General features: G+C 61.5%; 117 protein-coding genes, 1 tRNA gene and 1 pseudogene (2 of these 119 running past the window's edge). 58 read left to right on the forward strand and 61 right to left on the reverse strand.

Translation table 11 applies throughout. From position 1 onward, the window contains the following. Window positions 1–808, forward strand: the 3' portion of a protein-coding gene (locus ACZ9IU_RS01365) for an NAD-dependent epimerase/dehydratase family protein (RefSeq protein WP_038548110.1). The gene continues 200 nt to the left of window position 1, outside the view; 808 of the gene's 1,008 nt are visible here — the last part of the coding sequence; its start codon lies beyond the left edge, outside the window; its stop codon occupies window positions 806–808. A gap of 21 nt (window positions 809–829) precedes the next feature. Here ACZ9IU_RS01365 and ACZ9IU_RS01370 read toward each other — a convergent pair whose 3' ends face one another. Both ACZ9IU_RS01370 and ACZ9IU_RS01375 read right to left on the reverse strand, forming a co-directional pair. Further along, window positions 830–2,257 carry a mannose-1-phosphate guanylyltransferase/mannose-6-phosphate isomerase gene (locus ACZ9IU_RS01370; protein ID WP_038548113.1) on the reverse strand — a complete coding sequence of 476 codons (1,428 nt, stop codon included), beginning with the start codon at window positions 2,255–2,257 and terminating at the stop codon, window positions 830–832. Between the two features lie 28 nt (window positions 2,258–2,285). Continuing rightward, window positions 2,286–3,710, reverse strand: coding sequence for a phosphomannomutase (locus tag ACZ9IU_RS01375; RefSeq protein ID WP_038548116.1), 1,425 nt, complete (start codon window positions 3,708–3,710; stop codon window positions 2,286–2,288). Window positions 3,711–3,945: 235 nt separating this feature from the next. Here ACZ9IU_RS01375 and ACZ9IU_RS01380 point away from each other — a divergent pair, with 235 nt between their 5' ends. Beyond that, the gene (locus ACZ9IU_RS01380; protein ID WP_038548119.1) at window positions 3,946–4,275 is read left to right on the forward strand and encodes a hypothetical protein; all 330 of its coding nucleotides are present in this window, start codon (window positions 3,946–3,948) and stop codon (window positions 4,273–4,275) included. Between the two features lie 67 nt (window positions 4,276–4,342). Here the strand turns inward: ACZ9IU_RS01380 and ACZ9IU_RS01385 are convergent, their stop codons facing one another. From ACZ9IU_RS01385 to ACZ9IU_RS01400, 4 genes are all read right to left on the reverse strand, one after another. Continuing rightward, on the reverse strand, window positions 4,343–4,612 hold the full coding sequence (locus ACZ9IU_RS01385) for a hypothetical protein (RefSeq protein ID WP_151045787.1): 270 nt from the start codon (window positions 4,610–4,612) through the stop codon (window positions 4,343–4,345). Window positions 4,613–4,735: 123 nt separating this feature from the next. Continuing rightward, a complete protein-coding gene (locus ACZ9IU_RS01390; protein WP_038548122.1) occupies window positions 4,736–6,643 on the reverse strand; it encodes a methyl-accepting chemotaxis protein in 1,908 nt (635 codons plus the stop codon). A 10-nt stretch (window positions 6,644–6,653) separates the two neighbouring features. Next, window positions 6,654–7,643, reverse strand: coding sequence for a cytochrome-c peroxidase (locus ACZ9IU_RS01395; protein WP_038548125.1), 990 nt, complete (start codon window positions 7,641–7,643; stop codon window positions 6,654–6,656). Window positions 7,644–8,163: 520 nt separating this feature from the next. Then, window positions 8,164–8,253, reverse strand: a tRNA-Ser gene (locus ACZ9IU_RS01400). Window positions 8,254–8,475: 222 nt separating this feature from the next. Between ACZ9IU_RS01400 and ACZ9IU_RS01405 the strand changes: the two genes are divergently transcribed. The 9 genes from ACZ9IU_RS01405 (at window position 8,476) to deoA (ending at window position 17,389) form a co-directional block, all read left to right on the forward strand. Beyond that, the gene (locus ACZ9IU_RS01405) at window positions 8,476–8,802 is read left to right on the forward strand and encodes a hypothetical protein (protein ID WP_051900233.1); all 327 of its coding nucleotides are present in this window, start codon (window positions 8,476–8,478) and stop codon (window positions 8,800–8,802) included. A gap of 345 nt (window positions 8,803–9,147) precedes the next feature. After that, window positions 9,148–10,140: a BMP family lipoprotein gene (locus tag ACZ9IU_RS01410; RefSeq protein WP_038548132.1), complete on the forward strand. Its 993-nt coding sequence runs from the start codon at window positions 9,148–9,150 to the stop codon at window positions 10,138–10,140. A gap of 75 nt (window positions 10,141–10,215) precedes the next feature. Then, on the forward strand, window positions 10,216–11,739 hold the full coding sequence (locus ACZ9IU_RS01415; protein ID WP_038548135.1) for an ABC transporter ATP-binding protein: 1,524 nt from the start codon (window positions 10,216–10,218) through the stop codon (window positions 11,737–11,739). Window positions 11,740–11,815: 76 nt separating this feature from the next. Further along, entirely contained in the window at window positions 11,816–12,919 is a 1,104-nt protein-coding gene (locus tag ACZ9IU_RS01420; protein ID WP_038548138.1) for an ABC transporter permease, read from the forward strand. A 4-nt stretch (window positions 12,920–12,923) separates the two neighbouring features. Continuing rightward, on the forward strand, window positions 12,924–13,895 hold the full coding sequence (locus ACZ9IU_RS01425; RefSeq protein WP_038548141.1) for an ABC transporter permease: 972 nt from the start codon (window positions 12,924–12,926) through the stop codon (window positions 13,893–13,895). Between the two features lie 3 nt (window positions 13,896–13,898). Beyond that, a complete protein-coding gene (locus ACZ9IU_RS01430; RefSeq protein ID WP_038548144.1) occupies window positions 13,899–14,291 on the forward strand; it encodes a cytidine deaminase in 393 nt (130 codons plus the stop codon). Window positions 14,292–14,301: 10 nt separating this feature from the next. Beyond that, window positions 14,302–15,090: a purine-nucleoside phosphorylase gene (locus ACZ9IU_RS01435; protein ID WP_038548147.1), complete on the forward strand. Its 789-nt coding sequence runs from the start codon at window positions 14,302–14,304 to the stop codon at window positions 15,088–15,090. A gap of 213 nt (window positions 15,091–15,303) precedes the next feature. After that, the gene (gene deoC, locus ACZ9IU_RS01440) at window positions 15,304–16,074 is read left to right on the forward strand and encodes a deoxyribose-phosphate aldolase (protein WP_038548150.1); all 771 of its coding nucleotides are present in this window, start codon (window positions 15,304–15,306) and stop codon (window positions 16,072–16,074) included. Window positions 16,075–16,078: 4 nt separating this feature from the next. After that, window positions 16,079–17,389, forward strand: a complete 1,311-nt coding sequence (gene deoA / locus ACZ9IU_RS01445) for a thymidine phosphorylase (protein ID WP_038548154.1) — start codon at window positions 16,079–16,081, stop codon at window positions 17,387–17,389. On the opposite strand, the gene ACZ9IU_RS01450 is transcribed toward deoA, so the two are convergent. The 7 genes from ACZ9IU_RS01450 to ACZ9IU_RS01480 form a co-directional block, all read right to left on the reverse strand. Further along, window positions 17,390–17,905, reverse strand: coding sequence for a TIGR02281 family clan AA aspartic protease (locus ACZ9IU_RS01450; RefSeq protein ID WP_157885205.1), 516 nt, complete (start codon window positions 17,903–17,905; stop codon window positions 17,390–17,392). It lies immediately after the preceding gene. Between the two features lie 124 nt (window positions 17,906–18,029). Then, window positions 18,030–18,659: a uracil phosphoribosyltransferase gene (gene upp, locus ACZ9IU_RS01455; protein ID WP_038548156.1), complete on the reverse strand. Its 630-nt coding sequence runs from the start codon at window positions 18,657–18,659 to the stop codon at window positions 18,030–18,032. 61 nt (window positions 18,660–18,720) lie between these two features. Then, window positions 18,721–19,737 carry an adenosine deaminase gene (locus ACZ9IU_RS01460; protein WP_038548159.1) on the reverse strand — a complete coding sequence of 339 codons (1,017 nt, stop codon included), beginning with the start codon at window positions 19,735–19,737 and terminating at the stop codon, window positions 18,721–18,723. Further along, window positions 19,734–20,954, reverse strand: coding sequence for a phosphopentomutase (locus tag ACZ9IU_RS01465; protein ID WP_038548162.1), 1,221 nt, complete (start codon window positions 20,952–20,954; stop codon window positions 19,734–19,736). Before ACZ9IU_RS01465 ends, ACZ9IU_RS01460 begins: the two co-directional genes overlap by 4 nt. A 112-nt stretch (window positions 20,955–21,066) precedes the next feature. Then, on the reverse strand, window positions 21,067–21,660 hold the full coding sequence (locus tag ACZ9IU_RS01470; protein ID WP_038548165.1) for a TadE/TadG family type IV pilus assembly protein: 594 nt from the start codon (window positions 21,658–21,660) through the stop codon (window positions 21,067–21,069). Beyond that, window positions 21,660–22,301 (reverse strand): TadE/TadG family type IV pilus assembly protein, encoded by a 642-nt coding sequence (locus ACZ9IU_RS01475; protein ID WP_038548168.1) that lies wholly within the window; start codon window positions 22,299–22,301, stop codon window positions 21,660–21,662. Before ACZ9IU_RS01475 ends, ACZ9IU_RS01470 begins: the two co-directional genes overlap by 1 nt. A gap of 100 nt (window positions 22,302–22,401) precedes the next feature. Continuing rightward, window positions 22,402–22,794 carry a pilus assembly protein N-terminal domain-containing protein gene (locus ACZ9IU_RS01480; protein ID WP_038549945.1) on the reverse strand — a complete coding sequence of 131 codons (393 nt, stop codon included), beginning with the start codon at window positions 22,792–22,794 and terminating at the stop codon, window positions 22,402–22,404. Window positions 22,795–23,213: 419 nt separating this feature from the next. Here ACZ9IU_RS01480 and ACZ9IU_RS01485 point away from each other — a divergent pair, with 419 nt between their 5' ends. From ACZ9IU_RS01485 to ACZ9IU_RS01525, 9 genes are all read left to right on the forward strand, one after another. Next, complete coding sequence (locus tag ACZ9IU_RS01485) at window positions 23,214–23,402, forward strand: Flp family type IVb pilin (protein WP_038548170.1); 189 nt, start codon at window positions 23,214–23,216, stop codon at window positions 23,400–23,402. A 140-nt stretch (window positions 23,403–23,542) separates the two neighbouring features. After that, entirely contained in the window at window positions 23,543–24,055 is a 513-nt protein-coding gene (locus ACZ9IU_RS01490) for an A24 family peptidase (protein WP_038549947.1), read from the forward strand. A 114-nt stretch (window positions 24,056–24,169) separates the two neighbouring features. After that, window positions 24,170–24,982 carry a Flp pilus assembly protein CpaB gene (cpaB, locus tag ACZ9IU_RS01495; protein ID WP_038549949.1) on the forward strand — a complete coding sequence of 271 codons (813 nt, stop codon included), beginning with the start codon at window positions 24,170–24,172 and terminating at the stop codon, window positions 24,980–24,982. Window positions 24,983–24,995: 13 nt separating this feature from the next. After that, the gene (locus tag ACZ9IU_RS01500) at window positions 24,996–26,537 is read left to right on the forward strand and encodes a type II and III secretion system protein family protein (protein ID WP_038548173.1); all 1,542 of its coding nucleotides are present in this window, start codon (window positions 24,996–24,998) and stop codon (window positions 26,535–26,537) included. Between the two features lie 51 nt (window positions 26,538–26,588). Further along, window positions 26,589–27,269 (forward strand): CpaD family pilus assembly protein, encoded by a 681-nt coding sequence (locus tag ACZ9IU_RS01505; RefSeq protein ID WP_038549951.1) that lies wholly within the window; start codon window positions 26,589–26,591, stop codon window positions 27,267–27,269. Between the two features lie 21 nt (window positions 27,270–27,290). Next, entirely contained in the window at window positions 27,291–28,586 is a 1,296-nt protein-coding gene (locus tag ACZ9IU_RS01510) for a CpaE/TadZ family protein (RefSeq protein WP_038548176.1), read from the forward strand. Window positions 28,587–28,601: 15 nt separating this feature from the next. Then, a complete protein-coding gene (locus ACZ9IU_RS01515) occupies window positions 28,602–30,092 on the forward strand; it encodes a TadA family conjugal transfer-associated ATPase (RefSeq protein WP_038548179.1) in 1,491 nt (496 codons plus the stop codon). Between the two features lie 13 nt (window positions 30,093–30,105). After that, on the forward strand, window positions 30,106–31,119 hold the full coding sequence (locus ACZ9IU_RS01520; RefSeq protein ID WP_038548182.1) for a type II secretion system F family protein: 1,014 nt from the start codon (window positions 30,106–30,108) through the stop codon (window positions 31,117–31,119). 6 nt (window positions 31,120–31,125) lie between these two features. Then, window positions 31,126–32,109, forward strand: coding sequence for a type II secretion system F family protein (locus ACZ9IU_RS01525; protein ID WP_038548185.1), 984 nt, complete (start codon window positions 31,126–31,128; stop codon window positions 32,107–32,109). Window positions 32,110–32,447: 338 nt separating this feature from the next. On the opposite strand, the gene ACZ9IU_RS01530 is transcribed toward ACZ9IU_RS01525, so the two are convergent. Then, window positions 32,448–33,281, reverse strand: a complete 834-nt coding sequence (locus ACZ9IU_RS01530; protein ID WP_038548188.1) for a tetratricopeptide repeat protein — start codon at window positions 33,279–33,281, stop codon at window positions 32,448–32,450. A 139-nt stretch (window positions 33,282–33,420) separates the two neighbouring features. Here ACZ9IU_RS01530 and ACZ9IU_RS01535 point away from each other — a divergent pair, with 139 nt between their 5' ends. From ACZ9IU_RS01535 to ACZ9IU_RS01575, 9 genes are all read left to right on the forward strand, one after another. Continuing rightward, a complete protein-coding gene (locus ACZ9IU_RS01535) occupies window positions 33,421–34,812 on the forward strand; it encodes a leucyl aminopeptidase family protein (RefSeq protein ID WP_038548191.1) in 1,392 nt (463 codons plus the stop codon). An 86-nt stretch (window positions 34,813–34,898) separates the two neighbouring features. Then, a complete protein-coding gene (locus tag ACZ9IU_RS01540; protein ID WP_037079769.1) occupies window positions 34,899–35,240 on the forward strand; it encodes a MarR family transcriptional regulator in 342 nt (113 codons plus the stop codon). A 35-nt stretch (window positions 35,241–35,275) separates the two neighbouring features. Next, entirely contained in the window at window positions 35,276–36,136 is an 861-nt protein-coding gene (locus ACZ9IU_RS01545; protein ID WP_038548194.1) for a C40 family peptidase, read from the forward strand. Window positions 36,137–36,228: 92 nt separating this feature from the next. After that, complete coding sequence (locus ACZ9IU_RS01550; protein WP_038548197.1) at window positions 36,229–36,591, forward strand: hypothetical protein; 363 nt, start codon at window positions 36,229–36,231, stop codon at window positions 36,589–36,591. 157 nt (window positions 36,592–36,748) lie between these two features. Further along, window positions 36,749–37,897: an isovaleryl-CoA dehydrogenase gene (locus ACZ9IU_RS01555; RefSeq protein ID WP_498957794.1), complete on the forward strand. Its 1,149-nt coding sequence runs from the start codon at window positions 36,749–36,751 to the stop codon at window positions 37,895–37,897. Further along, window positions 37,897–39,504 (forward strand): carboxyl transferase domain-containing protein, encoded by a 1,608-nt coding sequence (locus ACZ9IU_RS01560; protein WP_038548203.1) that lies wholly within the window; start codon window positions 37,897–37,899, stop codon window positions 39,502–39,504. Before ACZ9IU_RS01555 ends, ACZ9IU_RS01560 begins: the two co-directional genes overlap by 1 nt. After that, window positions 39,461–41,521 carry an acetyl/propionyl/methylcrotonyl-CoA carboxylase subunit alpha gene (locus tag ACZ9IU_RS01565; RefSeq protein WP_437179038.1) on the forward strand — a complete coding sequence of 687 codons (2,061 nt, stop codon included), beginning with the start codon at window positions 39,461–39,463 and terminating at the stop codon, window positions 41,519–41,521. The genes ACZ9IU_RS01560 and ACZ9IU_RS01565 overlap by 44 nt, the downstream gene beginning before the upstream one ends. Further along, window positions 41,514–42,371, forward strand: coding sequence for a hydroxymethylglutaryl-CoA lyase (locus ACZ9IU_RS01570; RefSeq protein ID WP_038548209.1), 858 nt, complete (start codon window positions 41,514–41,516; stop codon window positions 42,369–42,371). The genes ACZ9IU_RS01565 and ACZ9IU_RS01570 overlap by 8 nt, the downstream gene beginning before the upstream one ends. Then, complete coding sequence (locus ACZ9IU_RS01575) at window positions 42,371–43,177, forward strand: crotonase/enoyl-CoA hydratase family protein (RefSeq protein ID WP_038548211.1); 807 nt, start codon at window positions 42,371–42,373, stop codon at window positions 43,175–43,177. Before ACZ9IU_RS01570 ends, ACZ9IU_RS01575 begins: the two co-directional genes overlap by 1 nt. 30 nt (window positions 43,178–43,207) lie before the next feature. Here the strand turns inward: ACZ9IU_RS01575 and ACZ9IU_RS01580 are convergent, their stop codons facing one another. From ACZ9IU_RS01580 to ACZ9IU_RS01595, 4 genes are all read right to left on the reverse strand, one after another. Then, entirely contained in the window at window positions 43,208–44,221 is a 1,014-nt protein-coding gene (locus tag ACZ9IU_RS01580; RefSeq protein ID WP_080719253.1) for a Bug family tripartite tricarboxylate transporter substrate binding protein, read from the reverse strand. 25 nt (window positions 44,222–44,246) lie between these two features. Further along, entirely contained in the window at window positions 44,247–45,122 is an 876-nt protein-coding gene (locus ACZ9IU_RS01585; RefSeq protein ID WP_051899988.1) for an amidohydrolase family protein, read from the reverse strand. Between the two features lie 19 nt (window positions 45,123–45,141). Beyond that, window positions 45,142–45,795 (reverse strand): TetR/AcrR family transcriptional regulator, encoded by a 654-nt coding sequence (locus tag ACZ9IU_RS01590; protein ID WP_038548217.1) that lies wholly within the window; start codon window positions 45,793–45,795, stop codon window positions 45,142–45,144. Window positions 45,796–45,900: 105 nt separating this feature from the next. Further along, window positions 45,901–47,847, reverse strand: a complete 1,947-nt coding sequence (locus ACZ9IU_RS01595; RefSeq protein WP_038548219.1) for an FAD-binding monooxygenase — start codon at window positions 47,845–47,847, stop codon at window positions 45,901–45,903. A 125-nt stretch (window positions 47,848–47,972) separates the two neighbouring features. On the opposite strand from ACZ9IU_RS01595, the gene ACZ9IU_RS01600 reads away from it, so the two are divergent. Beyond that, entirely contained in the window at window positions 47,973–48,461 is a 489-nt protein-coding gene (locus tag ACZ9IU_RS01600) for a MarR family winged helix-turn-helix transcriptional regulator (protein WP_038549954.1), read from the forward strand. A gap of 141 nt (window positions 48,462–48,602) precedes the next feature. Beyond that, the gene (locus ACZ9IU_RS01605; RefSeq protein WP_038548222.1) at window positions 48,603–48,854 is read left to right on the forward strand and encodes a hypothetical protein; all 252 of its coding nucleotides are present in this window, start codon (window positions 48,603–48,605) and stop codon (window positions 48,852–48,854) included. Window positions 48,855–48,923: 69 nt separating this feature from the next. On the opposite strand, the gene ACZ9IU_RS01610 is transcribed toward ACZ9IU_RS01605, so the two are convergent. From ACZ9IU_RS01610 to ACZ9IU_RS01630, 5 genes are all read right to left on the reverse strand, one after another. Next, on the reverse strand, window positions 48,924–49,871 hold the full coding sequence (locus tag ACZ9IU_RS01610) for a flagellin N-terminal helical domain-containing protein (protein ID WP_038548225.1): 948 nt from the start codon (window positions 49,869–49,871) through the stop codon (window positions 48,924–48,926). Between the two features lie 234 nt (window positions 49,872–50,105). Beyond that, on the reverse strand, window positions 50,106–50,405 hold the full coding sequence (locus ACZ9IU_RS01615) for a CcdB family protein (protein ID WP_038548227.1): 300 nt from the start codon (window positions 50,403–50,405) through the stop codon (window positions 50,106–50,108). Further along, on the reverse strand, window positions 50,405–50,635 hold the full coding sequence (locus tag ACZ9IU_RS01620; RefSeq protein ID WP_038548231.1) for a type II toxin-antitoxin system CcdA family antitoxin: 231 nt from the start codon (window positions 50,633–50,635) through the stop codon (window positions 50,405–50,407). The genes ACZ9IU_RS01615 and ACZ9IU_RS01620 overlap by 1 nt, the downstream gene beginning before the upstream one ends. A gap of 55 nt (window positions 50,636–50,690) precedes the next feature. Then, window positions 50,691–52,517, reverse strand: a complete 1,827-nt coding sequence (gene lepA / locus ACZ9IU_RS01625) for a translation elongation factor 4 (RefSeq protein ID WP_038548234.1) — start codon at window positions 52,515–52,517, stop codon at window positions 50,691–50,693. Between the two features lie 81 nt (window positions 52,518–52,598). Continuing rightward, entirely contained in the window at window positions 52,599–53,852 is a 1,254-nt protein-coding gene (locus ACZ9IU_RS01630; RefSeq protein WP_038548237.1) for an MFS transporter, read from the reverse strand. Window positions 53,853–54,035: 183 nt separating this feature from the next. On the opposite strand from ACZ9IU_RS01630, the gene ACZ9IU_RS01635 reads away from it, so the two are divergent. The 4 genes from ACZ9IU_RS01635 (at window position 54,036) to ACZ9IU_RS01650 (ending at window position 56,405) form a co-directional block, all read left to right on the forward strand. Next, window positions 54,036–54,602, forward strand: coding sequence for a helix-turn-helix domain-containing protein (locus ACZ9IU_RS01635; protein ID WP_038549956.1), 567 nt, complete (start codon window positions 54,036–54,038; stop codon window positions 54,600–54,602). A gap of 26 nt (window positions 54,603–54,628) precedes the next feature. Further along, window positions 54,629–55,150: a GNAT family N-acetyltransferase gene (locus ACZ9IU_RS01640; protein WP_038548240.1), complete on the forward strand. Its 522-nt coding sequence runs from the start codon at window positions 54,629–54,631 to the stop codon at window positions 55,148–55,150. 108 nt (window positions 55,151–55,258) lie between these two features. Continuing rightward, on the forward strand, window positions 55,259–55,648 hold the full coding sequence (locus tag ACZ9IU_RS01645) for a hypothetical protein (protein ID WP_038548243.1): 390 nt from the start codon (window positions 55,259–55,261) through the stop codon (window positions 55,646–55,648). Window positions 55,649–55,931: 283 nt separating this feature from the next. After that, on the forward strand, window positions 55,932–56,405 hold the full coding sequence (locus ACZ9IU_RS01650; protein WP_157885206.1) for a hypothetical protein: 474 nt from the start codon (window positions 55,932–55,934) through the stop codon (window positions 56,403–56,405). Window positions 56,406–56,413: 8 nt separating this feature from the next. Here the strand turns inward: ACZ9IU_RS01650 and ACZ9IU_RS01655 are convergent, their stop codons facing one another. Beyond that, window positions 56,414–57,196, reverse strand: coding sequence for an alpha/beta hydrolase family protein (locus tag ACZ9IU_RS01655; RefSeq protein ID WP_498956582.1), 783 nt, complete (start codon window positions 57,194–57,196; stop codon window positions 56,414–56,416). A gap of 203 nt (window positions 57,197–57,399) precedes the next feature. On the opposite strand from ACZ9IU_RS01655, the gene ACZ9IU_RS01660 reads away from it, so the two are divergent. Next, window positions 57,400–57,594, forward strand: a complete 195-nt coding sequence (locus tag ACZ9IU_RS01660; protein WP_498956584.1) for a hypothetical protein — start codon at window positions 57,400–57,402, stop codon at window positions 57,592–57,594. 15 nt (window positions 57,595–57,609) lie between these two features. On the opposite strand, the gene ACZ9IU_RS01665 is transcribed toward ACZ9IU_RS01660, so the two are convergent. Then, window positions 57,610–58,824: an MFS transporter gene (locus tag ACZ9IU_RS01665; RefSeq protein WP_051899991.1), complete on the reverse strand. Its 1,215-nt coding sequence runs from the start codon at window positions 58,822–58,824 to the stop codon at window positions 57,610–57,612. 36 nt (window positions 58,825–58,860) lie between these two features. Continuing rightward, window positions 58,861–59,469, reverse strand: coding sequence for a TetR/AcrR family transcriptional regulator (locus ACZ9IU_RS01670; RefSeq protein ID WP_038548249.1), 609 nt, complete (start codon window positions 59,467–59,469; stop codon window positions 58,861–58,863). A gap of 188 nt (window positions 59,470–59,657) precedes the next feature. Between ACZ9IU_RS01670 and ACZ9IU_RS01675 the strand changes: the two genes are divergently transcribed. Together ACZ9IU_RS01675 and ACZ9IU_RS01680 are read left to right on the forward strand one after the other, a co-directional pair. Continuing rightward, a complete protein-coding gene (locus tag ACZ9IU_RS01675) occupies window positions 59,658–59,828 on the forward strand; it encodes a hypothetical protein (protein WP_167551681.1) in 171 nt (56 codons plus the stop codon). Between the two features lie 202 nt (window positions 59,829–60,030). Continuing rightward, window positions 60,031–61,245 carry an MFS transporter gene (locus ACZ9IU_RS01680; RefSeq protein ID WP_038548252.1) on the forward strand — a complete coding sequence of 405 codons (1,215 nt, stop codon included), beginning with the start codon at window positions 60,031–60,033 and terminating at the stop codon, window positions 61,243–61,245. A 60-nt stretch (window positions 61,246–61,305) separates the two neighbouring features. Here ACZ9IU_RS01680 and ACZ9IU_RS01685 read toward each other — a convergent pair whose 3' ends face one another. The 5 genes from ACZ9IU_RS01685 to ACZ9IU_RS01705 all read right to left on the reverse strand — a co-directional run bounded on the left by ACZ9IU_RS01685 (window position 61,306) and on the right by ACZ9IU_RS01705 (window position 63,951). Continuing rightward, entirely contained in the window at window positions 61,306–61,527 is a 222-nt protein-coding gene (locus ACZ9IU_RS01685; RefSeq protein WP_038548255.1) for a hypothetical protein, read from the reverse strand. A gap of 41 nt (window positions 61,528–61,568) precedes the next feature. Then, a complete protein-coding gene (gene rpsU / locus ACZ9IU_RS01690) occupies window positions 61,569–61,811 on the reverse strand; it encodes a 30S ribosomal protein S21 (RefSeq protein WP_038548258.1) in 243 nt (80 codons plus the stop codon). 51 nt (window positions 61,812–61,862) lie between these two features. Then, complete coding sequence (locus ACZ9IU_RS01695; protein ID WP_038548261.1) at window positions 61,863–62,150, reverse strand: hypothetical protein; 288 nt, start codon at window positions 62,148–62,150, stop codon at window positions 61,863–61,865. A 126-nt stretch (window positions 62,151–62,276) separates the two neighbouring features. Beyond that, the gene (locus tag ACZ9IU_RS01700) at window positions 62,277–62,486 is read right to left on the reverse strand and encodes a cold-shock protein (protein WP_007770461.1); all 210 of its coding nucleotides are present in this window, start codon (window positions 62,484–62,486) and stop codon (window positions 62,277–62,279) included. Between the two features lie 358 nt (window positions 62,487–62,844). Continuing rightward, window positions 62,845–63,951, reverse strand: a complete 1,107-nt coding sequence (locus ACZ9IU_RS01705) for a TRAP transporter substrate-binding protein (protein WP_038548266.1) — start codon at window positions 63,949–63,951, stop codon at window positions 62,845–62,847. Between the two features lie 208 nt (window positions 63,952–64,159). On the opposite strand from ACZ9IU_RS01705, the gene ACZ9IU_RS01710 reads away from it, so the two are divergent. Next, the gene (locus ACZ9IU_RS01710) at window positions 64,160–64,426 is read left to right on the forward strand and encodes a helix-turn-helix domain-containing protein (protein WP_080719306.1); all 267 of its coding nucleotides are present in this window, start codon (window positions 64,160–64,162) and stop codon (window positions 64,424–64,426) included. A 57-nt stretch (window positions 64,427–64,483) separates the two neighbouring features. On the opposite strand, the gene ACZ9IU_RS01715 is transcribed toward ACZ9IU_RS01710, so the two are convergent. After that, window positions 64,484–65,590, reverse strand: a complete 1,107-nt coding sequence (locus ACZ9IU_RS01715; RefSeq protein ID WP_038548272.1) for a TRAP transporter substrate-binding protein — start codon at window positions 65,588–65,590, stop codon at window positions 64,484–64,486. Window positions 65,591–65,830: 240 nt separating this feature from the next. Between ACZ9IU_RS01715 and mbfA the strand changes: the two are divergent. Further along, window positions 65,831–66,815 (forward strand): annotated as a pseudogene (gene mbfA / locus ACZ9IU_RS01720) (iron exporter MbfA). Window positions 66,816–66,918: 103 nt separating this feature from the next. On the opposite strand, the gene ACZ9IU_RS01725 reads toward mbfA, so the two are convergent. From ACZ9IU_RS01725 to ACZ9IU_RS01735, 3 genes are all read right to left on the reverse strand, one after another. Further along, a complete protein-coding gene (locus tag ACZ9IU_RS01725) occupies window positions 66,919–68,499 on the reverse strand; it encodes a sensor histidine kinase (protein ID WP_157885207.1) in 1,581 nt (526 codons plus the stop codon). A 140-nt stretch (window positions 68,500–68,639) separates the two neighbouring features. Continuing rightward, entirely contained in the window at window positions 68,640–69,254 is a 615-nt protein-coding gene (locus tag ACZ9IU_RS01730) for a transglutaminase-like cysteine peptidase (RefSeq protein ID WP_038548284.1), read from the reverse strand. 130 nt (window positions 69,255–69,384) lie between these two features. After that, window positions 69,385–70,188 (reverse strand): alpha/beta hydrolase, encoded by an 804-nt coding sequence (locus ACZ9IU_RS01735; RefSeq protein ID WP_038548287.1) that lies wholly within the window; start codon window positions 70,186–70,188, stop codon window positions 69,385–69,387. A 181-nt stretch (window positions 70,189–70,369) separates the two neighbouring features. On the opposite strand from ACZ9IU_RS01735, the gene infC reads away from it, so the two are divergent. From infC to ACZ9IU_RS01765, 6 genes are all read left to right on the forward strand, one after another. Continuing rightward, complete coding sequence (gene infC, locus ACZ9IU_RS01740) at window positions 70,370–70,906, forward strand: translation initiation factor IF-3 (RefSeq protein ID WP_038548290.1); 537 nt, start codon at window positions 70,370–70,372, stop codon at window positions 70,904–70,906. A gap of 198 nt (window positions 70,907–71,104) precedes the next feature. Beyond that, window positions 71,105–71,308: a 50S ribosomal protein L35 gene (gene rpmI, locus ACZ9IU_RS01745; protein WP_007751830.1), complete on the forward strand. Its 204-nt coding sequence runs from the start codon at window positions 71,105–71,107 to the stop codon at window positions 71,306–71,308. A gap of 39 nt (window positions 71,309–71,347) precedes the next feature. Then, a complete protein-coding gene (rplT, locus tag ACZ9IU_RS01750) occupies window positions 71,348–71,752 on the forward strand; it encodes a 50S ribosomal protein L20 (RefSeq protein WP_037079680.1) in 405 nt (134 codons plus the stop codon). Between the two features lie 155 nt (window positions 71,753–71,907). Continuing rightward, a complete protein-coding gene (gene pheS, locus ACZ9IU_RS01755) occupies window positions 71,908–72,990 on the forward strand; it encodes a phenylalanine--tRNA ligase subunit alpha (protein WP_038548296.1) in 1,083 nt (360 codons plus the stop codon). A 13-nt stretch (window positions 72,991–73,003) separates the two neighbouring features. Further along, window positions 73,004–75,427, forward strand: a complete 2,424-nt coding sequence (gene pheT / locus ACZ9IU_RS01760) for a phenylalanine--tRNA ligase subunit beta (protein WP_038548301.1) — start codon at window positions 73,004–73,006, stop codon at window positions 75,425–75,427. Between the two features lie 78 nt (window positions 75,428–75,505). After that, on the forward strand, window positions 75,506–76,123 hold the full coding sequence (locus ACZ9IU_RS01765; RefSeq protein WP_038548304.1) for a hypothetical protein: 618 nt from the start codon (window positions 75,506–75,508) through the stop codon (window positions 76,121–76,123). A 15-nt stretch (window positions 76,124–76,138) separates the two neighbouring features. Here the strand turns inward: ACZ9IU_RS01765 and ACZ9IU_RS01770 are convergent, their stop codons facing one another. The 3 genes from ACZ9IU_RS01770 to ACZ9IU_RS01780 all read right to left on the reverse strand — a co-directional run bounded on the left by ACZ9IU_RS01770 (window position 76,139) and on the right by ACZ9IU_RS01780 (window position 78,582). After that, complete coding sequence (locus ACZ9IU_RS01770) at window positions 76,139–76,498, reverse strand: nuclear transport factor 2 family protein (RefSeq protein WP_038548307.1); 360 nt, start codon at window positions 76,496–76,498, stop codon at window positions 76,139–76,141. 77 nt (window positions 76,499–76,575) lie between these two features. Further along, a complete protein-coding gene (locus ACZ9IU_RS01775) occupies window positions 76,576–77,571 on the reverse strand; it encodes an aldo/keto reductase (RefSeq protein WP_038548309.1) in 996 nt (331 codons plus the stop codon). Between the two features lie 60 nt (window positions 77,572–77,631). Then, complete coding sequence (locus ACZ9IU_RS01780; protein WP_038548311.1) at window positions 77,632–78,582, reverse strand: aldo/keto reductase; 951 nt, start codon at window positions 78,580–78,582, stop codon at window positions 77,632–77,634. A 192-nt stretch (window positions 78,583–78,774) separates the two neighbouring features. On the opposite strand from ACZ9IU_RS01780, the gene ACZ9IU_RS01785 reads away from it, so the two are divergent. Further along, entirely contained in the window at window positions 78,775–79,761 is a 987-nt protein-coding gene (locus ACZ9IU_RS01785) for a Gfo/Idh/MocA family protein (protein WP_038548313.1), read from the forward strand. Here ACZ9IU_RS01785 and ACZ9IU_RS01790 read toward each other — a convergent pair. Genes ACZ9IU_RS01790 through ACZ9IU_RS01805 form a run of 4 tightly spaced genes read right to left on the reverse strand, consistent with a single transcriptional unit; the run spans window position 79,758 to window position 82,205 of the window. Then, a complete protein-coding gene (locus ACZ9IU_RS01790; RefSeq protein ID WP_038548315.1) occupies window positions 79,758–80,123 on the reverse strand; it encodes a hypothetical protein in 366 nt (121 codons plus the stop codon). The two genes, ACZ9IU_RS01785 and ACZ9IU_RS01790, sit on opposite strands and share 4 nt — an antisense overlap. Before the next feature lie 7 nt (window positions 80,124–80,130). Further along, window positions 80,131–80,493, reverse strand: coding sequence for an EamA family transporter (locus tag ACZ9IU_RS01795; RefSeq protein WP_038548317.1), 363 nt, complete (start codon window positions 80,491–80,493; stop codon window positions 80,131–80,133). A gap of 9 nt (window positions 80,494–80,502) precedes the next feature. Continuing rightward, complete coding sequence (locus ACZ9IU_RS01800) at window positions 80,503–81,201, reverse strand: class I SAM-dependent methyltransferase (RefSeq protein ID WP_038548320.1); 699 nt, start codon at window positions 81,199–81,201, stop codon at window positions 80,503–80,505. After that, on the reverse strand, window positions 81,198–82,205 hold the full coding sequence (locus tag ACZ9IU_RS01805) for a glycosyltransferase (protein WP_038548323.1): 1,008 nt from the start codon (window positions 82,203–82,205) through the stop codon (window positions 81,198–81,200). The genes ACZ9IU_RS01800 and ACZ9IU_RS01805 overlap by 4 nt, the downstream gene beginning before the upstream one ends. A 136-nt stretch (window positions 82,206–82,341) precedes the next feature. On the opposite strand from ACZ9IU_RS01805, the gene ACZ9IU_RS01810 reads away from it, so the two are divergent. After that, on the forward strand, window positions 82,342–84,183 hold the full coding sequence (locus ACZ9IU_RS01810) for a hypothetical protein (RefSeq protein WP_038549962.1): 1,842 nt from the start codon (window positions 82,342–82,344) through the stop codon (window positions 84,181–84,183). A gap of 18 nt (window positions 84,184–84,201) precedes the next feature. On the opposite strand, the gene ACZ9IU_RS01815 is transcribed toward ACZ9IU_RS01810, so the two are convergent. The 3 genes from ACZ9IU_RS01815 to ACZ9IU_RS01825 all read right to left on the reverse strand — a co-directional run bounded on the left by ACZ9IU_RS01815 (window position 84,202) and on the right by ACZ9IU_RS01825 (window position 85,127). Beyond that, the gene (locus ACZ9IU_RS01815) at window positions 84,202–84,432 is read right to left on the reverse strand and encodes a hypothetical protein (protein ID WP_038548326.1); all 231 of its coding nucleotides are present in this window, start codon (window positions 84,430–84,432) and stop codon (window positions 84,202–84,204) included. Window positions 84,433–84,572: 140 nt separating this feature from the next. Beyond that, the gene (locus tag ACZ9IU_RS01820) at window positions 84,573–84,851 is read right to left on the reverse strand and encodes a hypothetical protein (RefSeq protein ID WP_157885208.1); all 279 of its coding nucleotides are present in this window, start codon (window positions 84,849–84,851) and stop codon (window positions 84,573–84,575) included. Window positions 84,852–84,863: 12 nt separating this feature from the next. Next, window positions 84,864–85,127, reverse strand: a complete 264-nt coding sequence (locus tag ACZ9IU_RS01825; RefSeq protein ID WP_038548331.1) for a spike base protein, RCAP_Rcc01079 family — start codon at window positions 85,125–85,127, stop codon at window positions 84,864–84,866. Between the two features lie 303 nt (window positions 85,128–85,430). On the opposite strand from ACZ9IU_RS01825, the gene xseA reads away from it, so the two are divergent. After that, complete coding sequence (xseA, locus tag ACZ9IU_RS01830) at window positions 85,431–87,038, forward strand: exodeoxyribonuclease VII large subunit (RefSeq protein ID WP_038548333.1); 1,608 nt, start codon at window positions 85,431–85,433, stop codon at window positions 87,036–87,038. Continuing rightward, window positions 87,038–87,631, forward strand: a complete 594-nt coding sequence (locus ACZ9IU_RS01835) for an NAD(P)H-dependent oxidoreductase (protein WP_038548336.1) — start codon at window positions 87,038–87,040, stop codon at window positions 87,629–87,631. The genes xseA and ACZ9IU_RS01835 overlap by 1 nt, the downstream gene beginning before the upstream one ends. A gap of 46 nt (window positions 87,632–87,677) precedes the next feature. On the opposite strand, the gene ACZ9IU_RS01840 is transcribed toward ACZ9IU_RS01835, so the two are convergent. Genes ACZ9IU_RS01840 through ACZ9IU_RS01850 form a run of 3 tightly spaced genes read right to left on the reverse strand, consistent with a single transcriptional unit; the run spans window position 87,678 to window position 89,565 of the window. Next, entirely contained in the window at window positions 87,678–87,965 is a 288-nt protein-coding gene (locus tag ACZ9IU_RS01840; protein WP_038548338.1) for an addiction module antidote protein, read from the reverse strand. Then, window positions 87,965–88,261 (reverse strand): type II toxin-antitoxin system RelE/ParE family toxin, encoded by a 297-nt coding sequence (locus tag ACZ9IU_RS01845; RefSeq protein ID WP_038548341.1) that lies wholly within the window; start codon window positions 88,259–88,261, stop codon window positions 87,965–87,967. The genes ACZ9IU_RS01840 and ACZ9IU_RS01845 overlap by 1 nt, the downstream gene beginning before the upstream one ends. Window positions 88,262–88,311: 50 nt before the next feature. After that, window positions 88,312–89,565, reverse strand: a complete 1,254-nt coding sequence (locus tag ACZ9IU_RS01850) for an aminopeptidase (protein ID WP_038548344.1) — start codon at window positions 89,563–89,565, stop codon at window positions 88,312–88,314. 79 nt (window positions 89,566–89,644) lie between these two features. Here ACZ9IU_RS01850 and ACZ9IU_RS01855 point away from each other — a divergent pair, with 79 nt between their 5' ends. Beyond that, on the forward strand, window positions 89,645–90,454 hold the full coding sequence (locus ACZ9IU_RS01855) for an Ivy family c-type lysozyme inhibitor (RefSeq protein ID WP_157885209.1): 810 nt from the start codon (window positions 89,645–89,647) through the stop codon (window positions 90,452–90,454). Between the two features lie 29 nt (window positions 90,455–90,483). On the opposite strand, the gene ACZ9IU_RS01860 is transcribed toward ACZ9IU_RS01855, so the two are convergent. From ACZ9IU_RS01860 to ACZ9IU_RS01870, 3 genes are read right to left on the reverse strand one after another with little or no spacing between them, the layout of a single operon-like run. Then, window positions 90,484–91,371, reverse strand: a complete 888-nt coding sequence (locus ACZ9IU_RS01860; protein ID WP_038549963.1) for an MBL fold metallo-hydrolase — start codon at window positions 91,369–91,371, stop codon at window positions 90,484–90,486. Between the two features lie 8 nt (window positions 91,372–91,379). Then, complete coding sequence (ybaK, locus tag ACZ9IU_RS01865) at window positions 91,380–91,853, reverse strand: Cys-tRNA(Pro) deacylase (protein ID WP_038548349.1); 474 nt, start codon at window positions 91,851–91,853, stop codon at window positions 91,380–91,382. 16 nt (window positions 91,854–91,869) lie between these two features. After that, window positions 91,870–92,223, reverse strand: coding sequence for an ArsC family reductase (locus tag ACZ9IU_RS01870; RefSeq protein ID WP_038548352.1), 354 nt, complete (start codon window positions 92,221–92,223; stop codon window positions 91,870–91,872). A gap of 173 nt (window positions 92,224–92,396) precedes the next feature. Here ACZ9IU_RS01870 and ACZ9IU_RS01875 point away from each other — a divergent pair, with 173 nt between their 5' ends. After that, a complete protein-coding gene (locus ACZ9IU_RS01875; protein WP_173426764.1) occupies window positions 92,397–92,561 on the forward strand; it encodes a hypothetical protein in 165 nt (54 codons plus the stop codon). Window positions 92,562–92,740: 179 nt separating this feature from the next. Then, window positions 92,741–94,135 carry a methyl-accepting chemotaxis protein gene (locus tag ACZ9IU_RS01880; RefSeq protein WP_051899995.1) on the forward strand — a complete coding sequence of 465 codons (1,395 nt, stop codon included), beginning with the start codon at window positions 92,741–92,743 and terminating at the stop codon, window positions 94,133–94,135. A gap of 20 nt (window positions 94,136–94,155) precedes the next feature. On the opposite strand, the gene ACZ9IU_RS01885 is transcribed toward ACZ9IU_RS01880, so the two are convergent. From ACZ9IU_RS01885 to ACZ9IU_RS01900, 4 genes are all read right to left on the reverse strand, one after another. Beyond that, complete coding sequence (locus ACZ9IU_RS01885) at window positions 94,156–94,638, reverse strand: VOC family protein (RefSeq protein WP_244447458.1); 483 nt, start codon at window positions 94,636–94,638, stop codon at window positions 94,156–94,158. 82 nt (window positions 94,639–94,720) lie between these two features. Further along, entirely contained in the window at window positions 94,721–95,377 is a 657-nt protein-coding gene (locus ACZ9IU_RS01890) for a 2'-5' RNA ligase family protein (RefSeq protein ID WP_157885210.1), read from the reverse strand. A gap of 184 nt (window positions 95,378–95,561) precedes the next feature. Continuing rightward, entirely contained in the window at window positions 95,562–96,980 is a 1,419-nt protein-coding gene (locus tag ACZ9IU_RS01895; RefSeq protein WP_080719255.1) for a nuclear transport factor 2 family protein, read from the reverse strand. 95 nt (window positions 96,981–97,075) lie between these two features. After that, on the reverse strand, window positions 97,076–97,846 hold the full coding sequence (locus ACZ9IU_RS01900) for a helix-turn-helix domain-containing protein (RefSeq protein ID WP_244447459.1): 771 nt from the start codon (window positions 97,844–97,846) through the stop codon (window positions 97,076–97,078). 155 nt (window positions 97,847–98,001) lie between these two features. Here ACZ9IU_RS01900 and ACZ9IU_RS01905 point away from each other — a divergent pair, with 155 nt between their 5' ends. Both ACZ9IU_RS01905 and ACZ9IU_RS01910 read left to right on the forward strand, forming a co-directional pair. After that, on the forward strand, window positions 98,002–98,559 hold the full coding sequence (locus ACZ9IU_RS01905) for a methylated-DNA--[protein]-cysteine S-methyltransferase (protein WP_038548359.1): 558 nt from the start codon (window positions 98,002–98,004) through the stop codon (window positions 98,557–98,559). Window positions 98,560–98,675: 116 nt separating this feature from the next. Further along, the gene (locus ACZ9IU_RS01910; RefSeq protein ID WP_038549970.1) at window positions 98,676–100,643 is read left to right on the forward strand and encodes a phospholipase D-like domain-containing protein; all 1,968 of its coding nucleotides are present in this window, start codon (window positions 98,676–98,678) and stop codon (window positions 100,641–100,643) included. A gap of 47 nt (window positions 100,644–100,690) precedes the next feature. On the opposite strand, the gene ACZ9IU_RS01915 is transcribed toward ACZ9IU_RS01910, so the two are convergent. After that, window positions 100,691–101,281, reverse strand: coding sequence for a YqaA family protein (locus tag ACZ9IU_RS01915; protein ID WP_038548362.1), 591 nt, complete (start codon window positions 101,279–101,281; stop codon window positions 100,691–100,693). 522 nt (window positions 101,282–101,803) lie between these two features. Then, window positions 101,804–102,457 (reverse strand): hydrolase, encoded by a 654-nt coding sequence (locus ACZ9IU_RS01920; RefSeq protein WP_038548365.1) that lies wholly within the window; start codon window positions 102,455–102,457, stop codon window positions 101,804–101,806. 150 nt (window positions 102,458–102,607) lie between these two features. Here ACZ9IU_RS01920 and ACZ9IU_RS01925 point away from each other — a divergent pair, with 150 nt between their 5' ends. Next, window positions 102,608–103,504, forward strand: coding sequence for a LysR family transcriptional regulator (locus tag ACZ9IU_RS01925; protein WP_038548368.1), 897 nt, complete (start codon window positions 102,608–102,610; stop codon window positions 103,502–103,504). Between the two features lie 49 nt (window positions 103,505–103,553). Here the strand turns inward: ACZ9IU_RS01925 and ACZ9IU_RS01930 are convergent, their stop codons facing one another. Beyond that, the gene (locus ACZ9IU_RS01930; protein WP_038548372.1) at window positions 103,554–104,165 is read right to left on the reverse strand and encodes a TetR/AcrR family transcriptional regulator C-terminal domain-containing protein; all 612 of its coding nucleotides are present in this window, start codon (window positions 104,163–104,165) and stop codon (window positions 103,554–103,556) included. A 68-nt stretch (window positions 104,166–104,233) separates the two neighbouring features. Between ACZ9IU_RS01930 and ACZ9IU_RS01935 the strand changes: the two genes are divergently transcribed. Beyond that, entirely contained in the window at window positions 104,234–105,505 is a 1,272-nt protein-coding gene (locus ACZ9IU_RS01935; RefSeq protein ID WP_038548375.1) for an FAD-dependent monooxygenase, read from the forward strand. A 275-nt stretch (window positions 105,506–105,780) separates the two neighbouring features. On the opposite strand, the gene ACZ9IU_RS01940 is transcribed toward ACZ9IU_RS01935, so the two are convergent. The 3 genes from ACZ9IU_RS01940 to ACZ9IU_RS01950 are packed head-to-tail and all read right to left on the reverse strand — an operon-like array spanning window position 105,781 to window position 107,304. Next, entirely contained in the window at window positions 105,781–106,512 is a 732-nt protein-coding gene (locus ACZ9IU_RS01940; RefSeq protein WP_038548377.1) for an SDR family oxidoreductase, read from the reverse strand. A 54-nt stretch (window positions 106,513–106,566) separates the two neighbouring features. Further along, window positions 106,567–107,019, reverse strand: a complete 453-nt coding sequence (locus ACZ9IU_RS01945; RefSeq protein WP_038549972.1) for a VOC family protein — start codon at window positions 107,017–107,019, stop codon at window positions 106,567–106,569. Window positions 107,020–107,061: 42 nt separating this feature from the next. After that, the gene (locus tag ACZ9IU_RS01950) at window positions 107,062–107,304 is read right to left on the reverse strand and encodes a hypothetical protein (RefSeq protein WP_038548380.1); all 243 of its coding nucleotides are present in this window, start codon (window positions 107,302–107,304) and stop codon (window positions 107,062–107,064) included. A gap of 141 nt (window positions 107,305–107,445) precedes the next feature. Between ACZ9IU_RS01950 and ACZ9IU_RS01955 the strand changes: the two genes are divergently transcribed. Beyond that, a protein-coding gene (locus ACZ9IU_RS01955; protein ID WP_038549974.1) for a transcriptional regulator GcvA crosses the window boundary here: on the forward strand, window positions 107,446–107,927 show its 5' portion. Its footprint extends 409 nt past the window's final position; 482 of the gene's 891 nt are visible here — the first part of the coding sequence; it begins with the start codon at window positions 107,446–107,448; its stop codon lies off the right edge, out of view.

Consider the following 107,927-nt stretch of genomic DNA (forward strand, 5'->3'; position numbering starts at 1 on the left):
GCTCGACAAATCCGTCGAGGATTTCAAGCCGGATGTCCTCATCCACCTCGCCGCCCAGGCCGGCGTGCGTTACAGCCTCGAAAACCCCAAGGCTTACCTCGATTCCAATCTCGTCGGTTCCTGGAACATCCTGGAGATCGCCCGCAATTACGGCGTCGGTCATCTGATGCTCGCCTCGACATCGTCGGTCTACGGCGCCAACCCGGATATTCCTTTCCGGGAAACCGATCGGGCCGACGAACCCCTGACCTTCTATGCGGCGACCAAGAAGGCCACGGAGCTGATGGCGCACAGCTACGCGCATCTCTACAAGCTGCCGATCACCGGCTTCCGCTTCTTCACGGTCTACGGCCCCTGGGGCCGGCCGGACATGGCGCTCTTCAAGTTCGTCAAGGCGATGATCGAGGATCGCGAGATCGAGATCTACGGCGAAGGCAAGATGAGCCGCGACTTCACCTATATCGACGACCTGGTGAATTCGATCATCGACCTGTCCAAGGTCTATCCGGGCGAGGATAATCGCGTCGAGGGCATCGATACGCTCTCTCATCAGGCACCGTTCCGCGTCGTCAATATCGGCGGCGGCCAGCCCTCGGGCCTCATCGACTTCGTCGAAACCATCGAACGGATCATGGGAAAACCGGCCAAGCGCAAGATGCTGCCGATGCAGAAGGGCGACGTGCCGAGAACCTTTGCCAGCCCCGATCTTCTCGTGGCGCTGACCGGCCGCAAGCCGGAGATCGGCCTGGAGGAAGGCGTCAAGGCCTTCGTGCAATGGTACCTCGACCATCGCCACGAGATCGACTGAGCCGATATTCGCCGAGCCTCCTCAGCCGCGTCCGAACTCGTCGACGATGCGGATGATGTCGTCCTCGCCGAAATAGGATCCGGTCTGCACCTCGATCATCTCGAGCATGATCTTGCCGGGATTGGCAAGCCGATGCACCTCGCCCTGCGGGATATAGACCGACTCGTTTTCCCGCACGATCCGGGTTTCCTCGCCGATTGTCACTTCCGCGGTACCCTTGACGCAGATCCAGTGTTCCGAGCGGTGGTGATGTTTCTGCAGCGAGAGCTTCTTGCCGGGTGTCACGAACAGCCGCTTCACCTGGAAGCGGTCGCCGTTGAGCACCGACGTATAGCCGCCCCAGGGCCGATAGGAGGTCGGATGGGTTTCGGTCAGCGCCGCGGTCGCCTTGGTTGCGGCGAGCTGCTTGACGATCTTGCCGACATCCTGGCTGTCTTCCAGCCGGCCGATATAGACGGCGTCCTCGCTGGCGATGACGGCGACGCCATCCAGGCCCTGAACGGCAAGATGGCTGGTGCGAGACATCACCAGCGAGTTCTTCGTGTTGATCAGGGTCGTTTTGCCGGAAGCGACGTTGCCGGCCTCGTCACGGGCTCCGAGCTTCCAGACGGCGTCCCAGCTTCCGAGATCGGACCAGGTGAACGACGAGGGCACGACCGCCGCGTTGGAGGTCTTCTCCATCAGGGCGTAGTCGACGGAGATATCCGGGCTCGCGGCAAATTCCTGCGCGTCGAGGCGGGTGAAGTCGAGGTCGCTCGAAGCCTTGGCAAGTGCGGCTCGCGCGGCCGCCTCGACCTCGGGCGCGAAGGCGGAAAGTTCACTCAGCACCTGCCCGGCCTTGAACATGAAGATACCAGAGTTCCAGACAAAGCCACCGGTCGATAGCATCTTCTCGGCCTCGGCCAGCACCGGCTTTTCGACGAAACGTTTGACCGTGCAGGCGCCTGAAGGCAGCGCCTCGCCGATCTCGATATAACCGTAACCGGTGGCGGGTTCCGTCGGAGCAATGCCGAACGTGACGAGCTTGCCGGAGAGAGCCGTCTCTCTGGCGATGCGGATCGCATCGAAATAACCGGCATCGGCGGTGATCTCATGATCCGAGGCAAGCACCTGCAGGATGGCGTCCTCGCCGAATCGACCTTCGACGAAGGCGGCAGCGGCGGCCACGGCCGGGGCCGTATTGCGGGCCACGGGTTCGAGCAGGATGCCGGAGAGCTTGATGCCGAGCTCGCGGGCCTGTTCGGCCACCAGGAACCGGAAATCCTCGTTGGTGATGACGACCGGAGCCTCATAAAGCTTCGGGTCCGAAACGCGCGACAGCGTCGCCTGGAACAGCGTCTTGTCGCCGATGAACTGGATGAACTGTTTTGGCGCGCTTGCGCGAGACAGCGGCCAGAGCCGCGTGCCCTTGCCGCCGGCCATGATGACGGGGATGATCTTGCTATTCATTCCAATATCTCCGGCAGTTCTCGTCCAATTATCGTTCAAGCTTTGCGGCCCAGGCCCGGATGAGGTTCAGCCCCTCAGGCAACAGGGCCTTCGCCTCGTCTTCCGTCCCGGCCTCGACGTAACAGCGCATTTCCGGTGCGTTGCCCGATGGCCGGAAATGCACGATCCGCCGATCCTCAAGCGTCACCCGCAGGCCATCGATATCGCTTTTGGCAGCGACTGTCGAAATCGGCGCGAGAAAGGCTGCAAGATTGTCGTCGGATTGCCTGAGATAGGACATCAGCGCGGCGCTGGTCTCCACGGGAAAATTCTCCAGCCGATCGGCCGCCGCAAACGGCAAGCGGAAACCGGCGGCGATTTGCGACAGCGGCTTCTTCTCGTGCGCAGCCAGCACAAGCGTCGCCAGCACCGGCAGAAAACTGTCGCGGGTGGGAAGTGGCGAGAGCGTGCCCGTGCCGGTTTCGAAAGGCGAGGCGGTCAGAAGTCCGCCATTCGCCTCGAAACCCATGACGCCCGTCTTGCCGGCTTCGACTGCCGCGAGCATGCCGGCGATCACGAAAGGCGATCCGACCTTGGTGCGGACCACTTCGAAATCCCCGGCCGCCTCGATGCCCGAATTGGAGGTGACCGGCGTTACGACGACCTGCGCTTTCAGGAACTTTGCCGCGATCAGGCCTAGAAGGTCGCCGCGCAGCGGTTCTCCCGTTTCGTCGGAAACCAGCGGCCGGTCGCCGTCGCCATCGGCGGAGACGATTGCGTCAAGCCGGTATTCGCGCGCCCAACCCTTGAGGAGGGCGATCGTCTCGGCCGAGACTGCTTCCGTGTCGACCGGAATGAAATCTTCCGAACGGCCGAGCGGCACCACGTGTGCGCCATAACCTTCAAGAACCCGGACCATAAGATCGCGGGCAACCGTCGAATGCTGATAGACGCCGACCTTGAGGCCGGCGAGCGCGCCTTGCGGCAACATTGCCGCATTGCGGGCAAGGAACAACGTCTCGACTTGCACGGAATGATCAGGCGCTTCGCTACGCGTCGCGTCGATCTCGCTCCTGTCCAGTTCGGCGGCGATCGCCGTGATCCGCATTTCGTCCTGTTTGTCGATCTCGCCGTCGGGCCGGTAGAACTTGATGCCGTTGCGGTCCGCGGGGATGTGCGAGCCGGTGATCATCAGCGATGCGGCCTTGAGCTGAAGTCCGTAGAGCGCCAGCGCCGGCGTCGGGATGGCGCCGCCGTCTATGGGCGAAAGGCCGGCTTGGCTGAGTGCGGCGATGCAGGTGGCGGCAATGTCGGGGCTCGACGGACGAAAATCGCGGCCGACCAGAACTGCGTCACCGGGCCGGGCAGCGCCCGTTTCCAGGAGATGCCGGGCAAAGGCCTGGGTGTAGAGGGATGAAGCTCGGCCCTCCAGATCACTCACGAGGCCCCGAAGGCCGCTTGTTCCGAATTTCATGCGATATCCATCAAGGAGACTCCAAGCATGATCGTCCTAGTTCATTTCCTATGAAAATAAAGTCGAAATTGGCAATACCCCAAATCGGCGGTGTAGCGCCATAACCCTTTCCGCAAAGCTTGGCGGGCCAGCCGAATTGATGCTATCATTTGCAGCACGATCAGGCCTTGTTCCAGATGGTGAGGCACTGTTCTTGGGTTCGGCTGCTTCGGGTTCGAAGCTTGGGAGAGCCGTCATGGGAGCGAATGTCGTAAAGAGCGTCGCCTTCGTCGTGCCGATCGCCGGCCTGGCACTTCTTATGGCCATGGGCGAGCCGACCGAAGACGAAACCTGCCCGGGAAGCCTCGCATTCGAGAAATCCCGCCAGCTCGTTGAAGAACGTCCGGATGTGGTCGATGTCGCCTGGAGCGATTTCCGCTGGATCGCCGATTGCCGGTTCGCGATTGGCGGTTATGCCGATATCAACACCGACAAAGGCCTGGACCGCAAGGATTTCCAACTCGTGGTCGCTTTCGATCCGAAGCTGCATCGTTGGCAGCAAGTCAGTTTTTCGACCTCGCAATAATGCGAAGCGCGTGCCGCGGTCCAAACGACCCCGTCAGCCATGCCGAGGTCTGGTCGTCGAAATCGATTTACCGGCAGACGCGTGTGGTCCTGGTGACCCAGCGCCCGTGATGGCGGTACTGGACGCTCCGGACCCTGCAGTAGGGCCGGTAATGGTGCCTGGAATACTGGCGGTAGTAGGGGCGGTGGTAGCGATGGTAACCCGGCCGATAATAGTGTCCGGACGGCCGGTAGCCCCGATCGCCAATCGTTATGCTGAAACTATCAGCGAGGGTGGGGGCCGCAGTCGTGGTGAGGCATCCAAGCCCGATGATGCAGGCGGCAATGAACTTTTTCATCTTCTCCTCCTTCAGATTGGCCGCTGGATTGGCGGTTTCTATGAAGGTAGACTGCGGAAAATGAACAAACGCTGACAGCTGCGTTCATGTCCCCAAATGCCTATCTCGCCCGCAGCAAACGCTTCAGGCAGCCTGATTGGATCTGGCGCGGGGTTGCCCTCGCTTGTCGATGCGGAACAGATTGACGATCTCGGCCAGTGCCTCCATTTCCCGGCTTGTCCTCTCGGTGGAGGCCGAAAGATCGCCGACCAGCCGGTTGCTATGGGCATTGAGCTCATCGAGATCTTTCATGGCGCTCGACAACTGCCGAAGGTTGGCACTTTGATTGTTGCTCTCGCTGGTTATCTGGCTGGAAAGCGAAGAGACGAATGCGATGGATGAGACGATCTGGGAAAATTGCTCGCTCGCCTTGCGGACCAGTTCGGCACCTGCCTTCACCTCCGCCTGGCTTTTCTGAATGAGCGCCTTCACCTCGTTCGAAGCATTGGCCGTCGACTGGGCGAGAGAGCGCACCTCGGTAGCGACGACCGCAAACCCTCTGCCACTTTCGCCTGCACGTGCGGCTTCCACCCCTGCATTGAGCGCCAGCAGGTTCGTCTGGAAAGCGACATCCTCGATGACGCCGATGATCTCGGAAATCTTGCCGGAGGAGACGGTGATCTGCGCCATGGCGTTTTCCGCGCCGCTCATGACCTGGCTGCCGTTTTCAGCCATCTGGCTGGTATCCGAAATCACGCTGGTGGCCTCGCCCGCCCGCTTCGAGTTCTGGCCGACGGTTTCGGCAACGGCGTTTGTCGTGACGGCCGTGTTCTGAAGCATCGACGACTGACGCGTAGACCGCCCGTTCAGTTCGGTCGTCCCGCGCAGAATTTCGTCGCTGGATGCCGAAACGGAGGCGCAAGCAGCAGCCAGTCGCGACACGACCTCCGAGAGGCGGGTCGTCACGGCGTTCGCATTGTTCTGCAGTTCGGCAAATGCGCCTTTGTGGACACCTTCGAACCGGATCGTCAGATCGGCATTCGCAAGTGCATCCAGAACGCGGCTGGTTTCGTTGAGCCCGCCTTCGAAGCTCGATATGACCGTATTGAGGCTCTGGGCAAGCTCATGATGTTCGGGACGCTCGAACGGTCCGCTAACGCGACCGGAGAAATCGCCCTCGGCGGCCCTGTTGACCACGCCGCGCACCTGGCTCTGCAGCAGCCGGGCTTCCGCCGAGACATGGGCGAGACTGGCGGTCTGGGTTCGCGCTTCCTGCTCCAACGTATCGCGCATGCGCGCATTTTCACGGAACACGGCCAGGGCATCGATCATGGCGCGAATTTCCTTGGCGCCCCGACGCTTCGGTACGACAACCTCGACGTTGCCGCCTGCAAGCAACTTCATCGATGCGGTGATCCGCACGATCGGACCGGCAATTCGCTGGGCGACAACCAGCAGAATGATGACGCCGACGAGCGCGAGTGCGGCGGCGGTCGTCAGTTCACTGCGAATTTCTGTCTCAAGCGCGTTTCCCGCGGAGACAACCGAGTCGGATGCCGTCTTGTCCACGAGCGTGTTGATGTCGAGGATCTTCGCGAGGATGGCCGTGCGCGAGCGCATAAGCTGCTCGGCTGTCGGAATTGCGGTTGCCGGATCGAGTCCGAGCAGAATACGTACATTGCTGCGCCACACAACATGCAGATCACCGAGGTTCTTGACGTTCCCGGAGACTGCGGGCGACAGCGAGTTGCGGCTAAACTCGGCAAGCGTCGTCTCCAGAGCGCCATTGGTCGCGTCAAACCGTTTCTTGACTTCTTCGACCGAAACGAATGTCGTCATCGCCAGGAGGTTTGTGACCACGCCCGACACATTCTCGAATTGTGTTGCGGTCCTTGCAGCCAGCGTCTTGGCGGCAATCGCGTCCTGCACGACGCGCTCGATATGCGTCTGGCCATCGATCGCCTGGGAACCAACGAGAGCGGCAGCGCCGAGGCCCGCGAGGATGGAGACGACGAGGGGTAGAAGGATTTGGAATCGGACTGACAGTGCCATGGCGTGCTACTCAGTTGGGTAATGTCGGCAGGAGCAAATCCTGCTGTTCAGGGGTCAAGGTCTTCAGGAAAGCGATCAACTCTTCCCGCTCGTGATCGGTGATGAAAATTGGGGAAATGCTATCCGAGCGCGACGCGCTTTTGACCCCACCGCTCTCATAGTGAGCAATCACGTCCTCCATGGTCGCCAGACTGCCGTCGTGCATATAGGGACCGCGATAGAGAGTGTTGCGCAGGCTCGGCGTCTTGAAGGCATATAACGCTTTGGGATTATTCGGTTCGAATTTGGCGCGCCCTATGTCGTCTGTCGGCAGGCCCGTATCGTGAAACTTGTTGTCGGTGAAATTCCAGCCGGTGTGACAAACGGCGCAGTTTGCTTTGCCGGTAAACAGTTCGAAGCCTCGCTTGGCGCTGTCTGAGACTGCGGTTTCGTCACCGTCCACCCAGCGGTCAAACGGCGACCAGGCGGAAACAACGGTACGTTCATAGGTTGCGATCGCCGTCAGCAGCGTCTCGTTCGTGGCGCCTTTGTCCGGAAATATCTGTTTGAACCAACTGTTGTAGTCGGGAATGGCTCGCAGATCGGCGACGATCTGGTCGAGCTTGCCGTTCATCTCCGCCGGTGCCGTGATCGGTCCTGCGGCTTGCGCTTCCAGCGTTGGCGCGCGGCCGTCCCAGAACAAGGGGGTGGTCCACGCCACGTTCAGAATAGTTGGCGACTGGCGGGCCAGATGCGTATTGGCCGCACCCACCGGCGTCTTGACCGGCACTTCGAATCCAAAGGAGGGATTGTGACAGCTGGCGCAGTTCATGTTCTTCGCGCCCGACAGGCGCGGATCGAAAAACAACATCTTCCCCAGTGTCGCCAACTGCAACGAATATGGCGTCACCTTGTCGAAGGGAATTGCGAGAGGTCGCTTGAAATCGGCGAGATTGCCAGCAGCCGCGCCTTGAAATGACACGACTGAGAAGAGGGTTATGCAGAGAAGCGAACGGCGCATGATTGGATTATCCAGAAGCTGATTTAGCGCTCGAAGACCGGATGAATTCGCAGCCGAAATCATCTGGTTGTCGTCTGGACCAAACGTAACCAAAAAGAGTAAAATCTTTGTATAACGAATTTCTAACTCAACTTATTATTGAAAAATTGACAAATGAGAAGAGTAAGGCCAATCCGGCGGCCGCTTTGGCTGATCCTATCATCCATTTGAAAGGGCTTGATATTTGTCAATTTCATAGCGCCGCCATACTCTTCTTCAGAGACTGGCGGCTTTATCTCCCGGGCGGAAAATGCGGCTGCGAACATACAACCGATGCCGGCCGGAACGAAACCGCTTCTCGGTTATGCCGCAGGAGCGCGGAGCCGCAGCCAACCGCGTCGTTGATCAGACCCATGCCGGAAATCGCCGGGCGTTGCAGCGAACGACGGCGATGGCCGCAAAACACGATACTTCGCCGCAGCGTGCCGATCGAGGCGTCACCTCGCGGCCGACAAAACATGAAACAGCTTAAAAAAGCCAATGGCGGACAAGGTGGGATTCGAACCCACGGTACGCTTTCACGCACACACGCGTTCCAGGCGTGCGCCTTAAACCACTCGGCCACCTGTCCTTGGTTGCTTTGCGTCGTCTGAGAAGCAAAACGTTGGAACGGCCGCGATATATACCGATCAATTCCCCGGGATCAACCCGAATCTGAACGTTTTTTGACAGTGGGCGGGAAAACTCCGTCGACCGCGTTGCCAAGCCTTGGGCCCCGGACTATTTCTTCTGCCATAAACGCCGTCGCGCGGCAGGCGGCGCGGCCGTGATCAACGATGCGGGCTTGTTCGCCATGGCAGTCATACGGTTCGTTTTCCATCTGCTCAGCGGGCTTGCTCTGGTTGCCGCGATCGTGGCCGGCACGCTGGATGCGATCCAGTCCGTGTCCGCCTCCTCGGTGGTGCTGACCAGCCTTGGCAATGCTTGGCTCAATCTCGATCCGGAAAGCCTGGCGCTCACCGAGATCACCGCGACCACCTATCTCGGCCAGGACATCTGGCGGCCTTTCGTGGCCCCGGTGCTGGCGCAGCCGGCATTCGCGGTGTTCCTGGGGATTGCGTTGATCTTTTGGATGGCCGGATACAGCCGGCCACAGTTTGCCGGGCGGTTTTCCGCCTGAAGCCCAAGCTGATCCTGCCGGCTCCCAAGAACTGCTGGGGGTAGTGTTGTAAGCGGAGTTGGATGCCGTCATGGGTTGCATGATACAGATGCCTCCGGCCTCGCTCGACGAATGGGCAGAACTAAGTCTCGAAACCTTCCATTTGAGCAGTTTTCGACAGCATTGTCGAAGTTTTCAGCAGCTTCGCTGTTTTTTACCAGTTGAAAAAAATCTCGTGAATTTTTCCGAAACCCGTGCAAGAGTGACCGAAGCCAGACCCTTGAAGAAAAAGGGCAGGTGGCCGCAGACATCACCGGGGAACGGGGATTGCGGGAGGACCTAACAGCTAAAAAACAGGGCTGCACGATGAAGAAAACCCTTTTAAGCCTCATTGCCATGGCGGCCATGTCGGCAACCGCGCTCGCCGCGGATATCAAGCCGGCGCTGGTCTACGGCACGGGCGGCAAGTTCGACAAATCCTTCAACGAAGCCGCTTCCGTCGGCGCCGAAAGGTTCAAGAAGGAAACGGGGATCGACTTCCGGGATTTCGAACCGACCAGCGACACTCAGGGCGAGCAGGCCATCCGCAACTTCGCCAGCCGCGGCTTCAATCCGGTGGTCGCCGTATCGTTCGCCTGGACCTCGGCCATGGAGAAGGTCGCGGCCGAATTCCCGGACACCAAGTTCGCGATCGTCGACTCCGTCGTCAACCTGAAGAACGTCCGTTCGGTCCTCTATAAGGAGGAAGAAGGTTCCTACCTCGTCGGCCTTCTCGCCGGCATGGCGTCGAAGACCGGCAAGGTCGGCTTCGTCGGCGGCATGGATATCCCGCTGATCCGCAAGTTCGGCTGCGGTTATGTCCAGGGCGTCAAGGCGGCCAAGCCCGATGCGCAGGTCTTCCAGAACATGACCGGCACGACCGGTGCTGCCTGGAACGATCCGGTTCGTGGCGGCGAGCTTACCAAGAACCAGATCGACCAGGGCGCCGACGTCGTTTACGCGGCTGCCGGTGCGACCGGTCTCGGCGTGCTGCAGACCGCTGCCGACAACAAGAAGCTGTCGATCGGCGTCGACTCCAACCAGAACCACCTGCATCCGGGTTCGGTTCTGACTTCCATGGTCAAGCGCGTCGATCTCGCCGTCTACAATGCCTTCAAGGACACCAAGGAAGACAAGTTCACGGCTGGCATCCAGGCTCTCGGCGTCAAGGAAGACGGCGTTGCCTACGCGCTTGACGACAACAACAAGGCGCTGATTACGCCCGAAATGAAGGCCGCCGTTGAAAAGGCCAAGGCCGACATCATCGCCGGCACCATCAAGGTGCACGACTACATGTCGGATAAGGCCTGCAACAAGTAAGGCCGGTTTTGAGGGGCGCAGGGCGACGATAATCGCCATGCGCCCTTTTTGCATATCAGGCGGAAGGGCGGACCATTGAGCTTCGATTCTCCGAAGGAGCCCGCGATCGAGCTTGTCGGCATCGACAAGAAGTTCGGTACGGTACACGCGAACAAGAACATCAATCTGACAGTCGCCAAAGGCTCGATCCACGGCATCATCGGGGAAAACGGCGCCGGCAAGTCGACCCTGATGTCCATCCTCTACGGCTTCTACCAGGCCGACCACGGCGAGATCCGCATTTCGGGAAAGCCGATGACGATCCGGGATAGCCAGGCGGCGATCGCGGCGGGCATCGGCATGGTGCATCAGCACTTCATGCTGGTCGAGAATTTCACGGTGCTTGAAAACGTCATGCTCGGCGCCGAAGGCGGCCAGCTTCTCGCCAAGGGCGTTGCGAGCGCCCGCAAGGAGCTGAAGCGGCTGGAGGACGATTACGGCCTCGAGGTCGATCCGGATGCGGTCATCGAGGAACTGCCGGTCGGCAGCCAGCAGCGCGTCGAAATTTTGAAGGCGCTCTATCGCGGCGCTGACATCCTCATCCTCGATGAGCCGACCGGGGTGCTGACGCCGCCTGAGGCCGATCATCTGTTCAAGGTCCTGCGGGTGCTGCGCGATCAGGGCAAGACGATCATCCTCATCACCCACAAGCTGCGCGAGATCATGGCGATCACCGATACGGTTTCCGTCATGCGCCGCGGCGAAATGGTCGCGACCCGCAAGACCGCGGAAACGACCGTCGAAGAACTTGCCGAACTGATGGTCGGCCGCCGCGTCCTGCTGCGTGTCGAAAAGGGAGCCGCCCATCCGGGAGGGGTCCTGATGTCGGTCAGGAACCTGACGGTCAAGGACAGTCGTGGCGTCACCATGGTCGACGACGTCTCCTTCGACGTGCGCGCGGGCGAAATCGTCGGCATAGCGGGCGTCGCCGGCAACGGCCAGTCGGAACTGCTCGAAGCCATCGCCGGCATCCGCAAGCCGTCGTCCGGCGAGATCTTCATCGATGGCAAGCCCGTCGCCGGTGTCGACCCGGCAGGCCTGCGCGATCTCGGCCTCGCGCATATCCCGGAAGACCGCCACCATATGGGTCTGGTCCTGAAGTTCGAGGAATACGAAAACTCGATCCTCGGTTATCACCGCGATCCCAGATACGGCCGCGGCCCGTTCCTGGATCTCGATGCGATGCGGAAGGATGCCGAGGAGAAGATCGGCAAATATGACATCCGCCCGCCGAACCCGCGGCTGCGCACCGCCAATTTTTCCGGCGGCAACCAGCAGAAGATCGTCGTGGCGCGCGAAATCGAGCGCGATCCGAAAATGCTGCTCATCGGTCAGCCGACCCGCGGCGTTGATATCGGCGCCATCGAATTCATCCACAAGCGGATCATCGAGATGCGCGACGCCGGCAAGGCGGTACTGCTGGTCTCGGTGGAGCTGGACGAGATCCGTTCGCTCTCCGACCGCATCCTGGTGATGTTCGCGGGCAGAATCGTCGGCGAAAAGTCGGGCGAGGCGGGCGAACAGACGCTGGGCCTGATGATGGCCGGGATCGCCGCATGACGCTTTCAGCAATGACCTATCCGGAGCATGGAATGATCGGACTTTCGGCGGCAGCACGGCGGACGAGGGCAGGGGCATGACCACCGCATCCGTTCCGCTTCCCGCCTGGATCAATTACGGCCTCATCCCGCTGCTCAACCTCATCCTGGCTTTCTTCTTTTCCGGTCTGGTCGTCTGGGCGATCGGCGAAAGCCCGTTCGAGGCGCTGCAATTGCTGTTGATCGGCGCGCTCGGCCGCGGCGAAGGCATCGGTTTCACCCTGTTTTATACGACGAGCTTCATCTTTACCGGCCTGTCGGTGGCAGTCGCGATCCATGCCGGCCTGTTCAATATCGGCTCGGAGGGTCAGGCTTATCTCGGCGGCCTGGGTGCGGCGCTCGTGGCGCTGGCCATGGACCATTACGTGCCCTGGTATGTAACGATGCCGTTTGCAGTGATCGGCGCCGCCCTGTTCGGTGCAGCCTGCGCCGCCATTCCTGCCTGGCTGCAGGCCAAGCGTGGTAGCCACATCGTCATCACCACCATTATGTTCAACTTCATCGTCTCGTCGCTGATGAACTACATGCTGGTGCGCGTGCTGATCGTTCCCGGCAAGATGGCGCCCGAAACTCGCACCTTCTTGCCCGGCGGCCAACTCCCCAAGCTCGACTGGCTGATCGCCATGTTCGGCGGCAAGCTCGGCGCGGCACCGCTCAACTTCTCTTTCCTGATCGCGTTGATCATGTGCTTCCTGGTCTGGGTGCTGATCTGGCGCACCAAGCTCGGTTACGAGATGCGTACGCTCGGCATCAGCCCGACGGCTGCGAGTTATGCGGGCATCCGCTATTCGAAGATCGTCATGATCACCATGCTGATCTCCGGCGGCCTTGCCGGCATGATGGCACTCAATCCGGTCATGGGCGCTTCCGCCCGCCTGCAGATCGAATTCGTCGGCGGCGCCGGTTTCGTTGGTATCGCGGTGTCGCTGATGGGTCGCAACCATCCGGCCGGCATCATCCTGGCGGCATTGCTGTTCGGCATCCTCTACCAGGGCGGCGCCGAACTCTCCTTCGACATGCCGAGCATCACCCGTGACATGATCGTCGTCATCCAGGGCATGGTCATCCTGTTTGCCGGAGCCCTGGAATATATGCTCCGCCCGGCCATCGTCCGGTTCTACCAGCAGCTCACCGGGAAATAGGCTCATGGATTATTTCGATATTTTCATCAGCATTCTCGGTTCGGCGATCCGCCTTTCGATCCCGCTTCTGTTCACGGCGCTTGCCGGACTGTTTTCGGAGCGCGCCGGCATTTTCGACATCGGTCTCGAAGGCAAGATGCTGGCCTCGGCCTTCGCAGCCGCCTGCGTCGCGTACTGGACCGGCAATGCCTGGTTAGGCCTGCTCGGCGGCATCGGCGTGTCGATCGTATTTTCCTTCGTGCACGGCTTTGCCTCGATCACCAATCGCGGCAACCAGATCGTTTCCGGGGTGGCGCTGAATTTCGTCGCCGCCGGTCTGACAATCGTGCTCGGCCAGGCCTGGTTCAGGCAGGGCGGGCGCACCGGCCAGGTGCCCCCCGAGGGCCGTTTCTCGTCCATCGTCCTGCCGGGCGCCGACATGATGCGCGACGTGCCGATCATCGGCCCACTTTATGCACACGTGATCTCCGGCAACAACATCCTCACCTACATCGCTTTCCTGATGGTGCCGATTTCCTGGTGGGTTCTCTACCGCACCCGTTTCGGCCTGCGCCTGCGCGCTGTCGGCGAAAATCCGGGTGCGGTCGATACCGCCGGCATTTCAGTTGCCTGGATGCGCTACCGGTCTCTGATCGTCGCCGGGTTCCTCTGCGGTTTCGCAGGCACTTACCTGTCGATCGCCCAGTCGGCCGCCTTCATCAACAACATGTCGGCCGGCAAGGGTTATATCGCGCTTGCAGCACTGATCTTCGCCAAATGGAAACCGGTGCCGGTCATGCTCGCCTGCCTGCTCTTCGGTTTCCTCGACGCCTTCGCCAATTTCATGCAGGGCAAGTCGCTGCCGCTGATCGGCGAGGTGCCGGTACAGATCTTTCAGGCGCTGCCCTATATCCTCACCTGCGTCTTGCTGGCCGGGTTCATCGGCACCGCCCGTCCGCCCAAGGCCGGCGGCGTGCCCTATACCAAGGAGCGTTGATAGATGTCTCACGACCTTTTCGAAGCCGCCCGCGGTGCGATGGCCAAGGCTCACGCCCCTTATTCGAAATTTCCGGTGGGCGTGGCGCTCCGTGCCGATGACGGCAATGTCTATCTCGGTGCCAACATCGAGAACATCTCCTTTCCCCAGGGCTGGTGTGCCGAGCCGACGGCGATCGGCGCTATGATCATGGGTGGGGGTAAGAAGATCGTCGAACTGGCAGTGCTTGCCGAAAAGCTGGCGCTCTGCTCACCTTGCGGCGGCTGCCGGCAGAAGATCGCGGAATTTGCCTCCGCCGATACGCGCATTTATCTCTGCGACGATCTCGGCGTCCAGAAAACCGTCACCATGGCGGAACTCCTGCCTTTTGCTTTCGAAACCGACGTGATCGGCTGAGGCGGTGGAGATGAGGAAAGTCATCGATCTGCTCGTCGAGCGCCTGAACGGCCTGGTGCCGCGCCACGCGATCGTACTCGGCTCCGGCCTCGGTTCACTGGTGAACCAGGTGACGGAGGCTGTCCGTGTGCCTTATGGCGCGCTGGAGGGTTTCCCTGTGAGCGGCGTGACCGGCCATGCGGGCGAAATCGTCGCGGGTTATCTCGGAGCCGAACCGGTCATCATGCTTTCCGGGCGGGCGCATTATTACGAGCATGGCGACGCCAAGGTGATGCGCTTTCCGATCGAGGTGATGAAGGGCCTCGGCGTCCAGTCGCTCATCCTCACGAACTCGGCAGGCTCCTTGAGGGAAGATATGCCGCCGGGCTCGGTGATGCAGATTTCCGACCATATCAATTATTCCGGCATGAATCCGCTGATCGGCGAAGAAGGCGACGGGCGATTTGTCGGTATGACCACCGCCTATGATGCAGACCTCACGCTCGATATGCGCAATGCGGCGATCCGTTGCGGCATCCCGCTGTTTTCCGGCGTCTACATGTGGTTCTCCGGACCGAGCTTCGAGACGCCGGCGGAAATCCGCATGGCGCGCACGCTTGGCGCCGATGCGGTCGGCATGTCGACGGTGCCGGAAGTCATCCTCGCGCGTTATTTCGGGCTCAAGGTCGCGGCGGCCTCGGTCATCACGAATTTCGGCGCCGGCATGACCGGCGCAGAACTCAGCCACGCGGAAACCAAGGACATGGCGCCCGTCGGCGGGCAGCGTCTGGCGGCCATTCTGAAAGAAATGCTGGCCTGATTACACGATGTATTTCAAGCGGATAAGTCCCGTGTGGGCGCGTGCCCCTCTGGTGTGGCTTGCATCTAATCGTTTGAACGATAAATATGGGCGAGCCGCATGACCCAGAAATCGAGCAGATTTTGACCGGACCTGCGTCGCCTTTGAATTTACTGCGTCACTATCGGACCGATAGGCGCGCGGCGCAGTAAGCAAGCCGGGGAGGCACTCGACATGGAACTCCTGAGCCCGCGTGAGGCGGCAGCCTTTGCGCTCTCGCTTCTCGACCTGACGAACCTGCGCGACGATTGCGATTACGCTGCGATCGAGAAACTGTGCCAGCGTGCCCAGACGCCTTATGGCAACACGGCTGCGATTTGCATCTGGCCGCGGTTCGTCGCCCATGCGCGCCAGATCTTGGGGTCCGAACATCCGGTCCGCATCGCTACGGTCGTGAATTTCCCTTCCGGCGAACTGGATGTCGCGACCGTCGTCGGGGAGACGCGCAAAGCGATCGAAGACGGCGCCGACGAGATCGACATGGTCATTCCCTATCGCAAGCTGCTCGCCGGCGATGAGGCGGCGGTGGCCGAAATGGTCGAGGCCGTCCGCGCCGCCTGCCCGAATGCCTGCCTGAAGGTGATCCTCGAGACGGGCGAGCTGAAGGATAGCGCTCTAATTCGTCGCGCCTCCGAACTGGCGATCGCCGCCGGCGCCGATTTCATCAAGACATCGACCGGCAAAGTCGCCATCAACGCGACGCTCGAAGCAGCGGATATCATGCTGCAGGCGATCCGGGATTCGAAGAAGCGCGTCGGCTTCAAGCCTGCCGGCGGGATCTCGACGGTTGCGGACGCCGATCTCTACTTCCGGCTTGCCGAAACGATCATGGCCCCCAACTGGATCATGCCCTCCACCTTCCGTTTCGGCGCATCGAGCTTGCTCGATGATATTCTCGGCGTGTTGAGCGGCAGCACCACCGTCCGCGCGTCGAGCGGCTACTGACACGATGATCCCGCAGGAAATCATCCGCCGCAAGCGCGACGGAAAGGTTCTCACCGGCGAAGAGATCGCAGCCTTCATTGCTGCCCTGACAAAAGAGGAAATCTCCGAAGGCCAGGCGGCTGCCTTTGCCATGGCTGTCTTCTTTCGGGGCATGTCCCGCAATGAGACGGTGGCGCTGACGCTTGCCATGCGTGATTCCGGGACTGTCCTGAACTGGGACGCTCTTGACCGGCCGGTGGCGGACAAGCACTCGACTGGCGGCGTCGGCGACAATGTCTCGCTGATGCTTGCGCCGATCGTGGCGGCCTGCGGCCTTGCGGTCCCGATGATTTCCGGCCGTGGCCTTGGTCACACCGGCGGCACGCTCGACAAGCTGCAGTCGATCCCGGGTTACAGCGTCATGCCGGACGAGGTTTTGTTCCGCAAGGTCGTCCGCGAGGTCGGTTGTGCCATTATCGGACAGACGAGCGACCTCGCTCCCGCCGACCGCCGACTCTACGGTATCCGCGACGTGACGGCCACTGTCGAATCCGTGCCGCTGATTACAGCCTCCATCCTCTCCAAGAAACTCGCGGCCGGTCTCGGCAGTCTCGTGCTCGACGTCAAGGTCGGCAACGGCGCCTTCATGGAAAGCCCGGAGGAAGCAGAGGCGTTGGCCCGCTCGCTGGTCGAAGTGGCGAATGGGGCGGGCGTCAATACCGCAGCACTTCTGACCGATATGAACCAGCCGCTGGCAGACGCGGCGGGCAATGCGCTCGAAATCGTCAACTGTCTCGATTTCTTGGCCGGCCTGAAGGCCGGTACCCGGCTCGAGGCCGTCGTTTTGGCTGAGGCCGCGGAAATGCTGGTCCAGGCAGGCGTGGCCAGCAATCTGGCCGAGGCCGAGGAGAGAGCGCGGCTGGGTCTGAGCTCCGGCGAAGCGATGGAGCGGTTTGCCCGCATGGTCCACGCACTTGGAGGTCCCGCGGATTTCTGCGAGCGTCCGGATTCCTACCTTGAACGCGCGCCGGTGCGGCTGCGCGTGCCGGCGCCGCGCGATGGGTATCTCGCCGCCTGCGAGACCCGGGCCATCGGCCTGGCCGTCGTCGAACTCGGTGGAGGCCGCAAGCGGGCTGCGGATCCGATCGATCATCGCGTCGGCATCAATGAGCTTCTGCCGCTCGGTCGCCAGGTCTCGGAAGGCGAGCCGATCGCCACGGTGCATGCCAGGACAAAAGAGGATGCCGAGCGGATCGCTGAGGATATTGCGCGCTTCTATACGATCTCAGACGCCCCGGTCGCAGCCGCGTCGGTCATCTTGAAACGCATCGGCTGATCACTGGATCAGCTTCAGGTTGCCGCCTTCCACCTGGAAGGATTTCAGTTTCTTCAGGAAACTCATGCCGATCAGCGTGCCGGCAAGCGCCTTGTCGCGCAGCACGAAGGTATCGACGTCCTTGACGCGCACGCCGCCGATCTCGATGCGGTCGAGGACCACATGCGCCGCCTCGGTTCCGCCATTGGCGGTGTTGACCGTGTAGCGGAAATCCAGGCCGTTTGCGCTATAGCCCAGCTTACGCGCCGTGCTTTCGTTGATCGCCACCAGCGATGCACCGGTATCGACGAGGCCGTCGACGGATTTGCCGTTCATCCGGAACGTGCCGTTGAAATGACCTCGGCCATCGGCTTCCAGGGTCACGCTGCCGGGTGTCACCGAAACAGGCGTGGCCTTTGCGGGCGCTTCGACGGCAGCCATCGCCTCCGGCGGATGATCGGCACGCTGGATCAGCGCTGGGATCTGTGTCGCCAGCAGCGCCGCAACGGCGGCAAAAATGACGGTGCGCAGGAGCATGAACAATCCTCTCGGCATGAACCGGATATCCGCTTCCTGCATAACCGACAATTCATAAGAAAACGGCCCGCGAAATCCCCGCAGGCCGTTCATTTAAAAGCTTGGTAAGCGAATTCTAAATTACTTACTTGGTGCCGTACATCCGGTCGCCCGCGTCGCCCAGACCGGGTACGATGTAGCCCTTCTCATTGAGATGGCTGTCGATCGAGGCGGTGTAGATCCTGACGTCCGGATGCGCCGCACGGAAGTTGGCGATGCCCTCGGGGGCTGCAAGCAGGCAAAGGAAGCGGATATTGTGGGCGCCGCGTTCCTTGAGCTTGTCCACGGCAGCGATCGAGGAATTGCCGGTCGCCAGCATCGGATCTACGACGATGATCAGCCGCTCGGCAATGTCTTCCGGTGCCTTGAAGTAATATTCGACGGGCTGCAGCGTCTCGTGGTCGCGGTAGACGCCGATATGCGCGACGCGGGCCGAAGGCACCAGTTCGAGCATGCCTTCGAGAAGCCCGTTGCCGGCGCGCAAGATCGAGGCAAAAACCAGCTTCTTGCCTTCGACGATCGGCGCCTGCATTTCGACGAGCGGGGTCTCGATCGTTTCCATGGTCAGTTCGAGGTCGCGGGTCACCTCGTAGCAGAGCAGCATCGAGATTTCCCGGAGCAGCCGTCGGAAGCCCGCCGTCGAGGTTTCCGTCTTGCGCATGATCGTCAGCTTGTGCTGCACCAGCGGATGATCGATGACAGTGACGCCGTCCATGAGCTTCCCCTTCTTGTTCGCCTGTCTCTTCTTTCAGGAAAAAGGCCGGTTCCGCAACCCATCAGGCGCGTATGGCCGCCTCATCCCCAGCCTCTGACCCGCTCTGGGCGTCGAACCGGGCGATCAGCTTTGCCCTTGTCGCGTCGTCCACGAAGGCAGCCTCGATCGCCGTGCGCGTCATCTCATCGATCTCGCCATCCGAGATCCCCATCACCCCCGACGCGATCTCGTATTCGCGGGCGAGCGAGGTGTGGAAGAACGGCGGGTCGTCGGAATTGATGCAGACCCGCACCCCGGCGGCCTTGAGGCGCTTCAGCGGGTGGCTGTCGAAATCCGGAAACACCTTCAGTGCGATGTTCGAGCCGGGGCAGACTTCGAGCACGGTGCCGAGCTCGACAAGCCGTTCCACCAGCGCCGGATCCTCGATTGCGCGCACGCCATGGCCAATCCGCGAGGGCTTTACCAGATCGAGCGCATCGGCGACGCTGAAGGCACCGCAGACCTCACCGGCATGGATGGTCAGACCCAATCCGGCATCGCGGGCGATATCGAAGGCACGAGCATAGTCGGCGACGCGGCCCATGCGTTCCTCGCCGGCCATGTTGAAACCGGTCACCAGCGGGTTTTTCGCGCGCGCCGCGTATTCGGCGGCGGAGATCACCCGGTCCGGGCCGAAATGCCGCTCGCCCGTGACGATGATCCGCGCCTCGATGCCGATCTTTTCGCGGGCTGCGTGGATGCCGTCGCAGATGCCGGCGAGATAGGCATCCGCTCCGAGCCCGATCCGGTCTCCGTGATCGGGCGAGACGATGATCTCGCTGTAGATCGTGCTGGTGGCGGCAAGTTCCAGAAGATAGGTCTCGGTCAGCAGCGCATAGTCGTCGGCGGTTTTGAAGAGCGCGGCGACAGCATCGTAGCAGACGAGGAATTCTGAGAAATCCGACCAGACATAAGCGCCGTCGCGCAGCACTTTGCTGGCATCAACGCCGTATTTCCTGGCCTGGGCTGCAGCCAGTGCCGGCGGCGTAGCACCCTCGATATGGCAGTGGATCTCGGCCTTGAGGAGGTGTCTGGTCAAAGGAAGCTCCATCCGTTGGGCCCAGGCGGGATCGACAGATGGGCAGCGATTGTTTCGGCAATGTCCGAGTAGGTTGATCTGATCCCGATCGAGCGGGAGCGGATACCCGGCCCGAACGCCATGACCGGCACCCGCTCGCGGGTATGGTCGGTGCCGCGCCAGGTCGGATCGCAGCCGTGGTCTGCGGTGAGGATGACGAGATCCCCCGGTTTCAGCCGCCGGTGGACATCCGGCAGCGCGCGGTCGAAGGCTTCGAGCGCCGCGGCATAACCCGGCACGTCACGGCGATGACCGTAGAGCATGTCGAAATCGACGAAATTGGTGAAGACCAGATCGCCGACGGTCGCCTCGTCCATCGCGGCAAGCGTCGCCTCCATCAGCGCCGCATTGCCGTCCGCCTTGATGACGCGCGACACGCCTTGGTGCGCAAAGATGTCGCCGATCTTGCCGATGGCATGTACCGACCGGCCGCCCCGGATCAGCCGGTCGAGCAATGTCGGCTCGGGCGGCGGCACGGAGAAGTCGCGGCGATTGCCGGTTCGCTGGAACGTGGCCGCCGTTTCGCCGACAAAAGGCCGGGCGATCACCCGGCCGATATTCATCGGATCGACCAGCACCCGTACGACTTCGCAGAGCCTGAGCAGTCGGTCGAGGCCGAAATGGGTTTCGTGGGCGGCAATCTGGAAGACGGAGTCGGCCGATGTGTAGCAGATAGGCCTTCCGGTGTGGATATGCTCTTCCCCAAGCCGGGCGATGATTTCGGTGCCGGATGCGTGGCAATTGCCGAGAATGCCCGAAATGCCGCCTTCACGGCAGATGGCGTCCACCAGTTCGGGAGAGAAGGCCTCGCCTTCGGTCGGGAAATAACCCCAATCGAACATAACCGGCGTGCCGGCGATTTCCCAATGGCCGGACGGGGTATCCTTGCCGCGGGAAATTTCGTTGGCGGCGCCGTACAGGCCGAAGATCCGCTCCGGCATCGGCATGCCGACGGGATAGTCGCCGCCGGCGAGCTTTGCGATTTCCAGAAGACCGAGCGATGACATGTTCGGCAGATGCAGCGGGCCTTCCCTCAGACCCGCGCGGTCGCCGACGCCTGCGGCGCAGAACTGCGCGATATGCCCGAGCGTATTGGAGCCGAGATCGCCATACTCGTCCGCATCGGGGGCACCGCCCACGCCGAAGGAATCAAGAACGAACAGGAACGCACGCGCCATCGGTCACCCGGAAGTTTGAATATCGCCCGGCCGACGGTTTGGCTGCCGGCTCGAATCGGGATTCATATAGCCGTGCGGATGTATTAGCAAAGGGCATGACGTCCGATGCGCGTCAGCAATTGGTGCAGGCGACGTTGTTCCCAAGGCGCTGGCGGTAGAAATACTCCCGCGCGATGGTGATGTTCTGAACCTCGCTTGGCAAAAGGCCGGGCATGAACATCAACAGTTCGTGGTGGACCGAAACTTCCGCCCGGACGAGGAAGGAATTGGCTATATGCATGTCGGGCGGCACCGGGACCGCAGAACCGACCACATAGGGCCTGCCGTTATCCTGGTTCCACGACCAGGCAACGGTCGGACTGCCATTGGCATCGAGCGTCACGCCCGTGACCTTGATGCTGAGCGTGTTGGGCGTATAGGGGGCGAAAAGACTGGCGGTGACATCTTTCATCGTCGCAAGCATCGTCTTGTCGACACTCGTTTCCCGGGTCACGAGATCGGCGATCGTACTGGCGCTGCGCGTCACCCGCTTGGAGACGCTGAGGCCGATGGTGATCTCGAAGGACGTGATGTAGAGGCTGAGAAGCAGCGGCGCGATCAGCGCGAACTCGACTGCGCCAACGCCGCGCCTGTCGGTCATGAACTGCCTGAGGCGGGTCAACAGGCCCGGATGTCGCGACTGCGGCTGCGGCTTTTGCTCTTCCATCACGGATAGTCCTCGGCTCGGAAGGCGGATGTCTCGACGATCAGGAAATAGTTCGGCCGTCCGCCGTTCGCAGGCCTGACATTGGTGATGTAAGGCCGGATCAGATCGGTGACGACATCCCAGCGGTAATAGGCACGCAGCATGTTGATGCTTTTGGCGGGGCCCGGCGCATAGGCGAACGAAGATGTATCGAGCTCACCGAAATCGCCACCGGACGTCGAACGCGGGATTGTCTTCGGTATCAATGCGAAGCTCGCGAACGAGCGGACGTCGAGCAGAAGTTTGTCCGGCGTCGTAATTTCAGCATCGCTGCACGTGATCAGGATCGATATTTCGGCGCAGAAAGCGCGGCGGAATTCCGTTTGGTTCTTGTCTGTGCCGCGATTGAGCCCGTAGGTAATATTGCCGGTCCTGAGCTTGCGCGCCATCGTGTCGACGGCATTGGCGACAAGCTGTTCTCCCGTATAGGCGATGAAGGTTTCGACGATCGCAAAGACAATCAGGAAATAGGGGATTGCCAGCAGCGCGAATTCGATCGCCGCTGCTCCGTCTTTCGAGCGGATGATCCGCCGCCACGCCCCGCGTTTACCCTTTACAGGTACAGGCGCACCGCTTCTGGTATCGTCATGATCCTGGCACATGGTTCCCGCCCGACAGCCCGGTTTGAGCACGCCGATCCTAGGGTTCGATTATTGAGATTCCGTTGCAACGATCGTCTGCAGTTTAACCACCTGTCCCCGATCAGGGCGAAGCGGTGTTCTTGAACTCGGCGTGCTGCTCGCAATTGGGTGTGCAGGAGAGGATGGAACGTTCCGTTTGCCGGAAGACGCGCACCGTGTTGCCTTCGTCGATGGAAACGAGGATGCGTTCATCGGCAATCGCATTGCCCTGGGCGTCGAGCAGCACCAGATTGGTCGTGCCGAAACTGCGGCCGGTGAGAACGATCGTAGTGGAGTCCGCGACGGTGGCATCGGCGACGTTGGAATTGCCAACGATGACCTTGCTGACCGGACGGTCGAGTTTCAGCACGCGCGCATGATTCATGAATACGCGCAGAAGATCCCCTTGATCCTGCGCAGCAACATGTCCCGCGCCAGCGAACACGCCACCGCAAATGGCGAGGAGTCGGACCATGACGCTACGGAACAGCATTGGGGGCAGCCTTTAGGGTGCAGTTGTTATCGGCCAAGGATGGATGTGATTGGTGAATGAAAGGTTAAGCGGCACAGGCGGCCGGGTTTGATCTCATCTTAACCATTGCCGAATGGCCGGGATCGCAGCCCATGGAGCGAGTATCAGCCTTCTAGCATGTAAATTAAAGCTCTGTAAAAAAATGTACATTAGTCAATTATGAGCGGGAGTGAACGTATGGTCGAATGCGATCTTTTTTCTTTCCCCTTCGTTTACCACGCAACCGGCAATCCTCCATTAACGGGTTGGTAATGATGTTCCTTAAGTCGATGGCAATCGTCCGTCTGTAGATTGCAGTCATCCGAACAACGGAAACAGTTGTCGGGACGTGCTGAACAACAAATGTGGAGTAGGAGAGTTCCATGACCAAGATTTTCGCCCGTTTTATGAAAGATGAGTCTGGTGCGACCGCCATCGAGTATGGTCTTATCGCAGCACTCATCTCCGTTGCTCTGATCGCTGGTGCGACCACCCTCGGCACCTCGCTGAACACCCAGTTCACCAACATCTCGAAGAAGCTTAACTGCGGCACCGGCACCACCGCTTGCTGATTGCAGGCGTGACAAATTCCAGAAGCCGGCTCGATCACAATCGGGGCGGCTTCGTCTTATTTCGTAGTTCAGCAGGGATTGGGGATCGTGCATTCCGCGCGTGCAAATCCTGACTGATGTCGGCGGATTCAGCAATGATCGTGATCACTCTGGCCATTCTCACAATCCTGCCGCTTTGCCTGGCGCTTGCCGCCATCTTCGATCTCGTCAGCATGACGATCCCGAACCGGGTATCTGCGGTTATTCTGGTGTCCTTTCTGGTCCTAGCCCCGCTCGCGGGGCTGTCCTGGCCAGAAATCGGCATGAATCTGGTCGCCGGCCTTGCCGTGTTCGGCGCGTGTTTCGCGCTGTTTGCCTTCAATGTCATGGGTGGCGGCGATGCGAAGCTCCTGACCGCGACCGCCGTCTGGTTCGGCTTCAATCATTCGCTTCTGGTTTTCCTCGTCACCGTCGGTTATGTCGGCGGCGCGGTGACGCTTGCTTTCCTGCTCCTGCGCTCGCAGGCGGAGTCGGTCATGGCCATGGGCATCCCGCTCCCTTCGTCCCTCGTCAACGCCAAGAAGATTCCTTACGGTATCGCCATTGCGATCGCCGGCTTCCTGACCCTCGAGCTTGCGCCGATCCATCTCCTGGCCGTGAAGGCGTTTCAATAAAGGTTTCCGCGATGGAAAGATCGCGTTAACCAGAATTGTAAGCGTCTCATTAACTATAATTACACCATTGGAGACCATTCTCCGGGGGAATTAGTGTTCCCTCAAGGAATGGCCATGAAGCCCACCCGTATCATTATTCTCGCGGTTGCCGTGGTGGCGGCGGGTCTCGCCGGCATGCTCGCCATGCGCCTTTCCGGCACCAAGGCACCCGAACTGGTGGAAACCGTCATCCAGAAGGAGCCGACGGTCAAGGTGCTCGTCTCGGCTGAGAACCTGCCCATCGGCAGCCGGCTGAACGATAAGTCGATGCAGTGGGCGTCCTGGCCCTCGAGCGGCGTCGTCGACGGCTTCATCACCGATTCCACACGGCCGAACGCGATGACCGAGCTTCAGGGTGTCGTGGTCCGCATGCCGATGTTCAAGGGCGAGCCGATGCGCGCCGAGAAGATTGCCGATTCATCCAGCCGCATCATGTCCTCGTTGCTTCCGTCAGGAAAACGGGCCGTCGCAACCGAGATTTCGGTGGCGACAGGCGCCGGCGGCTTCGTGCTGCCGAATGATCGCGTCGACATCATCATGGTGCGCGAGAACAAGGACAGCGGCAACTACATTACCGAAACCATCCTGAGCAACGTCCGCGTCCTCGCGATCGACCAGCAGGTCCAGGAAAGTGAAGACGGCAAGAAATCGGTGGTCGGCACGACGGCGACGCTGGAACTGACGCCGGACCAGGCAAAGGTCATCGCCGTCGCCCAGCAGATGGCCCAGCGGCTGACGCTCGCGCTGCGCTCGGTCGCGGACTCGCAGGAGGCCGACACGGTCGCCCCGGGCTATTTGCTGCATGGGGGCGATGGCAAGGCGGATATCCAGGTCATCAAATCGGGTGCGATCGTCAAGAGCACGGCGACGGCGGTGCAGGCGAAATGAACGGAGCGCTCAAGTGAACAGTCTGAAACACAAGATTCGTAGCTCGGCAGCGGCAGGCTTGGCTTTTTGCCTCGCCTTTTCCGGCATTTCGCTGAATATCGCCCCGATCAGCCTTGAACCTGCGCAAGCCCTGGCGGCTGAAAACAGCGTCGTCCGCATCACCGAAGGTGGCCCTGGCATCCGTAAACGGCTGCAGCTCGGCCTCAACAAGGCCCTGGTCGTCGACCTGCCTTCCGACGCCCACGACATTCTGGTCGCCGACCCGAGCATGGCTGACGCGGTGACGCGCACCTCTCGCCGCATCTATCTGTTCGGCAAGACCGTTGGCCAGACCAACATCTTCGTCTTCGGACCAAACGGCGAGGAAATCGTCAGCCTGGACGTGGCAATCGAACGTGACATTTCCGGTCTCGAGCAGAACCTTCGCCGGTTCCTGCCGGAATCGAACATCAAGGTCGAGATCATCTCGGACAACATCGTGCTGTCGGGAAGCGTGCGCACCCCCCAGGACTCGGCGCAGGCGGAAAAGCTCACCACCGCCTTCCTCAAGGGCGGTGAGGCGACCACCCGGAATATCACGGCTCAGGGCAATAACGGCGACGCGGACATCTTCGCGGAAAACCGACAGAAATCTCAGATCGTCAACCTCCTGACGATCGAGGGTGAAGACCAGGTCACGCTGAAGGTGACGGTTGCGGAAGTCAGCCGGCAGGTGTTGAAGCAGCTTGGTTTCAATGGCTCGGTGGCCGGTCCCAAGGGCTCGATTTCCTTTGCCAATCCCGCCAATCTGGGAAATGCCGTCGGCTTGGCTGCTCAAGGCGTCCTGTCCGGGAACATCGGCAATGTCGCTCTTTCGACTTACATGAACGCCATGGAGCAGGCGGGCGTCATGCGCACGCTCGCCGAACCAAGCCTGACCGCCATTTCGGGCCAGCAGGCAAAATTCTACGTCGGCGGCGAATTCCGCCTGCCTGCCCAGCAGGAGGTCGATGGCCAGAAGGGGACCGTCACGCAGACGGTCAACACCGTCGACTATGGCATCGAACTGAACTTCAAGCCCGTCGTTCTGTCGCCGGGACGCATCAGCCTGGTGATCGAAACCAACGTGTCGGAGCCGACCTATGAAGGTTCTGCCGCGACGGGTAACGGTGCTTCACTGCGGATCCCCGGCAATACCTACATGTCGATCCGCAAGCGCGAGGCTTCGACCACCGTCGAGTTGCCCTCCGGCGGCTCCATCGTGATTGCCGGCCTGGTGCAGGACAACGTCCGACAGGCGATGTCCGGCCTGCCGGGCATTTCCAAGGTGCCGGTGTTCGGCACGCTCTTCCGCAGCAAGGATTTCGTCCGCAACGAAACCGAACTCGTGATCATCGCGACGCCGTATCTGGTCCGTCCTGTTGCGCGCAGCGAGATCGCCCGGCCGGACGACAATTTCAATCCGGAAAACGATGCAGCGACCTTCTTCCTGAACCGCGTCAACAAGATCTACGGCCGCAAGGAGCCCGTCGCGACGGGCCAATATCACGGCGCCGTCGGCTTTATCTACAAGTGAGCGGTCATGGACATTGAAACGCAGAAAATCTCCGCCGAAGGACAGGATGCCATGACCAAGGTTACAACCAGGTCCCGTCGCCGCCAGATTGCCGCAGCCTTTGCGCTCGCGGCATCCGGCATGCTCCTGTCGGCCTGCGGCAACAGCCAGCTCACCACCGGCGCCATCCCCGACGACTATCGCACCCGCCATCCGATCGTCCTGGCGGAAGGTCAGTCGACCCTCGATATTCCGATCGCCTCGGGCGATGTCCGCCTGACGACCGGGATGCGCGATACGGTCAAGGGATTTGCACAGAACTTCATGGCGTCGCCTGCCGGCGTAATGCAGATCCAGGTGCCGTACGGCTCGTATAATTCCGGTGCCGCGCAACATCTGGCGGGCGATATCCGCCGTGAACTGACGCGTTCCGGCATCAAGCCGCAGCGGATCCTGATGAGCAGCTATGCAGCCTCGCCGAACGGCGATGCCGCGCCGATCCGGCTTTCCTACGTGACGACCAAGGCGATGACCGGCCAGTGCGGTGAATGGCCGGCGGATCTGTCGGACAACACGTTCGGCAACAAGAACTGGTACAATTTCGGCTGCGCCAGCCAGAACAATCTTGCAGCCCAGGTCGCCAACCCCACGGACCTCATCGCCCCGCGCGCCATCACGCCGATCGACGCGGCGCAGCGCGCCAAGGTCATCAGCGATTATCGCGGGGAATCCAGTGGCACAACGACGCCGTAAGCCAGGGAACCGGAGAAAACAATGAGCGCGATCAACTATGAAATCCGCACTCCCGGCCAGGGTGAAGGGTCTGCCGAGGACGCCGATCGTCCCGGCGATTTCGACGCGCTGCGCCCGTTGCCGCGCATCTCTATCCACTCCTTCTGCGAAAGCGAGGCGATGCAGCGCACGATGGACCGCATGGCCCGTGATCGCCGCATGGCCAAGGTCAACCTGCGCGTGACCATCGGCGGCACCAGCGCCGCCGCCAACATGTTTTCGTCCACGCCGACCCCGAACCTCATCATTCTGGAAACCGACGCCGAGCCGAAGAACCTGCTGCATGAGCTCACGCCGCTTGCGGAAGTGTGCGATCCCTCGACCCGGGTCATCGTCGTTGGCCGTTACAACGACATTTCGCTCTATCGCGAGCTGATCCGCAACGGCATTTCCGAATATCTCGTCGGCCCCGTGCAAATGCCCGACATGCTGGCTTCGATCTCGGCGATTTTCGTGGATCCCGAAGCCGAGCCGCTCGGCAAATCGATCGCCTTCATTGGTGCCAAGGGCGGCGTCGGTGCCTCGACCATTGCGCACAACTGCGCCTTCGGTATCTCGAACCTGTTCTCGACCGAGACCATCCTCGCCGATCTCGATCTTCCCTTCGGCACGGCCAATATCGATTTCGACCAGGATCCGGCCCAGGGCATCGCCGAAGCGGTCTTTGCGCCGGAACGCCTGGACGAAGTCTTCCTCGATCGCCTTCTGACCAAGTGTTCCGAGCATCTCTCGCTGCTGGCGGCTCCCTCGCTGCTCGATCGCGCCTATGATTTCGATCGCAACGCGTTCACGCCGATCATCGAACTCCTGCAGCGCAGCGCACCGATGGCCGTTCTCGACGTTCCGCATGGCTGGACGGAATGGACGCGGGCGGTTCTGTCGGAGGTCGACGAGGTGGTGATCTGCGCGGTGCCGGATCTCGCCAACCTGCGCAACACGAAGAATATGATCGATGCCTTGAAGAAGCTTCGGCCGAACGACCGTGCGCCGCATCTGATCCTCAACCAGGTCGGCATGCCGAAGCGTCCGGAGATCGCTCCGAACGATTTCATCGAGCCGCTGGAGATGGAGCCGATCGCCATCCTGCCGTTCGACGTGCAGCTGTTCGGCAATGCCGCCAATAGCGGCCGCATGATTTCCGAAATCGACGCAAAATCGCCAGCCGCCGAAACCTTCTCGCAGATCGCCCACATCGTCACGGGTCGGGTCGCCATGAAGAAGGTGAAGAAGGGTGGGCTTGGCAAGATGCTCGGCATGCTCGGGCGTAAGAAGGCATAACACCAGGAAAACGGTATGTTTGGAAAACGCGGAAACGAGGGATTTGGGAAGAGCGGCAGCGTCGCGCCGCCGCCGCCGGCTGCGCCAGCGCCTGCCACGGCGCGGTCCGCCGCTCCTGAAGTCCTTGCCGAGCCGGTGCGCGATCCCGTGACCCAGCGGCAGCAGATCTCCTCGCCGCCGCCACTTGCGCCGCAATCGACAGCCCGAAAGCGCCCGGCGCGCACGGAGCTCTATTACGATACCAAGAGCCAGGTCTTCTCGGCCCTGATCGATACGATCGATCTTTCCCAGCTCGCCAAGCTCGACGCCGAAAGCGCGCGCGAGGAAATCCGCGATATCGTCAACGATATCATCACCATCAAGAATTTCGCGATGTCGATCTCCGAGCAGGAGGAACTGCTCGAGGACATCTGCAACGACGTTCTGGGTTATGGCCCGCTGGAGCCGTTGCTCGCCCGAGACGACATCTCCGACATCATGGTCAACGGTGCCGGACAGACCTTCATCGAAGTCGCCGGCAAGACGATCGAATCCGACATCCGCTTCCGCGACAATTCCCAGCTCCTGTCGATCTGCCAGCGTATCGTCAGCCAGGTCGGCCGCCGCGTCGACGAATCCTCGCCGATCTGCGACGCGCGCCTGCCGGACGGATCCCGCGTCAACGTCATCGCCCCGCCGCTCGCCATCGACGGGCCGGCGCTCACCATTCGTAAGTTCAAGAAGGACAAGCTCAACCTCGACCAGCTCGTCAGGTTCGGTGCGATCACCCCGGAAGGGGCAACGCTCCTGCAGATCATCGGTCGCGTCCGCTGCAACATCGTCATCTCCGGCGGCACCGGTTCCGGCAAGACGACGCTGCTGAACTGCCTGACCAACTATATCGACAGGGAAGAGCGGGTCATCACCTGCGAGGATACCGCCGAACTGCAGCTTCAGCAGCCGCATGTGGTCCGTCTCGAAACCCGCCCGCCGAACATCGAGGGCGAAGGCGAGATCACCATGCGCGATCTCGTCAAGAACTGCCTGCGCATGCGCCCCGAACGCATCATCGTCGGCGAAGTGCGCGGACCGGAAGTTTTCGACCTGCTGCAGGCGATGAACACCGGCCACGACGGCTCGATGGGTACGATCCACGCCAACACGCCGCGCGAATGCTTGAGCCGTATGGAATCGATGATTGCCATGGGCGGTTATTCGCTGCCGGCCAAGACCGTGCGCGAGATCATCAGCGGTTCGGTCGACGTCATCATTCAGGCGGCCCGTCTGCGCGACGGTTCGCGCCGCATCACCCAGATCACCGAGGTGATGGGCATGGAAGGCGACGTGATCATCACCCAGGACCTGATGCGCTACGAGATCGACGGCGAGGACGCCAATGGCCGCCTGATTGGCAGGCATATGGCAACCGGCATCATGAAGCCGCATTTCTGGGACCGCGCCCGTTATTACAACGAGGAAAAGCGTCTTTCCTCCGCGCTCGACGCGATGGAAAAAACCAAGGACTAAGGAGCGGAATTCCATGTTCGGGTTGGATATCAATGTCGTGGCGATTATCGCCCTCGTGGCGGTCGCCGCGGCGGCGGTCTGTTACGGGCTGTTGTTCTCCCGCATGGAAGTGGAAAAGAAGGCCGACAGCCGGCTCAACCGGGTAAAATCGGCGGAAACCGATCTCAACAAGGTCAAGGACGCGCGAGACCGGGTGCAGGAGCTCTCCAAGCGCCGCAAGTCCATGCAGGACTCGATCAAGGACCTGGAGAAGAAGCAGGAAGAGAAGAACAGGAAGATGGGCGACGGCAGCTTGAAATCCAAGCTCGCCCAGACCGGCCTGTCCCTGACGATGGGCCGCTTCTATATGTTCAGTGTCCTTTTCGGCGTCTTCGTCTTCCTCGTCACCTTGATTGCCGGGCTGCCTTTGCTTGCCGCCCTCGGCGCAGCCTTCGTCAGCGCGGTCGGCTTGCCGCGCTGGATCGTTGGTTTCCTGGTCAAGCGTCGCCAGAAGAAGTTCCTGGAGGAATTTCCGAATGCGCTCGACGTCATGGTGCGATCGATCAAATCCGGCCTGCCGCTCAACGATTCAATGCGACTGATCGCATCCGACGGCCAGGAGCCGGTGAAGACGGAATTCCGCCGCGTCATCGAATCCCAGCAGGTGGGCCTGAGCATTCCCGAAGCCTGCACCCGCATGATGTTGACCATGCCGCTGCCGGAAGTGAATTTCTTTGCGATCGTCATCACCATTCAGGGCCAGGCCGGCGGCAATCTTTCCGAAGCGATCGGCAACCTTTCCAAGGTGCTGCGCGAGCGCAAGAAGATGAAGGCCAAGGTGCAGGCGTTGTCGATGGAAGCGAAGGCTTCGGCGGTGATCATCGGCGCTTTGCCCTTCATCGTATCGCTGCTCGTCTATCTCACCTCGCCTCAGTACATCTCGATCATCTTCACCGATCCGCGCGGGCACCTGATCCTTTTGGCTTCCGGCGTCTGGATGTCGATCGGCATCTTCGTCATGCGCAACATGATCAACTTCGACATCTGAGGGGACATGGCGATGGGACTGGCAACGACGCTTACCGACCCGATCACACTGCTCGCCATTCTGGTGGCCGTGGCGGTTTTCGCGACCCTTTACACGCTGGCGAGCCCTTTTCTCGAAAAAGGAGATCTCGACAAGCGCATGAAGGCGGTCTCCACCGAGCGCGAACAGATCCGCGCCCGCGAACGCGCCCGCATGAATTCCGAACAGTCGAAGACGTCGCTGCGCGCCCAGAACAACCAGTCGGTCCGGCAGATCGTCGAGCGCTTCAATCTGCGCAAGGCGCTGGTGGACGACAACACCGTCAACAGGCTTCGTGCCGCCGGTCTGAGGTCGCAGAACGCCCTCAACATGTTCCTGTTGGCCCGTTTCCTGCTGCCCTTCGTTTTCCTTGCGGCCGCTATCGTGTGGATTTTCGTGCTCGGCAACCTCGCCACCCGGCCGTTCCCGATCCGCATGCTGGCGGCGATCGTTATCGCCTATATCGGCTTCTATGCACCGAACATCTACATTTCCAACCGGGTGAAGAAGCGCCAGCATTCCATCAAGCGGGCCTGGCCGGACGCGCTCGACCTGATGTTGATCTGCGTCGAATCGGGGATTTCCATGGAAGCGGCGATGCGCCGCGTGGCCGAGGAGATGGCGCAGACGTCGCCGCCGCTGGCCGAGGAAATGGTGCTGACGACGGCCGAGCTGTCCTTCCTGCAGGACCGCCGCACCGCCCTCGAAAATCTCGGCATCCGCACCCAGCTCGATATCGTCAGGGCCGTTACCCAGGCGCTGATCCAGGCGGAACGTTATGGCACGCCGATCGCCTCGGCACTGCGCGTACTGGCCCAGGAAGGCCGCGACGAGCGGATGAACGAAGCGGAAAAGAAGGCGGCCGCCCTGCCGCCGAAGCTCACCGTGCCGATGATCCTGTTCTTCCTGCCGGTCCTGATCGCCGTCATCCTTGGTCCGGCCGGCATCCAGGTCGCCGACAAGTTCCACTGAACGCGGTTTTCTAACATTCGGCGTTCGACCCGCACCGGCCGCGCGTGCCCATTGTTGAACGTGATATGAACTCCCGTTTCAGACGGCGTTCAGCGGGATCGGTCCAATATCCTCTCCATCAGCTTGAGACGGCCGGCTTTTCCAGCTCGCCGGTTCGTGAGCGAAACATATTCGGAGGATACCAAGATGCTGACACGACTTTGCGTGAACCTCGTCCTGATCGGCGGAATCATCACCGTGATCTCGCGCCTTATCTAAGGCGCTTCGACAGGACCATTCCCGAAAACGAGAAAACCGGCGCAAGGCCGGTTTTTGTTGGAATGGCGGAAGAAGCCCCATCAGTTCGTGTTGGGCTTTCCCTTGCCATCCTTGTCGGCGAGCTTCGCCCAGGCGTTTTGCTGGGATAACATCGAGCGCAGATAGGTGACGTTGGCATCGGCCTGCTGCTGCGAAAGTTCGCGGCGGGCGATCTGTTCTGCTTCCGAAAAACGGCCCTGCAGGCCGACCACCAGCGCGAGGTTCTGGCGGACGCGGCTGTCGGCGGCAGGCTGGCCGGCGGCATTACGCATGTAGGTTTCCGCCGTCTTCAGGTCGCCGGAAAGCACATAGGACATTCCGAGATTGGACATCACACTTGGCTCGTTCGGCTGGGTATCGAGCGCCATGCGGTATTTCTGGCGGGCCTCCGCCGAGCGCCCGAGCTGGTCGAGCACGGCCCCTTCGGCGGAATAGAGCCGCCAGTCCGGATGATCGGGGGTTTGCGCGCGGTTGATGGTCGCGAGCGCCTGTTCGAGCTGGCCGGCACCGGCCTGCGCCTTGCCATAGGCGGCCAGCACCTCGCGGTCGGCCGGGTGGGCAATCGCCACCTGCTGCATCACCGCAAGCGCCTGCGCGCTCTTGCCCGTCATACCGAGCACCGTCGCGTAGCGCAGCCCGATTTCCTTGTTCTTCGGATCCCGGGCATAACTTTCGCCGATCGACTTCTCTGTGCCTGCAAGCGCGTCCGCATTCATGCCGTCCATGGAGGCGGCCGAGGCCCTCGGGATCGAGCCCGTCGTCGCCACGTCCCGGTTCGTCGCACAACCGGTGACCGAAAGAGCGGTGAGAAGAGCGAAGGCGGCGGTCTGGGCGAGGCGGGTCTTGCGAAGCGTCACGGCTGCGGAAGCGGTCATGGGGTGCGGTCTCGTTCGGTCCGGTGCACGTCTTCCGAATAGGGAGCGGGCAGATAGCGCATTTCCACTCCAGCAATAAACTGTTAACCCTAACAGATCGTTAAGACGAGCGATTCCAACAGCTTCCGAAGGCCCGCCCATGACTCCCTATCAGTATATCGAACGTCCCTCTCCCTTCAGCGCGAAAGGGGCGACGTCAAGGCCGGTCCATGCCGTGACGCCCTCCGACCTGGAGGCTGGGAAGCTCGATGCGGCGGCGCTCGCCTGGGCGAAGGCGTCGGGCTTCAAGGCGGAAGCCGGTGCTCTGCTTGTGGTACCTGCGGGCAATGAAGTGGGCAGCGCCCTGTTCGGCCTTGGCAGCGATCCCGCCGAGGCACCGTTCATTACGGGAAAACTCTCCAAGCTCTTGCCGGCGGGTGACTGGCATGTCGAGACCTCGGCGCTTGGCGGCGCGCATCTTGCTCTCGGCTACGGCCTCGGTACCTACGGTTTCAGCCGCTACAAATCCGAAAAACCGAAGGACGTCCGGCTTGCGATCCCGGTCACGGCCGATGCCGCCGATGTCGAGCGCCAGCTTGCCGGCGTTTTCCTGGCCCGTGACCTCATCAATATTCCGACCAACGAGATGGGGCCGATCGAGCTGGAAGCGGCCTTCCGGGCGCTTGGCGAACATTACGGCGCGACCGTCACGTCGATCGTCGGCGAGGACCTGCTCGCCCGGAATTTCCCTCTGGTTCACACGGTCGGCCGCGCCAGCGTCTCAGCCCCGCGGCTGCTCGAAATGCGCTGGGGACAGAAGGGCCATCCGCGCGTCACCCTGGTCGGGAAGGGGGTATGCTTCGATACCGGTGGCCTCGACATCAAGGGTGCCGCCAACATGGCGCTGATGAAGAAGGACATGGGCGGCGCGGCGAACGTCATGGGCCTTGCCCTGATGATCATGGATGCCGACCTCAAGGTCGACCTGCAGGTTCTGGTGCCGGCGGTCGAAAACTCTATTTCCGGCAATGCCTTCCGCCCCGGCGATATCTACAGGAGCCGCAAGGGCGTCACCGTCCAGATAGACAATACGGATGCGGAAGGCCGGCTGGTCCTGGCCGACGCGCTCGCCTATGCGGACGAAAACCCGCCCGACTTGATGGTCGACATGTCGACGTTGACGGGGGCTGCCCGCGTCGCGCTCGGCACCGAGCTTGCGCCCTATTTCACCGACGACGAAACGCTTGCCGGCAAGCTGATGGACGCGGGACGCACCGAAGCCGATCCGATGTGGCGCCTGCCGCTGTGGATGGGCTACGACAAGGATATCCGCTCCCGCGCCGCCGATATCACCAATTCGCCCTCGGGCGGCATGGCCGGCGCAATCACCGCAGCACTTTTCCTCAAGCGCTTCGTCACCGCGACCAGGAGCTGGGTGCATTTCGACATCTACGGCTGGGTGGCGGCCGAAAAGCCGCAGGCACCGGTCGGCGGCGAGGCGTTTGCGATCCGCGCGCTCTATCGCACGATCCGCGACATGGCCGCGAAATAAACCGGCTCCGAAACAGACCGGTAAGAAGTTCGGCCTAAAATTCGTCGGATTGTGAACCGAGGCCGGATTTTTGAACCGAGGTGGTGATGCCGGTTGAACTGACCGCCACGGAAGCGCTGGGCCTCTGGCACCGGGTATCGCTGGAGCAGGTGCGCCACGACGGCCGCGATCTGACATTGCGCCAGATGTCCATTCTGCTGCATATTTACCTCGTGCCGCCGCCGCACACGGTGCGTGGCCTGGCGGCGACGCTGGGCGTTACCAAGCCGGTCATCACCCGCGCGCTCGACACGATGGGCGAGATGGGCCTGGTGGATCGCCAGCGCGACGAGCGGGACCGCCGCAACGTGGTGATCAAGCGCACCGTGGCGGGTGCGCTCTATCTGGAAAAGCTGGGCGACCTGATCATCCGGGAAGGCCGCCAGTAATGGGTTTGCCATAAGGCGCCCGAAGGGATTTTGAAATGACCAAGCTGCTCGACAGACGCCTGCACGCCTTCCGCCCCGACCTTGCAGACGAGACGCTGAAGGGCAGCGTCGAGGCAGGCCAGTTCGTCCGCGGCGAACCGGCACGCATCGCCGTGCCGGTGGCCCAGCTGCGTCCGGCACCGGACCTTGCCCGCGGCATCGATACCGAACTTTTGTGGGGCGAAACCGTCCGGGTTTTCGACCGTGCCGATGGTTTTGCCTGGGTGCAGGCCGATCAGGACGGCTATGTCGGCTACCTGCCGGAGGCGATGCTCGGAAGCCCGGACGAACCCACCCACCGCATCGCCGTGCCCCGCACTTTCCTGTATCCGGAACCAGAGCTTCGCAAGCCGCCGGTTGGCGCCCTGTCCATGGGCAGCCGCGTCACCGTCGTCGGCGAGGCGGAAACCCGCGGCACCCGTTATTTCGTCCTGGCGAGCGGCGAGGCGGTGATCGCCCGCCATTGCCTCCCGATCGCCGAGACCTTGGGTGAGGACTACGTCGCGGTCGCGGAAAAATTCATCGAGACGCCGTATCTCTGGGGTGGCCGTTCCGGTTTCGGTCTTGATTGCTCGTCGCTCGTGCAGCTTGCCCTGATGATGACCGGTCAATTTGCCCCGCGCGACTCCGATATGCAGGCCTCGATCGGCAAAGAGATCGGCCAAGGGGAACTTCGCCGCGGCGACCTCGTTTTATGGAAGGGTCATGTCGGTATCATGGAGAATGCCGAGACGCTTCTCCACGCCAACGGCCACACGATGAGCGTCGCCCGCGAGAATTTCGAGGCGGCCGTTCAGCGGATCGGATGGCTCTACCAGCAGCCCACCGGCTATCGCCGCCTGGATAACCGCCGATGATCACGCAAACGTGGTCCCCGGCCCATGGATCGGGCCTCCTGCCGTCCATATCTTTGAATCGTCCGCAGTTTTCGTGGATGAGGAGTCGATTGATGCTCAAAGGTGCATGGATACTGCCGGCCGTGATGCTCGTGGCGCTGCTTGTCGCCGCGCTGGTTCCGGCCGAGGTATTCGCAGCCGAGCCCCTGGCCTTCCCCAAGGACACCCAGACCTATTTCCGCAACCTGCCCGGCGTCGTGCCCGAGGAGGAGCGCGTGAAGAAACAGGCCTACGACTGCACCAGCGATATCGAGAACGTCTATCGCAGTCGTGGCGGTTTCGACATTCTCTATGGCGATGTCATGCCGACCCGGATCTACCGCTGCAAGTCGCCGAGCGGCGTGACCTATACCGGCACACGGATGCCGAACAATGAATGGGCTCCCGGCATTCACCCCTATCATCTGCCCGAATAGGGCAATCTTCGTTCAAACGCGGCGAATGGGAAGACCGTATCTTGCGATGTCGCGCCAGAGCTTCGCCCAGCCATTGACGACCTGCCGCTGCTGCCCCACTACTTTCTGACATACTGAACTTGGTACACCGGGAGGATGCAGGGTGTTCCACGCAAGCATGAATTTTGCGCTCGGCGAGGAGGTCGACGCTGTTCGTGAGACGGTCCACCGTTTCGCGCAGGAAAAACTCAAGCCTCGCGCCGACGAAATCGACCGCAGCAACGAATTTGCCCGAGATCTCTGGCCTGAACTGGGTTCGCTCGGCCTGCTCGGCCTCACCGCTGCCCCGGAATTCGGCGGCACGGGCCTCGGTTATCTCGCTCATGTGGTCGCCGTCGAGGAGCTGGCTCGTGCCTCGGCCTCCACGTCGCTCAGCTACGGCGCCCATTCCAACCTCTGCGTCAACCAGATCAACCGCAACGGCAATGCGGACCAAAAGGCGCGTTACCTGCCGAAACTCTGCTCGGGAGAGCATGTCGGCGCGCTCGCCATGTCCGAGCCCGGCGCCGGTTCCGACGTCGTGTCGATGAAACTCCGCGCCGAAAAGCGCGGCGATCGCTACGTGCTCAACGGAACCAAGATGTGGATCACCAACGGTCCGGATGCCGATGTGCTGGTGGTCTATGCCAAGACCGATCCGGCCGCCGCCTCCAAAGGCATCACCGCCTTCCTGGTCGAAAAAGGTTTCAAAGGGTTTACGACCGCCCAGAAGCTCGACAAACTCGGCATGCGCGGCTCCAACACCTGCGAACTGGTGTTCGAGGATTGCGAAGTGCCGGCCGAAAACGTCATGGGCGCCGAAGGTGGCGGCGTGCGCGTGCTGATGTCGGGGCTCGACTACGAGCGCGTCGTGCTTTCGGCGATTGGCATCGGCATCATGCATGCCTGCCTCGACGTGGTCATGCCCTATGTCCACGAGCGAAAGCAGTTCGGCCAGCCGATCGGCGAGTTCCAGCTGATCCAGGCCAAGGTCGCCGACATGTACACGGCGATGAATTCCGCCCGTGCCTATGTCTATGCGGTGGCCGCCGCCTGCGATCGCGGCGCCGTGACACGCCAGGATGCCGCTGCCTGCTGCCTCTACGCCTCCGAACAGGCGACCCAGCAGGCGCTGCAGGCGATCCAGATCCTCGGCGGCAACGGTTATATCAACGACAATCCGACTGGCCGGTTGCTGCGCGACGCCAAGCTGATGGAGATCGGCGCCGGTACGTCTGAAATCCGCCGCATGCTGATCGGCCGCGAACTCTTCAAGGAAACCGCCTGATGGCTGTCATCCGGTCTGCGGTCAATCTGAGGAGCGAAGCCGCCGAAGCGAACCGCGCCGCGATGCAGGCAAAGCTTGCCGAGGTCGAGGCGGCCGTCGCGCTCGCCGAAGCCGGCGGTGGCGAGGAAGCGCGGGCGCGGCATGTGAAGCGCGGCAAGCTCCTTCCGCGCGAGCGGATCGCTCGGCTGCTGGATCACGGTTCGCCCTTTCTCGAAATCGGCGCCACCGCTGCGCATGGGCTTTACGGCGGGGCGAGCCCGGCGGCCGGCATCGTCACCGGCATCGGCCGGGTCGAGGGCCGCGAGGTGATGATCGTCGCCAACGACGCCACCGTCAAAGGCGGCACCTATTACCCGATGACGGTCAAGAAACACCTGCGCGCCCAGGAGATCGCCGAGGAGAACCGGCTGCCTTGCGTCTATCTGGTCGATTCCGGCGGCGCCAACCTGCCGAACCAGGACGAGGTGTTTCCCGACCGCGATCATTTCGGCCGCATCTTCTTCAATCAGGCCCGCATGTCGGCGAAGGGCATCGCCCAGATCGCCGCGGTGATGGGCTCCTGCACCGCAGGCGGCGCCTATGTGCCGGCGATGTCCGACGAGGCGATCATCGTCAAGGACCAGGGAACGATCTTCCTCGCCGGTCCACCGCTGGTAAAGGCTGCGACGGGTGAGGAAGTCTCGGCCGAGGATCTGGGCGGCGGCGATGTGCACACCCGCCTCTCCGGCGTGGCGGATCATCTCGCCCGCGACGACGCCCATGCGCTCGCGCTGGTCCGCCGCGCCGTCGCGGGGCTCAACACCCGCAAGCCGGATAGCGTGATGCTGGCGACGCCCGAAGATCCGCTCTACGATCCGGAAGAAATCGCTTCCATCGTACCGTCCTCTCTGAGCACGCCCTACGACATCCGTGAAGTTATCGCCCGCGTGGTGGACGGCTCGCGGTTCGACGAGTTCAAGGCGCGGTTCGGCATGACGCTGGTCTGCGGCTTCGCGCATGTCTTCGGGGTCCCGGTCGGCATCGTCGCCAACAATGGCGTGCTGTTTTCCGAAAGCGCCCAGAAGGGCGCCCATTTCATCGAGCTCTGCTCGCAGCGAAAGATCCCGCTGGTCTTCCTGCAGAACATCACCGGCTTCATGGTCGGTCGCAGATACGAGGCGGAGGGCATCGCCAAGCACGGCGCCAAGCTGGTGACGGCGGTTGCGACCACGTCCGTGCCCAAGGTCACGATCCTGCTTGGCGGTTCGTTCGGTGCCGGCAATTACGGCATGGCCGGCCGGGCCTATTCGCCGCGTTTTCTGTGGACCTGGCCGAACAGCCGGATTTCGGTGATGGGCGGCCCGCAAGCCGCCGGCGTGTTGGCCACTGTCCGGCGCGAGGCGATCGAGCGCGGTGGCAAGACGTGGAGCACGGACGAGGAAATGGCGTTCAAACAACCGGTGCTCGACCAGTTCGAGGAACAGAGCCACCCGCTTTATGCGTCCGCCCGCCTCTGGGACGACGGCATCATCCACCCTGCCAGGACACGCCAGGTGCTGGCTTTGAGCCTCTCCGCCGCGTTGAATGCACCGATCGAAGAAACACGCTTCGGCGTGTTCCGGATGTGAGGGACGCGTCATGATCCGCAAGGTCCTCATAGCCAATCGTGGCGAGATCGCCTGCCGCATTATCCGCACCTGCCACCGCCTGGGTGTTGCGACCGTCGCCGTCTATTCCGACGCCGACCGGGATGCCCTGCATGTGTCACTTGCGGGAGAGGCGATCCATATCGGGCCGTCTCCCGCCGCCGAAAGTTATCTCCGTGGTGACGCGGTCATCGACGCGGCGCTGCGCACTGGTGCCGACGCAATCCATCCCGGCTATGGCTTCCTCTCGGAGAACCCCGATTTCGCCGACGCGGTAACATCCGCCGGCATCCGCTTCATCGGCCCGTCATCCGATGCCATCCGCGCCATGGGCCTCAAGGACGCCGCCAAGGCGCTGATGGAAAAGGCAGGCGTGCCTGTCGTCCCGGGTTATCACGGCGCCGAGCAGAATCCGGACTTACTCTTGGGTGAGGCAGAGCGGATCGGCTTCCCGGTGCTGATCAAGGCACGCGCCGGCGGCGGCGGCAAGGGCATGCGGCGTGTCGAGGAGGTCTTCGCATTCAAGGAAGCCTTGGCCTCGGCGCAGCGCGAAGCATCCGCCGCATTCGGCGATCCCACCTGCCTGATCGAGAAATACATCGCCCATCCGCGCCATATCGAGATCCAGGTCTTTGGCGACGACCACGGCAATGTTGTGCACCTGTTCGAGCGCGACTGCTCGCTGCAGCGCCGCCACCAGAAAGTCATCGAGGAAGCGCCGGCTCCCGGCATGCCGGAGGACATGCGCCTTGCCATGGGCGAGGCGGCGGTCAAGGCGGCGATGGCGATTTCCTATTCCGGTGCCGGCACGATCGAGTTCATCGCCGATGCCTCCGATGGGCTGAAGGCCGACCGCTTCTGGTTCATGGAAATGAACACCCGCCTGCAGGTGGAGCATCCGGTGACCGAGGCGATCACCGGCGTCGATCTCGTCGAATGGCAGCTTCGCGTCGCGTCCGGCGAGCCTCTGCCTCGGCTGCAGGACGAACTTTTCATCAGCGGTTGGGCCTTCGAGGCGCGGCTTTATGCGGAGGATGCCGAGCGGGGTTTTCTGCCCGCCACCGGCAGGCTTGCGCATCTGGACCTGCCGGAGGAACTGGCGCGGGTGGACAGCGGCGTGCGCACCGGCGACCGCATCTCTCCCTTCTACGATCCGATGATCGCCAAGATCATCACCCGCGGGCCGGATCGCCAGACGGCGCTGTCGCTGCTGTCGTCCGCCCTTGCCGAGGTTCGCGCCACCGGCGTCACCACCAATGCATCGTTCCTTCGCCGGCTAACGATCCTGCCTGATTTCGCCGAAGGCCGGCCGGAGACAGGTCTCATCGACCGGCATCTGGCCGAATTGACGACCGGTCAGGCCCCGGCTCGCGAGACAATGGCGCTGGCCGCCTTGAAGCTTTCCGGCGCACTCGAGCCGAAGACCGTCAGCGATCCCTGGGGCCGCTTGTCCGGATTCCGGTTATGGTCGGAAGCGTCCGATTTCGTCGAACTGGATTACCGCGGCCAGCATGTGCCGATCTCGTTCCGATCGACCGTGGAGGGCGTCTATGCGGCCGCGGTCGACGGCAGACAGGTCGATTTCGGCCTTTCTCGTCTGGGCGAAGATACCTATCTCCTGGAGGTCGACGGCCGTAAGCGCCGGTTTCATCTCGTGCCTGGCCATCGTGACCTGACGATCTTCGGCGATGGCGAAAGCTGGCACTTCGGCCTTATCGATCCCCTTGCCGGCGAGGATGAGATTGCCGCCGGCAGCGATCGCATCGCTGCCCCCATGCCGGGCCTCGTCAAACTCCTACGTGCCACGCCGGGAGCCTCTGTCACAAAGGGCGAGGCTCTTGTCGTCATGGAAGCCATGAAGATGGAGTTGACGCTTGCCGCCCCGCGCGACGGGACGCTTGCCGACGTCCTCGTGTCGCAGGGCGAACAGGTGATCGAAGGCGCGGTGCTGCTGATCCTTGAGCCGGAGCCCGAAGCTGGGGAGCCGAAGGATGGCTGATTTCGTCCGTATCCACGAAATGGGGCCGCGAGACGGCCTGCAGAACGAGAAGCGGCTCATTTCCACCGCCGACAAGATCCGGCTGGTCGACCTGCTTTCGGCCTGCGGTTTCGAAAAGATCGAAGTGACGAGCTTCGTGCGTGCCGACTGGGTACCGCAGATGGCCGATGGCGCCGAGGTCATGGCCGGCATTACCCGCCGGCCGGGCACGCTCTATACGGTGCTGACGCCGAACATGCGGGGTTATGCAGCCGCCGTTTCGGCCAAGGCGGATGAGGCTGCCGTCTTCGCCTCGGCGTCGGAAGGTTTCAGCCATCGCAACATCAATTGCAGCATCGCCGAGAGTTTTCAGCGGTTCGCCCCGCTGATCGATAGCGCCCGCCGCGATGGGATACCCGTCCGCGCTTACGTCTCCTGCGCCGTCGACTGTCCCTTCGATGGTCCGACGCCGCCGGCCCAGGTGGCGCGGGTGGCAACGGAGCTTCATGCGCTGGGTTGCAGCGAGGTGGCGCTGGCCGATACGATCGGCACAGGCACCCCGGATCGGGTCGCAGCCATGCTCGATGCGGTCTTGAAGCACCTGCCAGCGGCACATCTCGCCGGGCATTTTCACGATACGAACGGCAGGGCGCTCGACAACATCGCCGTTTCGCTCGAAAAAGGCCTGCGCGTTTTCGATGCCGCCGCCGGCGGCCTTGGCGGCTGCCCTTATGCGCCGGGAGCGGAGGGCAATGTCGCGACTGGCAAGACGGTCGATCATCTGCATGCGCTGGGGTTCGAAACCCGCATCGACCGCGACCGGCTGACCGAGGCAGAGGCTTTTGCCCGCAGCCTGAGGGGAGCACGCTGATGGGCGCTTACGACACGCTAACGCTGGAACGGGATCTCCGCGGGGTGGTGACACTGACGCTCGCCCGGTCCGAAAAGCACAATGCCATGAACGCACGGATGATCGCCGATCTGGCCGACGCGGCCGGCAAGCTCGCAGCCGACGATGCGGTGCGCGTCGTGGTTCTCGCATCCGCCGGCATCACATTCTGCGCCGGCGGCGATCTGCAATGGATGCGCGATCAGGCGGCGAGGGATCGTGCCGGCAAGATCGAGGGGGCGACGGAACTTGCTCTTATGCTGAAGGCACTCGACGACCTGCCGAAACCGCTGATCGGCCGGGTGCAGGGCAATGCCTTCGGCGGCGGTATCGGCCTGATGGCCGTCTGCGACATCGTGGTCGCGGCTGACAGCGCCGGGTTTGCGCTCACCGAAACGCGGCTCGGCCTGATCCCCGCCACCATCGGACCCTATGTCGTGCGCCGGATCGGCGAAGGCCATGCCCGCCGCTTGTTCCTCAACGCCCGCCGCTTCGATACAATCACTGCCCGCGAAATCGGCCTGGTTTCTGTTGTCCGCCTAGCCTCTGAACTTGATGCGGCGGTCGAAGAGGAGGTCTCGGCTTTCCTCGATTGCGCTCCCGGTGCCGTCGCCAGCGCCAAGAGCCTTGTGCAAAGTCTCGCCCGCCAGGCGACCGAAGATCCGATCGGCTACAGCACCGGCCTGCTCGCCGACCGTTGGGAAAGCGCCGAAGGGCGCGCCGGCATCGAGGCCTTCCTCAATCGCCGGCCGATGCCCTGGGCGGCTCCCAAGGCAGGCGGGGATTAGTCCCGGATCGGCTCCGGGACCAGTCGAGCGTTATTGTTTCGGAATACCCGCCTTCTGGATCACGTCCGACCATTTCTGGATGTCGGCCTTCAGGCGGTTGCCGATTTCCTCCGGGGTGCTGGATCGGGCTTCGACGCCGAGATCCGCGAACCGCTTCTTGAGGGCAGGGTCGGCCAGGACTTCGACCAGCGTGGCGTTCAGCTTCTTCACCGCTTCCGGCGGCGTGCCCTTCGGCGCGAAGATGGCGTTCCAGGAGGTCACGTCGAAGCCCTTGACGCCTTCTTCCGCGGCGGTCGGGACGTTCGGCGAGAGACTGGAGCGCGCCGGGCCGGATGAGGCGATAGCGGTCGCTTGGTTCTGCTGCAGGGCAGCCTTCAGCGCCGTCTGGCTGTCGACGATCAAGTCGAGCTCGCCGCCCAGCAGGGCGACCTGAAGATCGGGCGTGGCTTTGTAAGGGACGATGGTGAAATCGATCCCGGAAGCCGACTTGAAGAGTTCGGCTGCCAGGTTCTGGCTGCTGCCGACGTTGATCGTGCCGACGTTCAGCGCACCCGGCTTGGCCTTGGCGGCTTCCAGCACATTCTTGAGGGACTTGAATTTGCCGTCCGCCTTAGTGACGAACACGAAATCGAAATAGGCAAGGCTCGATACCGGCACGAAATCGGCGACCGGATCGAATTGCAGGTTTTTGAAGAGCGGTACGCTGATCGCGGTTCCGTTCGAAAGCAGGGCGAGCGTGTAGCCGTCCGCCGGGGCGTTCAGCGCCGCCCGTGCCGCGACGGAGCCGCCCGCACCCGGCTGGTTCATGATGACGATCTGTTTCCCGAGCTTCTTGCCGAGCGACTCGGCGACCAGGCGGGCCGTGATGTCGGCAATCCCACCGGGGCCGAACGGCAGAACCAGGGTGATGTCCCTCGACGGGTAGGCGTCCTGCGCCATGGCGCCGGTCGGCAGCATCAGGGTCAGGGCGACAGCCAGAGATTTCATCCATCGCGCCGGCTGTCGGAACCGGCCCGCCGATCTCCCCATAGTTTTGTAATTCATTCTCTCCTCCTCCTCTAAAGGCCGCTCAGGCGGCGAAACCGTATAAACGTGCGGGATTGTCGACGAGCAGCCGCCGCCGATCCTCTTCCGTCAGCGCAAACCTCGGCACGAGATCCACGAGGTCGGCCTCGTCGACGGGTTCCTTGAGGTTCGGATGCGGGAAGTCCGTGCCCCACAGGCTCCGGTCGGGGCTTGCCGCCAGCAGCGCCTTGGCAAAAGGCACCGCCGTATCGAACGGAAAGCGGGAGATCCGCTCCGACCCGCAGACCTTGATCCAGCAGTTTTCCCGCCGCACCAGCTCCAGCAGCGTCTGGAACGCCCTCTGGTCGGTGCCGAGGCTGGTGTCGACGCGCCCCATGTGATCGATGACGAAGGGGACCGGCAGGCGGGCGATCATGTCGGAAAGCGGAACGATGTCGCTCGCGTCGAGATGCAGCACCACATGCCAGCCGCGTCCCTTGATGCGGTCGATCACCCGGTTGAAGACGTCCAAGTCCGGTGCCCCGCCGAGATGGCGGACGAAATTGAACCGGACGCCCCGCACGCCGCCGTTGTGGAGTGCCTGGTAGGCGCGGTCGTCAAAGCTATCGTCGACGATGGCGACGCCGCGGTAGCGATCCGGCCGCCAGGCGATCGCGTCGAGCATGGCGCGGTTGTCGGTCCCGTGGCAGCTCGCCTGGACGATGACGGCGCGGTCGATGCCAAGCCGCTCGTGGAGCCTCGCCAGCACCTCTTTCGGCGCATCCTCCGGCGTATAACTGCGATTGGGGGCATAAGGGAACACGGCGCCCGGGCCGAACACGTGGCAATGCGCGTCGCAGCTATTGACAGGCAGTATGAAGTTCGGTTTCCGCCGCGCGGTTGCTATCCCGTGACCGCTCTCCTGGCGATGTTCGTTCATTTCTCCTCCCATGCGTATTTCAGATTGCTGCGGATTGCCTGATTTCGGCGCCGAGGCTTCGAAAGCTCGCATAACTTGCCTCGACGAGTTGATCGACGGCGGCTTCCCGATCGTTTCCATCGACCGTACCGCCCGAAAGACGCGTCACGCGGTCCGGATTGATCAGGGCGTAATAGAGCGAGCCGAGCAGGAACTGGCTGCGCCAGACGAGCCCGCTCAATGGCGCACCGGGTACGCAATCGGCTAAGGCCTTGATGAAGGCGCGGCTCGTCTCGTCGAATGCGTCGGCGATGATCGCCTGGGCATCGGGGTTTCCTTCTGCTGACAGGACCGCCCGCATGCGGGTGAATTCGGCACCGCCGCCATCGCCCTCCGAGGAGGAAACGAAGGCCGGCACGACATAGGCGCGCAGGATCGCCATCAGCCGCTGATCCGCATCGCTGATCCGCAGGGCCTCGCCCAGCAGCTCGCGGCGGCGGGCGTTCATCGGCACCGTGTGGCGCTCGTAAACCTCGTGCAGCAATTTTGCCTTCGAGCCAAAATGATAGGTCAGGCTGCCGACATTGGCTCCGGACGCCTTGGCGATATCCCGTAGCGACACCGCATTGTAGCCGCTGCGGGAAAACAGGGTCACGGCGTTTCTGAGCAAGGCTTCCCTCAAGTTCGGGCGCATCAAAATCCATAGTCAATTGTTTTGCCAATTTGTACAGTTGTACAAATTGGCCGTCAATCGAAATGACGCCGTGAGGGCGCAGGTTAGTTCAACCCGCCGGTCCGCCTATAAAACTGCCTGGCTCTGTCGAAGCATGAAGCCATCGAAGAACACCGACAGCTCGGCAAATCCGTCGAGCGGCAGCACATGGGCGACATACTGGTCCGGCCGGACGATGACCATGCAGCCGTGCTGCCTGTCGATGCCGCGCATGTCGAAAATGTCCTGGCCGCTCTTGAGGTCGGGGCAGAACATCTTTTCGTAGTCGCAGAGCCCGTAGCGGCCCTTCCGGGGCAGAAGGAAAGTCGGCATGGTCTCGACGGTGAGCGTGCGATGCGCCTGCTGGAAGACAGCGCGGAAATCGATCACCGAGTCGATGTCCTGGCCGGCCGGCGTATGTCTCTTCACCGGCGAGGCGGGGGAGTCCGCCAGGAAGTCGCAAAGCGCCCGCAGTCGAGAAGAGGGGGCTGCACGATCCTCCGCTCCGGCAAAGGCATAGATGCGCCAGCGGCCATCCGCCTTCGCGGCATGGCCGAGTTGCGTAGGCTTGGCATCGGCCAGGCGGATCGCCGGCGCCGAATGGAACCGCGTGCCGATCGTCAGCCCCTTGGCGAGATGCTGATAGGTGGCTTCGCCAGTGAGCACCGACGGCGTGTAGCGGGTCGCCGTGCCCGCCGTATAACGTCCCGACCGAACGAAATATTTCTGGACTTCCGCCGGTTCGACGCCCTCGCCATCCGGATGGTCGGGGGATTTCAGCGGCGCGCTCAGCATGGCCGACCATTCTCGGTCGAAATCGATCAGTTCCTTGGCGATGGTCTGGCGTTCGGCGGAATAGCTGTGCAGCAGCTCCGGCCCGCTCCGCCCCTGCAGGACGGCCGCCAGTTTCCAGCCGAGGTTGAATCCGTCCTGCATCGAGACGTTCATGCCCTGGCCGGCTTTCGGGCTGTGGGTATGGCAGGCGTCGCCGGCGATGAAGACATGGGGCAGACGCTCTCCGATCGCGTCTTCGGCCACGTCGTCGAACTTGTCGGTCAGCCGTTGCCCGATCTCGTAGACCGACCACCAGGCGACCTCCTTCACCTCGAATGTGTAGGGATGCAGGATGCGCTGCACGGCCGCGATCAGCTTGTCGACGGTGATGTTCCGGCTCGCGACCCGCTCGTTCTCGTTGAGCTTGTCCAACTCGACATAGATGCGGACCATGTAGCCGCCTTCGCGCGGGATCAGCACGATGCTGCCTTCGCCCGCGGACTGGATCAATGCCTTCAGGCGAATGTCGGGAAAATCGGTAACGGCCAGCACGTCCATGACGCCCCAGGCGTGATTGGCGGAATCGCCATGCAGCGCCCGCCCGATCGATTTGCGCACTGTGCTGCGCGCGCCATCGCAGCCGACGACGTAGCGCGCCTTGACGGTCTCGATCTCACCTTCGTGGGAGGGATCAAGACGCTCCAGCCTCGCGGTCACCGGATAATCCGAAGTAGCCGGGTCTGTTTCGACGTCGATCAGGCGCCGCGAATAATGCGGCTCGAGCCGGGTCGGCGATTTGCGCATGACGTCGAGGAAGAAATCCTGAACCCGCGCCTGGTTGAGGATGACATGCGGGAATTCGGAAAGCCCATCCTCGGTATCGTCGATCCTGCCGCTGCGGACGATGTTTTCGCGTTTTGCGTCGTCCGGCTTCCAGAACGAGGTCTCGTTGACCCAGTAGGATTCCTGGAGCACCCGCTCGGCAAAACCGAAGGCGTGGAACATCTCCATTGTGCGGCAGGCGATGCCGTCCGCCTGGCCGCGCAGCAGGGGGCCGGATCTCTGGTCGACGATGCAGGTCCTGATATCGGGAAAGGCGGAGAGCTGCGCCGCGAGCGTCAGGCCTGCCGGACCGCAGCCGACGATCAGGACATCGACTTCGGCGGGAAGCGGTCCTTTGTCGACTGGCGTGCTCTGTCGATCCTCCGGGTGAAAGATTTCCGGGTCGCCGGGCTCGAACCCATTCAGATGGAATTGCATGGAACCAGTTTCCTCCGCATGTTTCTTGATGGGCGTCCGCTGAAATGGATTCGACGGATCCAATATTGATCAGTATGCTGATTATCAGTATACGTGTCAAACTTGCGATGGTTTTGGAGAGTTTGGTGAAAGACAACGATGACATGCCGGGGCATCTCGCCCGCCGGTTTCAGCAGATCGCCGTGGCGGTCTTCCATGCCGAGGTCGAGCAAGCCGGCTACGACCTGACACCCGTACAATACGCGGCGCTCGAGGCGCTCAGCACCAATCCTGGGATCGATCAGGTAAGGCTTGCGGGGCTGATCGCCTACGACCGGACGACGATTACCGGGGTGGTAGACCGACTGGTGCAGAAAGGCTTGCTCGTGCGCAATGCCAGCACCAGGGACAGGCGCGCCCGCGAATTGCAGATCACCGACGAGGGGCGCAAGACCTTGAGCGGCGTCGCGCCGGTGGTCGAGGCGGCGCAGGAACTCATGCTGCGCGGGCTGTCGGCAGATGAGGGCGACGAACTGCTGCGGCTTTTGCGCAAGGCGATCGCCGCCGGCAACGAGTTGAGCCGCGCACCGTTGCGCGAGGTTTCGGACACCGCCAAGACCAAGCCGGTCACCTGACCTGCTTCGGGCAAGGCGTGGCCCGGTTACCGGAGCAAACTCCGTATCCGATCCCGCTCCGTTAACCATTTGTTGACCATATTGGCCGAGCCTCCTCTCCAGGCGCACCAGCCGTAACCCGGATACAGCAGGGAGAAGAGCATGACGCTCGTGACGTTGCCCAACAAGATCCTGCGAAACAGCCACCACACCGTTCTGGTGATGCGCGACGGTGGCACATGCCAGGCCGTCTGCGTCGTCAACGACGGCAGGATCGGCGACGTCTGCTCCGAGCTAGGCCTTATCGAAAGCATCGCCAGCAGCAAGCTCGATCACGGCGAAGTGGCGTTCGACGGCCGCGTCTGGATCACCCATTCCGACATGCCGCGTCCACTGCATGCGAGCCGCCACTAGGTCTTATCCCGCGAGCGAACGAAACATCCGGCCCCCGAGCATACCCAAGGGCCGGATATCGGGGAGGTATCAGCGGAAGAGGTCGAGAATGCGCTTCGACTGCTCGTTGACGATGCTGAGGCCGATCGTCTGGAGCTGCTGCTGCACCTTCGTGGCGGCGAGCTTTACGGCGCTCTCTTCCATGTTGGCATCGATGAGGCGCCCGACGCCGCGGTCGATCGCATTCTGCAGCTTGGAGAGGAATTCCGTATTGGCACCGATGCGGCTCGAGGTGGAGCCGAGCTTGGCGCCGGCGGAGGTGAGGCTCGAAAGCATGCTGTCGGTGGCCGAGATCATGCCGTCCAACTCGTCTTCGGTGGTCGAGTTGGAAATCTTGATTTCGCTGGCGGTCGCCGAGCCCTGCGATCCCGTGTCGAGCAGGTAATATTCGTAGGCGGTGCCGTTGTCGGTGGTGCCCGAATAGGCCTTGGTCAGAAGGCCATCGGCGGCGTCACCGCTGCCGACTAGCGTCGTCGAGGCGGTATCGAAATCGATCGTATCGAGGGCCGTAGTGCCGTCGGGGCCTGTCGATGAGGATGCCGGCAGCGACTTGACGCCCGGCTTCCCGGCGGAACTCAGCCAGTTCTCGCCGTTGAAGGACGACGATTCGGCGACCATGCCCAGCTGATCCTTGAGTTGGCCGATCTCCGCATTGATGGCGTCGCGGTCCACGCCCGGCGAGCGCGCCAGGATAAGTTTTGCCTTGATCTCGGAAACGAGACCGGTCGCAGCCTCCATGCCGAGCGACGCCGTATCCGTCACCGCGGCTGCAAGGCCCGATGCGTCCTCGACTGCCGAAAGCGACATGCCCGTCGAACGCATCGAGGTGGCGATCGACCAATAGGCGGCGTTGTCGGATGCGGTATTGACGTTGCGCCCGGTTGCCACCTGGATCGTGTTGCGCTCCAGCGCCTTGGCGGAGCCGGTCAGCAATAACAGCGCAGAGGCCGCCGACTGATTGTAAGAAATGCTGCTCATGAAGCGTCTCGCAGGTGGGAAGGACACGTTACGGGCTCAGGCAGTGAAGATTGGCGTCATGCCCTTGAGCTGTCGCCGCGTTGGCGCACGAACCCATCACCTGCAATCACCTTGCACGAGCGAGATTTCAAAGCATTTGCAGGATTTATTAAGGTTTTAATGATTGGCGGGTTTGTTGGCGGGAATGTGTTCAGATGCGGTAGACCTAAGAAATCACCGCTGCGTACTCTGAACTCAGAAGCCCTGAAATAAAAAGTCCGTCGCGGCGAGAATCTCGTCGCGATACGCGGAAAGGTCAGCAACCAGTTCGCCGAGATCCTGGGCCGGCACGGCGGCCATTCTTTGCGTCGCCATCACGTGCAGTTCGCCACGGATTGCAAAACGCGGGTTAAGACGTGGCATCGACCACGAAAGCTCCGCGACCGGATATAGCGGGACTATGACGCGAGTCTTGAGATCATCCAAAAGGTCCGCCTGAAGGTCGAGCACCAGCAGTTTGCTGGATGCCATTTTGTAAGCACGAAAACGCGCCATCAGAACTGGCGATACTTGGCGAGTGGCAAACCGTGTTTCTCGATATATTCATTTTCAAGCCGGATTGCCTCGGCATTCTCCAGCCGCCAAAGGCGTTCGCGCTCGGCCTTGATCGCCTTTGTTATGCCTTCTTCGGCCGCCCGCGATACGTTTATCTTCAGCTCGCGGGCTTCGGACACAAGGTTGCTGTCCAGCGAAAGATTGGCTGCTTTTTGGGCGGACTGGGACATTCCGATCTCCAAGTTTATGCGCAAACTATATGCGCATAAACGGTCATTGGAAAGCTCAGTCGTCCTTCATCTTCAAGGCCGCAATGAAGGCTTCCTGCGGGATGTCGACCTTGCCGAACTGCCGCATGCGCTTCTTGCCTTCCTTCTGCTTGTCGAGCAGCTTGCGCTTGCGGGTGGCGTCGCCGCCGTAGCATTTTGCGGTCACGTCCTTGCGCATCGCCGAGATCGTTTCGCGGGCGATCACGTTGCCGCCGATCGCCGCCTGGATCGGGATCTTGAACATGTGCCGCGGGATCAGGTCTTTCAGCTTTTCGCACATGTCGCGGCCGCGCTTTTCGGCAGCCGAGCGGTGGACCAGCATGGAGAGCGCGTCGACCGGCTCGCCGTTGACCATGATCGACATCTTCACGAGGTTGCCTTCGCGATAGCCGTGCAGGTGGTAGTCGAACGAGGCATAACCCTTGGAGATCGACTTCAGGCGGTCGTAGAAATCGAACACCACTTCGTTGAGCGGCAGCTCATAGGTGAGCATGGCGCGCTTGCCAACATAGGTGAGTTCGGTCTGGATGCCACGGCGGTCCTGGCAGAGTTTCAGGATGCCGCCGAGATAGTCGTCCGGGGTGAGAATGGTTGCCTTGATCCAGGGCTCCTGGATTTCCGAAATCTTGACCACGTCCGGCATGTCGGCGGGATTGTGCAGCTCGCGCTCGGAACCGTCGGTCATCGTCAGCTTGTAGACGACCGAGGGTGCGGTGGCGATGAGGTCGAGGTCGAACTCGCGCTCCAGGCGTTCCTGGATGATTTCCAGATGCAGAAGTCCGAGGAAGCCGCAGCGGAAACCGAAACCGAGCGCTGCCGAGCTTTCCATTTCGAAGGAGAAGGAGGCGTCGTTGAGGCGCAGCTTGCCCATCGCGGCGCGCAGGTCCTCGAAGTCGGCCGCATCGACCGGGAAGAGGCCGCAGAACACCACCGGCTGGGCCGGCTTGAAGCCCGGGAGAGCCTTGGCGGTCGGGCGCTTGTCCTCGGTGATCGTATCGCCGACGCGGGTATCGGCCACTTCCTTGATCGAGCCGGTGAAGAAACCGATCTCGCCCGGGCCGAGGCTGTCGACGGCCAGCATTTTCGGGGTCAGGACGCCGACGCGCTCGACCTGATACTTGGCGTCGGTGCCCATCATGCGGATGGTCTGGCCCTTGGTCAGCACGCCATCGAGGATGCGCACCAGAACCATGACGCCGAGATAGGTGTCGTACCAGCTGTCGACCAGCAGCGCCTTCAGTGGGCCTTTTTCGCCGAGTTCGCTCTTTGGCGGCGGTAGCTGGTGGACGATCGCTTCCAGCACGTCGGGAATGCCGAGGCCCGTCTTTGCCGAGATCAGCACGGCGTGCGACGCGTCGATGCCGATCACTTCCTCGATCTGTTCGCGGATGCGGTCGGGTTCGGCCGCCGGCAGGTCGATCTTGTTGAGGACGGTGACGATCTCGTGGTTGTTGTCGATCGCCTGATAGACGTTGGCGAGCGTCTGCGCTTCGACGCCCTGGGATGCGTCGACGACGAGAAGCGAACCTTCGCAGGCCGACAGCGAACGCGAGACTTCATAGGCGAAGTCGACATGGCCGGGCGTGTCGATCAGGTTCAGGATATAGGTCTCGCCGTTATTCGCCTTGTAATGCAGGCGCACGGTCTGGGCCTTGATGGTGATGCCGCGTTCGCGCTCGATATCCATCGAGTCCAGCACCTGTTCCGACATGTCGCGCTCGGCAAGGCCACCGGTCGTCTGGATCAGCCGGTCGGCGAGCGTCGACTTGCCGTGGTCGATATGTGCCACGATCGAGAAGTTGCGGATATGGTCAAGCGGAGTGCGGGTGGAATTGGTGCTCATGGTCGCGCATATAGCAGCGCGAATCCCTGCCGCAAAGCGGAAAGATAACCTTTCGTTGAGGATAAAGCCCAGCGGCGTGGGCTATTTGGCGGGCTTTTCGCTCTCCGGACCGGTCATCACGGAGGCGTTCGGAAGCTGGGCGCTTCTGAGCCCGACATTCTCCCGTTCGTCGGCCGGCACGCCCACGCGTTCCTTGAGGCGCCAGATCACGTAAGTCCCATAGGCGATCGCGACCAGGATGACCGCGTAGATGAAGGTGTGCTGGCCGAAAGCCGGGGTGAGCAGCGTCACCCCGAGCGGCACGATGGTCGCCGCCGTCGACCAGGCGACCAAGAGCGTCGAAGAGAGCGGCACGAAATCGCCGGGATCGGCCCGGTCGTTGGCATGCGCATTGGCGACCGAATAGACAGTCTCGACCGCGCCGCCGAAGACGAGGAAGACCAGCATCAGGATGATCATCATCGAGAAGGACACGAACAACGCCGCAGTGCCCGCCGCGACAATCAGCGCGCAGGTGATCAACAGCACGAAACGGCGGTCGATGCGGTCCGACAGCATGCCGAACGGATATTGCACGAACAGCAGGCCGGTCTGCATCACCAGCATCAAAAGCGCGACATCCGTCTGCGCCACGTGGCTGGTGGTGGCGTAGATCGGCACGAAGCCCTGGATCACCATGGAAAGGCCGCCGGACGCGAGCACGCCGATCAGCCCGACCGGAGAGATGCGCCAGGCCATTTTGATATCGACATTGACATTGGCCGGCGCCGGCGGATTGGGCAGACGGGTGAGCCCGATCGGCAGGATGGCGAGCGCGGTGACGAACACCACGGCGAGCGGCGCCAGATTGCCGTCCGTCGGAATGCGGCCGAACAACCAGGCGCCGGCGCCGAGCCCCAGCACGAAGGCCATGTAGAAGAACGACATCGCCCGGCCGCGCCATTCGTTCGAGGCCGCGTGGTTGAGCCAGCTCTGGGCGATGATGAAATTGACGTTGGACGCTGCTCCGTAGACGCCGCGCGCCAAAACCCACCAGATCGGCGGCGGGTTGGTGGCGATCAGCACGGCGGCGATGATCACCATCGCCATCGAGCAGGAGAACAGCCGCGCATGGCCGACCCGGCGGATCAGCGGCCCGCCGACGATGCAGCCGATCAGGCCGCCGAAGGCGAGCGTCGGAACCGCGGCGCTGGCGGCCCAGGATGAACCCGTCTCCGTCAGCACGAAAGGAACATAGGCCGACATGATGCCGCTGCCGATGGCGGCAATCGTCATCGAAACGACGATGCTGGCGATCGACAGGGGCGACGCCGTCTCGGATGTCTGGCCGTTCATCTCGTCCCCCGCAAGCGCGGGCGTTGGCGATTTCCGCCGATTTAAAGCCCGATACTGCTGCATAGCCGATGGACCATGACAGGAGCTATCGCGGAAGCGCCATCGCTTGTAAAATTCGCCAACTCTATCATTTGCGCACTTGATTCCATGATAAGAGAATGCAATTCTCAAATCATGGAAACGATGGATCATGACATCGAAAACGCTATCAGCGAGCGGCTGAAGAGCCTGCGGGCTCGCGCCGATCTGACGCTGGACGAGCTGGCGAACCGCTCCGGCGTCAGCCGTGCGATGATTTCGCGGATTGAGCGGGCCGAGGCGAGCCCGACGGCGGCGCTGCTGGCAAGGCTGTCGGAGGCACTCGGGCTCTCCCTCTCGGCCTTTTTCGCCGATGACGAGCCGCAGGGTTCGCCGCTCAGCCGCCGGGCGGAACAGAAGCTATGGCGCGATCCGCATACGGGTTATCTGCGCCGCTCGGTTTCGCCGCCGGGCACGCCGAGCAGGGTAGATATCGTCGAGGTGGATTTCCCCGCCCATGCGCGGGTCAGCTTTCCGCCGCGCGAGGAGAGCCGGGTGATGACCCAGCATGTCTGGTTGTTCGAGGGTGTGCTGGAGATGGTCATCGGCGAGACCGTCCATACGCTTCATCCCGGCGACTGCCTCTACATGGATATCGGCGCCGCCTTCGACTTCCACAATCCGTCCGACAAGCCGGCCCGGTATGCTGTCATCCTCGACCGCGGCCGCTGAGCATTTTCATCAGGAGATTTTTCAAGATGACCGTCACCATCCGCATCCTCAATGCCGGCGAAACCCGCGCCGCCATCGCCGATCTCTCGGAGATCCTGTCCGACTGCATAAATGGCGGGGCTTCGCTCGGCTTCATGCTGCCCTTCGCGCCGGAGGATGCGGTCGGCTACTGGCAGGAGATTGCCGATGCGGTCGAAAAAGGCGGCATCGTCCTCGCGGTGGCCGAAGTGGAGGGCAAGGTCGTCGGCACGGTGCAGGTGGGCCTTGCCTCGAAGCCGAACCAGCCGCATCGCGGCGACCTGATGAAGCTCCTCGTGCATCGCTCCGCCCGAGGGCTCGGCCTGTCGCGCAGGCTGATGGAGGCGGTGGAAGCGGAAGCCGCACGGCGCGGCCGCACGCTTCTGGTGCTCGACACCGCGACCGGCAGCGAGGCGGAAAAGATCTATCCGCGCTTCGGCTGGGAGCGGGTGGGCGTCATTCCGGATTATGCCATGTGGCCGCAAGGCGGTTTCTGCGCCACCACGCTGTTTTACAAGCGGGTTGCTTGAGGGTCCAAGAAAAATTCATCAGCACGTCCCCCTCCATCTCGATTTATTCTTGCAAATCAGGGCATATGAACGGGCGCCCGTTGATCAGGCGCTATCATAGGGGGCTTTATGTTGATTTTTAATTCGCTGCCGGCCATCCGCCGCGCAGCCCTGGTGGCTTTGACGGCAACCGTCTGCTCCATAGCCGGTCAGGTTATGTCCGCCGACGTCAGCTTCGTGATGCGCAACGAGCATCCGAACGCCGTCGAGGTCGAGCTTTACAGCCAGGACCGCAAGCATGTCTGGCCGGGCGGCAACCAAGTCTATTATCTGGATGACGGCGAATCCAAGCAGATCCACCTCTCCTGCCAGCAGGGCGAGAACATCTGCTACGGTGCCTGGGTCTCCGGCGACAAGCAGACCTATTGGGGCACGGGGCCGAACAACAAGGAAGCTTGCGAAGACTGCTGCTACGTCTGCAGCGGCGGCGAAACCGAGGAAATCAACCTGGTCGAATAAGCGGGATCTGCAACAGGATCGGCCGCGCTGTCGGCCGATCCTTTCGGCTCAGCGGCTTTCTTGAGTGGCCGCAAACGGGGTGATGGCCGCTCGGCCGTCAGCGGGGTCGTCCGTGAACGAGCACACCGTCGATATCGACTATCAAGATTTTCATTGCGCATTTTCCAGATTTGAAAACGGATATAAAACAGGCGCCGCAAGCGAATATGCCGCTTCCACCATCGTCCATCCAGTCGCGGATGATATCGGGAACATGATGCGGGATTTATATAGAATCGGACTATTGGCGTGCCTCTGGCTGAGCCTTGCCGCGGCTGCGGCCGCCGAGGATGCACCGAAATTCGCGCAGTTCGCCGAGAAAGTCTATTCTGGCGCGAGTGCCCCGGTAAAGCTGGTGACGGAGGACGACCGGAGCTTCGCGACCCGGCTGAGGGCAGCGGCGAAACAGCCGGTGAATTTTGCGGGGCATTATATTCTCACGACATGGGGCTGCGGCGCCGAATGCCTGGGCGGCGCAGTCATCGATGCCCGCAGCGGCAAGGTCACCTTCCTTCCCTATTCGGTCTGCTGCTGGGGTGAGGGCGAGCCCTTTTATTACCGCAGCGACAGCCGGCTGATCGTCTTTTCCGGTGTGCTCAACGAGGAAAGCCCGAAGGGCGCGCATTTCTTCGAGTTACGGGATGGCGTGTTTCTGCATGTGACGAGCCGCGCCAAGGACGGCACGGCCCTTTCCGGCATTCCGAAGCCGGCGAAATAGCCTGCCGATCAATCGCCGGCGTTCAACATCTTCTTGAAAGCTGTGATGATCAGCCCAGCCAGTTCGCGATGGATATCGCTGCGCGGCCGGCTGGTGTCGCTGCAGATCGGGTCTGGCTCGCCGACCTTCTTCAGGAATTCCTCGGCGCCAGGTTTGCAGACGGGCAGGAAGCTGAAATGGTCGGCTTTATCGACCTGGGCATAAGTCGCTTTCGAAGCCTTTTTGGCGAGCGCCTCCGAAAGCACGGCGGCCGGGATCTCACCCGCGCTGCCCAGATTGATGAAGGCGAGCGGGATATCGATCGCCCCGATACTATCAGGCTTGAAAGCCTCGACCAGACCGGGATCAACCAGCACCACTCCCGAAATGCGGGCGTCTCGGTTCGACTGCTCGAAGCGGCTGCGGTCGACGCTGTCGAGGTTCAGCGGCTCGACCGCCACCTCTTCGCCGCCGGCAAAACCGCGCCCGCCGAGAAACCAGCGGCAATCCATCATGTCGGAATTGGTCTCGCAATAGTGCTTGTAGGCATCGAGATCGGCACGCGCGCCGGCAAGCTCGATTGCCGTGCTGCCGCCAAGCGAGAAACCGAGCACGCCGATGCGCGTTTTGTCTACCGAAGCCTTGAAGCGCGGATCGGCTGAAAGCGCGGTGATGACGTCCGAGATATCCTGTGTGCGCTCCCAGATTTTAGGCGTGGCCTCCGGCGTGGAATCACCGCTCGTTGTACCGGGGTGGTTGGGGCCGGCAACGATGAAGCCGGCTTTCGCCAGTTCGATGGCGATCCAGCCCATGCCGTCTGCTCTCGTGAGCCCGAACCATGCGAGACGAGTACGATGGGGAACCGGCCGGCTTCGATGGTGGCGTTTCGCGAGGCGGTGGAGTTTTCAAATATTGGGTTTTCGCCGGCGGAGCCGGTCCGGCCGTCACCCTTCGACGGATACCAAACGGTCACTGCCAGCGCGCGGTCGCGGGTGGGTGAGACGACGCTGATCTTTTGGATGCCGACGGGCAGGACATCGCCGGCAAAGGCGGCATCGGCCAGGAACGGACCGATGAAGGGAAGAAGAACAAGAAAGGGAAGTTTCAATCGCATGTGAGCCTCGTCCTGTTTAAAAACGAAGGCTCCTTCCTGGCGTCATGGCGGTCTTTCGGCGACCTCGATCACGTTCGAGGTCGTCCTCGAACGTGATCTTGTCCTATGGCCTCAAGCCCCGGCGCGCTTTTCCGTCAGAAAATAGAGGAAGGCGATGACCGGCAGGGCAAGTCCGAGCGACGAGGCAAGCAGCCAGCCGCCTTCGGCAAAGGCCCAGGCGCCGACGGCGGAGCCGATCGCGCCGCCACAGAAGAAGGTCGCCATGTAGAGGCCGTTGAGCCGGCTTCTCAGGTCCGCGCCGAGATTGTAGATCGACCGCTGGCCGATCACGAGCGTCATCGTTACCCCGAAATCGAGCAGGATGGCGGCAATCGTCAGCAGCGCGAGTGCCACGAGCGAGCCTTCGGGCGCGATATGGGTGATCAGGAAGGCGACGGCGACGGCTCCGATCCCAAAGATCGTCGCGGGCCGGCCGAGATTCCGGTCGGCCAGGCGTCCGGCGATCGGCGAGGCGATGGCGCCGGCCACACCTGCCAGGGCAAACAGCGCGATGCCGGCCTGGCTGAGATGGAAGGCGGGGCCGGCGAGAACCAGCGGCGTCACCGTCCAGAACAGGCTGAAAGTGGCGAACTGGCAGGCCTGGTAGAAAGCGCGACGGCGCAGAACCGGCTGGGTGGCATAAAGGCGCCCCATCGATCCGAGCAGGCCGAAATACGAGAGCTTCGTCTGCGGAATGCGCTTCGGCAGCCGCGCGGCAAGCACGAAGCCGAGCACGATCATCGCCGCAGCCGACAGGAAAAAGACGACGTGCCAGGAGGAGAACTCGGCAACGAAGCTCGAGACCGGCCGGGCCATCATGATGCCGATCATCAGCCCGCTCATGACATTGCCGACCACCCGGCCGCGATTGGCGTCATTGGTCAGGCTGGCGGCAAACGGCACGATCATCTGCACGGCGGTGGAGCCGATGCCAATCGCCAGCGACGCGGCGAGGAACGGGACGGTCGCGGTCGACAGGCCGGCTCCGAGCAGCGCCACGGTGACCGCGCCGATCATGGTGAGGATCAGCCGGCGGTTTTCCAGAAGGTCGCCGAGCGGCACGACCAGCAGCAGGCCGAGGCCATAACCGATCTGGGTCAGTGTGACGATAAGGCCTGTCGCATGCGCCGGCAGACCGATCGAGGCGGCGATCGGACCTGCGAGCGGTTGGGAATAATAGAGATTGGCGGCGATGAGCCCGCAGGCTGCTGCCATGACGAAGGTCATCGCGGCGGACAAGCCGGAGGCGACCGTCGGCGTGGCCATCGTTGCGGTATTGGTGGTCATGGGAAGCTCCTTGGGAGGAAGGATTGCATTGAAAAATCAGTCGAGAAGTTTCATGGCCGCATCGACCACGGAAAAGGCGCGGTCCCGGTTCGGCCCGGTTTTGCCGAGCACTCTCAGGCCTTGTGTCACAGAGAGCAGGACGTGGGCGGTGGCGAGGGGATCGATCGCCGGCGGAATGGAGCCATCCGCCTGGCCTTCGCGGATGAGTGCCTCGATCATGGCTTCAGTCCGGGCCATCGAGCGGCCCACCCGTTCGGCTGCGTCGGCATCGTAGACCGCGAGTTCGATCGCCGTGCCGACGACGAGGCAGCCGCGCCGGCCGTTTTCGCCGTGCGAGGCTTCGGCATAAAAGCGCAGCATGCGGGAAACCTTGTCGCGGCCGTTTGCGCCTTCGGCCAGTTCCTGGTCGAGAAGTGCATTGCGGACCTGCTTATAGCGGTCGAAGCTTGCGAGAAAGATTGCCTTCTTGTCCTTGAACGCCTTGTAGAGACTGCCGGCGGCAAGCCCCATGGCGTCCTTCAGCTCGGAAATCGAGGCCGCGTGATAACCCCTCTCGGAAAAGACGATGATCGCTTTGTCGAGTGCATCTTCGATCTCGAATTCGCGGGGGCGACCCGGCGGACGCCCAGTGCTGTTGATGTCCATGATGTCGGCTTAGTTTGGAAACGATCGTTCCCAAATAGAGGCGTCTTTGCGCTTCGTCAAGGGAAAACCTGGCCGCGGTATATGAAGTTTCGATGTTGGCGGGCGTGCTGGGTCCGACGATTAGCGGGAACACTTGAGGCGCCCGGCGGTTACGTCCCTGTCACCAACCGCAAAAGCTGGAGGCAGGCATGAGCAAGAGTGACGTACAGGAAGCCGTAAAACGCGCCGAACGCCAGGTCGAGAACACCAGTGCCGGCGGCCACCTCGGCGGCACCTATTACGGCCAGAACCCGGACGGCAAGACGGCATCCACCAATACCAATGTCGGCAAGAACCGTCCCAACACCGGCAGCAGCTAGACGTCACCACCATCAAGGGATTTTGGAGAGCCCCGCCGCGTGCGGGGCTTTTTTGTTCTATGATCCAAAAATCCGGTTGCGAAAAAAAATCGGTCGGCTCTGTCGGGAGAGAAGGGGCCCGGCCGTCCTTGGTTCAAGGATGGGCATGGCGATGCTGCGCATGCCGTCCGGATTTCGGAACCTGTGACATAGGGGAGTAGACATGAGTAGCAATTATCGTTGGGTGATCGTCGCTGCCGGCGCCTTGATGGGCTGCGTCGCCGTCGGCACGATGTTCTCGCTGGCCATCTTTCTGGAGCCGATCGCCAGGGCGACCGGCTGGTCCCATGCGGGCATTTCGAGCGCCATGACGCTCAATTTCGTCGTCATGGGCCTCGGCGGCTTCATGTGGGGCACGTTGAGCGACCGTTTTGGCGCACGCGTCGTCGTGCTGATCGGAGCAGTGCTTCTTGGCCTTGCGCTGGTGCTCGCCAGCCAGACACAGAGCCTGATTGCCTTCCAGCTGATCTATGGCTGTCTGGTCGGGCTTGCCGCAAGCGCCTTTTTCGCGCCGATGATCGCCGTCACCATGTCTTGGTTCGACGAGCATCGCAGCCTCGCTGTTTCACTGGTATCGGCCGGCATGGGCATGGCGCCGATGACCATCTCGCCCTTCGCCCGCTGGCTGATCACCGCCTATGACGACTGGCGCATGGCGATGCTCTTCATCGGCATCGGCGCCTGGATCTTGCTGCTGCCGACGGCCTTTTTGGTCCGCAATCCGCCGGCCGTGGCGGCTGCGGGCGGCACGGCCTCCGAACCGCAGGCAGAAGGTGCCGGCATGCCGCTGTCGCGGGTGTTCCGCTCGCCGCAATTCCTGGTGCTCGGGTTTACCTTCTCCGCCTGCTGCGCTGCCCATTCGGGCCCGATCTTCCACATGGTGAGCTATGCGATGTTCTGCGGCGTGGCACCGATGGCGGCCGTCAGCATCTACAGCGTCGAGGGCGCGGCCGGTCTCGGCGGCCGTATTCTGTTTGGCGTGCTGGCTGACCGGCTGGGCGTCAAGCCGGTGTTGATCGGCGGCCTGATGATCCAGGCAGCCGTTATCGCCGCCTACACGATGGCAAGCGATCTCAGTCAGTTCTACATGTTGGCGGTGATCTTCGGCGGCACCTATGGCGGTGTCATGCCGCTCTATGCGGTGCTGGCGCGCGACTATTTCGGACCGAAGATCATGGGTACCGTGTTCGGCGCGGCGACCATGCTCTCGAGCCTCGGCATGGCCTTCGGACCTCTCGCCGGCGGCTGGGCCTTCGACCATTTCGCAAATTATGACTGGCTGTTCTTCGGTTCGGCGCTGGTCGGTCTCGGGGCAGTGGCGATCGCTCTCGCCTTTCCGCCGCTGCCACGCCAGCCGGCGCAGCTTCAGGCCGCTTGAGCGGCTCACATATGCTGAGCCACAAAGCAAAAAGCCCGGAAAATTCCGGGCTTTTGAAATTTAGTGATCTGCCGGGGCCTTTCGGCCCTTGGCTCGAACCGGGGCCGGAGCAGGCTCCGCCGCTTCGCGTTCAAGACGAAGCTGCCTCAGTTTCTCGGTTTTCTTTTCCCGCTGGGTCGCTTCCGCCGAAATGATGGAGCGCGCGGTGTGATCTGTCGCGGCAGCTTTGTCACGCGCGGAAAGCTTGGTGGGATTGAAGAATTCGTCCTTGGTTGCGGCCATAATATCCTCCTTCCTGATGGGATGTCCGTGCGGTCGACAAATTATCCGCGCGCCGGACGGACCACTTTCTTGGGAGCCGGCAGGAGGCCTTCGCGCTGCATCTTCTTGCGCGCCAGCTTGCGGTAACGGCGAACGGCTTCAGCCTTTTCGCGCACCCGCTTTTCGGAGGGCTTCTCGTAGGCGCTGCGCGCCTTCATCTCGCGGAAGACGCCTTCGCGCTGCATCTTCTTCTTCAGCACCCGGAGTGCCTGCTCGACATTGTTGTCTCTGACTAGAACCTGCAAACTAAATCCTTTCCATTGCGGGCAGATCCCGCGTTCGATCAAGATGTTGAATTACTTGCCGATACGAATGCTCGACGGCTTCAGCCAAGGTCCGGCTGGGGCGGCGTCGGAAGCCTCGTCCTTCTTGGTGGACGATGCGGTCTCGGAAGTGTCGATATCACTTTCGACGATCCGGCGCTCGAAATTCTCGCTGCCGAAACGTACCCGGTATTGGTTTTCGCCTCGGTCGGCTGCCGGCAAAAGGCCCACGACGCGGCATGTCCGGTCGCCAGTGGCGGTCCGGGTAAGGCCTGCCTTGAGGACGATGTTATCGCCTATGGCATAGACATTTGCGCTCATCGTGGTCTCCTTGAACCGGCCAAAAGCCGGGGCAAAACAAAAAGGCCGGGCGTTACCCCGACCTCTTCCCGTCATTCAAGCCGTCGCTGCCAGTACTTCCGTGGTCAGCCGAGGCGAATGACATCCTTATGCGGCCCGGAGGTTGTCGGCCGAGCTCTTGCCGGACTTGCGGTCGCGAACGATCTCGTAGGAGATCTTCTGACCTTCCGTCAGGGAAGACATGCCGGCACGTTCGACAGCCGAAACGTGAACGAAAACGTCCGTCGCGCCGTCATCAGGCTGAATGAAGCCGAAGCCCTTGGTGCTATTGAACCACTTTACGGTGCCAGTATTCATAACGATTTCCTTTCAATCGTTAGAGATTGCGGACAGTATTCCGTCCGCTTTGATCGATATTTGAGAGGAAATCTGACTGAGCACCAGGCCCGTGAACAAAGGTCGCAAGCAATTTTCGATAGCGTCAATATAAGCTTTATCCGTTGATAATCAATGCTGCCACGGAGATTTAATTTTCCGGGCGCTCAACGGCGATGCCGATTTTCTCAATCAACGACATGATTTTACAGTGCAATATCGAAATTAGCAACCGCTTTGGCCGGCTCGGCGACCGATTCTGAAGCGTCGGCAGCCGGCTTTCGAACTCCACGCCCGGAGGATCGCTCCGGGCGTGGCGCATGTCACTACGACGATCTGGTCAGAGCGTGCCGGCGCGCTGCTGCGTCATCATATAGGTGTCGTAGGAATATTCGGCGATCTGCGCCCAGAGATAAGCGTCCTTCTTGAAGGCCTGCTGGCTGTCGTAGATCTTCTTGAAGGCCGGGCTCTTGGCCGAGAGGTCGGCATAGGTCTCCATTGCCGCCTTGAAGCAGACATCCATGATCTCGCGGCTGAAGGCTTTCAGCACCGCGCCTTCGGCAACCAGCTTCTTCAGCGCCGTGGCGTTGTGGGCGTCGTAATTGGCGAGCATGCTCATGTTGGCCGCGGCGCAAGCGTCGGTAACGATCTGCTGATAGCTTTTCGGCAGGCCCTTGAACTTTTCCAGGTTGAAGAAGGCATGCATGGCCGGCCCGCCTTCCCACCATGCCGGATAATAATAATATTTGGCGACCTTCACGAAACCGAGTTTCTGGTCGTCATAGGGACCGACGAACTCGGTGGCGTCGATCGTGCCCTTCTCGAGCGCTGCATAGACGTCGCCGCCGGCGATCTGCTGCGGAGTGACGCCGACCTTTTGCATCACCTGGCCCGCCAGGCCCGCAATCCGCATCTTCAGGCCCTTCAGGTCATCGATCGTGTTGATTTCCTTGCGGAACCAGCCGCCCATCTGGGTGCCGCTATTGCCGGCGGGCAGGGCATAGAGATTGCGCGGGGCCAGGAACTCGTTGATCAGGTCGTTGCCGCCGCCTGCCGTGAACCAGGCATTGGTCATGCGGGCGTTGAGGCCGAAGGGAATGGCGGTACCGAGCGCAAACGCCGGATCCTGGCCGATGTAATAATAGGAGCAGGTATGGGCCATCTCGACGGTACCGTTGGCAACCGCGTCTGCGGCCTGTAGCGGCGGCACGATTTCGCCGGCCCCGAACGTCTGGATTGTAAACTTGCCGTCAGTCGCGTTCCTGACGCTGTCGGCGATCTGGTTGGCGGCGTTGAAGATGATGTCGAGGCTCTTCGGGAAGGAAGAAGTCAGTCGCCAGTTGACCCTGGGGCTTTCCTGGGCAATCGCCGGGGCGGCAAGCGCGGTTGCGGCAGCGGCGCCGACCCCGGCCGTGGCGGCCTGCTTGAAGAAACGTCTGCGGTCCATGGAATCCTCCTCAAAGCGAAAAGTGCGCGGCCAGTCCGGGCCCTGTCGATTTCGCTCATAATCCTTTCATTTCGGGAACGGCAAGGAAATTCCAAAAAGTCGCACTGGTGCCCGGCCAACACCAAGCCGACCGGGCAATTGCGCGCGCGAAGTTCGTATTCACCATGGAAGAGTTTGGTCGTCGAACGAATTGGCGCGGGTTGCCGGCATGAGTGTTTCGGTCTTTCACCGCCACTTCAAGGACGTGACTGCCATGAGCCCGATCCAGTACCAGAAGAGCATCCGCCTGCACGAAGCACGCCGCCGGCTGCTGGCGGAAGCGGGCGATACGGCGCGGGTCGCCTTTTCAGTGGGATACGAAAGCGTAACCCAGTTCAGCCGCGAATATTCCCGACAGTTCGGCGCATCGCCAGCCCGCGATGTCGGACGCCTGCGCGACCGGATGGCTGGCGATATCGAGCTGGTCGAAGGCTGATAGACAAAAAAGCCCGAAACGATGCTCCGGGCTTTTGATATTGCGAACGGATGCTGTTTACAGCGTGCCCTTGCGCTGCTGCACCATCATGAAGGTGTCGTAGCTGTATTCGGCGATCTGGTTCCAGAGATAGCCTTCCTTCTTGAAGGCCTGCTGGCTGTCGTAGATCTTCTTGAAGGCGGCGTTCTTGGCGTTGAGTTCGGCATAGACTTCGAGCGCAGCCTTGTAGCTGGCTTCGAGGATTTCCGGGCTGAACGGCTTCAGGACCGCACCTTCCGAAACAAGCTGACGCAGCGCCTTGGCGTTGCTGGTGTCGTAGCGGGAAAGCATGTTCTGGTTGGCATTGGCGCATGCATCCTTGATCATGCGCTGGTAGCTCTTCGGAAGGGCGTTGAACTTTTCCTTGTTCATGAAGGCGTGGACGGCCGGTCCACCTTCCCACCAGGCCGGATAATAATAGTACTTGGCGACCTTCACGAAACCGAGCTTCTGGTCGTCATAGGGACCGACGAATTCGGTGGCGTCGATCGTGCCCTTTTCGAGCGCTGCATAGACATCGCCGCCGGCGATCTGCTGCGGCGTGACGCCGAGCTTCTGCATCACCTGGCCTGCGAGGCCGGCAATGCGCATCTTCAGGCCCTTCAGGTCTTCGATCGTGTTGATTTCCTTGCGGTACCAACCACCCATCTGGGCGCCGGTATTGCCGGCCGGCAGCGCGAAGAGATTGTAGCTGCCCAGGAAGTCGTTGAGCAGCTCGTTGCCGCCGCCGACCGAGAACCATGCATTGGTCTGGCGGGCGTTGAGACCGAACGGAACGGCGGTACCAAGCGCAAACGTCGGGTCCTTGCCGATATAATAATAGGCGCAGGTATGCGCCATTTCGACAGTGCCGTTGGAAACGGCATCCGCGGCCTGCAGCGGCGGTACGATTTCGCCGGCGGCGAAGGTGTGGATCGTGAAGTTGCCGTCCGACGCTTCCTTGACGCTTTCGGCGATGTCAGTGGCCGCGGACCAGAGAATGTCGGTATTCTTGGTGAACGACGAGGTCATCCGCCAGGTGATCTTCGGGGATTCCTGGGCAATTGCAGGCGCTGCGAGCGCGGTCGCTGCGGCGGCGCCCACGCCGGCGGTCGCGGCCTGCCGGAAGAAGTTTCTGCGGTTCATGGGATCTATGCCTTCTAAACTTTGGGAGGTGCCCGGATTTTGGCCCGCGCGGTGCAGCTCATAGTCCTTTCGTTTCGGGAACGGCAAGAAAAAAATCCAGAAGATTACGCTGCGCCGCAGTAAACCTTTCCGGATATTGCGCGACGCCTTCCCGCTGTCTTTCGATCGCGGGGAGGCAGAAATTTCTTGAAGTTTTCAGGCAGGGCTTTAATTTAGAACAATTCTAATAAGAGGTTTTTCATGCTCGCCCGTCTCCTTTCCAGTTCCAAGCGCCCATTCGCCTCACTCGACGAGAAGGAAATCCTGGCGCTCGCCATCGCTTCGGAAGAGGAGGATGCGCGGATCTATCTCGCTTATGCGGACAATCTCAAGGATCAGTTTCCCGCATCTGCCAAAGTGTTCGAAGACATGGCGGAGGTCGAGCAGACCCATAAGAACATGCTGATCGACATGTTCCGCTCACGCTTCGGCGAGCGCATCCCGCTGATCCGCCGCGAACATGTGCGCGGTTTTTATGAACGCAAGCCGGATTGGCTGACCCGCAACCTGTCGCTCGACACCATCCGGGAACAGGCGGAAGCCATTGGAGCAACAGGCTTTCCGGTTTTATACCGAAGCGGTAAAGCAGGTTTCCGACGCCTCGACGCGACAGCTGCTCGGCGATCTGGCGATTGCCGAGCAGGGGCACGAGGATATCGCCCGCATGCTCGGCGACAAGCACGTGACCGACGACGTGAAGACCGAGGAAGACGAGACCGCCCGCCGCCAGTTCATCCTCACCTACGTGCAGCCGGGTCTCGCAGGATTGATGGACGGCTCGGTCTCGACGCTGGCGCCGATCTTCGCAGCGGCCTTTGCGACGGGCGACACCTGGTCGACCTTCCTGATCGGCCTGTCGGCCTCGGTCGGTGCGGGCATTTCCATGGGCTTTACCGAAGCCGCCCACGACGACGGCAAGATTTCCGGACGCGGTTCGCCGATCAAGCGTGGGTTTGCCTCCGGCATCATGACGGCGCTCGGCGGCCTCGGCCACACGCTGCCCTATCTCATTCCGCATTTCTGGACCGCGACCATCGTCGCCGCGATCATCGTCTTCTTCGAACTCTGGGCGATCGCCTTCATCCAGAACCGCTACATGGAAACGCCGTTTCTGCGGGCCGTGGTCCAGGTGGTGTTCGGTGGATCGCTGGTGCTCGCCGCAGGCATTCTGATCGGGAATGGGTGAAGCACGAAGGCTGAACGTCCTGAGCCCAAAGCGAAGGGCCGGGATCCGGTGCGGCACACTCCCGAAGCTCAAACGAGTAGCCTGAAGTCTGCTGGGAAGAGCCTCACGCCGCCTGTTGCGGCGCCCTGACCCGGGGTACCTCGAGCGAAAACACCGCGCCGCCGTCGTTGTGGGTGGTAAAATGCCCCCCGAGCTGTTTGACGAAATTGGCAATCAGTTTGCTGCCCATGCCGCCGGTCCGATTGAAGGCCTCGATGCCCGGCCCGTCGTCGCGGATGACGAGGCTCAGATTGTCGCCGTCTTCGCCGAGTTCGACGGAAAGCTTGCCGCTCTGACGACCGACAAAGGCATATTTGAACGAGTTGGAAACGACCTCGTTGATGATCATCCCAAGCGGCAAAGCCTGTTCGCGATCGACAGTGAGTGCCTGCAGCCTGAGATTGAGCACGACAGGCGTCTCATAGCCCGAGGCGATGTCGTTGATCAGCTTGGTGGCATAGGGCGCCACCTCGACCTGTTCGAACTGGTCGTTCTGGTAAATCTGCTCGTGCACGGCGATCATCGCCGCGATACGCCTCGTCATGTCGTCGCGCGCATCGACCGGTAATGCCTGCAGCCGCACGAGCGCCAGCACCGCCTGGAGATTGTTCTTCACCCGGTGATGAATTTCCCGCAGCAGGAAGCGGTTGCGCTCCACCGCCTGCTCCAGTTCCTCGTTGCGGACGGCGGTCCGGTAGAGAAGGCGGTTGATCCAGAAGGCGCCGAGGACCAGCAGTGCCATCAACGGCAGCATGACCAGCGCGTCGGAAAAGAGATTGCGCCAGAACTGGTCGAGAATTTCCTGCCGTGCGATTGCAGCAAGGGCGATGAGCGGCCATCCGGAGACCTTCCAGAAGGCGACGATGCGGGCATGACCGTCGATCGGCGAGACCGGACTGTGGTAGAAGCCGGAGGACATTTGACGCGTCATCGGGTACCACGCGGTCGTGCTGAGGTCGATCGGGCGTGTTGCCGCCGGCCGCCGGGCGATCAGCCACCCGTCATCCCTGATGATCAAAATCGTGGAATTCGGCCCAAGCCCCATCGAGGCCCAGAAGCCGTCCAGGCTCTCGTTCGGGATGGTAATGCTGGCGACGCCCCGGAAAATCCCGTTCCGGTCGATCCGCCGTGCGACGGTGAAGGATGGCTTGCCGGCACGTTCGTTGTCGAGCAGCCGGGTGAATGTCAGTTCCTGGCCATCCCTCAGCCTCGCGAAAAAGGCGCGTTCGTTCTGACTGTCGGATATGCTTCCAAGGGCGTCCCCGCCGGCGCTGGAAAAGCGGACGACGCCGGCATCATCGAGAAGCGAATACTGAAAACCGGCCGGCAGTTGGCCGACAGCCCGCAACAGGTCGGCCGCAAGATTGGGTGAGGCATCGATGGGTCTGTCGCCCACCTCGGTTTCGATGCGCCGCAGGGCCTGGTCGCTCGCCTCGATCATCCACTCGAGGTGGGCCGCGACAACATGCGCAGACGAGAGGGCGCGGGCTTCGCCTTCCTTCAGGGCGTTCCGGTAGTTTTCGAGGACAATAAGGCCGGCGACCGTTAGCAGGACAAGGGCAAACACACCGGTCAGCAGGATCGGGAGGGCAGGCCTCGTTACACGGGCCGCGCGTGGCAAACCTGTTTTCACCTCGTCACGCACAACCCGCTCCGGTTTCAGAGATTCCCTCCTAGCAGGTTGGCTGCATTGAGGAAATGTCTTCCGATATGCCGATACCAAAAACATTCGCCCGCAGCCTCTATGGTTGCAGGCGAATATTAACTTGTACTTAAGTGTGTGACTTATTTCAACGCGCCGACCAGCAGGTCGCGGCCGTTTTCGATGGTGACCCAACGCCCCGTGTTGAACGAGGCCTGACGCTTCAGGAAGGTGTAGGGCGTCGCAAACCAGGGCTTCACCTCGTTATCGAGGTTGTCCAGGATGAAGTCGCCATCGGACGTGCGCAATGTAAGCACCGCATGGCCTTCGCCGTCCGGCTTGCGGACGACGGTCATCAGAAGGTCGGAAAGGGCAAAGCCTTGAGCGGCAAGTTCCTTGCGCTTTTCGAGTGCATAGTCTTCGCAGTCGGCGAAATTCGTCGGATAGCTCCAGACCTCTTCGCGGCCGTAGACTTCCCGGTCGGTCTTGGCGATGTAGCGGGCATTCACGGCCCGGTTGATCTGACGGACTGTAGCCCAGCCTTTGGCGCTGACTTTGGGGGAAGGAGCGGAACGGCTCTTGATCGAACATTCCGCCGCATATTTCTGGCAGAATTCGTAATGGCCGATCGGCTGGGAGGTGACGGCGCCCGTGACCATGGCGGCCATCGGTCTTGGAGCCGGAACTGCAGCACTCACTGGTACAAGTACGCTAACTAGGATCACGGCGAAACGCCGCGCCTGCAAGGCTATCTTCATGGACCCGTCCCTTCAAATCCTAATGAAAGGTTAAGGGCGGACGGGAGAAAGAGTCAATCGATGACTTTTGTTAACGGGTCACCGTTCGCATTATGGTTAAGGCTGCAACATTTTTGTATCAGCCCAAAATTTAATCATTAAGTATTAGGGCCGAGACCGCGGTTTTCAATTTTTCGATATCCTGGGGCCTGGAAAGCCGGTGGTCGCCATCCCGGATCAGCGTCAGCACGACATCGTCGGCCGGCAGGAACTCGACGAGCTTAAGCGCGTGGGCGTAGGGCACGTCCGGATCCTTCATGCCCTGTAGGATATGCACCGGGCAGCCGGTCTCGATAATCCCTGTCATCACCGAGTTTTTGCGGCCATCCTCGATCAGGTCGCGCGTATAGATATTGGGTTCGGCGCTGTATTCGGAGCGCTCCTCGAAATAGCCGCGTTCGGCAAGCGACTGCCGCTCAACCTCGGTAAGCTTCGGTTCGATCAGTTCCGCCGTGAAATCCGGCGCCGGAGCGATGAGGACGATGCCGTCGACTTTTGCGGCCCGCTTCCGCTTCTTCAGTTCCTGCACCAGGCGCAGCGTGATCCAGCCGCCCATCGAGGAGCCGACCAGGATGACACGTTTCGGCCTGATGTCGTCGAGAACGGCGGCAGCTTCTTCCAGCCAGCGCGAGATCGTGCCGTCGCGGAAGGCGCCGCCGGACGCGCCGTGGCCGGAATAATCGAAGCGGATGGATGCGAGCCCGAGTTCGCCGGCGAGCGCGTCGAGTTCGACGGCCTTGGTGCCGGTCATGTCCGACCGGTAGCCGCCGAGCCAGACGAAGGCAGGTCCCGACGTCTTCTTGCGCGCGGCCCGATGGATGATCGCGATCTCCCGCGCAAGCGTTCCAGAACCGACGGTGATCGTTTTGCGGGTGAGGTTGGCTGCGTCGGTCATGGCGGAATCCTGAGGTTTTGCCGCGCTTATAAAACAGATTCTTAGGCATAGGACAGCAGGTGATTTTTTCGCGCGGCTATGCTATTGACTTCGCCGTAGCGATCACGACATTGCCGTCGGCCGCAAGCCGGACGCTGTCAATGTGTCGCTGCGGTCCGAAACAATCTAGGAGAATACGACCATCCGCAGACCATTCAAAACCGATGCCCCTGTTAAGGACGGGCCGCGCTCCAACCGGGAAATTCGCATTCCCAAGGTCCAGCTTATCGATGCCGAAGGCTTGAACCTTGGTATCGTTCCGACCGAGCAGGCTCTCAAGATGGCTGAGGACGCCGGCCTCGATCTCGTTGAGATCTCGCCGAACACCGAGCCGCCGGTGTGCAAGATCCTCGACCTGGGCAAGCTGAAATATGCGAACCAGAAGAAAGCGGCAGAAGCCCGCAAGAAGCAGAAGATCGTCGAAATCAAAGAAATCAAGATGCGGCCCAACATCGACACGCATGACTATGACGTGAAGATGAAGGCGATGAACCGTTTCTTTGAAGAGGGCGACAAGGTCAAGGTGACGCTGAAGTTCCGCGGCCGCGAAATGGCCCACCAGGAACTCGGCATGAAGCTTTTGCTTCAGGTGAAGGACGATACTTTGGAAATTGCCAAGGTGGAAGCTGAGCCGAAGCTCGAAGGTCGCCAGATGATGATGGTGCTGGCGCCGAAATAAGCGCCGCACCGGATGCCTTTTCGACGGACCGGCTGGCTTGGCCGCCGGATTTTCGTCATGTCTTCTTTCCCATTGCGCTTTTGACCGACTGCGGTTATAAGCGCGCGTTCCGAACGGTCCGGCAGGGCATGCCGTGGCTGTTCTAAATGCTTGAAACCAGCATCGTCTGTGGTTTCGATACAAAACTGGAGTAGCAAAATGCCCAAGATGAAGACGAAATCGGCTGCCAAGAAGCGGTTCAAGATCACCGCGACCGGCAAAGTCGTTGCAGCAGCCGCTGGCAAGCGCCACGGCATGATCAAGCGGTCCAACAAGTTCATCCGCGATGCACGCGGAACGATGATCCTTGCCGAACCCGATGGCAAGAAGGTTATCAAGAACTACCTGCCGAACGGTCTCTGAGACCCTCGTCACTTTTGGATCAGTTAAGGAGATCATGACATGGCACGCGTAAAACGGGGCGTCACTTCCCGCGCCAAGCACACCAAGACTTTGAAGGCAGCCAAGGGCTTCTACGGCCGCCGCAAGAATACGATCCGGGCCGCCAAGGCTGCCGTCGATCGTTCGCGTCAGTTCGCCACGCGCGACCGTCGCGTCAAGAAGCGCAATTTCCGCGCTCTGTGGATTCAGCGTATCAATGCTGCCGTCCGCGAATCCGGCCTGACTTACGGCCGCTTCATCGACGGCCTCAACAAGGCTGGCATCGAAGTCGACCGCAAGGTCCTCTCCGACATGGCAATCCACGAGCCGGAAGCATTCGGCGCTCTGGTTGCTGCTGCCAAGAAGGCGCTTGATTACCTCAAGGAAGCCGGCACCACCAACGAGTTTGAAAGCGCGGTTCGTTAACCAGCGCTTCCCAAGCTAATTAGCTTTACTGATTTTGGGAAACCCGCGCTGGTTACGGCTGGCGCGGGTTTTTCTTTTGCACTGCGCACGTCATTCCGACAAACAGCCGTCACGACCTCGCAATAGATCTCGCCGAGCATCAAACGGAAGAAACCATGTCCGATCTGGAAAACCTGAAAACTTCGCTTCTGGCGGAAATCGCCGGCACCAGTGACGAGGCGGCGATCGAGGCCGTGCGCGTCGGCGCGCTTGGCAAGAAGGGCTCGGTCTCCGAGCTCCTGAAGACGCTGGGCTCGATGTCGGCGGAAGAACGCCAGACCCGCGGTGCGGCGATCAACGCGCTGAAGAACGAGATTACCGACGCCATCACCGAGCGGAAGTCGGTGCTGAAGGACGCGGCAATCGAAGCGCGCCTCAAGGCCGAGACGGTCGACATCTCGCTGCCGGTGCGCTCTTCTCCAGCCGAGCGCGGCCGCATTCATCCGATCAGCCAGATCGTCGACGAGATCACCGCCATCTTCGGCGACATGGGTTTCTCGATCGCCGAGGGCCCGGATGTCGAGACCGACTACTACAACTTCACGGCGCTGAATTTCCCGGAAGGCCATCCGGCTCGCGAGATGCACGACACATTCTTCTTCCAGCCCGACGAGAACGGCGAGCGCAAGGTCCTGCGCACCCATACTTCACCGGTGCAGATCCGCACGATGGAAGCCTCGAGCCCGCCGATCCGCATCATCATCCCCGGCAAGACCTACCGTCAGGACAGCGACGCCACCCATTCGCCGATGTTCCATCAGGTCGAAGGACTGGTGGTCGACCGCAAGTCGCATGTCGGCAACATGCGCTGGATCCTCGAAGAGTTCTGCAAGGCCTTCTTCGAGGTCGACAGCGTCACCATGCGCTTCCGCCCGTCCTTCTTCCCGTTCACCGAGCCGAGCTTCGAAGTGGACATCCAGTGCGACCGCTCCGGCCCGATCGTCAAGTTCGGCGAAGGCACCGACTGGATGGAAATCCTCGGCTGCGGCATGGTGCACCCGAACGTGCTGCGCGCCGGCGGGCTCGATCCGGACGAGTTCCAGGGTTTTGCCTGGGGCATGGGCCTCGACCGTATCGCCATGCTGAAATACGGCATGCCGGACCTGCGCGACTTCTTCAACGCCGACGTCCGCTGGATGAACCACTACGGTTTCCGCCCGCTCGACATGCCGACGCTGTTTGGTGGCCTGAGCGCGTGAGGGAGAAACGACCATGAAATTCACACTCTCCTGGCTGAAAGATCATCTGGAAACGGATGCGACCCTCAATGAAATCTGCGAGCGCCTGACGGCGATCGGGCTCGAGGTCGAGGATGTCGACGACAAGGCGGCCTATAAGCCGTTCGTCATCGCCAAGGTTCTCTCGGCCGAAAAACATCCGTCCGCCGACCGGCTCAAGGTGCTGATGGTGGATGCCGGCGACGGCAAGCCGGTGCAGGTCGTCTGCGGCGCCCCCAACGCACGCGCCGGCATGATCGGCGCCTTCGCGAAACCGGGCACCTACGTTCCGGGGATCGATGTGACGCTTGCCGTCGGCAATATCCGCGGCGTCGAAAGCCACGGCATGATGTGCTCGGAAAAAGAGCTCGACATGTCGGACAATCACGACGGCATCATTGATCTGCCGCTGGACGCGCCGGTCGGTACGCCGTTCGCTTCTTATGCCGGCCTCGACGACCCGGTCATCGAGATCAACCTGACGCCGAACCGTCCGGACTGCACGTCGATCCACGGGATCGCCCGCGATCTGGCCGCCGCCGGCCTCGGCACGCTGAAGCCGCACGCAAAGCCCGACTTCAAGACCGAGGGGCAGACGTCCGTCGGTCTCAAGATCATTCTCGACGACGAGCGGCTCTGCCCCGGTTTCGGCCTTCGCCTCGTGCGCGGCGTCAAAAACGGTCCGAGCCCACTCTGGATGCAGCAGCGGCTGAAGGCGATCGGCCTTCGCCCTATCAATGCGCTGGTCGATATCACCAACTTCATGACCTTCGACCATGGCCGGCCGATGCACGTCTTCGATGCCGCCAAGGTGAAGGGCGACCTGACCGTTCGGCGCGCGTTGGAAGGCGAGACGGTGCTGGCGCTCGATACGCGCGAATACAAGCTCAACCCCAGCAACGTCGTCATCGCCGATGACAACGGCGTGGAATCGATCGGCGGCATCATGGGCGGCGAACATTCCGGCTGCGACGAAAACACCGTCGACGTGCTGATCGAATCCGCGCTCTGGGACCCGATCAACATTGCCAAGTCCGGCCGTTCGCTTGGCATCATCACCGATGCCCGCTACCGGTTCGAGCGCGGCGTCGATCCGGAATATATGATCCCCGGCCTCGACCGCACCACCCAGCTGGTGCTGGAACTCTGCGGCGGCGTTGCCGCGGAAGCGAAAGTCGTCGGTTACAAGGGATATCAGCCGAAGATCGTCGACTTCCCTTATGCGGAAGTGAAGCGCCTGACCGGCCTTGAAGTCTCGACCGAGGAAAGCCGTCATATCCTAACGCGACTTGGTTTCGCGGTCGAAGGTTCCGGAGAACGCGTTTCCGTCACCGTTCCGTCCTGGCGTCCTGACGTCGACGGCAAGGCTGACCTCGTCGAAGAAGTCATGCGCATTCATGGCGTCGACCAGATCAAGCCCGAACCGATCGAGAAACTCTCGAGCGTCAATGCCAAGATCCTGACAACCCTGCAGATCCGCACCCGCACCGCCAAGCGGGCGCTTGCCTCGCGCGGCATGCTGGAAGCCGTCACCTGGTCCTTCATTCCGGAAGATCAGGCAAAGCTCTTCGGCGGCGGCGCCCGGGCGCTGAAGCTCGCCAACCCGATTGCAGCCGACATGTCCGACATGCGGCCGTCGCTGCTGCCGGGCCTGCTGTCTGCGGCGCAGCGTAATGCCGACAAGGGCTTTGGTGACGTGGCGATCTTCGAAGTGTCCGGCACGTACGAAAGCGATAGGCCGGAAGGCCAGCGCCGCGTTGCCGGCGGCATCCGTCGCGGCACGGCCTCGATCAACGGCACCGGCCGTCTCTGGTCGAACAATGCCAAGGGCGGCGGCAAGCCGGTCGATGTCTTCGATGCCAAGGCCGATGCGCTGGCGGTGCTCGAAGCCTGCGGCCTGCCGATGGGCAACGTCCAGATCGAGAAGGGCGCGCCGGAATGGTATCATCCCGGTCGCTCCGGCACCATCAAGATGGGTCCGAAAGTCGTGCTCGGTTATTTCGGCGAGTTCCACCCGAAGACGCTCGGCGCCCTTGACGTTTCCGGCGCTCTCTGCGGTTTCGAGGTCTTCCTTGACGCCATGCCTGAGCCGAAGAAGAAGGCGACGCGCACCAAGCCGCCGCTCGAGCTTTCGCCGTTCCAGGCCGTCAAGCGCGACTTTGCGTTCGTGGTTTCGAGCGATGTCGAGGCTGGCGCGATCGTCAAGGCGGCGTCGACCGCCGACCGCAAGCTGATCACCGGCGTCAACGTCTTCGACGTGTTCGAAGGAGCGTCGCTTGGCGAGGGCCGGAAGTCGATTGCGGTCGAAGTGCTGATCCAGCCGGTCGAGCGCACGCTGACCGACGAGGATTTCGACGCGCTGACGGCCAAGATCGTCGCCAATGTCGAAAAGACCACCGGCGGTACCTTGCGCGCCTGAAACGGGTGGCCTGAATCACCTCTCACAGATAGCCTGCCTCACGGATGACGTGGGGCAGGCTTTTTTGTTGGAGGAACGATGCGCACACCGGGATCGATGAAAGGGCTGGAGGAACTCGGCCGGGTGAGGCTGTCCAAGAACTTCTTCTTCCGCGATTTCCTGTTTTCGGAGATCGCCAATTTCTACGCGATCCCAAACATCCCGGAAGATCCGGACCTGGCGGTCGAGGTTGGCCGGCATCTTTGCGAGGAACTGCTGGAACCCTTACAGGCAACGTTTGGGCGGCTGCACCTGCGCTCCGGTTATCGCTGCGCTAAGGTCAACGAATTCGGCAACAAGAACAATCTCAATTGCTCCTCCAATGTCAACACGGCGGCCGACCATATCTGGGACCGGCGCGATGCCCAGGGCTTCATGGGCGCCACCGCCTGCGTCGTTTTCCCCTGGCTGGTCGACAACTATCACGACGACGGCGACTGGCAGAAGATGGCCTGGTGGATCCACGACCACCTGCCTTACGCGTCGATCATGGTCTTTCCGAAACTCTGGGCGATGAACATCCAGTGGCACGAAAAGCCCGCCCGTCGCATCCGCAGCTTCGCCGAACCGCGGGGCGTACTTACGAAGATCGGAATGCCCAACAACGAAGGCGATCATTCCGAGCACTACGTCGGCTTTCCGGCGCTTAAACGATAAGCGACGGCGGACCGTTCACGAATGCAGGTGATAGAGCTTGTTGACGATCATCCAGCGGCCGTCGATCTTCAGAAGCGAGAGATAGTCCGAGAACCGCATGCCGGCGAACTGATCGACCACCTTCACCGTTGCGGCATCGCCGGTGACGTCGAGCGCCTCGATCTGGATCAGCGGCTGTGTATCGGCGGGTGCTGCACCTTCCGATGTGACCGCCCCGATGAAGTCGTCGAGCGACAGCCATTCGACCGCGCCGTCGTAATTGCCGATGATACAGGCCTTGGGGTGGAAAGCCTTTCGGAGCGCCGCCTCATGCGCAAACGTCATTCCGTCCACATAGAGATGGATCACCGCCTGAACGGCCCGCTCCTCGGACATCGATCTTCTCCCATCGTTAGCGCCAGCATACTAACACGAAAAGATGGAAGCCCGAGTTTGCGTTAGCAAGGGCAAATTTAGCGGTTGGTCCACGCCATCGCCTGCGCCGCATAGCGGGTCCCGGAAAATTTCTCAGGAGCAAGCAGGTCGCCAAGCGTCTTAAGCTCGTCCGCCGAGAGCGAAATTTCCGTCGCCGCGACGTTCTGTTCCAGATGCGGGATTTTTCTGGCGCCCGGGATGGGCACGATGAAATCGCCCTGCGCGAGGACCCAGGCCAGCGCCAGCTGCGCGGCTGTGACGCCCTTCTGGACTGCCATGTCCTCCAGCATCTTCACCAGAGCGGCGTTGGCGGCCATGTTCTCGGCGCTGAAGCGCGGCAGCGTGTTGCGGAAGTCGTCCGGACCGAAATCCTCCGGCTTCTGGATCTTGCCGGTCAGGAAACCTCGCCCGAGCGGGCTGAACGGCACGAAACCGATATCGAGTTCGCGGCAGGTGTCGAGGATCTCGCCTTCCGGCTCGCGGGTCCAGAGCGAATATTCGCTCTGCAGCGCCGTGATCGGGTGGATCGCATGGGCGCGGCGAATGGCGGCGGCACCCGCTTCGGAAAGGCCGAGCGCACGCACCTTGCCTTCCTTGACGAGATCGGCCATCGCCCCGACCGTATCCTCAATCGGCACGTTCGGGTCGACGCGGTGCTGGTAGAAAAGGTCGATCACCTCGACGCCGAGGCGCTTCAGCGAGGCTTCAGCCACGTCGCGCACATGTTCCGGCCGGCTGTCGAGGCCGGACATTGCCCGAGCGTCGGAGGCATTCGGGTCGATCTTGAAACCGAATTTGGTGGCGATGAACACCTTGTCGCGGAAGGGCTTCAGTCCCTTGCCGAGCAGTTCCTCGTTCTTGAAAGGACCGTAGACTTCTGCCGTATCGAAGAAATTGACGCCGAGATCGACGGCGTGGTGCAGGGTCCTGATCGCTTCCTGTTCGTCCTGGCCGCCGTAACCATGGCTCATGCCCATGCAGCCGAGACCGACGGCGGACACGGTCAGTTCTTTTCCGAGCTTCCTCATTTCCATGAGAGCCTCCTTCTGTAATCGCAAAAACTGACGGGCGTCTCGCGGCGCCCGCCGAATTGATCAGGCGCTGGCCTCGTTAAGCAGCTTCATCTGGTCGGCCGAAAGCGTCAGGTTGCCGGCGGCGATGATCGCGTCGAGCTGACCGACGCTGGTGGCGCTGGCGATCGGCGCGGTGACGCCGCGGGTCTGGATCAGCCACGCGAGCGCGATCGAGGCGACCTCGGCATTGGTTTCGACCGAAACCTCGTCGAGGGCTGCGAGGATGCGCAGGCCCTTGTCGTTGAGATAACCGAGCGCCTTGCCGCCGCGCGCCTTGCCTTCGGTGTCGGCCTTATCGCGGTATTTGCCGGTGAGGAAGCCGGAAGCGAGGCCGTAATAGTTGATGACACCGATCTCTTCGTTGACGCAAAGGTCGGCAAGCGGGCCTTCGAACGTGTCGCGGTCATAGAGATTGTATTGCGGCTGCAGCACGTCGTAGCGCGGCAGGCCGGCTTTCTTGGCAGCGTCGAAACTATCCTGCAGCATTTTCGCGTCGAGGTTGGAGCAGCCGATCGCCCGGATCTTGCCCTGTTCCTTCAGCTTGGCGAAGGCGCCGAGCGTTTCCTCGTAAGGCACGGCCTCGTCCGGCCAGTGGGCGAGATAGAGGTCGATATGGTCGGTCTGCAGGCGACGCAGGGAATTTTCCACCTCTTCGAGGATCCACTTGGCCGACAGGTCCTTCTTGCCCTGGCCCATGTCGGATCCGACCTTGGTGACGATGATTGCCTTGTCGCGGGAGGTGCCGCCGCTCTTCAGCCATTTGCCGATGATCGCTTCGGACTCGCCACCGACATGGCCGGGCACCCAGCGATTGTAGCTGTCGGCCGTATCGATCGTGTTGAAGCCGGCATCGAAGAACCGGTCGAGGATGTCGAACGACGTCCTTTCGTCGGCGGTCCAGCCGAACACGTTGCCGCCGAGAACGACGGGGGAAATGGAAAGGCCGGTCCGGCCGAGTGCGCGCAGCTCCATGATATTCCTCCAAAATTTTTAAGTGAGTGGGATGAGCTTGGGAAAGGAGCCTGAGATTAGCCGATGTTCCGCCGCCGACCAGTCTCTATTTTGGGGCGGGCGATCACTTTTTCAAGCGTCGCATCCGGCCTGCCGTTGCGTGGGTGCCGGCAGGCCAATAAGGTGCGGCAGCAATGCCATAGGGAGGTTCACATGCTGCGTTTCGGAATCCTGTCGACTGCCAGGATCGGCCATGAACAAGTGGTGCCGGCGATCCAGGACGCGGAGAACTGCGTCGTCACCGCCTTTGCCAGCCGTGATCTCGCCAAGGCGCGGGCACTTGCCGACCGTTTCGGTGCCCCGCATGCCTTCGGTTCCTACGAAGAGATGCTGGCCTCCGACGTCATCGACGCCGTCTATATTCCGCTGCCTTCCAGCCAGCATGTCGAATGGTCGATCAAGGCCGCTGAAGCCGGCAAGCACGTGCTGTCCGAAAAGCCGATCGCGATCAAGGCAAGCGAGATCGAGGACCTGATCAAGGTGCGCGACCGCACCGGCAAGCTGATCTGCGAAGCGTTCATGGTCACTTACGCACCGGTCTGGCTGAAGGTGCGCGAACTGCTGAGCCAAAAGGCGATCGGCGAGTTGAAGCACGTGCAGGGCTCGTTCAGCTATTTCAACCGCGACCCGTCCAACATGCGCAATATCCCGGAACTCGGCGGTGGCGCCCTGCCGGATATCGGCGTCTACCCGACGATCACCACACGTTTCGTGACCGGCCAGGAACCACAAAGAATACAGGCGCGGGTGGAACGCGATCCCGGTTTCGGCACGGATATCTATTCCAGCGTCAAGGCAGATTTCGGTTCGTTCGAAATGACGTTCTATATCGCGACCCAGATGGCCGCCCGCCAGCTGATGGTCTTCCACGGCACCGAGGGCTACATCGAGGTCAAGTCGCCGTTCAATGCCGGCCGCTGGGGCGCCGAAGAAATCGAGCTCACCAATCAGAACCACGCGGTGTCGCAGATATTCCGTTTTCCGGACAGCCGCCAATACAAGCGCCAGGCGGAAGCCTTCGCGAAGGCAGTCAAGGGTGAGGCGGTCGAAGTCGTGACGCTGGAGAATTCGCTGAAGAACCAGAGGTTCATCGACGCCATCTACCGTGCTGGCGGCCACGACGGGTGGGAAGCGGTCTAGTCCCGCCAGCGACGGATGCGGTAGAGCCCGAAACCGCCGAAGACGAGCGCGCAGGCCCAGGCGAAGCCGAAATGCACGAGCGGCTGCACCTGCGGCGCGCGTGACGCCAGCGCTGCGAAAATTCCGTAGTTCAGCACAAGGCCGATCGTGACGAGCGGCCAGAAACCTGGCTGGCGCACGTGATCCGAAGCCGCGGGCAATATTCTGTGCAGGGCCAGCGCAGCAACCAGGCCGCCGCTTATAGACAGCAGGCGGTCTATAAGCGTGCCGGCCTCGGTCTCTGTGGCCAGGACCTGCAGTAGCAGTGCATCGATGATGATCAGCAGCGCGAGGAGAATGGCAAACCGGGCGCGGCTGGTCATCGTGCGGTCAGCCGTTGATGGCCAGCAGACCGGCAAAGATCAGCACGGTCCCAAGCGCATATCGGAACGTCAGCGGTTCGCCGAAGAAAAGCTGCGCCAGCAGCGGCACGAAGCAGAATGTCAGCCCCATGAAGGAATAGGCGAGCGTCAGCGGTACGGATTTGAGCACGTAGATCCAGACGATCGTGCCGAAACCGTAAAGCGCCAGTGCGGCGAGCAGCACCGGATTGGCGGCGAGCGCGAGGAGCCCGCGCACCGAAAAGTCACCGGCGGTGGAGCTGGTCATCTTGAACAGGACCTGGCCCATGGCGATCAGCAGCGGCGTTCCGAGAAGCCCGAGCCAGGTGATGGGGGAAAGCGAGGCGAACATCGAATATCCTCAGCCCGGCCGGTCTTCGCTGTAAAAGATATCGCGGCCGATATCTTCGCAGACATAGACCTCCGGCACCGGATGGGCCGCACGCAGGAAGGAATGCGTGTAGGCGAAGAAGTTGAAATGCGGATTGAACGTGTAGCGGGATTCCCGTTCGCGGGGCACGACGATGATCAGCCGCTTTCTGGCGATCCGCCTGAGTTCCGCAATCGCTTCCCTGTATTCCAGCACATGCTCGATCACATGGGTGCAGACTACGGTATCGAACTCGCCATCGGCAAACGGCAGATCCTCGATCTTGGCGGCGACGTATTCAACACCTTCGATGGCGGCCGCGTCCTCGACGACGAAATCGACGCCGACGAGACGCGTGAGTTCGGGATGGGCGGCGCGGATATGGGTGAGCAGCGCACCGGTGCCACATCCGACGTCGCAGACGCTTGTGCCGGTAATCATCGAATTGATCCGCCGGATGCAGGCCGCCGAATTGTCCGTGCCCTCATGGACACGCGGATGGTTGCGGTAGAGGTCCGCGTATTCCTCCTCCGTCAGGAACGGCGCCCGCTCCCGAAAGCTGGCGAGATGGCTGATATGGTCGCCCCAGACGCGCTTGGCGAGCCAGAGGAAAAGCGGCGAATCCCTGAGGATCGGCGGCAGCAGGTCTTCGATGACGAAGCGGATGCGGTTGGTGGTTTCCCGGTTCATGCCGCTTTGGTCCTGCGCCGTTCCGGCTTGGGCCCCCGGACCGCGATCTGTGCCGGATCGGCGACATGCACGCTGGCCGGCAGGCTCATGTAGTGGATACGAAGCTGTTCGGCGCGGGCGCGCGACACGGAATCGAGTATCAGGCCGGCGGTGAAGATCAGCAAGGAAACCAGCATCAGCACCAGCGAGAACACCCATGTGGGCATGCGCTCCACGAGGCCGGTCTGAAAATAGGCGACCAGGACCGGCGCCATGAAGATCAGGCTCGCCGCCATGAAGGCGCCGCTGATCAGGCCGAAAAACGCGAACGGCCGGGTCTCCTTCATCAGCATCGCGAACATCCAGAGGATCCTGGCGCCGTCCTTGAAGGTCGAGAGCTTGGAATGCGAGCCTTCGGGCCGCCTTCCGTAATCGAGCTCGATCTCGCAGACCGGCAGCTTGAGCAGCGAGGCATGCACCGACATTTCGGTCTCGATCTCGAATCCGCCGGAGACAGCCGGGAAGCTCTTCACGAACCGGCGCGAGAAGGCCCGGTAACCGGAGAAGATGTCGGTGAAGTCGGGCGCGAACATCGTCCGGTAGAGGAAATTGAACAGCCGGTTGCCGGCCGCATGGCCCTGCCGCCCGGCATCCGCATGCACGCCGCGCCTGGTGCCGACCACCATGTCGGCGCGCTCGGTCAAGAGCGTGCGGACCAGTTCCTCCGCATCCTGCGGCGTATAGGTGCCGTCCCCGTCGGCCATGATGTAGATATCCGCCTCGATGTCGGCGAACATGCGGCGCACCACATGGCCCTTGCCCTGCCGGCGCTCGCGCATGACGAGGGCGCCCGCGAGCATCGCCTGGAGGGCGGTGCCGTCCGTGGAATTGTTGTCGTAGACATAGATCCGGGCACCGGGAAGCGCCTCGCGGAAACCGCGCACCACGCCGGCGATGGTCATCGCCTCGTTATAGCAGGGCAGCAGGATCGCGATGTCGAAATGGCCGGTCAGGGCGTCGCTCATGTTTTTCACTCGATACACGGAAAACCGAACGCGGGAATTTCCCGTGCCGCAGGCTTTACTATTTCTTGGGAAGGTTAAGGCTAGGTTTCCTCAACCCTCGAACAGGCGAAAAGTCCGCACCAAGATGACGGAAAACATGGCAGACAGACCCCTATCGAGGGCGGCAGGCCGGCCCGCCGTGCAGCTACTGTCGCGGCTTCTGCCGGCGGTGGTTCTTTATGCGGCCATCGCCGCCGTCATAGCTCTCGCGTTTTTTCTCTCGGATGCCAAGGATTACGTCGGAGCCGACAATGACGACGTCATGCGGCTCGTCGAGATCAGGGATTTTCTCGGCGGCCAGAACTGGTTCGACCTGACCCAGTACCGGCTCGGTATCGAAGGCGGCACACTGATGCATTGGTCGCGGTTGATCGATCTGCCGATCGCGCTGCTGATCCGGTTGTTTTCGCTCTTCCTCACTCCGGGCAAGGCCGAGGCCGTCGTCGTCACGATCTGGCCTCTGCTTCTGGCGCCGCTTCTGCTCCTGCCGCTCGGCCTGGCTGTCCGCAGACTGGCCGGCGTTGCGACCATGCACATCGCGCTCGGCCTTGGGGCACTGTTCGTCCTCGGCTGCGTCCGCTTCAAGCCCGGTTCCATCGACCATCATAACGTCCAGCTCACGCTCGTCATGTGGATCGCCGCCATGCTGGTCGATCCGCAGAAGCGGGCGTCGAGCTATATCGTCGCGGCCATCGCCTGCGCGCTGGCACTGGCGATCGGAGTCGAAACGACACCTTTTGTTGCTGTCGTCTGTGTGTGCGTCGCGCTTCAGTGGGTTTGGCATGGCCGGGCATTTTCCCGGCCGGCCCGTTTCTTCGGCCTGTCGCTGGCGCTGTCCGTCTCGGCTGCCTTTTTCCTGACGATCCCGCCGCGCGCCTATGCGGTCGTCACCTGCGATAACTTTTCACTCGGCTTCTATGCGCTTTCCGCACTGGGAGGAGCTGCGCTCTTTCTCCTCGCAAGCCTGCCGAAACAGCGCAGTCGCCCTTTCCGCGTCGCCTTGGCCGGTGTCACCGGCGGGGTGCTGCTGCTGACGGCCCGCATCATCGCGCCGCAATGCCTCGGCGATCCGCTCGGCACGCTCGATCCGCTATTGGTCGAGCTATGGCTGAACGGCGTCACGGAGGCGCGCTCGGTCTTCGCCGAAGCCCAGGCAGAGCCGGAAATGGTCGGTGGGTTCTACGCCGTCGGGCTCTTTGCGATCGTCGTCTGCCTTGTCCGCAGCCTGAAGCGCGAGGAGACGGAACTCCATCTCGTGCTGCTGGCGCTGATCGGGGCATCATGGGGGATCGCGCTGCTGCAGGTGCGGGGCGCCTTCTTTTCCAACATGCTGGCCATCCTTCCGTTGTCGCTGTTGATCGCTGATCTGCGGCGCGCCTCCGCGGCCGATCCCGAGAACCCCAGCACAGCCTTTGCCTATATCAGCGCCGTGCTGATGTCCGTGCCTGTCGTCTGGGCCTTGGGCGGCGTCCTTGCGGTCAATGGCTGGAAGCAAGCGGCCGACATGCGGGCGCTCTCCGGCGCCGGCATTTTCGGCGGCGAAGTCGGTGAGTGCGGTGATCCAGCGGACATGGCCGCATTGAACACCTTGCCCACGGGCGTCATAGTCGCGCCCTCCAACAGCGGGGCGGATATCCTGCGCTGGACCCCTCACAGGGCCCTGTCGGCACCTTATCATCGTAACCAGAAAGGCATGCTGACGGAACTCTACATAGGTCTCGCCCAGCCAGGCGAAGCAAAGGCCTTTCTGAGAGGTGCCGGCGTGACGGCGCTCGCTTTCTGCAAGACAGATCCGCAGACCGACGCCTTGATCAGGCGCAAGCCGGACGGGCTCTATGCCAGCCTCGCCCGCGGCCAGGTGCCTGATTATCTGCAGCCGTTCGGACAACCGAGCAAAAGCGGTTTCCGCCTCTATAGGGTGCTGCCGGACGGGAATTGATAACGGGATAAAACGCCCTTAAGCCGCGCGGCGGGTCTGCAGGGCGAAAAGGCCGGTGAGGAACGCAATCAATCCGGCATTGTAGCCGAGGATCGCAATCAGCAGATTGAAATAGGACGCCGGGCCGGGCGACACGGCGGTCGCAAGCGCGAATGTCGCGGTGATCATGACTGCGATGAAAGCGATCGAGAACGCGGACCGCATCATGCCGACGCAGATGCCTATCGATGCAGCGGTCAGGAAAAGCACGCGGATATCTCCTCATCTGCCTCAAGGGGACGAGCGTATTAGCAACGTGCTAACAAATGCTTTCGTTCCGATGCGTGGCGGGCGTCAATGCACCCCACGACGATTTCGATACGATCTGATTCGGTGCGGCTAAGCCATGCTCAATGGGTCTGGTCTTTGCCTGAAGCGCCGCGATTCACAAGATATGGTGCCAGCGCGCGCGGCAGCTCTCCCTTCCAGACAAGTCGGACATGATAACCGGAGACCGGGCAGGTGAGGGCGACGACCTCGCCCTCGAATTCGGCCGTCTCCCCGGTCGGCTTGCGGATGATGCCGTCACCCGAGACGGCATCGAACGCCACGCCGATCTCACCGAGCACGGACATTGCCTGCCGCCTGTCCTCGAAGCGGAGCAGCAAGGGTTTAGGCTGCATCGCCACCCGCCATTTCCCTCAGACGAGGCCGGCGATTGCCACCGCCGTCGTGCCGGTGGCAAATACGCGGGTCACCCGCAACGGAAGCAAGCCCCCGGTCGGTACGTTTGAAAGCGTCAGCGTCTCGCCCGAAAGCATCCGCACGGACAACTGGCCTCCGGTTCCCACATAAAGAGCGCGCGTCGCCTCCGGGAGATCTGCACTGTCGCTGGGCGTGATCGCAAAGCCGGAAGACGCGGGGCCGGAAAGCGAGGCTTGGGTATTGGCGAAACGGTCGGGCATGGACGAAATCTCCTTGAATATCGCTGTCCGTCATTGTCGCTCTCCTCTTTCTGGCGGGGAAAATACGATGCTTTAAAAAGGCGCTGTACCGCAGGCTTCCGGCCCTTCCGCAGAAGAAAATGTAGTTTCTTCGGCAGAAGAAAAGATGCATCGCCAAAGACTTGGGCACGAACCGTCCGCGGGGCCGGCCCTTGTTGCGTCATTGAAAGAGCCATTCGAAACGTTCTTTTTGAGGGCACATCATCCCCGTTTCCGCCGCCTGGAACTGGTGAAATCGCCGCGCTCTTCCTTTAGAAGGGAAGGATGACCAGTTTGCTCGACAACGATTCGCCCACGAACCTCACCGAATTTTCGGTGTCGGAACTGTCCGGCTCGATCAAGCGCACGGTGGAAAATGCGTTCGACCACGTGCGGGTACGTGGCGAGATTTCCGGCTATCGCGGCCAACATTCCTCAGGCCACGCCTATTTCTCGCTGAAGGATGATCGCGCCCGGATCGATGCCGTGATCTGGAAGGGCACTTTCCCCCGTATCAAATTCCGCCCGGAAGAGGGCATGGAAGTGATCGCCACGGGCAAGATCACCACCTTCCCGGGCTCTTCGAAATACCAGATCGTCATCGAGAACCTGGAACCGGCAGGCGCTGGCGCGCTGATGGCGCTGCTCGAGGAGCGGCGACGCAGGCTAGGGGCCGAAGGTCTGTTCGACCAGAGCCGGAAGCGGCTTCTTCCCTTCCTGCCGCAGGTGATCGGTGTCGTGACCTCACCGACCGGCGCCGTCATCCGCGATATCCTGCATCGCATCGCCGACCGTTTTCCGGTGCATGTCATCGTCTGGCCGGTCAAGGTGCAAGGCGAAGGATCGGGCGACGAGGTGGCGGCCGCAATCCGTGGCTTCAATGCGATGGCGCCCGGCGGGCCGATCAAGCGGCCGGACGTCCTGATCGTCGCGCGCGGCGGCGGCAGTCTCGAAGATCTCTGGAGTTTCAACGACGAGGCCGTTGTGCGTGCCGCGGCGGAGAGCGAGATCCCGTTGATCTCGGCCGTCGGCCACGAAACTGACTGGACGCTGATCGACCACGCCGCCGACATCCGTGCGCCGACGCCGACAGGGGCCGCTGAAATGGCGGTGCCGGTCAAGGCGGATCTGGAAGCGCAGGCCGCCAATCTAACCGCCCGCTTGCGGGGCGCCGCCAGCCGCCAGATGGACCAGAGCCGTCAGTCGGTCCGTGCGCTGGTCCGCGCGCTTCCCTCGCTCGACCAGCTGCTGGCTTTGCCCCGCCGGCGTTTCGACGAAGCGGCGGCCGGTCTCGGCCGCGGGCTGGAGCGCACCACGGTGGTCAAGCGCCGCAGCTTCGAACGAGCCTCTTCCGGGCTGCGGCTGGAACTGCTGACCAACCGCCTTGCCCAGCAGCGGCAGTTGCTGGCCGACCGGTTGACGCGCGGCGACCGCTGTCTGGAACGGCAATTGCTGAAGGAGAACAACCGCGTTGCCAAGGCCGGCGCATCGCTTTCGGCGCTCCCGGCAAGATTGCTCGGCCAGTTGCAGCGCGGGCGCCTGCACCTCACGTCAATGGCCCGTCATGCGGATACGGCGATCTCGCACACGCTGATCCGCAGCCGTGCGGCGATCACCGCGCAGGACCGCGTGCTGCAATCGCTCTCCTACAAGAACGTGCTGAAGCGCGGCTTTGCCGTGGTGCGCGGCGAGGACGATCGGCCGCTGACACGCGCTGCCGGCATTGGCGAGGGGCAGGCGATCTCCGTGGAATTTGCCGACGGCCGGATTACGGCGGTGACAGGTGAGGGCGGCGAATTGGCCGATCCTCCCGTTGCGGCGCCTCAGCCCAAGAAGCGACCGGCGAAACCGGAGCCGCCCGGAGGCGCGCCAAAACAGGGCACGCTCTTCTGATGCATGTGCTCCTGGTGCTTGCCCATCCGCTGCCGGAAAGTTTTGCGCATTCGGTTGCCCGCGTGGCACGCGAGACGCTGGAGGCGAACGGCCATACGGTGGACCTGCTCGATCTCTATTCGGAGAGTTTTGATCCGCGGCTGACGGAACACGAACGGCGCGCTTACTTCGATGTGCCCTATGATACATCGGAGGTGGCGGATTTCGTGGCGCGGCTGCAGAAGGCCGAGGCGCTGATATTGGTCTTTCCGCAATGGTGGTTCAACCTGCCGGCGGTGCTGAAGGGTTTCTTCGACCGGGTCTTCGCGCCAGGTGTCGCCTTCCGCCACGACAAGGCAGGCGGAAGGATCGTGCCCCTGCTCACCAACATCCGCCATTTCTGGGCCTTCACGACCACAGGTTCGCCCTGGTGGGTAGTGAAGTTCTATATGGGAGATCCCGTGCGCCGCCAACTCAGGCGCGGCATTGCGATCTTCTGCAATAGAAAAGTCGATTTCCGCATGCTGGCGCTGCACGACATGGACCGCGCCACCGACGACAAGCGCCGGCGGCATCTGGAGCGCGTGAAGGCGGCGCTCCAGGCGCTGCGATAGGCCGTTCGGCCCACATCGGCGATAGCGACGGTCTTGGTCGGCCTGATCAGGAATGGGCCTTGGCGGTCAACTCGATCCCCAACGATTTCATCACTGCAATCGTCGTCTTGAGCGTCGGGTTTCCGGTGGCGCTAAAGGAACGATAGAGCTGCTCTCGGGAAAGACCGGTGTCTTTGGCAATCTGCATCATCCCCTTGGCACGGGCAACCACCCCTAAGGCATGCGCAATGTAGGCCGCGTCCTCCGTCTCGAAAGCTTCGGCCATAAATGCCGCAATCGCCTGATCGGAGCCCAGGTCTTCGGCTGGATCGTAAACGGTTAGTTTTTCAGCCATCACTCACTCCATTCCATCGCCAGTCGCTTTGCAGCCTTGATGTCCTTTGCCTGGCTGCTTTTGTCGCCACCGCACAGAAGAACGATTAGGATGTCACCGCGCTGCTGAAAATAGACGCGGTAACCCGGCCCATGATGGATGCGCAGTTCGCTGACACCTTCGCCGACGGGGGCCACATCTCCGGCATGCCCGAAAGCGAGCCGGTCCAGACGCGAGGCTATCAATGCGCGAGCACGCTCGTCCTTCAGACGCGTGCGCCATTTCAGAAACGTTTCCGTCTGCTTGAGCTCGAACACGGACCATATGTAGTTTAAAAACTACATATGGTCAACGGATCATGAGCTAATCAGGCCCACTCGCCCTTGCGCATCACCGGCACCTTGGCGCCGTCGGCGCGCAGACCGTCGATATCGACCTTGTCGGAGCCGATCATCCAGTCGATGTGGATCAGGCTCGAATTGCCGCCCTGGGCCTTGATCTGGTCCTGGCTGAGCGACGCACCGTCGAGGAAGCATTTCGAATAGCACTGGCCGAGCGCGATGTGGCAGGAGGCGTTTTCGTCGAACAGGGTGTTGTAGAACAGGATGCCGCTCCTGGAGATCGGCGAGGAATGCGGCACCAAGGCCACTTCGCCGAGCCTGCGGGCGCCTTCGTCGGTATCGAGCACCTTGTTCAGCACTTCCTCGCCCTTCGAAGCGTTCGCCTCGACGATCCGGCCGCCTTCGAACTTCACCTGAATATTGTCGATCAGCGTGCCCTGGTGCGAGAGCGGCTTGGTGCTGGAGACATGGCCTTCGACCTTCAGCGCATGCGGCGTGGTGAAGACTTCTTCGGTCGGAATGTTGGGGTTGCAGGTAATGCCGTTCTTGGCCGTCGACGCCCCGCCATGCCATTCGTGGCCATCGGCAAGCCCAACCGTCAGGTCGGTGCCCGGGCCGGTGAAATGGAGCGCGGAAAAGCGCTCGCCGTTGAGCCAGGTGGAGCGCTTCTTGAGATTGCCGTTATGTTCGGCCCAAGCCGCGACCGGATCGGCGAGATCGACGCGCGAGGCGGCGAAGATCGCGTCCGCCAGCTTGCCGACCGCGACGTCTTCCGGAACGTCGGGGAAGACCTGGCGCGCCCAGGAGGGGTTGGGGTAGGAAACGATGTTCCAGTTGATGTCGAAATTGGCGATCTTTTCGAGCGCCGGCTTGTAGGCCATGGAATTGGCCTTGTTGGCTCGCGCTACCTTGGCCGCGTCCTGGCCGGAGAGCATCATCGGATTGTCGCCGGAAATGGCAAGTCGTGCGGCACCGTTGGCATAGGCCTGGGCCATGCCGTCATAGAGCCAGCCGGATGCCTTGTCGAAGCTGCCGTCGGGCGCATATTCGTAACGCGCCAGCGTCGTTTCCTCGTCGGAATAGAAGGTCGTGACGATGCCGGCACCGGCCATATAGGCGTGTTTGGTGATCAGCCGCACGAGCGGCAGGGCGGCGATCGGTGCCGTGATCACCAGATCCTGGCCCTTCTCGAGGCGCAAGCCCACCTTGATGGCCACTTCCGCCAGCTTTTCGAGCTTTTGAGGATCGACGACGGTTTGAAAATTCGGCACGATTGTCATGAGAGACCTCACCTGATTTCTGTCATCGAAGAGACTTAAAGAGGTTTGGGGCAAAATTGAAGCTCAGGGATCGATGTTCATGAAAACCGCCTTGTTATGCGCCGTTCTCTTCGGCGCCTCGGCCTCCGTCAGTCTCTCGGCAGATTTTGCAGCGACCATGTTCGACCATCAGGTGGCCATCACATCCGATGCCGATGAGGAGAAACTGACGATCGACGGCAGGCAGGTCCATTCCAATCGCTTCCTGCTGATCGACAATGTCGGTCTGGTCGCGGGCGTACCATTCGTCGTGGTGGTGAGTTCGGACGGCGGCAACGCATGCCCGGGTTCACCCCTGGTCGTCTCGTTTCCACCGGGCGGAGAGCTGCGCGTCGACGAGCCGATGGACGATTGCCGCGGTGCCGCTTCGATTGCGGCAGAGGGCGATCACCTTCTGCTTGCAACCGAAGCCATCCCCGGACAGCCGAGCCTGCGCTGGACCTGGACGCCCGGAAAAGGTTTCGCCGAGGCAGGCAAGGTCGCCTTCCAGCCGAATGCGACGATGGGGTGGGATGACATGAAGAAGGCGGAGCACCCTTCCGAACTTCTCGGCATTGGTCCGATCGCCGATACGGCAAACGCCATGCTTGGCGAGCATCGACAGGAATTCGAGAACTCCATCACCGGACCCGGCAGCGGAGCGTTCAAGAACGGTTTTTATATCGGTGAAGCCTGCATGCCGCATATGTGCACCGAGGTCGAGGCGCTGGTCGCCGCCGATATTTCGGCGAGAAAGCTTTATCTCGCCTGGAAGCCGATGGGAAAGAAGATCATCCTGCGTCCGGCGGTCCGCAGATGGCCGGCACCGGCGCTTGCCGCTCTCAAGCAATGGTCGGCGAAATGGCCGTGATGATTTGATCCGCCGGTTCATCCGGCCGGTCAGCGCTGCAGCGCCGCCTTGACCGCAGCAATGTTGCTGGCATGAACCTCCTCGTAGGGCGAGAAATAAAGCACGGCGCCCGAGGCGATCTCTTCTGCGACGAGCGACTTCAGCGAGGGATCGATATCCTTGCCGGCGGCGATGGCGCCCGCCATACGGCGCAGATAGGCGCGGTTGGCGTCGATCAGGTCCGGCCCATAACCGCCCGCCGCGATACGCTCCGCATCGCCATGCGCCGGCAGGATTTTTGCGATCGGCCAGGAGGCCATCCGCGCGAGTTCGCCGATATGCGTACCGATCTCGGCCGCTTCCGAAATATAGGTGACGGTGTCTTCCAGCGTGTCGCCGGCGAACAGAAGCCGTTCCTGCGGCAGCCAGATCACGTTGCCGTCGGCGCTGTGGATGGCGAAATGATGCAGCTCGATCCGACGGCGGCCAACCGTGAGACCGAATTGGCCATCGAACAGCGTCGTCGGCATGATGAGAGGTGAGATCGGTGGATTGGCGCTTTCGATCTTCTCGCGGTTTTCTTTCAGCTTCTCGGCCGTCAGCGTCAGCGCGATGATTTCGCAATCGGCAAAGATCGCGTTTCCAGCAATATGATCCTTGTGCCAGTGGCTGAGCACGACGCGGATCTTCCTGACGCCGAGCCCTTCCAGATGGGTGCGGATCGCTTTAGCGTGACTGAGCGAGATATGGGTGTCACAGACCAGCGCCTCGCCTTGATCGACGATCGCATAGGACGCGACGCCCAGCGAATAGGCGCCGTCGTCCAGCCAGTTTGCGCTTTTCGCATGCAGCCGTTTGCCGGGCACCCGGCCATCGTAATAGGCGAAGATGCCGGGATAGGGCTCGAGAATTCGAAGGGTCGAAGTCATTTCACTCATGATCACCATCATGCCACCAGCGGCGCTGCGACCGCCTTCAGTGCGTCGCGGGCCGCCTTCGGGTCGAGCCGCACCTGCAGTCCGCGCTGGCCGCCATTGATGAAGACATGCGGCTCGTCGAGCGCGGTGATCTCGATCGCGGTCGGCACGAGTTTCTTTTGACCGAAAGGGCTGATGCCGCCGACATGATAACCGGTCGCCCGTTCCGCATCGGCGGGCTTCATCATGTTCGCCGACTTACCGCCGAATGCCGCTGCAAGCTTCTTCATCGAGACTTCACGGTCCGACGGCACCACGACGCAGACCGCTTTGCCGTCCACTTCCGCCATCAGCGTCTTTAGGACACGGCGCGGCTCCTCGCCGATCGCCTCCGCCGCCTGCATCCCGATCCGGTCCGCATTCGGGTCGTAGTCATAGGTGACGGTGGCAAAGGCGATACCGGCCTTTTCGAGCATCTGGGTGGCGCGGGTTGTCTTGGACATGGCTCGAATCCTGGATTCAGATCTTGGAAAAGGCTTCTTCGTAAATCTCCGGCTTGAAGCCGACGATCAGCTTTCCCTCCGCTTCCAGCACCGGCCGTTTGATCATCGAAGGTTGGGCAAGCATCAGCGCGATCGCCTTCTCCCGATTGAGGTTTGCCTTGTCCGTTTCGTCGAGCTTCTTGAACGTGGTGCCGGCGCGGTTGAGCACGATTTCCCAGCCGGCACGGTCCGTCCAGGTATCGAGATGCGCCCGGTCGATCCCTTCAGCCTTGTAATCGTGAAAAGTGTACGTGACGCCCTTGCGGTCGAGCCAGTCGCGCGCTTTCTTCATCGTGTCGCAGTTCTTGATGCCGTAGATCGTGATTGCCATCGAAGCCTCTTCATTTGGGCTCGACCGATACCAAGCACAACCCTCGCCACGCAAGCCATCCGGCGTGGTTAACGGTTGTTATGTGACAGTTGCATGGCTCCTCTGTTTCGTTGTGCATTGCACAAAAACAGCACAGACATCATATCTTAGCAGAACGAAAAGGAGAGTTTCACATGTCCGTACAGAAGAAGACCCGTGGCAGCGCCATTGGCCGCGCCTTTGCAGTTATGAGCGCCGCAATCTCGGTTTCGGCTGCCGTTGAAAACCATCGCCGTCCGAGCAACGTCGACCTGACCACCCTCGGCATCGATCCGAAGGCTTTCGATCGTCTCGGCTAATCCGTCTTTCCCGCCTTATCCGGCCGGGAGGGGGTGTCGTATCTCAGCCTAAAGTATATGTCTTTGCGAGATACCCGCGGCAACTGTCCGTTAACCATAGATATCCTATATTCCCCTAATATTCGGGAGATGTGGATTTGGTCGGACAGGTTGTCAGGGAAGAAGTGCCGTCTGAGCCCATGGCTGTCGACGGCGAGGCGTTGAAGCGATCCGTCGCCAAGCTTGCAAACGAGGCTTCCGCGCTTGGCCTTCATCTGGTCGATATCGCCGGCGCCATCCAGGATACGGCGACGCAATCCTCGGAACATGCGAAATTGCTTGGTCGCTTGACCCAGTCCGCTCAATCGATCGCGGACGCCAATGGCCATGTTGCCCGTTCCCTCCAGGAATCCGACAAGCTGACGGCGAACGCTCGCAAGGTGCTCGGCGAGCAGGCTGAGCAGCTTTCCGGCTCGATCACGGCGATCGACCACATGGTGCATGCCTCGCAGGAAATCGGCGCCGAGATCAAGCTGTTTTCCACAGCGCTCGGAGACGTCGGACGTTTGGCGGACGCGATCGGCATGATTGCCCGGCAGACGAACCTCCTGGCATTGAATGCCGCGATCGAAGCGGCCCGTGCTGGCGAAGCCGGCAAGGGTTTTGCCGTTGTCGCCGCGGAAGTGCGGGCGCTTTCGCTCCAGACTTCCCAGACCACAAGTTCGATCCAGGTCACGCTCGATCAACTGAACAGCCGCATCGATCGGCTGGTGACGGCCGGCGAAGGCGCCAGCCAGTCGGCCGAGGGCGTCAAGACGACCGCGATGAAGGTCCAGGGCTCATTCAAGGGCGTCGAAGGCGTCATGACCCAGATCCTCGACAACGCGTCTTCGCTTGCCGGGACCACCGAGACCGTCGACCGGCAATGCGGCGAGTTCGCCTCTTCGATCGCTTCCGCCGCAAGCGCGATCCTGAAATCCAACGACCAGCTGCAGCAGACCTCTTCCCGCGTCGGCGAGGTGGTGACGATTTCCGAACGGATGATCCAGACGACGGCGAGCGTCGGCATCGAGACGCCGGACAGCCCCCATATCCGCGCCGTGATGGCCTATGCCGCCGAGGTTTCGTCCGTCTTCGAGGCGGCCGTCAAATCCGGCCGCATCGATCTTGGCGCCCTGTTCGATCGGCAATACGCGGCGATCCCCGGCAGCGATCCCGTGCAATACATGACGCGCTTTACGGAGTTCACCGACGCCGTCCTGCCGCCGATCCAGGAACAAGCAGCCGAAAGCGACCCGCAGGTGGCATTTTGTGCGGCCATCGACGAAAACGGCTATCTGCCGACCCATAATCGAAAATTTTCGCAGCGCCAGCGTCCCGGCGACGTGACCTGGAATACCGCCAACTGCCGCAACCGGCGCATCTTCAACGACCGTGTCGGCCTGGCGGCCGGTCGCAACAAGGAACCTTTCCTGCTGCAGACCTACCGTCGAGACATGGGCGGCGGCCAGTTCGTGCTGATGAAGGACATTTCCGCTCCGATCACCGTCAACGGGCGTCACTGGGGTGGGCTGCGCCTCGCGATCAAGGTCTGATATCGGCGGGTGGCGTTGCGTCACCCCGCGTAGGCAGCGTCCAGTTTGGCAATTTCGATCTTTTTCATCGAGAACATGGCCTGCATGACACGACTGGCGCGGGCGTTGTCGCTATCCGTCAGCATTGTCGCCATCCTGGCATAGTTGACCTGCCAGACGAGGCCGAAACGATCCGTCAGCCATCCGCAGGGCTGCTGCTGGCCACCTTCGACGAGCTTGCCGTAATAATGGTCGATCTCATCCTGCGTCTCGCAATGGACAAGGAAGGAAACCGCGCCGTTGAACTTCGCCAAAGGTCCGCCGTTGATCGCGGCAAAGCTCTGCCCTTCGAGTTCGAAGCCCATCGCCATCACCGAACCTTTCAAGCCAGGACCGGCGTCGCCAAAGCGCGAGACATCGGTGATCTTTGAATTGTCGAATATCGAGACATAGAAATTGACCGCTTCTTCGGCGTCGTTCTCGAACCAGAGATGGGGCACGATTTTATGTTTCTGGATGACCAATTGCTCTCTCCTGGTAATGGGTGACCGGCCACAGGACGCCCGCGCTCCCGTCGGCCCGACATGTTCACGAAATTCTTTTCCGTCAAATCGTCATGCGGAGCTGTTCTGGCCGCATCGGATAAGCAGGGGCATTCGGATCGAAACTCCATCTCCCGAATTCCTCGTGCCGGGTTTCGCCATAATGGCTGTAGACCAGCATGAATTCCCCGGCGATCCAGGCGTAGTTCCGCTCGATAGGCATGGGTTCAATTCGGCCGCAGCCATAGATCAGCGTCACATGCGGGGCGGCGTCCGCCATCCAGACATTCGGTAGGTTGTGTCGGGTGAGGGCATGACGCAGCATCTGCGCGAACTGGTTGACAATCGGATTACCCTTGGCGCGATACAGGGCGAGGTGACGCCTGTCTCCGAACAGGCCGCTGCTGTCGAGGGTGATCGGAATAGGCCTTGCCCGGATACCGGCCATGACCATCCTGGTTGCCTCGATAAGCGTCGCGGGCGGCTCATCGAACTCTTCCATGCAAAGCAGGCTCATATGAAGAAGATCGGCGGGATAGGCATCGCGAGTATTCTGGTTTGTCGCGTGAATCATGGCATCGCCATGCATGATGAGACCGAGGGGAGCGGAAGGCTTGAGCACGAACATCAGCTTGCTCTTCCGTCGTTCTGGCCGGTTGGGTAGCTGCCAGCTCTCGCCAAAGGGGAACGAGAGCTGGCTAGCGTGCTTGCGCAAGCTCATCTTGCTACCGTCATAGTAATGCGACCTCATGCCGTTGAATGATTTTTAGCGAGACTCCTTGGATGAGTAAAGAACAAATGCGGAACAATTGCAATCATGGTTAACTTGCGAGCCGCTCCGGCATCGGTTTTAGCGGATAAGCCTGCCAGAAAAGCTGTCGGCCGCCGCCTGGTCCTCCTCAAGTTCAGCGGGTTTTCGGCGCGCGTTCGGCGGCGCGCTGGGTGAGCGCCCTGTCGCCGGTCTCGTCCGTCGCAATCATGGTCAGGGCGGAAATTTTCCAGCTGCCGTTAACCTTGGCGAGCTCGTAGCGGTAACTGCCGATCAGCACCCAGAGATCAGTTCCGATGCGATGGGTCGCCTGGAAATCGGCCTCGGCGGTCGCCTTCTCGCCTTGTAAGCCCGTGATCGTATGATTGGTCACGAGATGCCGCGTCTCGTCGAAACCCGGCAGGAAACCGGACCATTGCCGGATCACCTCATCGGCCGGTTGGGCAATCGGCTTGCCGCCCCAAAGGCTCGTATAGTCAAGCGTCACCTCGTCGGCGAAGGCGCGACGTACCCGATCCCATTGATGCCGGTCGGCGCCGGCGGCGATATCGGTGATCGTGTCGATGATCGCCGCACGGTCCTCGGGATCGATCTGCCGAGACGCGTTGGCGCGGGTGAAATGCGCTGCCGCGGCGTCCGCCGCAATCGTCACCGGTTCCGACCGGTCGTAGAAGTCGAACTGACTGATACCGTCGAGCCAGAGTTCCGATTTCTCGCCCGGCAGCAGCGCGTAAAACGCATGCGCACCCTGCGGCACGGCAGCTCCCTCCGAATGAACGATCAAGGTCGGCTTGTCGAGCTTTGCCCCGAGAGAAACGGAATCGTAGGTCAGCCACGGCTCCCAGGAGGCGAGGTTGAAGCGGTTGTCATATTGCGGGATAAGGCCGCGATTGGCCTCCGTGTAATAGGGGACCTGATACATGAGCGAGGCCTTGTCGGTCGTGCTGGCGGCGGTGACGATCCTTGGTTCACCCCGGCGCTCGGAGGCCACCGCCTCGCGTGACGTGTCGATCAGCCTAGAAACGCCGTCCGGCCCGCCATAGACCTGCTCGACGATCTCTCGGTTGTGCAGCCATGGTGCGACCAATGCGATGGCGGCGAAATTGCCATTGCCCGTCGCCGCCGCTGCCATGTATCCGGCCGACGCGCAGATGCCGAGCCCGTTGATGTTGGCCGCATCCACTTCCGGCAATGTCGCCATGAATTCGGCCGCGGCAGCGATGTCGCCGGTCTTTTCGGCCGGATCCTCCTTGAAGCGGATTTCACCGCCCGACTGTCCCCAGCCGCGATGATCGAAGGCGAGTGCGGCAAAACCGCGGTCCGCCATTTCGCGGGCGTAGCGGCCGGCCATCTGCTCCTTGATGGAGGTCCAGGCGCCGCTAACCACCACGCCTGGACGTTTCTCGCCGGCTCTGTAGTCCGGTGGCAGATAGAGCGTGCCGGCGAGCGCCGCGCCCTGGTTCTCGAAGGAAACGCTGCGGGTCTGGATATCCTCCGCGAGGGCAGCGGAGGTCATCATCGCGACGCAGAAGGTTGAAAAAGCAGCGGCTTTCATGGCGTTCTCCCATCTTGGTTAGAATGACGGGAATTTGGTGGTTACGCAGAAGCGGCACAGGCGCAGATCTTGGCGTTCGTTATGCGATTATTGCTTCAATCGGCCCTGAAGGCAGCGGGCGTCCTGCCCGTGTGGCGACGGAAATGCTGGCCGAACCGCGAGACATCCTCATAACCGACCCGGGCCGCAACGGAGGCGACCGGCAGCCGCGTGGTCTTCAGGAACAGTTTTGCCAACTCCATCCGCTCACGGATGACGTATTGAAGTGGCGATTTGCCGAGCGCCCTGGTAAATGCCCGCGCAAAGTGAAAACGGCTCATCGCCGCTTCGGCTGCCATGTCTTCCAGTGACAGGTTGGTCGAAAGGTTTTCGTGGATGTAGGCAAGCGCGCGGTGCAGCCGCTTGTCGTCGATGCCGACAAGCTTCGGCCGGGCAGGTGCCAGGATCTGGGCGAGGTGCGCCGCGAGCGCCAATTGCATCGTTTCACCGTAGAGCGCCGACGCATGGCCGGCAATCGACACTGTTTGGTGTGCAAGCTGCGCCAGCAGCGGGTCGAAAGTGCCGATAACCGGCCTGAAATCCGAATGACGTTCGAAGCCCACATCGGCGAGCAGGTTTTCGGGCACCTCAAGTCTCAGGAAAGACAGCGCCTCGTCATATTCGCAAATACCCGCCGCACCCGCCGGCAGGATCCAGCCTTCGCCGGCTTTCAGAGGCACATGCTGCCGTTTGTCAGAGCCGACGGCGATCCGGTGGCGGTCCTGATCGACGAGAAAAAGCCCGAGCGCCAGGCGCGATATCGCAAAGCGTCCGCCGCCGGGAGGCGTATGCAGCCTCTCCGCCGTCAGGCGCGCTTTTCCAGCCAATGCTTGCGATCCGCTCATGGGGGAAAATTTAAGGAGCGGCCAGGGAACTTCAACTGACAGTTCTGCGAGAACTTCGTCCTTTCAGGCAAGAAACGGGTTGAATCCGTGGACCTAAGGCACGATTTTAAGGTCAATCGCAATGCGGAGGTTTCCTCATGACAATGCATCAGTACCTGATTTTTGAAACTGCCGGCGGCTTCTGCGGCATCGCCTGGAATGATGTCGGCATCACTCGGTTCCAGCTCCCGACCAAAAGCGCGGATTCGACCGAAAAGCTGCTGCGGCGCCGGCTGCCGGAGGCCGAGCCGGGCACGCCTCCGCCCGAAGTGCTCGAAGCTGTCGACGCCGTGAAGCGTTATTTTTCCGGCGAGGAAGTCGATTTCTCGAAGGTCAGGCTGGATCTCGATGGTCAGGACGACTTCTTCAAGCAGATCTATGCCGCCGCCCGCCGGATCGGCTGGGGGCATACGACGACCTATGGCGCGATCGCCAGGGAACTCGGCGCCGGTCCCGAGGCCGCTCGCGACGTCGGCCAGGCAATGGCCAAAAACCCGGTGGCGCTGATCATCCCATGCCACCGCGTGCTTGCCGCCGGCGGCAAGATCGGCGGTTTCTCGGCTCCTGGCGGCTCGACTTCGAAATCCCGCATGCTGGAGCTCGAGGGTGTACACCTGACACCGCCGGAACCGGCGCAGCAATCGATGGGGTTCTGAAACATCCTTTCCCGACTATCTATCAGGGCGGGTATAAAAACGACGCATGGATTTGCGATTGTAATATTCCTGCGAATTTGATCTGCTAGGAAATGGTCAGAAGGTAGGGGATGGCCATGTCCAGGATCGTCAAGGCGAATGCGTGGTGCAACAACGAAGTCGGCTATCTGGCTTGGCGGACTGACGGGATCATCAAGGATTGTCTCGGGTTCATGATAACCCGGATCCACTTCGATCTTGCCGGCAATGAGGCTGCAAGGCGTGTCCTGCCTGCATGGGTCGCTTTCGACACGCAGTCCAATCCGAAGGGCGAGGAGCAGGATACCAGCGTCTGGCCCATCCAGAAATTTTCCTGGCGCGATCTTACGCTTCGCCGCAGCCGCAACGAGACGGTGCTGCGGGAAGGGGAATTCAAGGTCCGCTACGAGGTCGTACCGGTAGGCTTGGCCGGTCCAGGGCGCTCGCCGGTGCCGCCTTCGGCGACTGCGCCCTTTCTCGACGATGCCGGAAAGCCCCGCTACAAAGGCGACCCGATCCCCCTCTTTTTCTGCGGGGAGCCCGTTTTGACCGATGAACTGCTGGTGACCGGCCGCTTTGGCAAGGCCACGGTGGCGTTCAACAACGGCATCCTGTCGACCCAGAATCTGAGGAAGCAATTGAAGACCCCCGATGGCAAGACGCCATCGAAGAGCGAGGTTCTCAGACGCATCGCCGACAGACGCGATCCCTTGCGATGGTTCCTGGGCGGCGATGCGCTGAAGACGGTCAAAGGTTTCTTCGATCTCGCGGAAAAGCTGGACGCGGATATCTATCTGGCGCTCTACGAACTTCACGACGAGGAACTGATCGACCTCATCGACATCCATCATGCCCGTATCCACCTGATCCTTTCGACTGCCGGCAAGTCGGAAGACGGCAAGACCTGGGATACGACCAACGAGGCTGCACGCGCCAGATTGCGGGCCAAGCTTGGTGACCGTCTGCAGAACCGGATGTTCAACAACAGCAAACATATCGGCCACAACAAGTTCGGCGTGCTGGTCTCCAAGACGGGCGAGCCCATTACCGTGCTGACCGGCAGCACCAACTGGACGTCGACCGGTCTTTGCGGCCAGACGAACAATGCGGTGATGATCGAGGACATGAAGCTCGCCGAGGTCTATCTCGGTTATTGGCAGCGCCTTCTGGCCGACGTGATTCCGGAGCCGGCTCCGCTGAGCAAGCCGAACAATGTCGATCAGGGGCCCCAGCTGCGTGCGGATGGAGCGACTCCGCATCCTCTCGATATTGCTTCGGTGGCCCCGTCGGCGAAGGCGATAGCATGGTTCTCGCCCAACATGTCCAAGGTCAGCGTTCCGCGCCAGAATCCGGCAACACCTCCGGACATGCAGGAGGTCTTCGACCTGATGCGGGGCGCCAAGCAGGCCTTGCTGTTCTTGAGCTTCTATCCGGCCCAGCAAGGCCGCAACAGCATCATCGGCGAGGCGGTCAAGATCGCCGCCGAAAAACCCGACCTGCTCGTGCTGGGAGCCATCAGCGCGCCACAGGCGATGCCCAATTACGAAATTCCGATCCGGGAAGACGATGCCGACGAGGAAGACGGGGCTACCAAGGCGCCGGCGCCTTCCATCTATCAATTGAAGGGTGCACCCCGCGTGATGATGGTGAGGGCGAGCGCCATCCGCGACCTGATCGGGGATTTCCAGCGCGAATTGCTGACGGCGGGGACTGCGATCATACACGACAAGGTCGTGGTGATCGATCCGCTGTCGCAGACCGATTGTGTCGTGATCACCGGCAGTCACAATCTCGGTTTCAAGGCGTCCTATGCCAATGACGAGAACATGCTGATCATCAAGGGCGCGCCGCGGCTCGCGGCCGCCTATGCGGTGCATGTCCTCGACGTCCAGGACCATTACCGTTACCGGGCCGTCCTCGAGGAGCAGCGCAGAAAGGCGCTGCTGACCGGTGCAACTCCACCGAAAGCCTCGACCGGGCATGGTTTTCTCCACACCGACGACGGCTGGCAAGCGCCTTATTTCGATGGACGCAAGGGCGACGAGCTACGCTATTTTGCCCGCTGACGCGTGATCCCGGAGCCCCCGGGGCAAAGGCAAGAAACGTGAATGCCTCAATGCGTCAGGAATTTGTAAGCGACATAAGCGACGATCAGCACCGCCGCGACCGCCATTGCGATCAGGCCCAGCCGCTTCTCGATGAAATGGCGAATGTCCTCGCCGTAACGGCGCAGCAGCCAGGCGAGCAGGAAAAAGCGGGCGCCGCGGGTGACGATCGCCGAGACGACGAACAGGCCGAGATTGATATGTGCCACCCCGGACAGGATCGTCACCACCTTGATCGGCGGCAGATGCGCGAAGCCCGACGTCACCAGCATCAGCACCACGGCTTCATACGTGATGCCGGCCTTGAGCTTGTTGAAGGTGTCGAGCTTGCCCCAGAACTGAAGGATCGGTTCGGCAAGCGCATCGAAGGCGAAATAACCGATGCCCCAGCCGGCAATGCCGCCGAGCACGGAAAAAACCGTGGCGATCAGTGCATAGCGCCAGGCGCGCTCCGGCCGGGCAAGCGCCATCGGCAGGAACAGCACGTCGGCCGGCACCAGGAAGACGGAGCTTTCGACGAAGGCGATGATAGCAAGCCATACCGCCGCGGATTTGCGGGCGCTGAGCGCCATCGTCCAGTTATAGAGGCTGCGAAGCATAAATCAGGCGTCCTGTACGTTTTGGTAACCGGCAGCGTGTGCCGCCTTTATGAATTTGCGAACGAAGGTAACAAATTTCTCGCACCTTCCGCGACCATCAGGCCGGGCTCGTCATAGACGTCCTTCGACAGTGCAGCAACAAGCGCCTTCAGCGCCTCGCGACCTCGGGGAATGTTGGGATTGTGTTGAATCTAATCCGTCACGGAGAGGAACTCCACTGCCGACGCATCATGACGTTGGAATAGCGAGGTCATCGCCTTGATCACGAGCGCCTTGTTGCGCTGGGGACGATCATCGGAGACGCGATCCGGTGGCCGAGTGACCGCAAACGGTCCAGGCGATGGATAGCCGGGCTGAGCCGGCTGCAGTCGCGGGTAGGGCTGGAGGAATGGTCGTTGATCATGCCGGCCGCCCTGCATTCAGGCATGGGCGGCCATCTTGTGAAGCGGGGATGACGCAACTCGATATGCAGCCAGCGTGTTGGCACCGGATCGCTCAAGTCTTTCGTCACCCCCGCTCAGATCATCCTGCGTTGCTCGGCACCGGCGTATTGAGCAGCTGCTGCTCCCAGAGATATGCGATGCCGCTGCCGCTCATGTGCGAGATGAGCACTTCAGTCAGCTCTTCGACATGCTCGGTGCGAGCCCAGTCGCGCTGCCATTCGCCAGCCAGAGCCATCCAGGTCATCATGTTGACGCCGGCCGCAATCATCCGCTGTATGGCGACTTGGTGAGACTCGGTTGAACTTCCGCCCGATGCGTCGGTAACTACGGTCACGTCCCAGCCTTCGCCGGCTGCCTGAATCGCGGGCATCGCTACGCAAACTTCGGTCCATAGGCCTGCGATGATCAATTGCTTGCGGCCGGTCGCCTTGACCAGGTCCACCACTTTCTCGTCCTCCCAGGTATTCACCCAGGTCCGGTCGATCACTTCCTGCCCTGGGAAGACGTCGGTGATTTGCTTGAAAAGCTTGCCACCGCGATCCGCGATCACGCTGGTGAGGATCGTCGGAACATTGAAAGCCCTTGCCAGCTTTGCCAGCGCGGTCACATTGTTGACGACAGCCTGCGGGTCGTGGCTGTTCAGATTGGTGAGCTGGTAGGGCTGGTGGTCGATCAGAACGAGTACTGAATCTTCGGGACGAAGAAGCGAAGCAAGGCCATTACGAAAGGTCATTGTTACATCCTTTGCTGCCGTGTGAGCGGCATTGGTTTTTCAGAGACATGTGCCAGGGGCACGTTGCCCGCAAGGACTATTGCCGTTCCTATCCAAGTTGCGGTAGTCCCCTTTGGCGGTAAGCTGTGTCGCGAAATAAGGAACGCTGATTTGGACATTGAAGAGCTACAGACCTTCGTAGAAGTTGCTGATGCTGGAGGCGTTTCCGCGGCTGCGCTCCGGCTCGGCGTCTCCAAGTCGATCGTCAGTCGTCGGCTAATCCGGCTTGAAGCGGAACTTGGCGTCCAGTTGCTTGCACGAACGACCCGGGGCGCCGCTCTCACGGAAGCCGGCGCCACTTTCCGAGACTATGCAGCCAGAGTTTGCGCCGAGATCGACGTTGCCAAGGAAACAATCCTGCCCGCCGGTGACCTTCGCGGCCGCTTGCGAGTTGCCGTGCCGCTTTCCTTCGGACCGACCCACTTCGCTCCCATCCTTGCGGAAATGGCGCGACGCCACCCCCGGCTCCAAATCCACACCTGCTACAGTGATCGCTTCGTCGATCTCATCACGGAGGGATACGATTGCGCGATACGAGTTGGCTATCTCCAGGACTCCAACCTGGTCGCAAGGCGCGTCGGACCGATCTATGGGAAGCTCGTCGCGAGCCCGGACTATATCAAGGCGCATGGGGCGCCCGAAACGCCGGAGGAACTCGTCGCTCACGAGGCCCTCATGCAGGGCACCGAAGCCTGGCAACTCATGGATGGCGACAAGATCATCACGGTTCGTCCGCAAGGTCGCTTCAAGGCCGACAACGGCATAGCTCTCGTTGCCGCCGCGACAGCGGGACTCGGCATCGCTTACCTGCCCGATTACCTTACTCATGAATATATAGCTTCCGGTGCGCTCATGCCGGTCATGACGCGTCATCCACCACCCCCGGCCGGTGCATATGTCATCCGCCCGCCAGGTCAGCATCCCGCACGGAAGATACGGGTCCTCACCGAATTGCTGATTGAGTATTGCGAACCGGCTCCGCACCTCGCAGGACCTGCCCCTGTCTGAGTGGCGCCGCGGGCCGATCATCTCGCTCACAAGAAAGCGACGCGCTGAATCAGGTCCGCATCTGACGGTCGATGGTCGCCCTCGTTGATCGGCGCTCCACTCGTGCGGCGAGGCCATCAAGAATCAGCTTCAGCCCTTCTTCGAAAGCGGCTTCGTGATCTATCTGCGGAACCCCGATCAAATCGTCCGCAGTTGCGCCGAGACTGGCCTCGGCCTGTTCCTCGAGCACGCTTCCGACGGTGAAGCGGCTGGACGCGAGCATCGCCATCTGAGCGTCCCGCTCGGGCAAACCGGACGCGACCAGGAAGGCCATCTTGTGCGCGATCCGATCGATGTCCGCCACACCGGGGCGGCTGCCCGCGTGGAGCTTTGCGCCATCGCGGCGCATCAGCAGTGTTCGCCGGAAACTGCGCGTGTTGTCGAGGAACCAATCACGCCAATCGTCGGCTGGCCTTGGAAGCGTAGCGGTCGCGTGGGGCGCCATCGCAGTCTCGGCCATGGCGGCGAGCAGTTCCTCCTTCTTGCGAAAATGCCAGTACAGCGACGGTTGTTCGACGCCGAGCCGCTTCGCGAGTTGTCTCGTGCTGATGCCCTCAAGACCAACCTCATCGAGCAGATCGAGCGCTTCGGCAATTACGGTTTCACGAGTTAGCTTAGCCATCTTGACAATCTATCGCCGATAGGGAATTTCGTAAATCAGCCTATCACTGATAGATTCGAGTTGCGCACATGAAAATTGAAACTGAAAATCGCTCCCTCAAGATTCTTGTCTGCGGTGGAGGGATTGCGGGTCCGGCCTTGGCCTATTGGCTCACCCGAAGCGGCCATCAAGTCGTCATCGTCGAGCGGTTCTCAAACCTCAGGGCCACGGGTGCGCAGGTGGACCTGCGCGGTCAAGGCATCGAGGCCGCCAAGCGCATGGGGCTTATCGGCGCCATCCGGAGCAATCTTGTCGATGAGGCTGGCGTCTCGTTCGTCGACTCCCAGGGTCATGCCAAGGCGACGATCCTGGCCAACACATCCGGTCGCGGCGCGCAATCGCTCACGTCCGAATACGAGATCATGCGCGGCGATGTCGTGCGCATTCTCCATGACGTGACCAGGGATGACGTAGAATACGTCTTCGGCAAGACCGTGGAGCGGTTCGAGCAGGGCGACGAGAAAGTTCTAGCTCACTTCTCCGACGGCACCTCTGACACCTTCGATCTGCTGGTCGGAGCGGATGGTCAGGGATCGCGCATTCGCAAGGGTATCCTGCCGCCGGATGCAGCCGACCCTTACCTGCGAATGGGCATCCACATGGCCTATTGGTTCATCCCACGCACACCGGCCGACGACGGCAACATCCGCAATACATACCTCGCTCCTGGCGGCCGGATGATCATGCGGCGGAGCCATAATCCGACGGAAACGCAAGTCTACTTCGTGCTCAGGGAAAGCTCCGAAGAAGCATCGGCCATTCACAGGGCGCCGTTGGATCAGCAAAAGCAATTCTGGATAGAGCGGTTCCGGGACGCCGGCTGGCAGACCGATCGATTCATCCAGGGCATGATGACGACGCCCAATTTCTACTCTCAGGAAGTGGTGCAGGTCCGCACAGACACCTGGTGCAAGGGTCGCGTGGTTCTCGTTGGCGATGCCGCGCATTGTGCATCCCCGTTCAGCGGCATGGGCGTATCCGGCAGCCTGGTCGGAGCTTATGTCTTGGCGGGTGAGATCAATCGCAATACGGGAGATCTCGCGCGAGCCTTTGCGCTCTACGACAAAACGCTACGGCCCTTCGTCAACGAAATCCAGAACGTAAACCCATCGCTCCTGCGCCTGGGGATGCCCAAGACGCGATTTGGGATAAACGTCTTTCTTTCCGTGACGGCCTTGGCCGCACTGTTCCGCATCCCGGACCTGGTCGCCAGATTTTCGCCGGAAGACAGGGACGGCAGCTGGCTTCTGCCCGAATATACGGAGCTGCATCCGGCCCATCAAACTGCGCTACCGGGTTAGGTGAGAACTCAGGATGCAGGCCGTGATTGCGCCACACCGGAAGGAGTTTCCTTTCGAAGATCGATCGCCTCCGGGCCCAGCGGTCGTGCCGCCTAAGCCAGTCGATATAGTCAGGAACGGCCTGCTCGACGTCGAATATCGGCTTGAAGCCCCTGTCTTTCTGAAGCCGAGCAATGCCGAGAGAGTGGTCCGGGCAGCGATCGGGATTCCGGCCAGCCGGACGTGCGATGTCTGCGCCGGTAATGGCTTTGCTGATGGCTCCTCCGCGGAAGCGATCAGATTAGGCTCTGGCCGCCGTCGATATGCAGCGTTTGGCCCGTCGTGAACTCGCTCTCCATGGCGTAGACATAGGCCAGCGCCACATCGGCTGGTTTCGCGATCCGTCCGACCGGGAGCCGCGTCGCCATGCTCTCGAAAAGGCTGGATTTATTCTCGCCGGCCAGTTCGGTGAACATGGGTGTATCGACCCAGCCCGGCGACACCACGTTGACCCTTGTCGGCGCCAGTTCCAGCGACAGCGCATGCGCGAAATAGCTGAACGACCCGGCGATGGCTGCCACGACCGATCCGCCGGGAACCGGCGGCTTGTCCTTGTTGATGCCCGACGTGAAGGTCATCGATCCACCCTTCTTCAAGGTGCGGACTGCGTACTTGGCCACCAGGACCGCGCCCACCAGCTTGTTGTCGATGAAGCCGCGAACGACATTCAAGTCGGTGTCCCCGATGGGGTAGCCGGGCGGGGGCGTTCCTGCCGTCGAGACAAGATGATCGAGGCCGCCGATTCCTGCGAACAGGCGAGCGATCTCTGCCTCCTGGGTCATGTCGGCTGCGAAAGTGCTGATTTTGCCGGCTGCTGCAAGCGCCCGTTCGGCTGCTTGCAGCTTCTCCTGCGACCGGCCAACGATCACCACATCGGCGCCTTTGTCCAAAGCCGCAGTCGCAACGCCGAGACCGATGCCGGAGCTGCCGCCGATGACGAGAATTCTCTTGCCCATAAGCGTCGCCATGGGTTCCTCCATATCTGAAGTGGTGCTGTGAAGTCGGGCGCGACGAGGGCGTCGCTAACCCTGGTAGGCGCGTTCGAGATCCGCGATGATGATCTTCTTCATCCTGTACATGGCCTGCATCACCCGCTCCGCCTTGTCCTTATCCGCGTCGGCGATCATCTTCAGCAGGATGGCGGGTGTGACTTGCCAGTAAACGCCGAACTTGTCCGTCAGCCATCCGCAGGGCTGCTCCTTGCCGCCGTCGGCGATCAGAGCATTCCAGTAGTAGTCGGTTTCTTCCTGATCGCCTGTTTCGACGAGAAACGAGAACGCCTCGTTATACGGCACGCGCGAGTTGGCATTCAGCGCGGCGATCTGCAGGCCGCCGAGCTCGAACCGCACCACCGACAGTTCCGGGTTGGGCAGTTCGGTGCGTGCAAGGAGCCTGGAGTCCTTGAACACGGATCGATAGAATTCCATGGCCTCTTCTGCCTGGCCATTGAACCAGAGATGGGGGTAGATGTTCATGATCATTGTCCCTCGATGATGGCTGGCGAAGCGGTCGGCGGGCTATGGCTGCCGCAGGACGACGGTTCCGTCCCAGTCGCGCTCGAAGCCGATGTCTTCAAGGCTGTGATCCGAAAAGCGGCCGAGACGCCGCATGTCGATTCGATGCCGGATCACCAGAACCTGGCGCGTGGCCAGATCGCGGGCCGCACCGATCAAAGCGGCGATCGCATTGATTGGCCGATGCCCGCGTTCGCTTGCTGCCGATCCATGAAAAATATCAAGCGATGCGTGAGTAACACTCATGGTCTTAATCCTCTTCAGTGGCGTTTCTCAGCTTGGTCGCCGTCGCCTTTGCGTTGTTGACAAGAAGGAGTTTGCTTCTTTCCCTGCTGGACGACAAACGACTAATAGTGCATGATTTGTGATCAGCGCTCACAGGTCATCATGCCAAGAAAGCTCCCCCCGTTGACCGCTCTGCCCGCCTTCGAGGCGGCGGCTCGCCATCTGAGTTTCACCAAGGCCGCGGAGGAACTCTTCGTGACCCACGGCGCCATCAGCCGGGCGATCAAGAACCTGGAACAGCAACTCGACGTAACGCTGTTCGATCGGGGGACGCGTTCGGTCCGGCTGACGGCGATCGGAGAGCCCTATGCGCGCGCGGTGCGCGAAGCGCTCGATCAACTGGCAGCGGCCACGAGCATTGCGACGACGCGCCGCTCCGACACGACATTGACTGTGAGCACGTCGGGCGGCTTTGCGGGCAAATGGCTCGTGCCGCGCCTCTATCGCTTTCATCGGGCACACAGCGAGATCGACGTGCGTGTCTCGACAACAGGCACGCTGACCAATTTTTCAGGCGATGGGATCGATATCGCCATTCGTTATGGCGGAGGCGACTATTCAGGACTGACGAGCGAATTCCTGGC

The sequence above is a fragment of the Mesorhizobium sp. USDA 4132 genome, from assembly GCF_056279545.1.

What these genes read in the sequence shown, in the direction of transcription:
- ACZ9IU_RS01370 (WP_038548113.1), bottom strand. Translation starts at nt 2,257, where the DNA reads ATGAATAGCAAGATCATCCCCGTCATCATGGCCGGCGGCAAGGGCACG.
- ACZ9IU_RS01375 (WP_038548116.1), bottom strand. Translation starts at nt 3,710, where the DNA reads ATGAAATTCGGAACAAGCGGCCTTCGGGGCCTCGTGAGTGATCTGGAG.
- ACZ9IU_RS01380 (WP_038548119.1), top strand. Translation starts at nt 3,946, where the DNA reads ATGGGAGCGAATGTCGTAAAGAGCGTCGCCTTCGTCGTGCCGATCGCC.
- ACZ9IU_RS01385 (WP_151045787.1), bottom strand. Translation starts at nt 4,612, where the DNA reads ATGAAAAAGTTCATTGCCGCCTGCATCATCGGGCTTGGATGCCTCACC.
- ACZ9IU_RS01390 (WP_038548122.1), bottom strand. Translation starts at nt 6,643, where the DNA reads ATGGCACTGTCAGTCCGATTCCAAATCCTTCTACCCCTCGTCGTCTCC.
- ACZ9IU_RS01395 (WP_038548125.1), bottom strand. Translation starts at nt 7,643, where the DNA reads ATGCGCCGTTCGCTTCTCTGCATAACCCTCTTCTCAGTCGTGTCATTT.
- ACZ9IU_RS01405 (WP_051900233.1), top strand. Translation starts at nt 8,476, where the DNA reads ATGGCAGTCATACGGTTCGTTTTCCATCTGCTCAGCGGGCTTGCTCTG.
- ACZ9IU_RS01410 (WP_038548132.1), top strand. Translation starts at nt 9,148, where the DNA reads ATGAAGAAAACCCTTTTAAGCCTCATTGCCATGGCGGCCATGTCGGCA.
- ACZ9IU_RS01420 (WP_038548138.1), top strand. Translation starts at nt 11,816, where the DNA reads ATGACCACCGCATCCGTTCCGCTTCCCGCCTGGATCAATTACGGCCTC.
- ACZ9IU_RS01425 (WP_038548141.1), top strand. Translation starts at nt 12,924, where the DNA reads ATGGATTATTTCGATATTTTCATCAGCATTCTCGGTTCGGCGATCCGC.
- ACZ9IU_RS01430 (WP_038548144.1), top strand. Translation starts at nt 13,899, where the DNA reads ATGTCTCACGACCTTTTCGAAGCCGCCCGCGGTGCGATGGCCAAGGCT.
- ACZ9IU_RS01435 (WP_038548147.1), top strand. Translation starts at nt 14,302, where the DNA reads ATGAGGAAAGTCATCGATCTGCTCGTCGAGCGCCTGAACGGCCTGGTG.
- deoC (WP_038548150.1), top strand. Translation starts at nt 15,304, where the DNA reads ATGGAACTCCTGAGCCCGCGTGAGGCGGCAGCCTTTGCGCTCTCGCTT.
- deoA (WP_038548154.1), top strand. Translation starts at nt 16,079, where the DNA reads ATGATCCCGCAGGAAATCATCCGCCGCAAGCGCGACGGAAAGGTTCTC.
- ACZ9IU_RS01450 (WP_157885205.1), bottom strand. Translation starts at nt 17,905, where the DNA reads ATGCTCCTGCGCACCGTCATTTTTGCCGCCGTTGCGGCGCTGCTGGCG.
- upp (WP_038548156.1), bottom strand. Translation starts at nt 18,659, where the DNA reads ATGGACGGCGTCACTGTCATCGATCATCCGCTGGTGCAGCACAAGCTG.
- ACZ9IU_RS01465 (WP_038548162.1), bottom strand. Translation starts at nt 20,954, where the DNA reads ATGGCGCGTGCGTTCCTGTTCGTTCTTGATTCCTTCGGCGTGGGCGGT.
- ACZ9IU_RS01470 (WP_038548165.1), bottom strand. Translation starts at nt 21,660, where the DNA reads ATGGAAGAGCAAAAGCCGCAGCCGCAGTCGCGACATCCGGGCCTGTTG.
- ACZ9IU_RS01475 (WP_038548168.1), bottom strand. Translation starts at nt 22,301, where the DNA reads ATGTGCCAGGATCATGACGATACCAGAAGCGGTGCGCCTGTACCTGTA.
- ACZ9IU_RS01480 (WP_038549945.1), bottom strand. Translation starts at nt 22,794, where the DNA reads ATGGTCCGACTCCTCGCCATTTGCGGTGGCGTGTTCGCTGGCGCGGGA.
- ACZ9IU_RS01485 (WP_038548170.1), top strand. Translation starts at nt 23,214, where the DNA reads ATGACCAAGATTTTCGCCCGTTTTATGAAAGATGAGTCTGGTGCGACC.
- cpaB (WP_038549949.1), top strand. Translation starts at nt 24,170, where the DNA reads ATGAAGCCCACCCGTATCATTATTCTCGCGGTTGCCGTGGTGGCGGCG.
- ACZ9IU_RS01505 (WP_038549951.1), top strand. Translation starts at nt 26,589, where the DNA reads ATGACCAAGGTTACAACCAGGTCCCGTCGCCGCCAGATTGCCGCAGCC.
- ACZ9IU_RS01510 (WP_038548176.1), top strand. Translation starts at nt 27,291, where the DNA reads ATGAGCGCGATCAACTATGAAATCCGCACTCCCGGCCAGGGTGAAGGG.
- ACZ9IU_RS01515 (WP_038548179.1), top strand. Translation starts at nt 28,602, where the DNA reads ATGTTTGGAAAACGCGGAAACGAGGGATTTGGGAAGAGCGGCAGCGTC.
- ACZ9IU_RS01520 (WP_038548182.1), top strand. Translation starts at nt 30,106, where the DNA reads ATGTTCGGGTTGGATATCAATGTCGTGGCGATTATCGCCCTCGTGGCG.
- ACZ9IU_RS01525 (WP_038548185.1), top strand. Translation starts at nt 31,126, where the DNA reads ATGGCGATGGGACTGGCAACGACGCTTACCGACCCGATCACACTGCTC.
- ACZ9IU_RS01530 (WP_038548188.1), bottom strand. Translation starts at nt 33,281, where the DNA reads ATGACCGCTTCCGCAGCCGTGACGCTTCGCAAGACCCGCCTCGCCCAG.
- ACZ9IU_RS01535 (WP_038548191.1), top strand. Translation starts at nt 33,421, where the DNA reads ATGACTCCCTATCAGTATATCGAACGTCCCTCTCCCTTCAGCGCGAAA.
- ACZ9IU_RS01540 (WP_037079769.1), top strand. Translation starts at nt 34,899, where the DNA reads ATGCCGGTTGAACTGACCGCCACGGAAGCGCTGGGCCTCTGGCACCGG.
- ACZ9IU_RS01545 (WP_038548194.1), top strand. Translation starts at nt 35,276, where the DNA reads ATGACCAAGCTGCTCGACAGACGCCTGCACGCCTTCCGCCCCGACCTT.
- ACZ9IU_RS01550 (WP_038548197.1), top strand. Translation starts at nt 36,229, where the DNA reads ATGCTCAAAGGTGCATGGATACTGCCGGCCGTGATGCTCGTGGCGCTG.
- ACZ9IU_RS01555 (WP_498957794.1), top strand. Translation starts at nt 36,749, where the DNA reads ATGAATTTTGCGCTCGGCGAGGAGGTCGACGCTGTTCGTGAGACGGTC.
- ACZ9IU_RS01560 (WP_038548203.1), top strand. Translation starts at nt 37,897, where the DNA reads ATGGCTGTCATCCGGTCTGCGGTCAATCTGAGGAGCGAAGCCGCCGAA.
- ACZ9IU_RS01565 (WP_437179038.1), top strand. Translation starts at nt 39,461, where the DNA reads ATGCACCGATCGAAGAAACACGCTTCGGCGTGTTCCGGATGTGAGGGA.
- ACZ9IU_RS01570 (WP_038548209.1), top strand. Translation starts at nt 41,514, where the DNA reads ATGGCTGATTTCGTCCGTATCCACGAAATGGGGCCGCGAGACGGCCTG.
- ACZ9IU_RS01575 (WP_038548211.1), top strand. Translation starts at nt 42,371, where the DNA reads ATGGGCGCTTACGACACGCTAACGCTGGAACGGGATCTCCGCGGGGTG.
- ACZ9IU_RS01580 (WP_080719253.1), bottom strand. Translation starts at nt 44,221, where the DNA reads ATGAATTACAAAACTATGGGGAGATCGGCGGGCCGGTTCCGACAGCCG.
- ACZ9IU_RS01585 (WP_051899988.1), bottom strand. Translation starts at nt 45,122, where the DNA reads ATGAACGAACATCGCCAGGAGAGCGGTCACGGGATAGCAACCGCGCGG.
- ACZ9IU_RS01590 (WP_038548217.1), bottom strand. Translation starts at nt 45,795, where the DNA reads ATGCGCCCGAACTTGAGGGAAGCCTTGCTCAGAAACGCCGTGACCCTG.
- ACZ9IU_RS01595 (WP_038548219.1), bottom strand. Translation starts at nt 47,847, where the DNA reads ATGCAATTCCATCTGAATGGGTTCGAGCCCGGCGACCCGGAAATCTTT.
- ACZ9IU_RS01605 (WP_038548222.1), top strand. Translation starts at nt 48,603, where the DNA reads ATGACGCTCGTGACGTTGCCCAACAAGATCCTGCGAAACAGCCACCAC.
- ACZ9IU_RS01610 (WP_038548225.1), bottom strand. Translation starts at nt 49,871, where the DNA reads ATGAGCAGCATTTCTTACAATCAGTCGGCGGCCTCTGCGCTGTTATTG.
- ACZ9IU_RS01615 (WP_038548227.1), bottom strand. Translation starts at nt 50,405, where the DNA reads ATGGCGCGTTTTCGTGCTTACAAAATGGCATCCAGCAAACTGCTGGTG.
- ACZ9IU_RS01620 (WP_038548231.1), bottom strand. Translation starts at nt 50,635, where the DNA reads ATGTCCCAGTCCGCCCAAAAAGCAGCCAATCTTTCGCTGGACAGCAAC.
- lepA (WP_038548234.1), bottom strand. Translation starts at nt 52,517, where the DNA reads ATGAGCACCAATTCCACCCGCACTCCGCTTGACCATATCCGCAACTTC.
- ACZ9IU_RS01630 (WP_038548237.1), bottom strand. Translation starts at nt 53,852, where the DNA reads ATGAACGGCCAGACATCCGAGACGGCGTCGCCCCTGTCGATCGCCAGC.
- ACZ9IU_RS01635 (WP_038549956.1), top strand. Translation starts at nt 54,036, where the DNA reads ATGGATCATGACATCGAAAACGCTATCAGCGAGCGGCTGAAGAGCCTG.
- ACZ9IU_RS01640 (WP_038548240.1), top strand. Translation starts at nt 54,629, where the DNA reads ATGACCGTCACCATCCGCATCCTCAATGCCGGCGAAACCCGCGCCGCC.
- ACZ9IU_RS01645 (WP_038548243.1), top strand. Translation starts at nt 55,259, where the DNA reads ATGTTGATTTTTAATTCGCTGCCGGCCATCCGCCGCGCAGCCCTGGTG.
- ACZ9IU_RS01655 (WP_498956582.1), bottom strand. Translation starts at nt 57,196, where the DNA reads ATGGGCTGGATCGCCATCGAACTGGCGAAAGCCGGCTTCATCGTTGCC.
- ACZ9IU_RS01665 (WP_051899991.1), bottom strand. Translation starts at nt 58,824, where the DNA reads ATGACCACCAATACCGCAACGATGGCCACGCCGACGGTCGCCTCCGGC.
- ACZ9IU_RS01670 (WP_038548249.1), bottom strand. Translation starts at nt 59,469, where the DNA reads ATGGACATCAACAGCACTGGGCGTCCGCCGGGTCGCCCCCGCGAATTC.
- ACZ9IU_RS01675 (WP_167551681.1), top strand. Translation starts at nt 59,658, where the DNA reads ATGAGCAAGAGTGACGTACAGGAAGCCGTAAAACGCGCCGAACGCCAG.
- ACZ9IU_RS01680 (WP_038548252.1), top strand. Translation starts at nt 60,031, where the DNA reads ATGAGTAGCAATTATCGTTGGGTGATCGTCGCTGCCGGCGCCTTGATG.
- ACZ9IU_RS01685 (WP_038548255.1), bottom strand. Translation starts at nt 61,527, where the DNA reads ATGGCCGCAACCAAGGACGAATTCTTCAATCCCACCAAGCTTTCCGCG.
- ACZ9IU_RS01695 (WP_038548261.1), bottom strand. Translation starts at nt 62,150, where the DNA reads ATGAGCGCAAATGTCTATGCCATAGGCGATAACATCGTCCTCAAGGCA.
- ACZ9IU_RS01700 (WP_007770461.1), bottom strand. Translation starts at nt 62,486, where the DNA reads ATGAATACTGGCACCGTAAAGTGGTTCAATAGCACCAAGGGCTTCGGC.
- ACZ9IU_RS01705 (WP_038548266.1), bottom strand. Translation starts at nt 63,951, where the DNA reads ATGGACCGCAGACGTTTCTTCAAGCAGGCCGCCACGGCCGGGGTCGGC.
- ACZ9IU_RS01710 (WP_080719306.1), top strand. Translation starts at nt 64,160, where the DNA reads ATGAGTGTTTCGGTCTTTCACCGCCACTTCAAGGACGTGACTGCCATG.
- ACZ9IU_RS01715 (WP_038548272.1), bottom strand. Translation starts at nt 65,590, where the DNA reads ATGAACCGCAGAAACTTCTTCCGGCAGGCCGCGACCGCCGGCGTGGGC.
- ACZ9IU_RS01730 (WP_038548284.1), bottom strand. Translation starts at nt 69,254, where the DNA reads ATGAAGATAGCCTTGCAGGCGCGGCGTTTCGCCGTGATCCTAGTTAGC.
- ACZ9IU_RS01735 (WP_038548287.1), bottom strand. Translation starts at nt 70,188, where the DNA reads ATGACCGACGCAGCCAACCTCACCCGCAAAACGATCACCGTCGGTTCT.
- rpmI (WP_007751830.1), top strand. Translation starts at nt 71,105, where the DNA reads ATGCCCAAGATGAAGACGAAATCGGCTGCCAAGAAGCGGTTCAAGATC.
- rplT (WP_037079680.1), top strand. Translation starts at nt 71,348, where the DNA reads ATGGCACGCGTAAAACGGGGCGTCACTTCCCGCGCCAAGCACACCAAG.
- pheS (WP_038548296.1), top strand. Translation starts at nt 71,908, where the DNA reads ATGTCCGATCTGGAAAACCTGAAAACTTCGCTTCTGGCGGAAATCGCC.
- pheT (WP_038548301.1), top strand. Translation starts at nt 73,004, where the DNA reads ATGAAATTCACACTCTCCTGGCTGAAAGATCATCTGGAAACGGATGCG.
- ACZ9IU_RS01765 (WP_038548304.1), top strand. Translation starts at nt 75,506, where the DNA reads ATGCGCACACCGGGATCGATGAAAGGGCTGGAGGAACTCGGCCGGGTG.
- ACZ9IU_RS01770 (WP_038548307.1), bottom strand. Translation starts at nt 76,498, where the DNA reads ATGTCCGAGGAGCGGGCCGTTCAGGCGGTGATCCATCTCTATGTGGAC.
- ACZ9IU_RS01775 (WP_038548309.1), bottom strand. Translation starts at nt 77,571, where the DNA reads ATGGAAATGAGGAAGCTCGGAAAAGAACTGACCGTGTCCGCCGTCGGT.
- ACZ9IU_RS01780 (WP_038548311.1), bottom strand. Translation starts at nt 78,582, where the DNA reads ATGGAGCTGCGCGCACTCGGCCGGACCGGCCTTTCCATTTCCCCCGTC.
- ACZ9IU_RS01785 (WP_038548313.1), top strand. Translation starts at nt 78,775, where the DNA reads ATGCTGCGTTTCGGAATCCTGTCGACTGCCAGGATCGGCCATGAACAA.
- ACZ9IU_RS01790 (WP_038548315.1), bottom strand. Translation starts at nt 80,123, where the DNA reads ATGACCAGCCGCGCCCGGTTTGCCATTCTCCTCGCGCTGCTGATCATC.
- ACZ9IU_RS01795 (WP_038548317.1), bottom strand. Translation starts at nt 80,493, where the DNA reads ATGTTCGCCTCGCTTTCCCCCATCACCTGGCTCGGGCTTCTCGGAACG.
- ACZ9IU_RS01800 (WP_038548320.1), bottom strand. Translation starts at nt 81,201, where the DNA reads ATGAACCGGGAAACCACCAACCGCATCCGCTTCGTCATCGAAGACCTG.
- ACZ9IU_RS01805 (WP_038548323.1), bottom strand. Translation starts at nt 82,205, where the DNA reads ATGAGCGACGCCCTGACCGGCCATTTCGACATCGCGATCCTGCTGCCC.
- ACZ9IU_RS01810 (WP_038549962.1), top strand. Translation starts at nt 82,342, where the DNA reads ATGGCAGACAGACCCCTATCGAGGGCGGCAGGCCGGCCCGCCGTGCAG.
- ACZ9IU_RS01825 (WP_038548331.1), bottom strand. Translation starts at nt 85,127, where the DNA reads ATGCCCGACCGTTTCGCCAATACCCAAGCCTCGCTTTCCGGCCCCGCG.
- xseA (WP_038548333.1), top strand. Translation starts at nt 85,431, where the DNA reads ATGACCAGTTTGCTCGACAACGATTCGCCCACGAACCTCACCGAATTT.
- ACZ9IU_RS01835 (WP_038548336.1), top strand. Translation starts at nt 87,038, where the DNA reads ATGCATGTGCTCCTGGTGCTTGCCCATCCGCTGCCGGAAAGTTTTGCG.
- ACZ9IU_RS01840 (WP_038548338.1), bottom strand. Translation starts at nt 87,965, where the DNA reads ATGGCTGAAAAACTAACCGTTTACGATCCAGCCGAAGACCTGGGCTCC.
- ACZ9IU_RS01850 (WP_038548344.1), bottom strand. Translation starts at nt 89,565, where the DNA reads ATGACAATCGTGCCGAATTTTCAAACCGTCGTCGATCCTCAAAAGCTC.
- ACZ9IU_RS01855 (WP_157885209.1), top strand. Translation starts at nt 89,645, where the DNA reads ATGAAAACCGCCTTGTTATGCGCCGTTCTCTTCGGCGCCTCGGCCTCC.
- ACZ9IU_RS01860 (WP_038549963.1), bottom strand. Translation starts at nt 91,371, where the DNA reads ATGAGTGAAATGACTTCGACCCTTCGAATTCTCGAGCCCTATCCCGGC.
- ybaK (WP_038548349.1), bottom strand. Translation starts at nt 91,853, where the DNA reads ATGTCCAAGACAACCCGCGCCACCCAGATGCTCGAAAAGGCCGGTATC.
- ACZ9IU_RS01870 (WP_038548352.1), bottom strand. Translation starts at nt 92,223, where the DNA reads ATGGCAATCACGATCTACGGCATCAAGAACTGCGACACGATGAAGAAA.
- ACZ9IU_RS01875 (WP_173426764.1), top strand. Translation starts at nt 92,397, where the DNA reads ATGTCCGTACAGAAGAAGACCCGTGGCAGCGCCATTGGCCGCGCCTTT.
- ACZ9IU_RS01880 (WP_051899995.1), top strand. Translation starts at nt 92,741, where the DNA reads ATGGCTGTCGACGGCGAGGCGTTGAAGCGATCCGTCGCCAAGCTTGCA.
- ACZ9IU_RS01890 (WP_157885210.1), bottom strand. Translation starts at nt 95,377, where the DNA reads ATGAGCTTGCGCAAGCACGCTAGCCAGCTCTCGTTCCCCTTTGGCGAG.
- ACZ9IU_RS01895 (WP_080719255.1), bottom strand. Translation starts at nt 96,980, where the DNA reads ATGAAAGCCGCTGCTTTTTCAACCTTCTGCGTCGCGATGATGACCTCC.
- ACZ9IU_RS01905 (WP_038548359.1), top strand. Translation starts at nt 98,002, where the DNA reads ATGACAATGCATCAGTACCTGATTTTTGAAACTGCCGGCGGCTTCTGC.
- ACZ9IU_RS01910 (WP_038549970.1), top strand. Translation starts at nt 98,676, where the DNA reads ATGTCCAGGATCGTCAAGGCGAATGCGTGGTGCAACAACGAAGTCGGC.
- ACZ9IU_RS01915 (WP_038548362.1), bottom strand. Translation starts at nt 101,281, where the DNA reads ATGCTTCGCAGCCTCTATAACTGGACGATGGCGCTCAGCGCCCGCAAA.
- ACZ9IU_RS01920 (WP_038548365.1), bottom strand. Translation starts at nt 102,457, where the DNA reads ATGACCTTTCGTAATGGCCTTGCTTCGCTTCTTCGTCCCGAAGATTCA.
- ACZ9IU_RS01930 (WP_038548372.1), bottom strand. Translation starts at nt 104,165, where the DNA reads ATGGCTAAGCTAACTCGTGAAACCGTAATTGCCGAAGCGCTCGATCTG.
- ACZ9IU_RS01935 (WP_038548375.1), top strand. Translation starts at nt 104,234, where the DNA reads ATGAAAATTGAAACTGAAAATCGCTCCCTCAAGATTCTTGTCTGCGGT.
- ACZ9IU_RS01940 (WP_038548377.1), bottom strand. Translation starts at nt 106,512, where the DNA reads ATGGCGACGCTTATGGGCAAGAGAATTCTCGTCATCGGCGGCAGCTCC.
- ACZ9IU_RS01945 (WP_038549972.1), bottom strand. Translation starts at nt 107,019, where the DNA reads ATGAACATCTACCCCCATCTCTGGTTCAATGGCCAGGCAGAAGAGGCC.
- ACZ9IU_RS01950 (WP_038548380.1), bottom strand. Translation starts at nt 107,304, where the DNA reads ATGAGTGTTACTCACGCATCGCTTGATATTTTTCATGGATCGGCAGCA.